Below are 115,343 nucleotides of genomic sequence, written 5' to 3'. Positions count from 1 at the left end.
CCGCCTGCGCTACTACTACGAAGACGTCGACCTGCTGGACGACTCCGAGATCATGACCGACCTGCGGGGCGTTAAGGGCGACGTGCAGCAGAAGAACCACACCGTCGACGGCCAGGTCAGCGCCTTCCTCGGCAACCACTTGCTCACCTTCGGCGGCGAGTTCCGCCGCATCGAACTGTCACACAACCAGAACCTGGGTTCGGATACCGAAGTCGACCAGAAGGCCATCTACCTGCAGGACGAATTCTCCATCGGCCGGCTCGACGTCACCCTGGGCGGTCGCTGGGACGATCACGACGGCTTCGGTGGCGAGTTCAGCCCGCGCGCCTACGGTGTCTACAACCTGACCGACAACTGGGTGATCAAGGGCGGCGCCGGCAAGTCCTTCAAGGCACCGAGCATCTATCAGTTCGACGAAACCTACGGCGTGCTGGCCTGCCGCGGCAGGTGCACCCTGGTCGGCAACCCCGACCTGAAACCGGAAACCGCCACCAGCTACGAGCTCGGCACGCTCTACCAAGACGAGCGCATGGAGGCCGGCATCATGTTCTTCGATAACGAGATCGAGGACATGATCTACACCGACAGCTGGCGTGCCGGTTACATGCCGAGCGAGATGACCTACACCAACGTCGACAAGGCGCGGGTCAGGGGCTACGAGCTGCAGGGCCGCTACGCCGTCAACGATGCCGTCGGCCTGCGCGCCAACTACACCTATGCGGACGCCGAGAACCGCGAAACCGACGAGCCCCTGCGCAACACGCCGCAGCACATGGCCAACATCGGCCTCGACTGGCAGGCCCTGGACAATCTCGCCCTGAACCTGGACTACCAGTACACCGGCAGCCAGTACGTCTACGTCTCGGCCGCCCAACCGGAAGTCGAGACCGGTGCCTTCCACACCGTCAGCCTCGGCGCCCGTTACAAGGCCACTCGGGAGCTGACGCTCAACGGCGGCCTCAACAACCTGACCAACGAAAAACGCGACGACGTCGCCCAGTCGATCGACAACATCCTCATGGGTCGCACGCTGTTCGTCGGCTTCAGCTACGACATCTGATCCGCCCATGCCCGGCGGCGCGAACCGCCGGGTGCAACCGGAGCGCTGCACATGAACCATGCCACGCACTGATCACGCCATGCCGGCCCAGCAGAAGGCCGTCCTCGCCGGCGCGGGCGGCCTGTTGCTGTTACTGCTGGCGCTATCGCTGGCCACCGGCGCCGGCGTGTATGGCGCCGACGCGGTATTCGGCTATCTGCTCGGGCAGCCGGAGCGCCTGGCCGACGACAAGCTCGCCATGGTCGTCGACACCCTGCGCCTGCCGCGCACCCTTGCGGCGCTGGTGGTCGGCGGCAGCCTGGCGATCGCCGCCTCGCTGCTGCAGAGCGCCACGCGCAATCCCCTGGCCGAGCCCGGCCTGCTCGGGGTGAACGCCGGCGCGGTGCTCGGACTGGTGATCGGCCTGATCCATTTCGGCGTCGAATCCACCCAGGGCTATCTGCTCTGGTCCGGCCTCGGCGCCCTGCTGGGCAACCTGATCGTACTGGGCGTCGGCCTGATGCTCGGCCAGGCCAGCCCGCTCAAGCTGATCCTCGCCGGCGTGGCGCTGGGTGCCATCTTCGGCGGGTTGGCCAACTTCATGCTGCTGTCCACCCGCGTGGCGCTGGAGCAGTTCCGTTTCTGGAACCTGGGCTCGCTGTCGGCCTCGCGCCTGGATGCCGTCGCCACGGTCAGCCCGCTCGCCGTGCTCGGCCTGCTGCTGGCGGCGTTCCTCTGCCGCCAGCTGACCCTGATGCAGATGGGCGACAGCCAGGCCCGTGCGCTGGGCATCCACACCACCTGGGTGCGCCTCGGCGTGCTGACGGCCTCGACCCTGCTGACCGCCTGCGCCATCTCCCTGGCCGGCCCGGTGGGCTTTCTCGGCTTTCTTGCGGCCTACTGCGCGCGGCTCGTCGAGCCGGTGGCGCTGCTGCGTCAGCTGTTGTTCTCGACACTGTTCGGCATGCTCTTCCTGCTCGCCGCCGATGTGCTCGCGCGCTGGCTGATCCAGCCCTTCGAATTGCCGGTCGGCACGCTGCTGGCGGCGCTCGGCGCGCCGGCGTTGATCGCCATCGTGTTGCGCGGCGGCTTCCGTGCCCTACTGACGGTGAGATAGCCCGATGACGACCCTACCCTCCCCCTCCGGCGTCTGGGCGCTGCGCATCGGCGCTCTGAGCCTGCTGCTGCATCGCCGCACCTGGCTGGTCTCGCTGACGCTGCTGGCATTGCTCGCCACCCTGACGGTGCTGGCCATCAGCCTCGGCAGCGGCAACCTTGGCCTGCGCGACGTGCTCACCACCCTGGCCGGCCATGGCAGCAAGCTGCAGGAGATCATGGTGTTCAAGATCCGCCTGCCGCGCGTCGCCGCCGCAATCGTCGCCGGGCTGGCGATGGGCATGGCCGGCTGCCTGATCCAGACCCTGGTGCGCAACCGCCTGGCCACGCCAGACATGATCGGCGTCAACGAGGGCGCCTCGCTGGCGGTGGTCGCCTTCGCCCTCTACCTCACCCTCGGCAACTGGCCCTGGTGGGCGTCGCCGCTCGGCGCCGTGCTGGCCGCCGCCGCGCTGTTCGTCCTGTGCCGGCGCCCCGGCGAGCAGGGCTACCTGTTCATCGTCATCGGTATCGCGCTGTCCGAACTACTCGGCGCCATCGGTGACTTCGCCATGTCGACCCAGCCTTTGGTGCACCTGGGCAGCATCTACCTGTGGACCATGGGCCACTTCGCCGGTGTCAGTTACCAGACGGTCAGCCCCATCGCGCTGCTGCTGGTGCTGCTCTGCCCGCTGATGGCGCTGCTCAACCGCCCGCTGGCGCTGCTGCGCTTCGGCGACGCCACCGCGCAGAACCTCGGCATCCGCGTAGCGGCGATCCAGCTCGGCGTGCTCGCGCTGGCGATCCTGGTGGCGGCGCTGGGCACGGCGATCGGCGGGCCGGTGGTGTTCATCGCCATGGCCGCACCGATCCTGGCGTCCTGGCTGGCCCGCGATAATCTCGCGCCGATCTGGCTGTCGGCCCTATGCGGCGCGGTGCTGCTGCTCGGTAGCGACACACTGGTGCGCGTGCTCGCCCAGCCCGAAGAAATCCCCACCGGAATCATGACGCGCCTGCTCGGCGGCATCCTGCTGCTCGGCCTCTTGATCAAGGACAGACGAGGAGCCGATTGATGACTGCCCTGCGTGCAGAAAACCTGCATTTCGCCTACCAGGACAAGGTGGTGCTCGACGACCTGTCCTTCAGCCTGCCCCGCGGCAAGCTGATCGGCATCGTCGGCCCCAACGGCAGCGGCAAGTCGACTCTGCTCAAACTGCTCGCCCGCCAGCTGCCGCTGCAGCGCGGCACGGTGGAGGTTCACGGCAAGCCGCTGGGCCACTATTCGCTCAAGGCGCTGGCGCGCGAGCTGGCCTTCCTGCCGCAGCGGCCGGTGCTGGCCGAGGGCATCCGCGTCGAACAACTGGTGCAGTACGGCCGCCATCCGCACCAGGGCTGGTTCAACCAGTGGAGCGCCGAAGACGCCCGCCAGGTGGCGCGCGCCCGCGAGGCGATGCAGCTCGATGCCATCTGGCAGCGCAACGCCGCCTCGCTCTCCGGAGGCCAGGCGCAGCGGGTCTGGCTGGGCATGATCCTGGCGCAGGACACCGACCTGATCCTGCTCGACGAACCCACCAGTGCGCTGGACATCGGCCATCAGGCCGAGGTGATGGAAGCCGTGCACAGCATCGCCGCCGCCGGGCGCACGGTGCTCATCGTGATTCACGACCTGGGCATCGCCGCGCGCTACTGCGACGAGCTGATCGCCCTGGCCGACGGCCGCATCCAGGCCATGGGCCCCGCCCGCGAGGTGATGACCAAGGCGCTGGTGGACCGCCTCTACGACACCGACGTCGACATCCTCCACGCCCCCGGCGATGGCGCCCCGGTCATCGTGCCGCGTCGCCGCCGGGCCCTGGCCGCGCATACCGAGGCACTGCTCGAACACACCGAAAAGGAAGCTACGCCATGATGCCCACGATTTCCCGGCGCCTCGCCGCCACCTTACTGGCCGGCCTGCTCGCCCTGCCCGCCATGGCCGAAACCCGCCAGGTCCAAGACGCCTTCGGCAATACGGTAAGCGTTCCCGCCGCACCCAAACGCGTCATCACCCTCAGCGAGATCGACCTGGACACCGCACTGGCGCTCGGCGTCACCCCGGTCGGCACCATCAATGGCCGTGGCCAGGCGGCACCGCCACGTTACCTGGACGGCAGGCTCCCGGCCGGGATCGAGGTGGTCGGCGACATCGACAATCCCAACCTGGAAACCCTGCTGGAACTGGAGCCCGACCTGATCCTCACCGGCCCGGTCAAGCCCGAGCAGCTGGCGATCCTCAACGAGATCGCGCCCACGGTGATCACCTTCAACTGGGCGCGGCCCTGGCAGGAAAGCATGCAGCGCACCGCCCAGGCACTGAACCGCAAGGCCGAGGCCAAGGCCGTGCTGGAGCGCTACTGGGCGCGTATCGAAGAGGCACGCAAGCGCCTCGCGGACCATCAGGGCGAGACGCTGAGCATCGTGCGCTGGAACCCCAAGGGCCCGTCGTACATGTTCCTCGACGCCTTCTCCAGCTCGGTGGTCGAGGACATCGGCCTGGTCCGTCCGCCGCATCAGCAGGACCCCGGGCATACCCACTCGATGGCCCTGAGCCTGGAGTCGCTGGAACTGCTCGATGCCGACTGGCTGGTGATCGGCACCCTGGCCACCAGCGGCGAGGCGGTCGAGGCCATGCAACAGGCCGAGCAGACCCCGGCGTTCCGCCAGCTGTCGGCGATCCGGGCCAAGCGTTTCGGCGCGGTGGACGGCTCGCTATGGACCTCGCTCGGCGGACCGCAGGCGGCGCTGCAGGTGATCGAGGATGTCGAAGAGCTGCTGGGCAAGGCGGGTGCCGAGCCGGTGGTCAGGGATTAGGATCTAGGCGAGGCCGGACGGCTGCCCGACCGGCCTTTTTTCAGATGCATCGCGCTTTCTCGGGGAAGCAAAGCTTGAGATCGGATTGGCAAGATTGGGGACGCTGCCATCTGGTTTGGGCTTGCACCTTAGTGATCAGGGCGCTTACCGAGTGTGCTGACACTTCTGGTTTCGGCCCCCCCGGCCGAGTCAAAGAAGAAGGGCTCCCGACATCCGGGTCTGTCTGCTACGCGGCCTGACTCCCTCGTTCCGGTGCCGCTCCGGGGGCCGTCACGATGGGACGTCCCTACCTCGGCGGCCCCGTCCTTCGTTCCTCGCTTGGCGTCCTGCCTCGCGTCCCCCTGCGCAACACCTCCACTCGGCCTCCTGACGGGGAATGGAGTCCGAGTCGCCTGGAAGATCGTTGATGTTTGCTTTGAGCTTTTTTTTGCACGAACCATCAGGCGACGCCCAACGCCCCTTCAGGAGGGTGAGCGGAATCGTTGCGCAGAGGGGCGAGCCGCAGGGACGCGGCGAGAGTCGTAAAGGGCCATGGATGGCCCTTGTACGACGACCCTCGGAGCGGCGATGGAGCGAACGAACCCCGGCGCAGCCGGGGCCGTATGCAGGGGCAAGCGTTTTTGCTTACTTTTTTCGCGACTGAAAAAAGTGAGTCGCCCAGCAGGGCGAAACCAAGCTTCCAAGCAACTCGCTAAACGCCTCATGAAAGCAAAACTTTCATTCAACACACACTAACTTGCCAATCCAGTATCAAGCCCCATGCCTCATCAAAGAAGATCCTTTGTTACACCGGCTCGGGTAGCCGCTTGCGGTCGATCTTGCCGCTGGCGGTCTTCGGCAGGCACTCCAGCAGCACGATGCGCCCCGGCACCATGTAGTGCGGCAGGCTGCGCTGCAGCGCGCGGCGGATCGCCACCCGGCTCAGCACGCCCGGCTCGCGCAACTCAACATAACCCACCAGGCAGGCCTCGTCGCCCTCGCCATGCAGGCGCACCGCGGCATCCTGCACGCCGGCCAGCCGGCGCAGGCTGGCCTCGATCTCGCCCAGCTCGATACGAAAGCCACGCAGCTTGATCTGGTCGTCGCGCCGCCCACGATACTGGTAGGCATCCTCGCCGACGCGGCGCACACGGTCGCCGGTGCGGTACAGACGCCGGCCCCGCCAGGCAATGAAGGCCTGCGCGCTGAGGTCGTCGCGCTGCCAGTAGCCGTCGGCCAGCGACGGCCCCTCGATGCACAGCTCGCCCTCGCCGCCCACCGCGACCGCCTCGCCGTGTTCGTCGAGCAGCCAGTGGCGATAGCCGTCGAGCGACTGGCGCAGCAGCACGCCGGCCTCGCCGAGCGGCAGTTCGACGCGCGCCATCAGCGACCACACCGTCGCCTCGGTCGGTCCATAGCAGTTCCACAACTCACCCACGCAGCCACCCAGACGGGTCGCCAGCGTGGCATCCAGCGCCTCGCCGCCGCACAGCGCCAAAAGTCCGGGCCGCCCTTGCCAGCCAGCCTTGAGCAGCATGCGCCAGAACGCCGGGGTGGCCTGCAGGGTGTTGAGATCGCTGCGCCGCTCGAGCAGTTGCAGCAGCTCAACCGGGTCCTTGTGGGTCGGCGCGCAGATCACCTCGACATAGCCGCCGCGCCAGAGCGGACCGAGCATCTCCAGCAGCGAGATATCGAAGGCCGGGGTGGTGGTGAACAGCCAGCGCGTCGCCGGGCCGATGTCCAGGCGTGCGGTCGCGGCGGCGAGGAAGTTGCCCAGCGCGACGCGGTTGATCACCACGCCCTTGGGCCTGCCGGTGGAGCCGGAGGTGAACATCATGTACGCCGGCAGGCGCTCGTCCTGCTCGGACCATTCCAGCTCGCCGGCGAGGCCCGGGCGCAGTTGCCAGGTCGGCTGCGAGAACGCTACCGGCTGGTCCTGCAGCACCAGGCTCAGCTGCGCATCGGCGGCGATGCCCTGCAGACGCTCGAGCGGAAACTCCGGCTCCAGCGGCACGAAGCACAGCCCTTCGCGCAGGCAGGCGAGCACGCTGGCGACCAGGTCCGGCGAGCGCTGCAGGTGGATGCCGACGCGCTCGCCGGCCCGCAGGCCGCACTGGCGCAGCTGCATGGCGATGGCCGCGACCCGCGCCTGCAGCTCCGCATAGCTGAAGCTGTCACCCAGGCAACCCAGCGCCGGGCGCGCGGCATGACGCTGGAACTGCTCGGTGAAATGCCGCTCAAGCGTGTTCATGGCTGACCTCCACGTGTTCGGCCAGCGCCAGCAGATTGGCCTGCAGCAGCGCCAGCAGTTGATCGTTCAGCTCGGCACGCAGGCGGCCGATCTGGCGCAGGGTCAGGCGGCCGTCGAATACGCCGCCGTGCAGGCTGATCAGCTCCGCCGAAGGGTTGTCCGCCGCGCTCGGCCGGCCGGGGGCGACCGGCAGCGCATGCCAAGCGTCCGTGCCGCTCTGGTAGACGCCGAGGTAGTTGAGCGCCACCGCCGGCAGCGGCAATTGCGACCGATGCGCGGGATTGGCGCGAAGCGGCAGGTAGCCGACGCCCTTGTCCGGCACCCGGCGCAACTGTTCGGCGGCGTGGCGCAGCAGCTGCAACCAGTCCGCCTGGTCGCACAGCGCCAGCGGGAACATGCTGGTGAACCAGCCGACCGTGCGGCTGGCGTCCAGCACCGGATCAATGACTTCGCGGCCGTGGCCTTCGAGCATGATCCACTGCCGCTCGCCGAGGCCCAGCTGGCGCAGCGAGCGGGTCAGCGCGGCGAGCAGCAATTCGCGCAGATCCACCGCGAAATGCCGGGTGGCCTGCTGCAACCGCCGCGTCAGCGCTTCGCTCAGCTCCAACTTCTGCTCGCGCGCTGCACCAGCACCGGCCCAGCTGGCGGGTAGCGTCTGCGGCATGCCGGCCAGCTCCGCCAGCCAGTACGGCAGCTGTGCCTCGGCACGCCGGGCATAGGCGGCCAGCCCCTCGCCCCACTGGCGATAGCTGCTGGTCTTGGCCGGCAGCGCCTCGCCGCGCGCCAGCCGGCGCAGGTCCTCGACCAGGATGCGCCAGGACACCGCGTCGATCGCCAGGTGATGCACGGCGATGAACAGTCCGCGCATGCCGCCGGCGAGGTTGTCGAGCAGCGCCCAGGCCAGGCTGCGTCCCTGCGCCGGCTGCATGTGTGCCTGCAGCTCGGTCAGCGCCTGCTGCAGGCCGTCCTCGCCGAGCGCCGCCGCATCCAGCTGCGCCGGTTCGCTCAGCGCCACATGCGCCAGGTAGCGCTGGCCGTCGGCAGTCACCGCCAGCCGCAGCGCGTCGTGGTGGCGCAGCAGTTGGCGCATGAAATCCATCAACTGCAGAGCATCGATGCCGGCCGGCAGGCGCAATACCACGCCCTGGTTCCAGTGTTGCGGGCTGGCGAACGGCTGTTCGAAGAACCAGCGCTGGATCGGTTGCAGGGCGAATGCCTCGCCCTCCAACACGCCCTGCTCGGCACGGATCGCCACGTTCTCACGCGGCTGACCGAGCACGCGGCACAGCCGGCGTACGGTGCGCGCCTCGAACACCTCCTTGACCGTGCAGGCATGGCCGGCATCGCGCAGGCGGGTAGTCAGCTGGATGCTCAGGATCGAATCGCCGCCGAGGGCGAAGAAGTCACTCTCGACCCCGAGCGGCCGCTCCAGCACGCCCTGCCAGATCGCCAGCACTTCGGCTTCCAGCGCATCGGCCGGTGCTGCCGGGGCAGCCTCCTCGGCCAGCTCCACCGGCGGCAGACGGCGCAGGTCGAGCTTGCCGTTGGCGGTCAGCGGCATACGTTCGAGCAGGATCAGCCGCACCGGCACCATGTATTCCGGCAGGCGCCGCGCCACGTCCTGGAGGATGGCGTCCGCCTCCGGCACAGCGGTGCCCGGCTTGACCGAGGCGTAGGCCACCAGGGCCTGGCGCCGGCCCTGGCGGGTGACGATGACCTTGATCTGCTGCAACGCCGGGCAGCCAATGCCCAGCTGCGCCTCGATCTCGCCGGGCTCGATGCGATAACCGCGCAGCTTGATCTGCTCGTCGATGCGACCGAGGTATTGGTACTCGCCGTTGCCCAGCAGGCGTGCGCGGTCTCCGGTGTGGTACAGGCGTACCCTGACCCCGGCGATCTCGTGCTCGCGGAACACCGCGGCGCTGCGCTGCGGCTGGTTCAGGTAGCCGCGCGCCAGGCCCAGCCCGGCCAGGCACAGCTCGCCCGGCACGCCGACCGGACAGAGCCGGCCGTGCGCATCGAGCACCAGCGCCTGCATGCCGTCGATCGGCCGGCCGATGCTCGGCGTCGCGCCGGGCTCGATGAGCTTGGTCAGCGCGGTGACGGTGGCCTCGGTCGGGCCGTACATGTCGATCAGGCGGAACTGCCGGCCCCAGCGCTCGGCCAGTGCCGGCGGGCAGGCCTCGCCGCCGAAGCCCACCGCCTTCATCGCCGGCAGCGGCCGCGCCGGCAGGGTCGCCAGCAGCGCGGTGGCGAAGATCATATGGCTGGTGCGCGTGCGCTCGATCTCGTCCAGCAGCCCCTCGCCGGGGTCGGCCCAGAGCAGGCAGGCGCCGTGGCTCAGCGGCAGCAGCGCGCACATGTTGCCGGCATCGAAGGACAGCGACATGCAGTCGAGCATGCGGTCGCCCGGGCCGATCTCGAGGCGACGGCCGTGGTCCAGCAGCAGGTTGGCCAGCGCGCCGTGCTCGACCATCACGCCCTTGGGCAAACCGGTGGAGCCGGAGGTATAGATCACCTGCGCCAGCTGCTGCGGTTCGTCACTGCGCGGCGGCGCGGGCGACTGCGCATCAAGTTGCGCGCACAGCGCGGCGGCGCTCAGGTCGACCCAACGCAGGCCATCCAGCGCGAACGGCGCGGCGCCGGCACCGAGCAGCAGGTCGAGCCCGGCGTCGGCGACGATGTGCGCGATGCGCTCGGCCGGGTAATCCGGGTCCAGCGGCACATAGGCGCAGCCGGCCTTCCACACCGCGAGCGCGGCGACGGCGAAGGCGTTCTCGCGCCGCGCCAGCACCCCGATCAGCGCCCCAGGCTGGCAGCCCTCGGCCTGCAGCCAGTGCGCCAGGCGGTTGGCTCGCGCATCGAGTTCGGCGTAGCCGATGCCGCCGTCACCTTCATGCAGCGCCACGGCCTGCGGTTGTCGACGTGCCCAACCCTCGAACAGCGACAGCGGCGTCAGCCCACGCGGATAGGCCTTCGGCAGCGCCGCCAGCCGCTCGCCGGTGGCACGCAGCAGTTCGTCGTCGAGCAGCGGCAATTGCCAGATGTCCTGCGCGGGGTCGGCGACCACCGCCTGCAGCAGCCGCAGCAAGCGGCTGGCATAGCCTTCGACGGTGCCGCGCTCGAACAGCGCGGTGGCGTACAACCAGTCGATGCGCACCGAGTCCATCAGCTCGGTGACCTTCACCGAGATATCGGTCTTGGCCGGCAGCGCCGGGGAGGTTTCCTCCACTGCATTGCAACCGGGGATCAGGTCGTTGAAATCCACCCGCGCCTGGTACACCAGCATGATCTGGAAGATCGGGTTGATCGCCGTGTGGCGGTCCATGCCCAGGGCCTCGCCGAGGGCCTCGAAGCGGTACAGCTGGTGGTCGAAGGCTTCCAGATCGTCCTGCCGGCACTGGCGCAGATAGTCGCTGAATGCCTGGCGCTCGGGCAGCTGCGTGCGCAGCACCAGGGTGTTGACGAAAAAGCCCACCAGCGCCTCGATATCCGGGCGCTCGCGGTAGGCCAGCGGCGTGCCGATCACGATGTCGCGCTCGCCGCTGTGGCGCGCCAGCAGCAGCGCGAACAATGCGTGCAGGCCGATGAACGGCGAGGCGCTGTGGCGCTGGCAGAGCTGCTTGAAGCGCGTCCACAGGTCGTTGTCGATGGTCGAGAACACCAGCGCGCCGCCGCTGGTCTGCTGCGCCGGGCGCGGCCGGTCCAGCGGCAGGCTGTGCACCTCGGGGATACCGGCCAGGCGCTCGACCCAGAACGGTTTGTATTCGGCGTGGTAATCGCGAAACAGCGGCGAGTTGAACCAGTGCGCGTAGTCGATGAAGGTCAGCGGCGGCTCGCCCCAGTCCAGCGGCTGGCGATTCTGGTAGGCGAGGAAGGCGGTCTTGAGGTCGGCGAACATGTTCTTCACCGACCAGCCATCGGAAATGATGTGGTGCTGGTTGATCAGCAGCACGTGCTCGCGCGCACCCAGGCGCAGCAGGTGCACGCGGGTCAGCTCGCCGCTGGCGAGGTCGAATGGCCGCTCGATTTCCTCGCGCACCCGTTCGGCCACCCGCGCCTCGCGGGCCGACGCCTCCAGCCCGGTGAAGTCTTCGTGGACCAGGGCGAAGCCGCGATGGGCGAAGATCTGCTGCTCGCCCTTGCCTTCGGCGTTGCGCAAAAAGCGCGTGCGCAGGCTGGCGTGGCGCCGCACCAGGGCATCGAAGGCGAACTCCAGCGCCGCCACGTCCAGCTCGCCGTCGAGGCGGAAGAACACCGGCATGTTGTACAGGTGCGAGTGCTCCTGGTATTGCTCGATGAACCACAGCCCGCTCTGCGACGAGGACAGCGGGCCGGCCTCGGCGTGACGCGGCTCGATGGGCGCCTCGAACGCCTGGCGCGCCCGCAGGCAGCGGACGATGGCGTCGCGGTGGTCGCGGATCAGCTGGCCCAGCTCGGGGGTCAGCGCCTCCTTGCTCGACTGCGAGACCAACTGGCCCTGGGCGTTGAGCGCCAGGTGTACGCCTTGCCCGGCGAGCTGCCGGAGCAGACCGATGATGTTGTCGTGCATCTGCTACCTCTCAGGCTGCCAGGGTGGCGCCGCCGTCGACGACGATGTCCTGCAGGGTGATGTGGCTGGCCAGGTCCGAGGCGAGGAACAGCACGGTGTTGGCCACCTCCTCGGGCGTGGCGATCTTCTGCAGCGGGATGCCGAGCTTGAACTGCTCGGGGAAGCCGGCGATGGTCCGCGTCCGGCCGCTGTCGTCGGCCCACATGCCGCGCTGCATGGCGGTATCGGTGGAACCCGGCGACACCAGGTTGCAGCGCACGCCGCAGGTCGCGAGTTCCAGCCCGGCGGTGCGAATCAAGCTGGTCAGCGCGGCCTTGGACGCCGCGTAGGCCGCCATCTGCATGCGCGGCACCCGGGTCGCATTGCTGCTCACCGCCACCACCGCACCGCGGCGCTGCGCCTTGAAACGCGGCAGCAGCTCGCGCAGCAGGTAGAACGGCCCGGACAGGTTGACCCGCAGCGAGTCGTCCCAGTCGGCCAAGCTCAGTTCCTCGATCGCGCCCAGACGCAGGATGCCGGCGACGCTGGCGAGCACGTCGATGCCCTGCCCCGGCGCCAGCAGTTCGGCGCAGGCCCGGTGCACGGCCGCGGCATCGCTGACGTCGAGCACATAGGTGCGGTAGCCGTAGTCACACTCCGGGAAGGCCTGGTCCAGCCCCACCACCTCGCCGCCGAGCCGGGCGAAACCCTCGGCCACCGCGCGGCCGATGCCCTGACCGGCGCCGGTGACCCAGATGTGCCGCCCGTGAAAATCCATCTGCTGTGTCATCCGCATCTCCTCACCAGACCGTTTCCACCTGCGCTTGCCCCTGCCGCAGGCGGCTATCGAGGAAGCGGCAGAAATCCGCCAGACAGGGGTTGTCGAACACGTCCGAGACCTTCACCGCGGTGCCGAACTCGGCGGCCAGGCGGTTGACGATCTGGATGGTCTGCAACGACTGGCCGCCGAGCTCGAAGAAGTTGTCCTGCGCCTGGATGCCGCCGACGCCGAGGATCTGCTGCCAGATGGCGCTGACCCGCTGCTGGGTGGCATCGTCCAGCGCCCGCGTGGTCGCACCCTGCAGGTACTCGGCCTGCAGGCGCTTGCGGTCGAGCTTGTTGCTGCCGGTACGCGGCAGGGCGCGGTAGTGGCGGTAGTCGGTCGGCACCATCGCCGCCGGTAGTACCTGGCCCAGCTCACGGCGAATAGCACGCAGGTCGTCGCAGGGGCCGGCGACGAAGGCCACCAGCCGGCGCAGGCCGCCACCCAGTTCCAGGCCGAGCACGCAGGCTTCGTCGACGCCGTCCAGCGCCAGCAGGCGCGCCTCGACCTCGCCGGGCTGGATGCGGTAGCCGCTGATCTTGAATTCGTTGTCCAGCCGGCCGAGGTAGACCAGTTGGCCATCGACGTGGCGCACGCGGTCGCCGGTGCGGTAGACCGTTTCTTCTTGCGCGCCGATGCGCAGGCGGGCGAAGGCCGCGGAGTCGCTGTTGAGATAACCGTTGGCCAATTGCGGACCGCAGAGCACCAGCTCGCCTTCGGCGGCCGGGCGGTCGCCGCGGTCGAGCACCAGCGTCTGTACCGTCGCCAGCGGCTGGCCGATGGGCAGGCAGGCGGCGCTGGCATCGACCTGCTGCAGGTCGCAGCTGCTGGCGACCACCGTGGCCTCGGTCGGCCCATAGGTGTTGATCAGCCGCAGTTGCGGCCCGGCCACGCGCTGCCAGGCGGCCAGCTGTTCGGGGAATACCGCCTCGCCGCCGATGATCACCGTCTTCAGCCCGGCCGGAATCCGTGCCTGGCCGCTGCGCAGCGCCACCACCCACTCATTCCAGAACGCCGTGGGCAGGTCGACGATGCCGATCGCCTGCTTCTGGAGCCCGTCGACGAAGGCATCGATCGACTGCAGCAGCGCATCGGTACGCAGCACCAGGGTGGCGCCGGCGCTCAGGCTGACGAAGACTTCCTCGATGCTGGCGTCGAAGTTGAACGGCGCGAACTGCAGCATGCGGTCGTCCGCCGTCACGCCGTAGCGCAGCCGCGCCGCCGCACTGAAGTGGTCCAGCGCGCGATGGCTGATCTCCACGCCCTTCGGCGCGCCGGTGGAGCCGGAAGTGAACATCAGGTAGGCCGCCGCCTCGCCGCTGCGCGGCGCATGCCGACGCGTGCTGCTGGCGAGCTGGCCGAGCAGCTGGATCGGTCCGGCGTAGCTGTCCGCCAGGCGATGGCGGTAGGCCGCCTCGGTGATCACCAGCGCCAGTTCTGCACTGGCGCAGATCAGTCGCTGCCGCTCGGCCGGCTGCTCGGCATCCAGTGGCACATAGACGGCGCCCGCCAGCAGCACACCGAGCTGGGCGACGATCGCCTCGGGCGAGCGCGCGAGCATCACCCCGACCCGCTCGCCGGGCCGCACACCCTGCTCCGCCAGCGCCGCGGCGATCTCCTCGGCACGCGCCAGCAGCGCGGCATAGTTCAGCCGGCGCTCGCCCTGGCACAGCGCGATGCGTTCCGGCTGGCGCGCAGCATGGTTGCGGATCGCCGCCAGCACGCTGGGCACCTCGCCCAGCTGCGCCTGTTCCGCGGCCGGCGCGTTCAGGCGCTGGCGAAATCGGTAGTCGGCCATCCAGGCCTCGAGCAGCCTGTCGCGCGGCGTCTCGGGTTTCGCCAGCCAGCGGCCGAGCAGCTCGAACAGTTCTTCCTGCAGCGCCTGCAGGTGCGCGGCGCTGTAGCAGGCCGGGTTGGCGTCGTAGTCCAGCTGCGGAATGCCGTCGGCGCCGACCTGCACCTCCAGGGTCAGGTCCTCCACCGGCCCGGCGCTGAGGTTCAGCGTGCGCGCCGGCAGCTCGCCGTAGGCCAGCGGGCGATCGAACGGCATGATGTTGACCAGCGGGCCGAACAGCCGCTGCTCGCCGCCGACGCGACCGAGGTCGCGGCGCAGCGCTTCGTAGCGGTAATGCTGGTGCTTGCGGCTGCCACGGCGCAGCTTGGCGATGCTCCGGGCGCTGGCGATCAGGTCGGCGCCAGCGTCCGTTTCCAGGCACAGCGGGGCGATGTTCATCTGCATGCAGGGCACGTTGAACGCGGCCGAACCGATGCGGTTCATCACCATCAGCCCGAATACCTGGGCATCGCTGCCGCTGACCTGGCGCAGCTGGGCACTGAGCCCGGCCAGCAGCAGATCGGCCCAGCCGACGCCATGGGCTTGGGCGGTGGTGTTCAGCGCCTGCCACAACGGTGCCGGAAAGCGCGCGCCGTGGCGCACGAAAGTCGCCGAGATCGGCGCGCTGCGCTCGCTGAAACTGACCGGCGCTGGCAGCCGCGAGTAGGTCTCCAGCCAGTAGCCGCGCGCGGCGGCAGTTCGCCCCTGGGCGTCGCGCGCGGCATCCTCGGCGAGCACCTCGGCGTAGCGGCCGAAGCCGCAGGCCGGCGCCGGCTCGCCGCGCACGGCGGCGCTGTAGAGTTCGGCGATGCGCTGGTAGAGCAGGTTGGTGCCGTAGCCGTCGAGGGCGATGTGGTGCACGCAGCTGTAGAGGAAATCCTGCCCGGCGGCCTGCAGCAGCACGAAGCGGCAGGCCAGCTCGCGCTCCAGGTCGAACGGCTGGCGGAGATCGGCCAGCGCCCAGTCGCGCACCCAGGCCTCGGCATCGGCGCACGCCGGTACGTCCAGCTGCGCCACGTCCAGCGGCAGTTCGCAGGGTTCGAAGAGCACCGCCTCGCCGTCGACGACATAGCGCCCGGCCAGCGCCTCGCATTCGCCCACCGCCTGTCGCACGGCGGCGATCAGCAGCGGCGCCTGCGCCTTGCCGGCAAAGGCGATGCATTCGGCGGTGTTGAACATGGCACGGTCTTCGTTGAGCAGGTAGCCGTACCAGAGGCCCTGCTGCGCATTGCCCAGCGGCCTCATGCGGCACCTCCGTGCTGCTGGATCTGCGCCCACCAGCCGTTGAGGGTCGGTGTCTTGGCCAGGTCGGTGAAGCTCAGCTCCAGCCCCTGCTCGCGCCATTCGCTGAGCAGCGCCATCACCTGGATCGAGTCCAGACCGTAGTCCAGCAGGTTCTCGTCGGGGTCGAACGGTTCGTCGATCTCGTCGAGCATGCCCAGCAGGCGTGTCTGCAGTACCTCGCGGGTCAGCGCCAGGCGCGACGGGCGACCCAGCTCGAGCACCTCGCGGCACTCGATCACCCGGCCGCAGCGGGTGGCCACGTAGTTCAGCGCCATCTGGTGGTCGGTCTGGCTGAAATCGGCGATGCCGTCGGCCAGCAGGAACGGCTGGATGTCGCGCATGAAGGCGTCGCAGGCGGTCATCAGGCAGCCGATGTGGCCGTAAATGCCGCCGATGATCAGTTGGTCGCGGCCCAGTTCGCGCAGCATGTGCTCCAGTGGCGAACGCTGGAAGGCGCTGTAGCGCCATTTGACCAGCACCGTGTCGTCCGCCGCCGGCGCGAGACCGGCGACGATGCCCTGACGCGCCGGGTGCAGGGTGATGCCGGGACCCCACATGTCGTTGAGCAGCGCTCGCTCGCCGGCGGCCTGCTGGCCGGGCTGGGCGGTGTAGACCAGCGGAATGCCCAGCGCCTTGCAGCGCTCGCGCACGGCGGCCAGGCGCTCGACCAGCGCGGTGACGAAGGGGCTGTCCGCGCCCCAGAAATCGCAGAAATAGTCCTGCATGTCGTGAATCAGCAGCACCGCGCGGCCGGGTTCGACCGGCCACTGGACTTTGTTCACCGCCCATTCGGTCGGCAGTGCGTAAGGCGTGAGAGAAGGAATAGCCATGATGCGAAGTCCTTATTCGGTAACGGTCAATCGTTCGGCGAGGTGGCGGCGCAGGCGGGTCTTGTCCACCTTGCCCACCGCCGTCATGGGCAGTGCGGCAACCCGCTCGATGCGGTCCGGCAGCTTGTAGTCGGCGAGCCCAAGGCCACGCAGGTATCTGCGCAGGGCGACACCCTTGAGCGCCGGGTCGGCGCTGACGACGAAGGCACAGCTCTTCTCGCCCATCGTCTCGTCAGGCATGGATACCAGCGCGGCATGGGTAACGGCCGGATGCGCCATGAGCAGGTTTTCCACCTCTTCGGCGGCGATCTTTTCGCCGCCGCGGTTGATCTGGTCCTTGATCCGCCCGACCACCACCAGGTAGCCGTCCGCGCGCAACTGCACCAGGTCGCCGGAGCGGTAGAAGCCCTCGGCATCGAAGGCCTGGGCGTTGTGTTCGGGGCTCTGGAAATAGCCGCGGATGGTGTAGGGGCCGCGGGTCAGCAGCGCGCCGGTCTGCCCCGGCGCCACCGGACGGCCGTCGCGGTCGACCACCCTGACTTCGTCGTCCGGGCTCATCGGCCGCCCCTGGGTCAGGTAGACGTGCGCGTCGTCATCGTCCAGGCGGGTGTAGTTGACCAACCCCTCGGCCATGCCGAACACCTGTTGCAGGCGACAACCGAGCACCTGCGGAATGCGTCGGGCCTGCGCGTCCGGCAACCGGGCGCCGCCGACCTGCAGCAGCCGCAGCGACGCCAGTTCGGTCTCGTGGCCGGGCGCCGCCTGCAGCCACAGCGACAGCGCCGGCGGTACCAGCGCGGCGACGTCGACCCGCTGCGCGGCGATCAGCGGGAAACAGCTGGCCGGCCCCGGATCCGCCGCCAGCACCACGCGCCCACCGGCGACGAACACGCCCAGCGCGCCCGGCGAGCTGAGCGGGAAGTTGTGCGCCGCCGGCAATGCGCAGAGGTAGCGGGTATCGCGGTCGAAGCCGCAAAGCTCCACGCTGCGGCGCACGCTGTAGTAGTAGTCGTCGTGGGTACGCGGGATCAGCTTCGGCGTGCCGGTGCTGCCGCCGGAGAGCTGGAAGAAGGCCACCTCGTCCGCCGGCGTCGGCGCGAAATCGCGCTCGGCCGCGACCGGCTGCAGCCAGGCCGCCAGGCTGCGCTGCGCCTGGCCATCGGCGTACAGCAACGGCGTGTCGAGCTCCGGTACCCGTTGCTGCAGCTCGGCGAGAAACAGGTCGTCGTTCTGGAACAGCGGGTGCAGGCGGCTGGCGATCAGCAGGCGCGGGCGGATCTGCTCGGCATAGGCATGCAACTCCAACCGGCTGTGGCTGAACAGCGCGTTGACCGGTGCGATCCCGGCCTTGAGCAGAGCGAAGAAGACGATGTACAGCTCGGCCTGGTTGCCCAGCTGCACCAGCGCCCGATCGCCCTGGCCGAGGCCGTGGTTGGCCAGGCGCTGCGCGAGGTTGCTGGACAGCGCATCCAGCTCGGCGTAGCTCAGCTGGCGCTCGCCACAGACCACGGCGACGGCGTCCGGCTGCGTTTCGACCTGAACCGCGAGCATGTGGCTGAGCGGCTCGCCGATCCAGTAGCCGGCCTGCCGATAACGCTCGGCGAACGCGGCGGGCCAGCGGGTGAAGGGAATCAGGCTCACACCGCCTCCTTGTCGAGGCCGAAGGCGGCGAGCATGGTGCCAAGCTTGGTGCCGGTCTCGCGCCACTCCGCTTCCGGGCAGGAGGCGCTGACCAGGCCGGCGCCGGCGAACAGACGCACGCGGGTCTGCTGGATGATGCCGCAGCGGATCACCACCGCCCACTCGCCGTTGCCGGCGGCATCGCACCAACCGACGATGCCGCCGAACACGCCCCGGTCGAACGGCTCCAGCTCGGTGATAACCTGCTTCGCCGCGGCGGTGGGAAAGCCGCACAGCGCCGGCGTCGGGTGCAGCCGACAGGCCAGGCGCAGCGCGGACAGATCGTCCTCCAGCTCACCTTCGATCTGGGTGGACAGATGCCAAAGCCTCGCGGTCTTGAGCAGCGTCGGTGCCAGCGGGATGCTCAGGCTGCGACACATCGGGCGCAGCTGGCCGGCCAGCTCCTCGATGACCAGGCGGTGCTCGTGCTGGTCCTTGGCCGAATCCAGCAGTCCTCGCGCCGCCCACTCGTCCACCAGCGGATCGTCGGAGCGCTTGGCCGAACCGGCCAGCGGGTTGCTGGCAAACGCCCGGCCGCGCTTGCGCAGTAGCAATTCGGGGCTGGCACCGATCAGCACGCCATCATCGGGCAGCTCGACGGCGAAGTGATAGGCCTCGGGATTCTGCTGACGCAGGCCCTGGAAGATCGTCTGCGCGCATGGTGGCTCGTCGAACTCCAGCTGCAACAGCCGCGACAGCACCGCCTTGTCGATACGGCCGGCGCGCAGCAGGTCCAGCGCCTGGTTGACTGCCTGGCGAAAACCATCGCGGCCCGGCTGTTCGACACAACTGCGTGCCGTGCCACAAGGCAGGCCGCAGATCGACGTCGGCGGCGACGCCGGCTGCAGGAAGGCCAGATGCCGCGGGATGAACAGCTGCGACGGCTGCCACTTGTCGAAGGGAATCACGCCGACCACGGCGGGATTGCTCAGCCCCGCCGCGCGCGCCTCGCCCAAGGCCCGCTGCACGCTACGTTCGAGCGCCTGGCCGTCCTCCTCGGCGGGCGTCGCCAGCGTGGCGAAACAGCCATTGGCCTCGACCCCGCCCGACGGCGAATAGAAACGGAAACTGGGAGCGAATATGCGGCTCCGATGGGAGCCAGAGGGTACAGCGTGAGCCCATGCGTTCACCGCGACCTCCTTTCAGTAAACTTAATCAGAATTATTATCATTTGCGATCGAGGCAGCGAATTTAGCCAGACGCAGTAGATGCGTCAAATTATTTCGAGACGTTTTGCGCAGCCGATTGAAGTGTCAAATAGCCATCAGTGAAGACCGCTAGGTACCGAACTTCTGCAGCCTGTCATCGTCGAAACGGCTTCCAGCAAGTGGCAAACGGAGCCGAAATGCGGTCGAAACGGGACGAGAAACCAATGGCGCCGAGCGCCCTGCCCCGAGCAGGAAAGCGCTCTGCGCGACGTGACGGATATCTGCGCACCGGAGTCGTCGCGCTGCTGGCGACGACCATTGCCCTGCCCGCCTTCGCAACGAACGGCTCACTCGCCGAGCGTGACGCGCAGAACAAGCGCCTGAGCGCACAGCTGATGGCGGAGACGAATCGGCTGTCGGCCGCGCCGACGGCGAAGTACAACCACATCATCACCTACGGCCAGTCGCTCGCCTCGGCAGCCGAAGGCTGGCCGGCGCTATCCAGCCAGCCGCGCTACGACAACCTCATGCTCGGCCAGGCGGTACGCTCGGCGACCTACAGCGGCGCCACGTTCAAGCCAGTCGGCGAGGCCGCCTTCACCCCTCTGCGGGCGGTGGTGCAGCAGAAGAGCAACGCGGCCGTCGTGCTCGATGCGGACAAGGTCGGCAAGCTGGCGCCGCAGGCGCAGGAAGAAGGCGAATCGGTGGAAGTCGGCGCGCTGAACATGGCACGCCGGCTCTATCTGCATCACCTCGGTCGCGACACCGACCCCGAACACCTGTTCGTCGCCAGCAATGCCTCGACTTCCGGCCGCTCGATCGCCCAGCTGTCGAAGAAAGGCGGCACCCACGAATACCGGCGGGTGGCGCAGGCCATGGACCAGGCCAAGGCCCTCGCCGATGCCGAGAACGCCAGCTACGCCGTCAGCGCCTTCTTCTGGTTGCAGGGCGAATTCGACTACTCGCACACCAATGGCGGCGTCAACGACAAGGCCCGCTACAAGCGGCTGTTGCGCCAGCTGCGCGACGACCTCTACGCGGACACCCAGGCCATCAGCGGACAGGAGCAGATGCCGGCCTTCTTCAGCTACCAGACCGACGCCAAATCCTCGGTGAAGGACGGCTCGCTCGCCATCGGCATGGCGCAATGGGAGCTGGCCCAGGAAGAACCCGGCTGGTACCTGGTCGGCCCGGTCTACCCCTACACCGACAAGGGCGTGCACCTGTCGGCGAACGGCTATCGCTGGTTCGGCCAGATGCTCGGCAAGGTCTACCATCGCGTCGTCATCGAGCGTAAGGGCTGGACCCCACTCGCACCGCGCCAGGCCACGGCGGACGGCCGCGACGTCTTGATCGACTACTACGTACCGCACCCGCCGCTAGAGTTCGACCAGCCGTACATCGGCCACCAGGCCCGCGACGTGGAGAACAAGGGTTTCGTGCTGCATGACGACCAGGGCGAAGTCCCCATCGAAGCCGTCGAAATCGCCGCCGATACCGTGGTGCGGCTGCGCGCCGGTCGCGAGCTCAGTGGCCAACCGCGCATCAGCTACGCCAGTCACCAGGTCGGCGGCGCCGGCCAGCTGCGCGACAGCGACCCGATGCACGCCGACGCCACCTACGAATACCTGCCCGACCTCATGCCTGCCGAAGCCAACATCAAGGCACTGGTGCACCAGCCCTACCCGCTGCACAACTGGAGCATCGCCTTCGATATCGAGGTGGATGCTGAGCGCTGAGGTCAGGACATCTTGGTGCCTGCGGACCGGCAACCTCCTCTCAGCCCAGCGCCTGACCAAGCTTGCGCTACGCCTGGCCGTGCCAAATCAGTTCTGCTGCCGCTCGTGAGTACGGGCGGCCGTACCCGATCGATGGTCTGAATCGATTCCCTTCTGCGCACTTGTTCCACTTGTTCTAACCGTGGCAGCGCCGGCTGCGCCGCGTTGGGACGGTGTGGCCCGGTGCGCACCATCGGCGGGCGCCATAGCGCTGGGCAGCCGCCTGATCGATTGGTCAGTCGCAGGCCGAAATCCATTCTCAAAACAGGAACATAGTCCCGATCCGCGGAGTTCTGGCACAGCCGGTGCACCTTCAAAAGCAGGCGTCATGCCCTGTTAGTACAAGTTGCTCAACCGCCAAGGTGAAGACAAATGGACAACCGGAATAGCCTGCTTGCGACCTCGTTACTCGGATCGGTATTGCTGTTCAGCGGCCCGCTGGCGGCGGAAACCATCCGCATCGGAATCGGCCATCAGAGCATGGTCACCAACACCGTCTCCGGCGGCATCGTGCTGGAGAAGCTCGACCTGTTGAACAAGCACCTGCCGCACACGGGCAAGTATGCGGACGCCGACTACCGGATCGAGTTTCGCGACTACGATTCCGGCCCGCCGATCACCAACCAGATGCTTGCCGGCAAGCTCGACTTCGGCGTCATGGGCGACTACCCGCTGATCGTCAATGGCGCCAAGTTCCAGGCCACCGGCAAGCAGCAGACGCGCTTCATCGCGGTGACCGGCTACAACCTCAAGGGCACCGGCAACGGCATCGTGGTGCCCAAGGACTCACCCGTGCAGTCGCTCGCCGACCTCGCCGGCAAGAGCCTTTCCACCCCGGTCGGCAGTGCGGCCTGGGGCATGACGCTGAAGGTGCTGCGCGACGCCGGACTGTCCGACAAGGTGACGTTGGTCAACCAGAGCCCACCGGTGGGCGCGGCGAACATTGCCGCCGGCAAGATCGACGCGCATGCCGACTTCTGCCCCTGGTCCGAGATCATGGAGTTCCGCGGCACCGCACGGAAGATCTACGACGGCAGCGAGGCCGGCATCCCCACCTTCCACGGCATCGTGGTGCGCGACGACTTCGCCCGGCAGTACCCCGAGGTGGTCGAGGGCGTGCTCAAGGCCACCCTGGCCGCGCAGCAATGGATCAGTGACGACCCGCGGCGCGCCGCGGAAAAGGTCGCCGAGTGGACCGGCGTGGAGAAGGAAGTGCTGTACCTGTATTTCAGCCAGGGCGGCATTTCGACCATGGAGGCGAGCATCAAGCCGCAGTGGGTCGAGGCGATGAAATACGACCACGCCCTGCTGCAGCAGGAAATGCAGATTCCCGATCTGGATTTCGCCGCCTGGATCGACGACCGCTACCTGAAGAAGGCCTACGCCGACCTGGGCCTGGACTACGCCGCGGCCGTCACCAGCGTGGTCAGCCCGACGCCACGCGCCGCCGGGCGCAAACCGGCGGAAATCTGGTTCGCCGAGCAGGGCATCGTCGCCTACGACAGCACCGCCGCCATGCTCGCCGCCGAAGCCGACGCCGAGGCATCGGGCAAAGCCATCAACGCCACCTACGTCTACGACAACCTCACGGGCCTGAAGCTGTTCGGCAAGACGGCCTACCTGGTCAAGGACGCCAGCGGCGAGGTGCTGGCCTTCATGAAGAAAAGCGACTCGGAGCAGCACATCGCCCAGCACGGCGGCAGCACCCTGCTGACCGGCGCCCCCGTGGCGATGCTGGACTGAGCCCCTGTGCGGCCCGTGCCACGGGCCGCGCCTCAAGCCGAGGAGTGACCGCATGAGCGTCAAACCGACCCCCCTGTTCGATAGCGAACCGGCAACGCCAGAAGCCGACCGGCCGCTGCTGACCGCTGCGCCGGCGCCCCAGCCAGCGCCGGTTGCCGCCACCTCCGCCCCGCGCCGCCTGCCGCCGATGGCCGGGCGTTACCTGGTGCGCGTGCTGGCGCTGCTGGGAGCCTTGCTGATCTGGCATCTGGCGACCGCCACGGGCTTCAACCTGTTCATCAATTTCGAGAACGTGCCGGCACCGCTGCTGGTGGGCCAGACGCTGATCCAGCAGCTGGGCAGCAGCGAGTTCTACCTGCACATCGTCCACAGCCTGGAACGCATCGCGCTGGCCTATGCCTACGCCGTAGTGCTCGGCGTCCTGTGCGGCGTGCTGATCGGCCGTTCGCGCTGGGCCGAAGACATCCTGCTGCCCTACATCGAGCTGTTCCGGCCGATTCCGGCGGTGGCCTGGATTCCGCTGGCGATCCTGATGCTACCGACCGAGCAGTCGAGCATCGTCTTCATCACCTTTCTCGGCGCCTTCTTCCCCATCGTGCTGAACACCGTGCACGGCGTGGAGCAGACGCCGGACGTCCTGGTGCGTGCCGCCCGCAGCCTGGGCGCCAGCAACCGGGCGATCCTCTGGCACGTGGTGATCCCCGGCGCGATGCCGAGCATCGTCGCAGGCCTGGCGATCGGCATGGGCGTAGCCTGGTTCTCGCTGCTGGCCGGAGAAATCATCAGCGGCCAATACGGCATCGGCTACTTCACCTGGACCAGCTACACCCTGGTCAAGTACCCGGAAATCATCATCGGCATGCTCACCATTGGCGGGCTCGGCACGCTCTGCACGCTGCTCGTGCGTAAGGCCTGCGTGCCGCTGCTGCGCTGGCAGCAGCAGGGGGGCCGGTCATGAATGCGATCGTCTCCGACAACCGCCTCGCCGTGCTCGACCACAGCCGGCTGCGCGCCAAGGCCGCGGCCAAGGGCGACGGGCGCGGCCATGTCAGCGTGCGTGCGCTGTCCATCGAATTCGACCACGCCGGCGGCAAGCGCGCCGCGGTGCAACAGGCCAGCCTGGAGATTCGCCCCGGCGAGTTCGTCTGCCTGCTCGGCCCCTCGGGCTGCGGCAAGTCGACCCTGATGAACGCCATCGCCGGCTTCGTCAAACCCACCCGCGGCGAGCTGACCGTCGACGGTCAGCCCATCGCCGGACCCGGCCCGGACCGCGGCATGGTGTTCCAGCAGCACTCGCTGTTCCCCTGGAAGACGGTGCGCGAGAACGTCGCCTTCGGCCCGCTGATGGCCGGCGCTTCACGTAACGAAGCCACCGGCGTGGCGCGCACCTTCCTTTCGCTGGTGGGGCTCGCCGCCTTCGAGGACGCCTATCCCGGCACGCTGTCCGGCGGCATGCAGCAGCGTGTCGGCATCGCCCGCGCGCTGGCCAATTATCCCAGCGTGCTGCTGATGGACGAGCCGTTCGGCGCACTGGACGCGCAGACCCGGATCATGATGCAGGAGAACCTGCTGGAGATCTGGCGCGAGTTCAAGAACACCGTGGTGTTCGTCACCCACGACATCGACGAGGCGGTGTTCCTCTCCGACCGCATCGTGGTGATGAGCGCCAGCCCCGGACGGATCATCGCCGACATCCGCGTCGAGCTGACGCGACCGCGCGAGCAGAGCCTGCTCACCGACCCTGCCTTCATCGACTACAAGCGCCAGTGCCTGGACCTGATCCGCCAGGAAACCCTGCGCGCCTTCCAACAGCAGAACGGAGGCTGAGCCATGCAGATTCGTCCCTTGCCTGCGCCCACGCTCGACATGACCTGTCATGACAGGCTGGAGCCACGCCCATGAGCCGCCTCGAACCGCTCGCCCCAGGTCAGTCGCCACTGCCGCTGTACGTGCAGATCCGCGACACCCTCAGACGCAAGATCCTCGAAGGCGACTATGCCGTGCATGAACGGCTGCCCTCGGAAAACGAGCTGATGACCGCCTTCGGCGTCAGCCGCATCACCATCCGCCAAGCGCTGCGCGACCTGCACAACGAGGGGTTGGTGTTCAGCGCCCAGGGCAAGGGCACCTACGTCAGCAAGCCCAAGGCAGTGCAGAACGTGCAGCGCCTGCAGGGCTTCGGCGAGGCCATGGCCGCCCAGGGCTACGAAGCGACCGCACGGCTGCTGTCGATTCAGGAGCGCAAGCCGCCCAAGCCGGCAGCCGCCGCGCTGAACCTCGCGCCCGGTGCGGACGTGGTCGAGGTCAAGCGCGTGCGCTTTCTCAACCGCGCCCCGGTATGCCTGGAGCACAGCTACTTCCCGCTGGACATCGGCCAGCGGCTGTTCGGCCTGGACCTGTCCGGCGACATCTTCCCGCTGCTGGAGAACCGCTTCGGCATCGGCCTCGGCCATGCCGCCATCGGCCTCGACGCCACCCTGGCCGACGACGAACACCAGCCCTACCTCGGCCTCAAGGCCGGTGAACCCATCCTGCGCGTCGAGCGGCTGACCCATGACCGCAGCGGTCGGCCGATCGATTTCGAATACCTGTGCTACCGCGGCGACGCCTTCAAGTACCAGTTCCGGGTCGACCGGAAATAGAGGAGACCACCATGACCACGATTCACGACATTCCCGTCATCGAAACCGACGTACTAGTGATCGGCGGTGGCACCGCCGGGCCGATGGCCGCCGTCACCGTCAAGGAGCAGGACCCGACGCTCAAGGTGCTGCTGCTGGAGAAGGCCAACGTCAAGCGCTCCGGGGCGATCTCCATGGGCATGGACGGCCTGAACAACGCGGTCGTGCCCGGCCACGCCACGCCCGAGCAGTACGTCAAGGAAATCACCATCGCCAACGACGGCATCGTTCACCAGCCGGCGCTGATGGCCTACGCCACGCGCTCGTTCTCGATGATCGAGCAGCTCGACGCCTGGGGCGTGCATTTCCAGAAGGACGAGACCGGCGACTACGACATGAAGAAGGTCCACCACCTCGGCACCTACGTGCTGCCGATGCCGGAGGGCCACAACGTCAAGAAGATCCTCTACCGCCGCCTGCGCCGGGTGCGCGTGGACATCGAGAACCGCTTCATCGCCACCCGCCTGCTGAAGGACTCGGACGGCAACATCGCCGGCATGATCGGGGTGAACACCCGCACCGCCGAGCCGATCATCATCCGCGCCAAGGCGGTGATCATGGCGACCGGTGCCGCCGGGCGCATCGGCCTGCCGAACTCGGGTTATCTGTTCGGCACCTACGAGAACCCGGCCAACTGTGGCGACGGCCACGCCATGGCCTACCACGCCGGTGCGGACCTGGCCAACCTCGAGTGCTTCCAGGTCAACCCGCTGCTCAAGGACTACAACGGCCCGGCCTGTGCCTATGTCACCGGCCCGCTCGGCGGCTTCACCGCCAACGCCTACGGCGAGCGCTTCATCGAGTGCGACTACTGGTCCGGGCAGATGATGCTGGAGTTCTTCAAGGAGCTCGAATCCGGCACCGGCCCGGTGTTCCTCAAGCTCGACCACCTGGCCGAGGAAACGATTCAAGAGATCGAGACCGTCCTGCACACCAACGAGCGGCCCTCGCGTGGGCGCTTTCACGAAGGCCGGCATATCGACTACCGCCAGCGCATGGTGGAAATGCACATCTCCGAGATCGGTTTCTGCTCGGGCCACTCGGCTTCGGGCGTGTGGACCGACGAGACCGGCGCGACCACCGTGCCCGGGCTGTTCTGCGCCGGCGACATGGCTTCGGTGCCGCACAACTACATGCTCGGCGCCTTCGTCTACGGGCAGATCTGCGGCGAGAGCGCAGCGGCCTTCGTCAAGGACCGCGCCGAACCCCAGCTGGACGAAGCCTTCATCGCTGCCGAACTCGCCCGCATCCAGGCACCGCTGAACGTCACCGACGGCATCCCGCCGGAACAGATGGAATACAAGGTCCGCCGCCTGGTGAACGACTACCTGCAGCCGCCGAAGGTGACCAAGAAGATGGAGATCGGCCTGGAACGCATCCTCGCCGTGCGCGAGGACGTCCCACGGCTGGCCGCCGCCGACCCGCACGAACTGCTCCGTGCGCTGGAAGTGCAGTCGATCATCGACTGTGCCGAGATGGCCGCCCGCGCCTCGCTGTACCGCACCGAGTCGCGCTGGGGGCTGTACCACTACCGCGTCGACCACCCCGAGCAGAACAGCGCCGAGTGGTTCTGCCACACCCGCCTGTTCAAGGACGCCAACGGCCAGATGGCCCACGGCAAGCGACCCATCGCCGACTACATCGTGCCGCTCGGCGAAGAGAAGGACGCCTACAACCGCCTGCGCGTGAAGAAGGCCGCCAATGCCTGACCGTGGGGGCGAACTCGTTCGCCCAACACCTGATGCCATGGGCGAATGAATTCGCCCCTACAGGCCGGCAGCGAGCCGACCGTACCGAGGAGATCAACCATGCCCGTCGCCACCCACCGTTCCGCCGTCCCGGTCATCGTGGACGAAGAAAAATGCATCGCCGAAAAGGGCTGCCGTGTCTGCATCGACGTCTGCCCGCTGGACGTCCTGTGGATCAACCCGGACACCGGCAAGGCGCACATGAAGTACGACGAATGCTGGTACTGCATGCCCTGCGAGGCGGACTGCCCGACCGATGCGGTGAAAGTTAACATTCCCTATCTGCTGCGCTGAGGGCCGACCGATGAAAACCTACGACGACCCACTGCTGCAGGACATCGCCACCAATCTGGCCTCGAGCGACCCCGGCATCCGCCGCGTGGCGGTGCTCGAGCTGGTCGACAGCGGCGAACCGGAAGCCGCCGAGCTGCTGATCCTGGCGCTGAACGACCCGGACCCGTCGGTGCGCCAGGAAGCAGCCAAGGTGGTCGACGAGTTCGACGCCGCCGACATCGCCGACGCCCTGATCGCCGCCCTGCAGGACAGCGACGAGGTGGTGCGCAACGCCGCCGCCCATGCGCTGGCGGACCTGAAGGACCCCGCCGCCGCGCTGCCGTTGCTCGAAGCCTTGGCCGGCAGCGACGATCCCTTCGTCGTCGCCGGCATCCTCCGGGCGCTCAAGCCGCTGCGCCATCCGCAGGCGCAGGTGCCGGCCCTGGCGCGGATGCAGCACGCCGACCCGGGCGTGCGCCGCGAAGCGGTGGCGGTGATCGGCTGGCTCAAGCAGCCAGCGAATCTGCCGGCGCTGATCGAGCGGGCGCAGCACGACGACGATGCCGACGTCCGCCGCGCCGCCACCGGCGCGCTGGTCTATGCCGCGCCCGAACAGGTCGGCCCGGCACTGATCGGCATCCTGCGCGACCCACACTGGCAGGTGCGCGTCGAAGCCGCGGTGAGCATCGGCAAGCTCGACTACCAGGCCGCGCTGCAGCCCCTGGTCGAGGCCACGCACGACGGTTTCTGGCAGGTCCGGGAAAAGGCCGTCGATGCGCTCGGCAAGCTCGGTGCGGTGGGTGCGATCCCTGCCCTCGGCGTCTGCGCCCGCGACCCGATGAGCAACCTGCGCAAGGCCGCCATCGGCGCGCTGGGCGCCATCGCACACAACGATGGCCGCCCCTTCGTCGAACTGGCCATGGACGACCCCGACCCGGACGTGCGCAAGCTGGCGCGCTGGGCCATGTCCAAGCTCGACGCCGCGGCCTGATGGACCCACGCCGCAACGCCGCAGCCCGGGCCGCACACCGACTGCCCCTCTCCCCGCCGCGGAGAGGGCTGGGGTGAGGGACCGAATATCCGCAGGGCGGGCTCAACCCGCCCCTACAACGCAGCACCGCAGCCGGGCCACGCACCGACTGCCCCCTCTCCCCGCCGCGGAGAGGGCTGGGGTGAGGGACCGAATATCCACAGGGCGGGCTCAACCCGCCCCTACAACGCAACGCCGCAGCCCGGGCCACGCACCGACTGCCCCTCTCCCCACCGGGGAGAGGGCTGGGGTGAGGGACCGAATATCCGCAGGGCGGGCTCAACCCGCCCCTACAACGCAACGCCGCAGCCGGGCCGCGCACCGACTGCCCCCTCTCCCCGCCGCGGAGAGGGCTGGGGTGAGGGACCGAATATCCGCAGGGCGGGCTCACCCGCCCCTACAACGCACCGCCGCAGCCCGGGCCGCGCACCGACTGCCCCCTCTCCCCGCCGGGGAGAGGGCTGGGGTGAGGGGCCGCTACCACAAGGAGCCAACGTCATGACCTACGTCGTTACCGAGAATTGCATCCGCTGCAAATACACCGACTGCGTCGAAGTCTGCCCGGCCGACTGTTTTCACGAAGGCCCCAACTTCCTCGTCATAAACCCCGAGACCTGCATCGACTGCAGCCTCTGCGCGCCGGAGTGCCCGGCCGATGCGATCTTCGCCGACAACACCTTGCCCGAAGGCCAACAGCACTTTCTCGAACTCAACGCCGAGCTGGCCGAAGTCTGGCCGGTGATCACCCAAAGCGCCTCGCCGCTGGCCGAGGCCGAAACCTGGGTCGACCAGGGCGGCAAGCTGGCGTTTCTGGAGCGCTGAAGCATGCCCCAACTTGTCATGACGAGTGGACTGCGCCACGCCGTGCTGGCGCTGGTCACGGTCAGTGCCGCCACGCTCGGCAGCGCCCGCCCGGTGGACACGCCGGAGCGCTTCGTGCGCAGCCCGGAAGCGCCGGCGCTGGTCGTCAGCGGCGGCCCGGCGCCGGTGCCGCCCGGCCTCGTCACGCTGTTGTTCCGCTAGAGGGCCGCCGGCCCGGAGGTTTACATGAACGCCTTTGCCGCAACCGACTCCGACGTTATCGCCCAGCACGCCACGCCCCAACGGCTGATCGACCCACCCCTCGAGATCCGCCTGCGCAAGGCGCAGCGCATGCTGGAACTGACCTGGCCGGATGGCGTACAGAGCCGCATCAGCTGCCTGACGCTGCGGCGGGCCTGCGCCTGCTCCAATTGCCAGCGCATCCAGCAGACCGGCGCACTGACGCTGATCGACGCCGAGGTCGGCGTGAACCGCCTGGAGCTGTCCGGCATCAGCGGTCTGCAGCTGTATTTCAGCGACGGTCATTTCCGCGGCCTGTACCCCTGGGCCTACCTGCGTGACCTCGGCGCCCTCAGCGCCCCCGGCGACTCGAGAGGCGATCCGGCATGAATGCCCGGCTTGAAGCGCTCGCCCCGCCCGTCGCGCTGTGCCGCAAGCACTACCCAGGCCTGGCCCTGTGTGCAGTGCTGGCACTGGCCGGCAGCTTTCTTGCCGATCACTACGGCGCGCCCGCGCTGCTGATGGTGTTGCTGCTCGGCCTGGGTTTCGCCAGCCAGGGCAGCGAGGCACGCATGCAACCGGGCGTGGCGTTGTGCAGCCGGCAACTGCTGCGCATCGGCGTGGCGCTGCTAGGCGCGCGCATCGGCGTCGCACAGCTGGAAGCGGTCGGTGCGCGACCTTTATTGCTGGTGCTCGTCACGGTGCCGCTGGTGCTCGGCCTGGCGCTTCTACTCGGCCGGCTGCTGCGGCTGCCGACCCTGCACAGCCTGGTGGCGGGCGCGGCGGTGGCGATCTGCGGCGTGTCGGCGGCGATTGCCGTGGCGGCGGTGATCCCGGCCGGGCGCCTGGAAGAGCGTCGGCTGCTCGCCGTGGTGGTCGGCGTGACGGCCCTCGGTACGCTGTCGATGCTGCTCTACCCGCCGCTGACCGGCCTGCTCGGGCTGGATGCGCTCGACAGCGGCCTGCTGCTCGGCGCCAGCATCCATGACGTCGCCCAGGCGGCCGGTGCCGGGTACCTCGTATCGGATACCGCCGGCGACGTCGCGACCCTGACCAAGCTGCTGCGCGTCGCCCTGCTCGCGCCGCTGGTGCTGGTGCTCAGCCTGCTGCTGCGTCGGCAGGAGCCGGGCAGCCCGGACTTTCCGCTGTTCCTGCTCGGCTTTCTCGGTCTGTTCACGCTGAACAGCCTCGGCTGGCTGCCGGCCGCGCTGCGCGAGGCGCTGGTCGCCGGCTCGCAGGCCTGCCTGCTGCTGACCATGGCCGCGCTCGGCATGCGCACCCGTGTCGGCGACCTGTTTGCCCAGGGCTGGCAGCCCTTCGCCCACCTGGCCCTGCTCAGCGCCGCGCTGCTGCTGACGACGAGCCTGCTGCTGACCCTGTTCTGATCGACTCAATCCACGAAAGAGGAAGGCCCCATGTCTGCACTCGGCACCGAAAGCGTTCTATCCGTGCATCACTGGAACGACACCCTGTTCAGCTTTCGCACCACCCGCGACCCGGCGTTGCGCTTCGAGAACGGCCACTTCGTGATGATCGGCCTGGAAGTCGACAGCAAACCACTGATGCGCGCCTACAGCATCGTCAGCGCCAACCACGACGAGCACCTGGAATTTCTCAGCATCAAGGTGCCAGACGGCCCGCTGACCTCGCGCCTGCAGCACCTGAAGATCGGCGACTCGCTCATCGTCAGCCGCAAGCCGGTCGGCACCCTGGTGATGCATGACCTCAGGCCCGGCAAGCACCTCTACCTGCTCGGCACCGGCACGGGGTTGGCGCCCTTCATGAGCATCGTTCGCGATCCGGAAGCCTACGAGCGTTTCGACAAGATCGTGCTGGTGCATGGGGTACGCGAGGTCAGCGAGCTGGCCTATCACGACTACCTCACCCAGGAACTGCCAGCGCACGAATTCCTTGGCGAAGCGGTGCGGGCCAAACTGCTCTATTACCCGACGGTGACCCGCGAGGCGTTCCGCCACACCGGCCGTATCAACACGCTGATCGAGACCGGCAAGCTGACCGACGATCTCGGCCTGCCGCGGCTGAACCCCGAGACCGACCGCGTGATGCTCTGTGGCAGCCCGGCGATGCTCGACACCCTCACCGGCCAACTCGACGCCCTCGGCTTTCAGGCCTCACCCAGCCAGGGCGTGCCGGGCGATTACGTCATAGAACGCGCTTTCGTTGAGAAGTAAGCGCATCTGGAAAAAGCGAGCCGGCTAGCGCCGCATCGACGTGCTCACTAGCCGGCTCGCCCTCTGGACATGACGCCAGCCCCTCGTTCGCAATGCGCTTTCGCACGCCGCTGTCTCAACAGGTGGCTTCCGCCACTCCAGTCACCTCCGTTCGCCTGTCCGCCTGCTTGCCGAGCTGCCAGCCGAGATAGCCCCAGAGCAGCGCGCAGATCGCGCCGGCCACGGCAACCAGGCCGGCGCCCTGCCCGAACATGTCCAGTGCCGTCTTCGCCCAGCCGCTGACGGCATCGCCGGCGCGATAGACGACCGTGTCGATGACATTCTTCGCCTTGTACTTGCTTTCCGCATCCAGCGGCGCGAAGAGCATTTCGCGGCCGGGTCGGACGAAGGCGTACTCGCCGATGCGGCGCACGATCATCAGCGCCGCGAGCACGGCGAAACTGGGCATCAGCGCGAGGCCGACAAAGCCGACGCAGACCAGCAACGGCACGATGGCCAGCAGTACACGCACACCCAGCCTTTGCGCCAGCCGTCCGGTGATGAACAGTTGTGACAGCAGCGCGCCGGCCTGGACGACCACGTCGATGGTGCCGAACACGCGAACCTGGACGGCTCGGTCGGGGAACAACTCGGCCACCAGGCGCGCCTGTTCGAAGTAGAGAAAGGTCGTCACGGTGGCCAGCAGCACCACGAAGCCGGCGATGCCGAGCAGATAAGGCGACTGCAGCACCCGCGTCATTCCGCTGAACGGGTTGCCCGGCACCGGCTTGCGCGTGCTCTCCGCCGGGACCGCGCCGGGGCGCCCCGCTCCGCCGATCTCGCGCCAGCGCATCAGCGAGAACTTGAGCGCCAGCGCCGCACCCAGCAACAAGGCGGCGAGCAGCATCAGACCCGACTCGCCCAGGCCGGCGATCAGCAACGCACTGAGCGCCGGCCCGACCAGCCCGCCAACGCTCGCCCCGGCGGCGATAAAGGCGAACAGCCGCTTGGCCTGAGCACTGTCGAACACGTCCGCCATCAGGCTCCAGGCGACGGACACGACGAACAGGTTGTAGACCGAAATCCACACGTAGAACACCCGCGCCAGCCAGGGGTTTTCGCCCTGCAGCAGAAACAGCGCGGAAAAGCCCAGCAGGTTCAGGCAGAAGAAGCCGTACACCCAGTCGACGAAATGCAGACGCGGTACACGGGAGCTGAGCCAGGCGAACAACGGCACGGCCGCCAGCATGACGAAGAAGGTCGCGGTGAACAGCCATTGCAGGTTTTCCACCCCCGCCGCGATGCCCATCGCCTCGCGGATCGGGCGCAGCATGAAATAGCCGGCGAACAGGCAGAAGAACAGCAGGAAGCCGCTCAGCGCCGGGCGCAGCTCGTGTTCCTCGGCATTGACGGTGGAGCTCAGGCGATGCACAACGGATGGCGTGCTCATGGGCGCGCTCCTGAAAAAGCAAGAGAGATAACGGGGCGCGAGCGCAAGGCGGCCCACGCCCGAGGGTTCAGGGGTAGCGCACGCCGGTCAAACGCTCCGACAGCTGCCACAGCTTCGCCGTATCCGCCTGGTTCGCGGCAGCGTCGGGAACCCTGGCAAAACCCAGCGGGCCACGTTTCTCCTCCTCGCCGGTCGGCCCGTAATAGGCGCCGCCGACCGCTTGCGGCGCAGTCGCGGCATACAGGGTCGGCAGTGCGCCCTGGGCGGCGGAGTGGTATTCGTCGCGGTCCTTGGCCCAGTTGGCGGCGAACTCGCTATTCAGCCCCGGCCCGCGCTCGACCAGTTCGGTGACCGCGACGCCGGGATGCGCGGCGATGCTGCGAATGCCCCAGCCGCCGGCATCGCTATGGCGCTGCAACTCCATCGCCCACATCAGCACCGCCAGCTTGGATTGCGCGTAGGTGGCGTAGGCGTTGTAGTCCTGCTCGGCCTGCAGGTCCGCGAAGTTCAGGCGACCTCGACCCGCCGCAATGCTGGACAGGCTGACCACCCGGGCATCGTCGCTTTCCAGCAGCAGCGGCATCAGCAACGCGGTCAGAGCGAACGGCCCGAGGTAGTTGGTCGCCAGCTGCAGCTCATGGCCGTCAGCGGAAGTGCCCCGCTCAGGAGGCGCCATGATTGCCGCGTTGTTGATCAGCACGTCCAGGCGCGGCAAGCGTTCCTGAAGGCGCTCAGCGAGGCCGCGCACCGAGGCCAGGTTGGCCAGATCCACTGCCTCGAACTGCACGCGGGCATCCGGCACCTGTTCGCGTATCCGCTCGATCGTCTCCTGCCCGCGCTCGGCATTGCGCGCAGCGATGATCACCTCCGCGCCAGCGCGCGACAGCGCAAGTGCATCCTCGTAACCCATACCGCTGGTGCCGCCGGTGACCAGCACGATGCGGCCGGTCTGAGCCGGCATGTCGGCCAGGCTCCAATCGGGTTTTGGCGATGGCCGGTTGGCGGCTTCGACGGCCAGTGACCCAGCCAGCACCACCCCGGCGATCAGCGTTCTGGCCAGCTTCATCAATGGCCGGGCATGGCCGCCCGGCTCGGTTGCGTTTCTCTGCGCCATGATCGTTTCCTCGTCGTCGTGAATGGCCTGCCTCAGGCGGAGGCGGCCGACGGACGAAGTATCAGCGTACGAGCACAGGCTGATAATCCAGGCAAACATGGACGGGCTGTTCGCCCAATCGTACAGTCGACGAATTCAAGGAGGCTCCATGCGTCAACCCAACCTGAGTGATGTCGCGCTGTTTGCCGCCGTGGTCGAAGCCGGAGGGTTTCGCGCCGCGGCTCAGAAACGCGGCATGTCGGCGTCTTCGCTGAGCGATTGCATACGCCGCCTGGAAAGCGATCTGGGCCTGCGCCTGCTCAACCGCACCACCCGCAGCATCACCCCGACCAGTGCAGGCGAACGCCTGCTGGAACGCCTGCGACCGGCGCTCGAAGAAATCAGCGCCGCGTTCAATGATCTGGACGATGACTCCCACAGGCCGGTCGGCACCCTCAAGCTCAACGTGCCGGTGCCGGTGGCTCGCTTCCTGTTGCCGGACCTGTTGAGCCGCTTCCTCAAGCTCTACCCGGCGGTGAACGTCGAAGTGGTGATGGAGAACACCTTCATCGATGTCATCGCGGCGGGCTACGACGCCGGGGTGCGCTACGAGGAAAGCCTCGCCAAGGACATGATCGCCATCCCCATCGGCCCGCGCCGGCAACGCTTCGTCGCCGCCGCCGCACCGGCCTACCTCGCCGCGCACGGCACGCCGCGGCACCCGTCCGAGCTGACCGAGCACCAGCTGCTCGGCCATCGTTTCGAGAGCGGCAAGGTGGGTGTTTTCGAGTTCGAGAAGGACGGCCGAACCCTGCGCATACCGCCACAAGGCCAGCTCGTCACCTCCTCCCATGACCTCAAGACCAGCGCGGCGATCAACGGCCTGGGCATCATCTACACCTTCGAGGACTTCATCCGCGAGCCGCTCGCCGACGGCCGCCTGACGCCCATCCTCGAAGACTGGTGGCAGTCATTCGACGGCCCCTATCTCTACTACCACGGCCGCCGCCACATGCCCTCGCCGCTCAGGGCTTTCGTCGATTTCCTCAAGGCCGAGGGGCAAGAGCGGGCCTGACTCAGCGCAGGTCAGGGCTTGGGCAGATAGCCCGGAAGCGCCTCCAGCCGCTTCATTCCAGCGCAGCTCTTTCATGAACGTGCAAAGGAATAATCTCATCGACACTTGCCACAGTTTTAATATCTGGAGCAGCTGCGCGCGTCGCTGCAGACGGGCTGACTAAATAACTTTTATTCGCCATTCGCAACATCGCGAGATCATTGAAGGCATCACCTACTGCCAACACATAACGCCCTTCAGAAAGCGCCTGGGCCACATGGTCTTCCTTACCGGCGCGCTTATAAAAACTGCAATCCGTCACAAAGCCAAAACGATCCACATTCAGGCGATGACACATAGCTGTCGGCCCGCCTAACAAGTCGAAGAGCGGATTTGCCAACTCGAGAAAGCAGTCAGAAATAATGTTTATCTCGTACTCATTAAAAGAAAGCTCATCAAGAAACTGTCTGGCGCCGGGAACAGGCTCAACATGGGATAGTATTCGGCTGACACAGCTGAGTCTTAAGCCGTTGTCACGCAGAAGCGCAATGCGATTTCGCATCAACAAATCGTAATCTGGCACCTCGCGCGTGGTCAGTGCCAGGGAATCGATGCCTGTACGCTCGGCAATGATTGGCCAAAGCTCCGGGACCAAAACACCCTCTAGATCTATGCAGGCCAGTTTCATAAGCCTCTCCTGAATCATCGCCCAACGCCAGGCAATACTAAGCTCGCGCCAAGACCAATCAGCGCGGTACCAATAACCCGGTCAACAATGTGCTGCTTTCTCAGTATGCGTCTACGCAGAGCCTCAGCGGAAAAGAATACCGCCACTAAGCTAAACCAAACCAAGTGAGACAACGACATAAATATACCGTAAGCAAAATTAACGTATAGAGAGCTATCGGCGCGCACTACCTGACTATAAGTTGCAACCACAAACAACATTGTTTTTGGATTGAGCGCATTAGTAAAAAAACCAGTCCGAAATGCTTTCCAAGCTGTAGACTCACGTCCGTCAGCCTCCCCTATCGTCAGGGCTCCAGCATTCATCAACGATTTAATTCCCAAGTAAATGAGATAGCCAGCGCCGAGCATCTTCATACTTATGAACAGTATGGGTGAGTGGGTAATTATTACAGCGATTCCGAAAACCGTGTAAAAAACATGGACCTGCACGCCACAAGCAATACCTAGCGCAGCCGTCAAACCATTCTTCCGCCCGAACGAGTAACTATTGCGGGTCACCATGGCAAAGTCGGGACCTGGACTGACAACAGCTAAGACAGTAATGGCGGCCACTGCAAACAATTCGTTCATCTACATTCTCCGAGGCGGTAAGACTAGCCTACCGCCAGGATCTATTAATCAGTCACTGTTGCAGCCAAAACTCAGAGCTTCGTCAAAGCAGCTGAGCAACTGCACGTAACTCACGGCGCCGTTAGTCGTCAGGTGCGGCTGCTGGAGGAAGCTATCGGGGTCGAGTTATTTGATCGGCGCAACAGGGCAATATTTCTCAACCAGGCAGGCCACCTCCTTCTTAACGTGACAGCGCCCCTGTTCGATCAGTTGGAAGATGCCGTTTATCGCTTACAGCGAGAGGGTCGAGAAGACGTCCTTGTGCTCTCCTGTGAGCCCACCATCGCCATGAAGTGGCTGATCCCTCGACTTCCTGCTTTTCATGAAGCGCATCCGAACTTGCAGATCCAATTATTGGCCGCCGGCGGGCCGATTGATTTCGCCCGCTCAGGGGCTGATCTCGCAATCCGCCGCGATGACTTTCATTGGGGCAGCTCTGTACACAGCGTGAAAATCTGCGAAGAGTGGATCGGGCCGGTTTGTACGCCGCCAAATACTCCCGACAAGAAACGGCTGGACAAATTAAGCCTGTTACACAGCAAGACTCGCCCGATGGCATGGGATAATTGGCTACGCCTTACGGGAGTGGATCTCTCTGGCTCTATAAAGGTCGACTATGAGCATTTCTACCTGTCCATTCAGGCGGCGACGTCAGGATTAGGAGTAGGAATGGCGTCCCTATTTATGGTTCAAGCCGAACTGGAGTCCGGCCAGCTAGTTGCGCCGTATGGCTTTATCCGAGACGGTTCAACATATTGCCTTTTATCACCCAAAGCTTTGGATGAAAGTTCCAAGTGCAATATATTCAAGAGCTGGATAACGGAACAACTTGATCACTACATTGAGCTTATGGGTGGTGAGCTGCCGCCAACAGCTAACTCGACGAGCAGCCCACATCCCGCGGTATCTTCTTAGCAGGTAGGCCGTAACTCGGAATGCTGGCCGACAGCGGTTTTGTCAGTAAACCTGCCTACCTGATCGACACTCAGGGCTTGGGCAGATAACCCGGCAACGCTTCCAGCCGCCCCATCCAGCGGGCGACATGGCTGTAAGGCGTCAGGTCCACATCCCCTTCCGGCGCCAGCACCACGTAGGGGTAAACCGCGCAATCGGCGATGGTCGGCCGGTCAACCGCCAGCCAGTCGTGGCGCTGCAGATGCTCGTCCAGCAGCTTGAGCACCGCCGGTGCCTTGGCCAGCGCCGCGGCCTTGTCCAGCGGGTAGCCGAACTTCTGCACCAGCCGAGCCGCATTCAGGCTCTGCTGGATCTCGTTGGCGGTGAAGGACAGCCACTGCACGATCTCCGCCTGCCCGCGCGGGTTGTCCGGCCACCACGCCAGGCCGCCGTACGCGCCGGCGAGGTAAACCAGAATGGCCTGCGAGTCGCGGACGATATGCCCGCCATCGTCCAGAATCGGCAACTGCCCCAGCGGGTTCAGCTCGGACAGCGGCGGCTTCTTGTGCGCGCCATTGGCGAAATCCACGGCTACCAGTTCAAGGTCGATATTTGCCAGCGCAGCGAACAGCCGCACCTTGTAGCAGTTGCCGGATGGTCCCAGGTCATACAGTTTCATTGCGCACCTCCTCTGATGAGCTGATTGAATTCGAGAACGTTGCCGTCCGGGTCGCGGATGAACAGCGCGATCCGCCGCGGGCCGATGGGATGCGGTCCCTCGGTGATGACGATGCCCTGCGCCTCGAGCCAATGTTGGAGCGCCGCCAGGTCATCGACGATAAAGGCTGGATGGGTCATGCCGGGCCGCTTGACCGGCGCATCCAGCAGCACGTTGTGCGCATCAGGCGCACGCGCACCGTTGAAGATCAGGTTGATGCGCACACCGTCCGGGCTGAGCATCTCGTTCGCTTCGAACAGCGGGAAGCTGGCGCTCTCGACGAAGCCCAGCGCCTGGTAGAAGGCCATCGCCCGCGGTCGGTCGCTGACACGAATACCGATGTGGTCGTAGGCGAGAATGCGGGCGGGACTGGCTGATTGATTCATGTGCGAAACTCCAGGAGACCTCAGTCCCTGAAGTGTCAGCCGCCCTGCGGGTTTCACCTATACCGCCGGCCTGACAACATCTATGCAGCAATCGCACAAATCCAGGGGTGGCAATGGACAAGCTCAAGGCAATGGCCAACTTCGTTCGCATCGTCGACAACGGCAGCCTGAGCTCGGCCGCCGATGCCACCGGACAGTCCGTGGCGTCGGTGGTGCGCTCACTGGCCGCGCTGGAACGCCACCTCGGCGTGCGCCTGCTGAACCGCAGCACCCGGCGCATGGCACTCACCGACGAGGGCGCTGAGTACTTGGCCTGGAGCCGGCGCATGCTGGCGGACTTCTCCGACATGGAGCAGCGCCTGGAGGCCAGCGACGGCGCCGTCCGCGGCCTACTGCGCATCACCGCACCAGTGGAGTTCGGCCAGCGTTACGTCGCGCCGCTAGTGAATGAATTTCTCAAGGAGCATGCAGAGATCCGGGTCGAGCTGAACCTGAGCGACCAGATCGTCCCGCTGCTCGACGAACGCCTCGACCTCGCCCTGCGCATCGGCCACCTGCCCGACTCAGCCATGGTCGCCCGGCAGATCGGCAGCACCCGGCTGGTCACCTGCGCCAGCCCGGACTACCTGAGCACCGCTCCCGCCATCGACACCCCGGCAGCACTGGAGGACCACGCCTGCATCCTCTTCGCCGCCCAGGGCCGCCACTGGTACTACCGCCACGGCGAAAAGGAACAGGCCGAAGAAATCACCCCACGCCTGACCTGCAACCAGATCCGCACCGCCAGCCTGGCTTGCGTGCAAGGCCTCGGCATCACGCGGCTGATGCACTATCAGGTCGCCGATGAACTGGCTGATGGTCGTCTGGTAAGGGTGCTCAGGGATTACGAACCGAAGGACCTACCGATCCAACTGGTCTACCCGCACGCCTTGCAGCTGTCGCCAAGGGTGCGGGCATTCGTGGAGTGGGCTTGTCCAAGGTTGGAAAAAGTTACGCCGGGACCGGATGACGGGTAGAGGCTGCTTTGAGGTCAGGAAGAGGTGGCGACCTCCGGCTTGCCGTTCAACCTGACCCAACATCGATCTGCGCCCTTTCTCGGGGGTGGCATATGCATGAGCGAAAAGCAGCCCGATATCCAGCCTCGACAATTCATTCCGCTTTTATTCCCGTCCAATCAAACAGCCTGCGGCATGCCATCAAGCAACTTGTCCAGGGTTATCGGGTAGTCCCTGACGCGTACACCGGTAGCGTTGTAGATGGCATTGGCCACGGCTGCTGACACACCGCAGATGCCCAGCTCACCCACACCCCGTGCCTTCATCGGCGATGACAGCGGGTCGACTTCCTCCAGGAAGATCACCTCCTGATGTGGGATGTCGGCGTGCACGGGCACTTCGTAGCCTGCAAGGTCGTGGTTGACGAAAAAGCCGTAGCGTTTGTCGACGGCCAGTTCTTCCATCAGCGCGGCACCGACGCCCATGGTCATGGCGCCGATGATCTGGCTGCGGGCTGTCTTGGGATTGAGGATGCGCCCGGCGGCGCAGACGGCGAGCATCCGCCGTATGCGCACTTCACCCGTATGGGCGTGCACGGCCACTTCGGCGAAGTGGGAACCGAAGCTGGTGAGCCGGTATCGCTCATCCAGCTCGCCGAACTCGATGACGTCTTCCTCTACCAGGTTGCCAGCGGTGGCGGCTTCGGCGAGCGGTACGCGGCGGTCACCCTGGCTGACCTCGCCATTTGCAAACACTGCCTGGTCGGCGTCGAAGCCCAGCTTTTGCGCCACGGCAGCGCGCAGCTTGACGCAGGCCGCATAGACACCGGAGGTGGAGCTGTTGGCGCCCCATTGGCCGCCCGAACCGGCCGATACCGGGAAGCTCGAATCGCCCAGTTTTACCACCACCCGCTCAAGGGGCACGCCCATCATTTCAGCGGCGGTCTGGCCAATGATGACGTAGCTGCCGGTGCCGATATCAGTCATGTCGGTCTCGACCGTTATGACGCCATTGCCGTCCAGGCGAACCCGCGCGGCGGACTTGGTGACCGGGCTGTCACGAAATGCGCCGGCCATGCCCATGCCGATCAACCAGGCGCCTTCGCGCCGGGAGCCCGGCTGCGCGACACGCTCGTGCCAGCCAAAGCGTTCAGCGCCCTCGCTCAGACATTCGATCAACTTGCGCTGCGAGAAGGAGCGCTCGGGTTGCTCCGGATCGATCTGGGTATCGTTCAGGATGCGGAATTGGACGGGGTCGAGGCCGAGTTTTTCAGCCATCTCGTCCATGGCCACCTCGACTGCCATCGATCCTGGTGCATCACTGGGAGCGCGCATCGCATTGGCTTCGGCCAGATCGAGCGCGGCCACGCGTGTCTGGGTCATGCGGTTGGCGCCGGCATACATCGGCCGGGAGTAGATCGCCCCGGATTCGGCACTGCTTGCGTTCAAGTCACCCGACCAGTTCTCGTGACCAATGGCGGTGATGCGCCCGTCTTCGGTCGCGCCAATGCGAATGCGCTGGATGGTGGCTGACCGATGGGTCGTGTTGTTGGCGATCAGCGGCCGGCTCAACGCAACCTTTACCGGCCGGCCAGCCTCGCGGGCACCCAGAGCCGCCAGCAGTGCGTCTGCGCGCAGGAAAAGCTTGCCGCCGAAGCCACCGCCGATATAGGGCGAGACGAGGCGAATGTGCTCAGCAGGCATCTTCAGTGTTTTCGCCAGATCCTGGACGCCCCAGTCGATCATTTGATTCGAGGTCCACAGCGTCAGCCGATCGCCATCCCAGGCGGCCATCGAAGCGTGGGGTTCCATCATGGCGTGGGACTGATCGGGCGTGGTGTAAGTCGCGTCGAGTTGTACCGGCGCAGCGGCAAACACGGCATCGAAATCGCCGACGGCGGTATCGGGCGGATTGCCGGAAATGTCTTCGGGTTTGACCGCCGAGCCCTTCGCAGTGTCGAGATCGAAGCTGCCGGAGGTGCGCTCATACTTGATCTGCACCAACTCTGCCGCGGCGCACGCCTGCTCGAAGGTTTCGGCCACGACAAGCGCCACGGCTTGATGATAGTGCTCGATCTCCGGCCCGCCGAGCAGCGTGGCATTGTTGCGCGGGCCCTTGTCGAGGGGGCCGGCATTGTCGGCCGTCACGATCGTGATGACTCCTGGAGCGCGGCGCGCATGGCTCAGGTCGAGACTGACGATGCGTCCTTTGGCGATTGCCGAAGCGACCACTTGGCCGTAGGCCATATTGCTGACCTGACCATGCCACTCGTAGGCGTAGGTGGCTGTTCCGGTAGTTTTCCGTGGCCCGTCGATACGGTCGACGGGTTTGCCGACGATCTTTTGCCGATCGATCGGGTTGGTGCCTGCGGCGGTTTCGAACTTCATCGCTTAGCCCCTCGCTTCTGCCAGCACGGCGCCGAGCGTGCGCTGGGCCAGTGTGAGCTTGAATTCGTTGTGATGCGTGGGTTTGGCGCCTGCCAGCAAGTGCTCGCTGACCGCGTTTGCACCATCGGCCATATGTGCCTCGGCCGCTTCCAGCCGCCACGGCTTGTGCGCGATGCCGCCAACCGCAACCCGACCGCTGCCGTCCGACTGCACCACCGCCGCGACGGACACCAATGCGAAGGCATACGAGGCCCGGTCACGGACCTTGTGGTAGAAGTGCGCGCCGCCAAGGGGCTTTGGCAACGTGACTGCCGTGATGAGCTCGCCCGTCACCAGGGCGTTTTCGATATGCGGGGTATCGCCTGGCAGGCGATAGAAATCGGCAAGGGGGATGCGCCGTGTGGCGCCATCGGGGCGAACCGTTTCCACCGTCGCATCGAGCACACGCATGGCGACGGCCATATCGCTCGGATGAGTGGCAATGCAGGCATCGCTGACACCAACGACCGCAAGCTGACGACTGTAGCCCTCCAGCGCGCCACAACCGCTGCCGGGCTGACGCTTGTTGCAGGGCTGGTTGGTGTCATAGAAGTAGGGGCAGCGAGTGCGCTGGAGCAGGTTGCCGGCGGTAGTCGCCTTGTTGCGCAACTGGCCGGAGGCACCGGCCAGCAAGGCACGGGACAACACGCCGTAGTCCTGCCTGATCCGGGGGTCAGCCGCCAGCGCGGTGTTGCTGACCAGCGCGCCAATGCGCAAGCCGCCTTCGCCGGTGGCCTCGATGGTGTCCAGCTTCAGGCCGTTGACATCGATCAGGTGCATCGGAGTTTCGATCTCGAGCTTCATGAGATCGAGCAGGTTGGTGCCGCCTGCAATGAACTTAGCGCCCGGCGTCCGGGCGGCGCTTGCAGCCGCTTCGGTCGGGGACCCGGCACGCTCGTAGGTGAAGGATTTCATACGCGTCCTCCGGCCACATCGCTCATGGCATCGATGATGTTGGAATAAGCGCCGCAGCGGCAGAGGTTGCCGCTCATGCGCTCACGCATCTCGTCGACGCTGAGCGTCGGTGCCGCCGTGATGTCGCCGCTGACGTGGCTGGGGATGCCTTGTTTGATTTCTTCGAGCACCGACACCGCCGAACAAATCTGCCCCGGCGTGCAATAGCCGCACTGATAGCCGTCGTGCTTGACGAAGGCCGCCTGCATGGGATGCAGCTTTTCTGGTGTGCCCAGGCCCTCGATGGTGGTGATCTCGGCACCCTGGTGCATGATCGCCAGGCTCAGACAACTGTTGATCCGCTGGCCGTCGACGATCATGGTGCAGGCGCCGCACTGTCCATGGTCGCAACCTTTCTTGCTGCCGGTGAGATGCAGGTGCTCGCGCATGGCATCGAGCAGGGTGGTGCGGTTGTCCACTTCAAGCTCGCGGTGCTGGCCATTGACCTTGAAGGAGACCTTCGAGGTGACCGTGTTGCGTACGGGCGATTGTTCCTCGGCGGTCGGGGCGGGTGCCGCCAATACGCTCATGGGCGCAGCGCCCAGCACCAGGAGCCCCTGGCTTAGCGCAAGGACCTCCCTGCGTGACAGGCCGTTGTCGTCTGTCGAGTCGCTCATGTTCATTTTCCTCATCGTCGGGTGCTGATCGAACGCGCGGCTCATGAGCCTGAGGCATTACGCCGCGCGCGCCTTGCAATCGAGCTGGTAAATGGCATGACAGGGTGGTCCCTGCTCTCATCGTGGTTGCTGTCGGGCATGACAAAGGCGTCATGGAATTACTAGGACCACCGGCAGGCGTGGATTACACACTGCAATCTGCAGACACTTGTGGTGCGGCGTCATGAATCGAAACCGCACGGCTGCAGCTTCGGTAGGCTTGCGGTCAGGCATAGAACCCTTTCTTTCCCTTTTCACCCTGGCCGCTCAGCCGCTTTGTGTCCTCATGTTGCGATGGGGCGCGCGGCAGGCCAGACGATCTCCAGCAGGTTCAGGAGCGGCAAACGCCGGCTTCGCTGCGCCAGCGTTCGGCGAGCAGAACGGCGATGGGCAGGCAAGCGCCGAGGCGGTAGTGCAAAAGGGGGCGGATTTCTTGCCACCGTTTACGACTGCGTGGCCTGACAGGGGCGACTGACGCATTCACCTTGGCCGCGACTGTGCAAAACCTGCGACGCATGGCCAAGCGTTTGCCTCAAGGGCCACCGCTCACGGGATAGGTGCACCTACGACGAGCAGAAACCCTCAATCCTGAGCGCGGACGCTCAGCAAAGCGCCAGAAGGCAACGTGAAGTGGTTTGCAGCCACTTCAACAGCAGGCACACCTGATGGGCTGGCTGCCGCAAATCGACTTTTCAACAGAATCGGCCAAGAGCGGCCGGTCGCCAGTGGTGGCTTGACCAACTTCTGGTGTGTAGCCGGCCACCACCCGTGCCTTGTTCTCCCCGTTTCGCGCTTCGATCGCCTCATGCAGCGCGTCATGCGTATCGAACACCCGAAAGTCATACTCGCTCGCGTCGAGCCGCTCGTTGGCCGTCGGCCTGATATCAAGGACATGATCGAGCCAGGCAACGTACTTCCGAAAGTCCTGCGAGAAGGACGGTTGGAGCAGACGTAACCATGCATCTGTGCGTGTTAGTGGTCGTGTCTCATGGCCGTTGCCTGGCGGACTTGACACGCGGTTATTTCGACCTTCACTGACTAGCAGTGCTTGCTGAGGAAGTGCGGTGTCCAGCTGGGTTCATGCAGACAGGGAGAGTGACATGGCGCTTCGATACCCGATTATCTACATCCGCGGTTACGCAATGACCACAGGCGAGCGCAACGAAACCGCCGCCGATCCGTTCTGTGGATTCAACGTTGGATCGACGGTGTACAGGGCCTTGGACCGCAAAGATAGACCGACTCAGAAGCTTGTATTCGAGTCACCAGTGGTTCGGTTGATGAGCGAGTTCCAGTATCAGCATGTGTACCAGGACGGTTACGACATCATGGACCCTTGCTGGGAGCCCGCGCGCGACGAAGAGGGCAAGCCCATCCCTGGTATAGCGCCCGCCTCGATTGTAATCCTGAGGTACTACGACGACGGATCTGACTTCTTCGGTGACGGTAAGGCGCGTCATATCACCGAGTACGCTCGCCGGCTCAACGAGTTGATCTTGAAGGTAAGGCAACGGGTAGCCGAGTACCAGGAAAAAGGCAAAGCGGTAATGCCAGAGGAGAACTTCCGTTGCTATCTGGTCGCCCACTCTATGGGAGGCCTGGTTGCACGAGCCTTTTTGCAAGGCGCTGGCGAATACAGCAATGCGCGTGCCACCGTGGACAAGCTATTTACTATTGCAACGCCACATAACGGCATAGATGTAGGGGGGAGGTTTAACGTCCCTAGCTGGCTGACCGCCGAGGAAGTTGACACATTCAATCGCAAGAAAATGGCGGAGTACCTGAATCTAACGAAAGTTACCGCTCAATTTGACAACCGTGTTGACCTGATCCCCCGTTCAGCCCTCCCACCGGAGCGCATCTTCTGCATGGTCGGTACAAACCGTGGTGATTATGAGCCTTTGCATGGTGCCGTTCGTGCATTCGTTGGCAATGGTAGCGACGGCCTTGTGCGCATTGATAATGCTTCGCTCTGGGGGATCAACACTGACGCCAGTGGCAACTTAATCGAGAACAGTCATCAGGAAGTAGCCACGGCGTATGCTTTTCGCTCCCATTCCGGTTACTACGGGATCGTAAACTCCGAGGAAAGCTATCAGAACCTGGTCCGATTTCTTTTTGGCGACGTGCGTGTTGATATCCACCTGGAAATTGAAAAGGTCTCGCTCCCGGTGGGGGTTGAGCAAGCGATAGTGAAAGGGGAGACACTTGAGGCTGGGTACCAGTTCGAGTTTCTCGCAACTCCGAAGGGTAAGCGCTGGTTTTTGACACGCAGGCAGTCCGTGGAGGATTCCCCGGCCTGCCGATCCCACCAAGAACTCACCAGTGACGGTTCGAGTCGAAAAAGCATTTATCTTTCCAGCGTGTTCCTATCGAAATGGGCAAAGGTTGATGAATCGCCGTGTCTCACTTACAAGATGAGTGTTGCGGCCAAGGTACCCGACTATGTAGTTGGTGGCCGTTTCTGGCGCAATGAACACTTCGAAGGCGCCGACCTGTTTCGTGATGAGGCGATCGTCCATCTAACCCCTCCTGAGCACGACGGTGGAGAGTGGCAAATTGATTTGGCTTGGGCAGTGCTGAAAGCCAAACGTATCAAGCAGAAGCTGTTGTTTGACAACGAGCACAGCTGTCGCGACATCCTGCTGCCGTTCAATCAAGATGGAAGACCAGGTATCAAGGGAAGCCTTCGACTGAGAGTTCAGCCGTGGAAGTGAGAGACTCGAATCGTCGACAGAGCGATTGTCTATTTTTCACTTCCTCTCTGTGGTTCGCACTAAGGTGCAATGGAGGCATGGTGCAGGTCGACGTCCGCTCGTCTCTTGCTGTGCCGGGGTCTCGCTGGCCCTAGATCGCCAGCGCACCTCCGCGAGCGCAACCCGTTACAGCTAGAACACCGTAGCAAGGCGAGCCATCGAGCGAGGCCGCACCGCTGCGACTCTCTGGTATGGACTAGCAAGCGGAGCGCGCGAGCAAGCCGTTAGCTGACCAGGTGTCTTTCAAAATCGATTTTGAGTGTGGGAGACCGGATCAAGCAAGACAGTGAGTACAAGCCGAAGAACATCATCGGCCCTCAGCTGACCGGCAATTTCGTACCTCTCGGCAAGATCAGGTGGAAAAAGGGCAAGACTGGGAAGCATTACCTCCCAAACAGAAGTTGGCCCTAATGGACTAATCTCTACTTCTAGCGAACGCTAAAAACGGGGACTGCCGGGTCAACTAGCGCAGGCCTATTAGATTAAATGTTATGCTTAAAACAGAGCGGATCACGCCATGAGTAGCTATGAAACTCTTGTGTCAAGATACAAAAAGAAGATTGAAAACAACAAGTTTTTCGCCATATTGGTCGCCATAACACTTGTGATTACGTCTATCACAGCGGCAATAGCTGGGGCCAAAGCTATATATGATTTGATTATACCGAGACCTCAGACGTTTCAAGAAAGCGTAGAAGCCCTTGCAAAAAAAGGGTGTATTTTATTCTTTCCCGATAGTTCAGCTCCAGTTTCAAAAGATTCATTCATTATTGACTCGTATAAACATTTCTGGAGAGAGTCCGATATTTTTTATGCGGACAGCATAGAGATTCAAGGTTTCACACATCAAAAAGGTGGAAATGCATACAATCAACGAATAGGCGAGCGAAAGGCAAGGGCAGCAAAAGACTTCATAATTGAGCACGCCTTGGTTCCTGAGCAAACAGACATAACAATAATTTCCTACGGTGAAAGCCGATCCTTAGAAAGAGCTGGCGAGTACGAGTGCGGAGCTCTGGTTAAGGTTTCCCATAAAGAAACATAAGTCAGCAATAAGCTATGAATCGGCCTAGATTTCGTAGACTCTGGATGGCCGCTTCTGGCCGACAGCTGCCCCCTAATCTTCGGTTTAGGGGCATCTGTGCCCGCCACTCTATCCACCGTATGACCGCCCTCGTCCATCCCGATGCTAGAGTGCTCGCTCGATACCCGCACAACTCCAACATCTAGCGAGGCCCCCATGCTCAACCATGTAATGGTCGGTTCGAACGATATTGAACGGTCGAAGCGGTTTTACGATGCCGTGCTCGGTGTACTCGGCGCAGGCGAGCCGTTGCGCAATGTGGCGCCGTCGGGGCACACGCGCCTGTTCTATCGCCATGACGGCAGCCTGTTCGCTGTTACCGAGCCCATCAACGGTGAGGAAGCGACCGTTGGCAACGGCGGCACGATTGGTTTCAAGTGCAGCTCGGCCGAGCAGGTCAAGGCGTTTCACGATGTAGGCGTCGCCCATGGCGGCAGCACTTGCGAGGAGCCGCCGGGACTGCGCGAAACCAGCCTCGGGGCGATGCACCTCAGCTATGTGCGCGACCCTGACGGCAACAAACTGTGCGCCATCTACCGCGCGCAGTAACCATCCCGCTTAACGTGGCACAACCCATGTGCGGCGTTGAACGTCGATGCGCTGCAGCCTGCTGCGGCGCATGACGGCCGCGATCCCCTCCGCGAGCCCTACCCCATCAAGGTTTAACGACCATCCCGACGCCACTACCACACGGGCCTGATCCGGTCTGCAAGAAGAGGCGTTAGCTCCGCTGCCCCTACGTCGAATTCACCGGTGGAGAGACCCGCTATACCAGCGGCACGGTGCACCAGTTGGACGCCGACACCCACCCGATCCAACGCGAGTTCTATGACTTCTATCGCACGCCACGCGGCGAGTTCACGCCGTCCAGCTCAACGTCCGAACTGACCACGCACCCGACGCTGACCAGCAACGTGAAGTTCATGAACTTCTATCCGTTCAATGACATCGAGACGATCTCGCCACGCCCGATGCTGTTCATCTCTGGTGACGAGGCGCACTCGAAAGAGTTCAGCGAAACGGCCTATCGCCTGGCGGGCGAGCTGGAGGAGCTGCTTTGGGTCGAGGGTGCCGGGCACGTCGATCTCTATGATCGCGTCGACCTGGTCCCCTTCGACAAGCTGACGTCCTTCAAGAACAGCCTGAGCGAGTGACCCGACAGGCCCGAGCCGACGTGGCTAGGCGTTGTTGATCAGGTGAAACGGCCCCTGCCCCGCCACGCTGGCTGCGGCCTGTGCAATGCGGGCGGGACTGGTCAGGTCGAGCGCCGGCACGAACGAACGACTCAGGGCGATGACCGAAGCGCAGCGCGGATCGCTGCGCGAGGCATCGACCAGTGTGGCGCCGACGCCGCCGGATACGCCGATGGCCAACCCGCGAAACCCTCGGGAAAGGATTCCAACGGCATGACGATCCCCAGGTTACGGTCGACGGACGTCGGCTTCGCTACGCCAGCGTTCGATATGTTCGGCGAGCAGGTCGGCGATGGGTAGGCAGGCGCCGAGCCGGTAGAGGTTCCAGTAGTGGCCTTCCAGGGTGCGATTGATCAGCAGCGTACCGGAGGCCGGTTGCAGGCTACCGAGGGCCGACATCAGCAAGGGGAAGAGTTCGGACAGCTGCTGGTGCAGCGCTGCTTCGCGGAAGTCCCACTGCGCGCCGGGTTGCAGCAGCGGATGCAGCATCAGGTGGATACGCCGGTACAGCCCATGCGGCGGCATGCTGCCAGGCTGACGCCCGCCAAGCATCTGGAAACCCGCCTCCAGCCCTTCACTGGAAGCGCCACGCAGCGCCTCGAAAATCTGCACGTAACCGGCCAGCAGGCGCGGTTCCAGGCGCAGCACGCTGCCGAAATCGTAGACCACCAGCTCGCCGGCTTCGGTCCAGGCGAGGTTGCCGGGATGCGGGTCGGTATGCAGCCGTTGCAGGCCGAACGCCTGCTCGGCCAACCATGCGCAGAGCGTTTCGGCCAGGCGCTGACGCACTTCCGGTGAAGCCTGTTCGACCTCGGCCATGGAGCGGCCCGGCAGGTCTTCCAGCACCAGCACGCCGGGCCGGCAGAGTTCGGCGGCGGCATAGGGAATGCGGACGCCCGGCCAGCGGCTGAAGTGCTCACGAAAGGCTTCCAGATTGACCCGCTCGGCGTCGTAATCGAGTTCCTCGGCGATGGCCCGTTGCAGCTCGATATACACCGCATCGAGACGCGCGGACGGCGTGCCGAACAAGCGGCCCAGCGGCATCAGGCGACGCAGCTGGCGCAGATCGGCATCGCAGATGGCGCGGATGCCGGGGTACTGGACCTTCATGATCAGCGCTCTGCCCTGCCGATCCCGGGCGCGATGGACCTGGCCCAGCGAGGCGGCGGCCGCGGGCTCCGGCTCGATGGCTTCGAACAGTTCGTACAGCCTGCCGTCGTAGACGCGCTGCAGGTTGGCTTGCAGCGCATCGAATGGCAGCGACGGCACCTGGTTCTGCAAGCGCGCCAGCGCGGCGCTGACCGGCTCGGGCAGCAGGTCCTGCCATTGCGAGGCCTGCTGACCGAGCTTCAGTACCGGGCCCTTCATCTGTCCAAGCACGTCGCCGAGCAGTTCGCCGACAGGCACCCAGTCGATACGCGCCTTGCCCGGCGTGATGCGCTGCACCAGCAGGTTGCCGGCGATCCGCGCACCGGTGCCACCCAGTTGCAGAAAGCGGCCCAGCGCCGAAGCCGAGGGACGAGAGAATCGAGACATGCAGGCGACCCGCGAAGGCAAAGGCCGATCATGGGCCAGCCCGGCGTGTGATCCAAGGCGCAATGGTTACAGTCTGCGTAGTGGAGGCGTTCAAAGCAGTCCGAGGACAACAAGCGAAGCGGCCGATGGAATGGCGTTGCAGTCGGCCTCGCCACCTGAAAACGGCGCCGGAGCCAAGGCAGGCAATTGGCAAAGCCTGATCAAGATGCGTGTCCGCCCCGGTCCTTTCTGTCGTCCCGGCTTCTGATGTTAGGCTGAGCTACTGCATCTACGGAAGGCTCCAGATGGACCGCACGTACACCACCTACTACCTGGAAATGATGTCCGCTACTGAACTCCGGCCAAAACCGTTGCCCGCCGAGCTTCAGATCATCGAGTGCGAAGTGCCTCAGCCGGAACTCAACCGTTTTCTGTACCAACTGGTGGGAAAGCAATGGGAATGGAGCGATCTGGATACATGGAGCATCGCGGACTGGCAGGCGTTAGTCGAACAACCCTGCCATCGAACGTGGGTCGCCTATTACAAAGGCGCCATCGCCGGCTATTACGAACTGCATCAGGCTGCCGACTTCAACGTTGAGATTCGCTACTTTGGCCTGGCACCGCAGTTTCTGAGCAGAGGCTTCGGTGGCCCCCTGTTGAGCCATGCAATCGAGAGCGCCTGGGCATGGCCTGAGACCCGGCGGGCCTGGGTACATACCTGCACCCTGGACCATCCTGCAGCACTTGCAAACTATCAGGCGCGAGGTTTCCGCATTTTCAGGCAAGAGACAGCGTTGCTTGACTGAGCCACGCTCGGCTGCTGACCGATATATGCGCAGACGCGATTGGAATGGCTGCCCAAATGCCCTACATCGAATTACCGCTTACCTTGAACGGAGCGCCACAACTTGACCGAAGCTTTCCAAGGCAGCTGCCTTTGCGGCACGGTGAGATACGAAACGCTCACCCCACCAAAAGCAGTAAGCCATTGCCATTGCAATCAGTGCCGGAAAAGTCATGGGGCCGCGTTCGCCAGTTACGGCAGTGTTTCGCGTAGCGACCTTCGCATCCTGACGGGTGCAGAGAGCATCACGTTCTTCACGTCATCCGCATCGGTAGTACGGCAATTCTGCACTCGCTGCGGTTCTTCGCTGTTCTGGTCGAAAGACCATGGCGAGTACTCCGACTGGATCTCGATCGCTTTGGGTACCCTGGACAGCGCCTTTACTTCAGCAAAGCGAAAGCACATTCACCTGGCGTCCAAAGCGCCGTGGCACGAGCCCCCTACGGACTGCTCGCGGCACACACAGCCTGATCAAACGCCTGGCGATATGCCCGAAGGAGCGCAACAGTGAAAAAATATCGATCATCGGTTCAGCCAGCGCGGGCAAATCGACCTAGGCCTGGCCATGCCTCTGTAATTTGCCGATGACGCTCGTTCTCCCACCCGCAGCACCCTCCGCGCTCCACCTAGGCCTAACCTCAAAACCGGTCGTTCCCAAGCTGGAGCGTGGACGCCCAAGCCGCGACACGCCGCACGGTGAAAAATATTTACGCCTGAAATGGATCGCCGAGCGCTCTGATACGGTGCGCTCGCCCGTCCTTTCAATAGCGTGCTGCCTCTCCAAGCCAGAAGCCTCGCCACCTCTCGAAACGCACCATTAACACGCAATCACCGCCTCGCAATGAGGCATTGACCGCTGCTGCCGAAACAGCATCGGCGTGCTCGATATTCTCTGCTTCTGCGTACAGCAAGACCCGCCAGATACTGCGCTCGCCGGCCGCCATTCCGCCGCCGGCAGAGCAGGACTGACATATGAACGACGCCCTTTGTGCCCGCCACCTCGAAGCCGCGGCGCTGCCGCTGATCGACATCGCCGGGCTGTTTTCTCCCGAGCTTGCCGAGCGCCGCACCGTGGCCGAACGCATCGGCGCGGCCTGTCGCGAGGTCGGCTTCTTCTGCATCGCCAACCATGGCGTCGACCCGGCGCTGCAGCAGGCGGTGTTCGAGCAGGCACAAGACTTCTTCGCCCAACCGGAGGCCAGCAAGCGTGCGCTGGACAAGGTGTTCTCGAAGGCCAATCGCGGCTATGAGCCGTTGCGCGGGCAGGTGCTGGAAGCCGGTGCGCCGGCCGATCTCAAGGAGGGCTTCTACATCGGCGAGGAGCTGGCCGAGGACGACCCGCGGGTATTGGCCGGGCGCTTCAACCACGGCGCCAACCAGTGGCCGAGCGAGCTTGCGAACTTTCGCCCGACCATGGAGCGCTATCGCGACGCGATGAATGCGCTGGCGGCACGGCTGATGGGCGCCATCGCGCTGTCGCTGCAACTGCCAGAGGAACATTTCGCCAGCTTCTGCCGCGACTCCATGAGCACCCTACGCCTGCTGCATTACCCGCCGCAGCCGGCCAACGCCGCGCCCGGCGAGAAGGGCTGCGGCGCGCATACCGATTTCGGCGGGCTGACGCTGCTTTTGCAGGACGACAACCCCGGCTTGCAGGTCTGGGATCGCCACAGCAAGAGCTGGATTCACGCGGCGCCCGTGCCCGGCACCTACGTGGTCAACCTCGGCGACATGATCGCCCGCTGGACCAACGATCAGTACCGCTCGACGTTGCACCGGGTGGTCAACATTTCCGGACGCGAGCGCTACAGCGTGCCGTTCTTCTTCAGCGGCAACCCGGACCATGTGGTCGAGTGTTTGCCGACCTGCCTCGCGCCCGGCGAGGCGCCGCGCTACCCCGCGGTCACGGTGGAAGAGCACCACCGCGAGATGTACCGGAGGACCTATGGCTGACATCGTCCTCATCCACGGGGCCTGGGCCGGTAGCTGGGTCTGGGACTCGCTGCAGGACGGCCTGCGCGGCGCCGGCCACAGGCCCCACGCGGTCGACCTGCCGGGCAATGGCAGCGACGCCACGCCGCTCGCCGAGGTCTCGCTGCAGCGCTACGTCGAACACATCGGCGCATTGATCGAGACGCTGCCCGGCCCGATCCAGCTGGTCGCGCATTCCGGCGGCGGCATCACCGCCACCGCCGTGGCCGAGCATTACGCCGAGCGCATTGCCGGGGTCACCTATGTCGCCGGGATGATGCTGCCCAGCGGCATGGGCTTCGCTGAACTCTGCGCCGAGCTCGCCAGCGACTTTCCTGAAGTCAGCGGCATCGGTCCCTATCTCGAAGCCGCCCCCGGTGGCAGCCGCGTACCCAGCGATGCTGCCTGCGCGGTGTTCTTTCACGATGCACCAGTGCAGGCCGCGATCACTGCCGCACGCCGCCTGACGGTGCAGCCCGACGGCGGCCGCGATATCGCCGCGCAGTGGACAGCCGCGCGTTTCGGCCGCCTGCCGCGGCTGTATATCGAAGCCACTCAGGACCGCTCCGTGCTGCCACGGGTGCAGCAGCGCATGCAACAGCTGGTGCCCGGCGCCGAGCAGGTACGGCTCGATTGCGGCCATGCGCCGCAACTGGCCATGCCCGACGCGCTGCTCGCCGCCCTGCTGGATTTCTTCACGCGCCATCCACATTCCGTGCACTGACCCGTTTATTGCATCGCGCTCATTACGCCGAACCTTCAAGGAGCTTCACCATGTTCAACAAAACCCTGCTCGCCAGCGCCCTGTTCGCGCTGTTCAGCCAATCCGCCCTGGCCGCCGACAAGGTGCGCTGGCTCAACGACTGGCTGCCGGCCGGCGACAAGGCAGCGATCTACCTCGGTGTCGAACAGGGCCTCTTCGCCGCAGAAGGCATCGAAGTGGAAATCGCCAGTGCCCGCGGTGGCAGCGACGTGGTGACCAAACTGGCCACCAACAGCGCCGACTTCGGCTCCGCCGGCCTGGCCTCGCTGTTGCAGGCCAAGGCCCAGGGCGAGGTGCCGGTGGTGGCGGTCGCGCCGATCTACAACAAGCAGCCGGATGCCCTGTTCACCACCGAGGGTTCGGGCATCGAGAGCTTCAAGGACATCGTCGGCAAGACCGTCGCCACGCCGACCTTCTCCGCCTCCAACGTGGTCTGGCCGCTGCTGCTCGAGCGCAACGGCATCGACCCGGCCAGCGTCAGGCTGCTCAAGCTCGACCCCGGCGCGCTGGCGCCGATGCTCGCCACCGGCAAGGTGGACGCCACCATCAACTGGCTGACCGTGGCGCCCGGCTTCGTCCGTGCCCTCGGCGAAGCGGACAAGACGCTGAAGACCATTCCCTGGTCGGAATACGGCTTCGAGGGCTACGGCCTGTCGCTGGTGGCGTCGCAGCGCTTCGTGCAGAGCAATCCCGAGGTCGCGAAGAAGTTCGTCAAGGCCTACCGGCAGGCGCAGAAGAATGCCATCGCCGACCCGGCTGCCGCAGCCGCCGCGTTGAAGAAAATGGTCGCCGAAGTCGACGAGCAGCAGGCCGAAGAGCAATTCGCTGCATCCGTGCCGCTGATGCAGAACGAGATCAGCGATGCCGAGGGCCCGGGCTTCGACGCCAAGCGTCTGGCCACCACCTGGGAATGGGTCGCCAAGGCGCAGGGCATGCAGATAGACGCCCTCGACCCGGCCAGCGCCATCGACGCCAGCCTGAGCGAGTGAAGCCATGAATGCCGCCGCCCTGCCCGCCACGCCGCGCCCGAACATCAGTTTCGACCGGGTCAGCCAGGTCTTCACCTCCTCCGACGGCAGCGAGGTGGTAGCGCTGGACAATGCCAGCTTCGATATCGGCCGCCACGAGTTCATCGCCGTGCTTGGCCCCTCGGGCTGCGGCAAGTCCACGCTGCTGCGCATCCTCGCCGGGCTGGTACGGCCGACCCACGGCCAGGTCAGCATCTACGGCAGCCCGGTGGACGGCCCGCGCGACGAGATCGGCATCGTCTTCCAGAAGCCGACGCTGCTGCCCTGGCTGAACATCCGCGACAACCTGACCTTTCCCATGCGCCACAAGTACGGTCGCGTCACCGCCCAGGAAATCACCCGCGGCGAGGAGCTGCTGGAACTGGTGGGGCTGAAGGAATTCGGCAACAAGCGCCCGGACGAACTCTCCGGCGGCATGCAGCAGCGCGCGGCGATCGCTCGCGCCCTGCTGCACGATCCGGAAATCCTGCTGATGGACGAGCCGTTCTCGGCGCTCGATGCGCTGACCCGCGACGAGCTGAGCCTGGAGCTGCTGAACATCTGGACCCAGCGGCCGAAGACGGTGCTGTTCATCACCCATTCGATTCCCGAAGCGCTGCTGCTGGCCGACCGCATCCTGGTGATGTCGGCGCGCCCCGGCCGCGTGCAGGAAATCATCGACGTCGACCTGCCGCGCCCGCGGTCCATGCAAACCCTCACGGAGCCCCGTTTCAATGAGCTCGCCAACCATATCCGCCGCCAGGTCTTCTCGCGCCATGCCGACCATTAAGCTGCGCGCCCAGGCCGACCGCCTGGCGCCCTGGCTCGCCCTGCTCGCCCTGCTGCTGGTCTGGGAAGCGGCCTGCCGCCTGCTCAAGCTGCCGAGTTTCGTGCTGCCCGCGCCCAGCGCCATTCTCGCGGCAACGCAGAAGGTCGGCCTCGCTGCCTGGGCCGAGCATATCTTCGCCACCCTGCGAGTGACGCTGATGGGCTACGGCCTGTCGATCCTGATCGGCATCCCGCTGGCCATCGCCCTGGCCTCTTCACGGGTGATGTCGCGCACGCTGTATCCGCTGCTGGTGATCGTGCAGTCCACGCCGATCGTCGCGGTCGCACCGATCATCGTGGTGGTGATGGGCGCCGGCGACCTGCCGCGGGTGTTCATCACCTTCCTCATCGCCTTCTTCCCCATTGTGGTGTCCTGCGTCACCGGCCTGCTGGCGACGCCGGAGGAACTGGTGGAACTGTCGCGCTCGCTGGGCGCCTCCAAGGCCCGCGAATACCGCAACATCCGCCTGCCCTACGCCATCCCGCATCTGTTCTCGGCGCTGCGCATCTCCATCACCCTGGCGGTGATCGGCGCGGTGGTGGCCGAGTTCGTCGCCGCGGAGAAGGGCCTGGGCTACTTCATCAACTTCTCCACCTCGATGTTCCAGGTGCCGCAGGCCTTCGCCGCGCTAATGATGCTGGTGGTGATCAGCCTGGTGCTGTTCCACCTGATCGGCTTGCTGCAGAAGGTTTTCTTTCCCTGGAGCCTGCCCAAGGGTGGGCATTGAGCCCACCCGCTCATTCATTTCAGTCTGGATAACACCATGCCTCTCGACGATATCGCCCTGTTGCGCAGAAGCTTCGACGTCGCCCGCCGCGCGCTGGAAAACGGCACCCATCCGTTCGGCGCCATCCTGGTCGGGCCGGACGGTGAGGTGCTGCTGGAACAGGGCAACGCCTACATGCCCGACCACGACATGACCGGCCATGCCGAGCGGGTGCTGATGACCCGCGCCTCAACCCGCTACACGCCGGAGTTCCTCTCGCGCTGCAGCATGTACACCTCCGCCGAGCCCTGCGCCATGTGCGCCGGCGCCGCCTACTGGGTCGGCTTGGGGCGCGTGGTCTACGGGCTCTCCGAGCGCAGCCTGAAGGACCTCACCGGCAACCATCCGGAAAACCCGACGCTGGACCTGCCGTGCCGCATCGTCTTCGAAGCCGGCCAGCGCAAGGTCGAGGTGGTCGGCCCGCTGCTGGAGGACGAGGCTGCCGCCCTGCACGAAGGCATCTGGTAGGCAGCGCCAGAATCAGGCAAGCGCCCGGCAGGATCGCCATAACCCCGGCACCGTTCTCCATCGCAGCATTCGAACCACGGCGTCACCGACGTCGCCCGAATCCTGCGGAGGACAACCCCATGTCGAACATCACCGGCAAAATCGTACTCATCACCGGCGCCAGCAGCGGCATCGGTGAAGCCACGGCCCGCCTGCTGGCGGCCCAGGGCGCAACTGTCGTGCTGGGCGCGCGGCGCCTGGAACGGCTGGAAAAGCTGGTCGCCGAGATCGGCGAAAGCGATGGCGTTGCCGCCTGTCGCGCGCTGGACGTCACCAGCCGCGAGGACACCCAGGCCTTCGTCGACTTCGCCGAACAGCGTTTCGGCCGCGTCGACGTGATCGTCAACAACGCCGGGGTGATGCCGCTTTCGCCGCTGGACGCGCTGAAGGTCGACGAGTGGAACCGCATGATCGACGTGAACATCCGTGGCGTGCTGCACGGCATCGCCGCCGGCCTGCCGCTGATGCAGCGCCAGCGCGCCGGCCAGTTCGTCAACATCGCCTCCATCGGTGCCTACGCGGTGAGCCCGACCGCAGCGGTGTACTGCGCCACCAAGTATGCGGTGCGCGCCATCTCCGAGGGCCTGCGTCATGAGGTCGGCGGCGATATTCGCGTCACCCTGATTTCGCCCGGCGTCACCGAATCGGAACTGGCCGACAGCATTTCCGATGACAGCGCCCGCTCGGCCATGGACGACTTCCGCCGCATCGCCATTCCGGCCGACGCCATCGCCCGCGCCATCGCCTATGCCATCGACCAGCCGGCAGAAGTCGACATCAGCGAACTGGTGGTGCGCCCCACCGCCAGCCCCTACTGAGGACGCCGCCATGAGCCTTCGTACCAGCAACACCCTGGCGGCAGTCTGCCTGGCCGTATTCGGCTCACTGACCTTCGCCTCGCTGGAAGCTGCCGGCAACGAGCGCCACGAACGTGGCGTCGAGGTGATGGATCACCTGTCCGGCGGCGCCGGGCAACCCGTGCTCGAAGCGCTGCGCGAGGACTATCCGTTTCTCGCCGAGGGCATCACCGAATACGCGCTGGGCGATGTCTGGGGGCGCAGCGAGCTGGATGACCGCACCCGCCAGCTGGCCGTGATCGCCGCCTTCGCCGCCCAGGGCAATCTTCAGTACATGAAGGTCCACGCCGGCTACGCGTTGCGTCTGGGTGTCACTCGCGAGGAGCTGAAGGAGGTGGTCTACCTGACCACCGTGACCGCCGGCTTTCCCCGCGCCATCGACGCCGCCCAGGCATTGCGCGAGGTGCCGGACTCCGTCGCACGCTGAGTTAAGCAGTGCTACGCAGTCGGGCCAAATCCTTCACCGGCGAGGCGCCGAACAGGCGGCTGTACTCGCGGCTGAACTGCGAGGGGCTTTCGTAGCCGACCCGGTAGCCGGCGCTGGAAACGTCGAGCCCCTCGGCGATCAGCAGCCGCCGTGCCTCCTGCAGGCGCAACTGCTTCTGGTATTGCAGCGGGCTCATCGCGGTGATCGCCTTGAAGCGGTGATGCAGCGTCGAGCTGCTGAGGTTGACCCGCTGCGCCAGCTCCTCGATACGCAGCGGCTCGACGTAATTGCGGTTAAGCCATTCGATGGCGCGGGTGACGCGATGCCCCTGACTGTCGCGCACCGCGATCTCGTGCAGGTGCCGCCCCTGCCGACCGCAGAGCAGGCGGTAGAAGATCTCGCGCATCGCCAGCGGCGCCAGCACCGGGATGTCCTGCGGGCTGGCCAAGAGCCGCACCAGGCGCAGCGTGGCATCCAGCAACGGCGCATCGATGCGATCCAGATATACCCCGCGCGCCGGTCCTTCCAGGGGCTGGCTCAACGGCGTGCTTTCGGCCACCAGGGTGGCGACCATCGCCGGGTCGATATCCAGGCGGATGCACAGGTACGGCTCGCCGGACGAGGCCTCCAGCACGCGGCCGGCCACCGGTACGGTGACCGATACCACCAGGTAATGCAGCGCATCGTAGGTGTACAGCTCATCGCCCAGCCGCACCTCCTTGCTGCCCTGCACGATGATGCACAGCGCCGGCTTGTGCAGCCCGTGCACCAGGTCGCTCGGTGCGCTGCAGCGGATCAGGAAGAGATCGTCGATGGCGGTGGGATGCATGCCGTCGTCGCGCATGAGGCCGTCGATCAATCGCGCCAGGGCGGCACGCTGGGCGATCGTTTCCTCAGTGGAATGCAGGTCCATCTGGTTCATTGCAGGCAAACCGGTGGGAGCGGAAAGGACGGTTAGCTTAGCAGCCCATCCGGCCCGCGGTCGTCCCGCCCCATTGCAGTGCATCCACATAACCGCGTTACCGAGTGAAGCACCAAAGCGATGCACCGGCTAACATCGTCGCATGGCCAACCGGTGGCGCAGCTCCACTGGCTACGTCACACCTCAATTCCTGACTGCCTGGCCAGCTTTTTGCTACACCCTGGTCATGAAAAACCCAGCGGATGCCTCCATGCCCGAATCCCAGACCGCGCGCCTCAAGCTCTGCGGCATCACCAAACAGTACCCAGGCTGCCTGGCCAACGACCGTATCGACCTGTCGATCCAGCCGGGCGAAATCCACGCCCTGCTCGGCGAGAACGGCGCCGGCAAGAGCACCCTGATGAAGATCATCTACGGCGTGACCCAGCCGGACGCCGGCGAAATCCACTGGCAGGGCGAACAGGTGACCATGCGCGACCCGGCCCAGGCCCGTGAACGCGGCATCGGCATGGTGTTCCAGCACTTCTCGCTGTTCGAGACGCTCTCGGTGGCGGAGAACATCGCCCTCGCCCTGGGAGCCAAGGCCGGTACGCCAAAGCAGCTGGAACCGAAGATCCGCGAGGTCTCGCTGCGCTACGGCATGCCGCTGGAGCCGCAACGGCTGGTGCACAGCCTGTCCATCGGCGAGCGCCAGCGGGTGGAGATCATCCGTTGCCTGATGCAGGACATCCGCCTGCTGATCCTCGACGAACCGACCTCGGTGCTCACCCCGCAGGAGGCCGACGAGCTGTTCGTCACCCTGCGCCGGCTGGCTGCCGAGGGCTGCAGCATCCTGTTCATCAGCCACAAGCTCAATGAAGTGCGCGCGCTGTGCCAGAGCGCCACGGTGCTGCGCGCCGGTCGCGTGTCCGGCGAGTGCGTGCCGGCCGAATGCTCGGACCTGGAACTGGCGCGGCTGATGGTCGGCGATGCCGAGGGGCTGGAAGCCGAATACCCGAAGAGCGAGGGCCGCGCGCCGTTCCTGCGGGTGGAGCGGTTGTCCTGGCACAACGCCGATCCGTTCGGCGTGTCGCTCGAAGAGGTGGATCTGGAGGTTCGCGCCGGCGAGATCGTCGGCATCGCCGGAGTCGCCGGCAACGGCCAGGATGAACTGCTCGCCCTGCTCAGTGGCGAACAGCGTCTGCCGGCCGCACAGGCGAGGCATATCCGCTTTCTCGGCGACGACGTCGCCCACCTGCGCCCCGACGCCCGCCGTCGCCACGGCATGGCTTTCGTGCCGGCCGAGCGCCTCGGCCACGGCGCGGTGCCGAGCATGAGCCTGGCCGACAACGGCCTGCTCACCGCCTTCCAGCAGACCGGTATGGTCGAGCAGGGCATGATCCGCCGCGGCAAGGTGCGCGCCTTCGCCGAACAAGTCATCCAGCGTTTTGCGGTGAAGACACCGGACGCACAGACCCCGGCGGCGAGCCTGTCCGGTGGCAACCTGCAGAAATTCATCCTCGGGCGCGAGATCCTGCAGCAGCCGAAGCTGCTGATCGCCGCACACCCGACCTGGGGCGTGGATGTCGGCGCGGCGGCGGCGATCCACCGCGCGCTGATCGAACTGCGCGATGCCGGCGCGGCGATCCTGGTGATCTCCGAGGACCTCGAGGAGCTGTTCCAGATCAGCGACCGCATCGCCGCCCTGAGCGACGGCCGGCTGTCGCCACAGCGCGCCACCGCCAGCACCTGCCCGGTCGAAGTCGGCCGCTGGATGGCCGGCCAGTTCGACACCAGCGACACCCCCGTTTCCACCTCTGCCGCCTGACGAGAATCCATCATGCTGTTATCCCTGCAACCCCGCGGCGAGGCCTCACGGGCCATGCTCTGGTTCTCGCCATTGCTGGCCGCGCTGCTGACACTGCTGAGCGGCGCGCTGCTGTTCGCCCTGCTCGGCCATCCGCCGTTGGAAACCCTCAAGGTGCTGCTGATCGACCCGCTCGGCGATCTCTACGGCGTCTCCGAACTGATGGTCAAGGCGCTGCCGATCCTGCTCTGCGCGCTGGGTCTGGCGGTGGTCTACAACGCGCGCATCTGGAACATCGGCGCCGAAGGCCAGTTGCTCATCGGTGCCCTGGCCGGCAGCGCGCTGGCGGTCAACATCATCGACTGGGATTCGCGCTGGGCGCTGGTACTGACGCTGCTGCTCGGCACGCTGGGCGGCGCCGCCTGGGCCGGGCTCTGCGCCTGGTTGAAGACGGCGTTCAACGCCAACGAAATCCTCACCAGCATCATGCTCAACTACATCGCGCTGAACCTGCTGCTGTTCGCCGTGCACGGCCCGCTGAAGGACCCGGAAGGCTTCAACTTCCCGGAGTCGGCGATGTTCGGCGACGCCACGCGGCTGCCCGAGCTGATCGAAGGCCTGCGCGTGCATGCCGGTTTCTACTTCGCCCTGCTGGCGCTGGTGGTGGTCTGGGTACTGCTGCAGAAGAGCTTTCTCGGCTTCCAGATCAAGGTGCTGGGCCTGGACAAGCGCGCCGCCGGCTTCGTCGGTTTCCGCGACAAGAAGCTGGTGTGGATCGCCCTGCTGATCAGCGGCGGCCTGGCCGGACTGGCCGGTGTCGCCGAAGTCACCGGGCCGATCGGCCAGCTGGTGCCACAGGTGTCGCCGGGCTACGGCTACGCAGCGATCACCGTGGCCTTCCTCGGCCGCCTCAACCCCATCGGCATCCTCTTCGCCAGCCTGCTGATGGCGTTGCTCTACCTCGGCGGCGAGAACGCGCAGATGGCGGCCAACCTGCCGCAATCCATCACCCAGCTGTTCCAGGGCATGGTGCTGTTCTTCCTGCTCGCCTGCGACGTGCTGATCCTCTATCGGCCGCGCTTCGCGCGGAGCTGGAAGCGGAAAGCTGGAAGCTTGAAGCCCTCCATCCAATCCTGACTCTGCACTTTTACTTCCAGCTTCGAGCTTCTGGCTTCCGGCTGTTCTCTACGAGGTGAATACCCCGATGGACATGGACTTACTGACCAATATCTTCTACGCCATGATCCGCACCGGTACGCCGCTGCTGCTGGTCGCCCTCGGCGAGCTGGTGTGCGAGAAGACCGGCGTACTCAACCTCGGCCAGGAGGGCATGATGCTGTTCGGCGCGGTGATCGGCTTCATCGTCGCCTTCGCCAGCGGCAGTCTCTGGCTCGGCGTGCTGTTCGCCTGCCTGGCCGGCGTGCTGCTGTCGCTGCTGTTCGCCATGGTGGCGCTGGGCTTCAACGCCAATCAGGTGGCCACCGGCCTGGCGCTGACCATCTTCGGCGTCGGCCTGTCGTCCTTCGTCGGTGCCAGCTGGGTCGGCAAGCCGCTGGCCGGCTTCGAGCCGATCGCCATTCCGCTGCTCAGCGAGATCCCCGTGATCGGCCGCATGCTGTTCGCCCAGGATCTGCTGGTGTACCTGTCCTTCGCACTGTTCGCGCTGGTGGCCTGGGTGCTGCTGAAAAGCCGCATCGGCCTGATCATCCAGGCGGTCGGCGAAAACCCCAACGCCGCCAGCGCCATGGGCCTGCCGGTGCTGCGCGTGCGCACCCTGGCGGTGATGTTCGGCGGCGCTATGGCCGGGCTTGCCGGCGGCTACATGTCGCTGGCGTACACGCCGATGTGGGCGGAGAACATGACCGCCGGCCGCGGCTGGATCGCCCTGGCCCTGGTGGTGTTCGCCAGCTGGCGTGTGAGCCGCGTACTGCTCGGCGCCTACCTGTTCGGCCTGGCCAGCATCCTCCATCTGGTGGCCCAGGGCCTGGGCCTGGCGATCCCCGGCAACCTGCTGGCGATGCTGCCGTATGTGGCGACCATTCTGGTGCTGGTGCTGCTCTCGCGGGATGCGATCCGTACGCGGTTGTACGCGCCGGTGTCGCTGGGGCAGCCCTGGCAGCCGGGGCATTGAGGCTTTCGGACCGGTCGGCTACGCGGAACCAGGGCTATTCAAGGAGTTGATGAAAGCCTGGTTTCGCCCTGCTGGGCGACTCACTTTTTCAAGCGTACGCCGAGTGCTGTATCTGGTAGCGCGTGCTACGCCCGCCGCCGGGCAGCCGGGCAAGGCAACCCTTCTCGACGAGATCGCTCAGATGGCGCGTGGCAGTGGCTTTCGAGACCTTGGCCACAGCCTGGTATTGCGCAGCGCTGATGCCGTTCTCGAAACCTCTCTCGCCGCCATCGAGCAGACGGTTAAGCACTTTGATCTGCTCGGCAGACAGGGCTTGGCTGCGGTGAGCCTGCCAGAAGCGTGTCTTGACCAGCACGCGGTCGATACGAGCAAGGGCCTGTTCCAAGCTCTTGAGCAGCGTGGCTAGGAACCATTGCAACCAGGCGGTGATATCCAGCGTGCCTTTCTGGCTCGCTTCCAGGATGCGGTAATAGCCGGCGCGGTCATCGAGGATGCTCGCCGACATGGCGTAAAAGCGGATGGCCTGCTGTTCTCCCTGGGCCAGTGCCAGGTCGGTGATGGCGCGCGTAAGGCGGCCGTTGCCGTCATCGAAGGGGTGCAGGGTGACGAACCAGAAGTGCGCAATGCCGGCTCGTAGAAATGGGTCAAAGCCTGCATCGCTGCGGCTGCTCTCGAACCAGGCAAGGAAGTCGCCCAGTCGTTCTTCCAGCCCGGCGCGGGGTGGCGCTTCGAAATGCACGGTAGGGCGGTCGAGTCTCCCGGAAACCACCTGCATGGGCTCTTCGCCACGCAGCATACCGATGCGTAACGGGCGGGCCAGTAAGTGACCATCGCTGGGGAACAGCCAGCCATGCCAGGTGAACAGCCGCTGCGTATCGAGCGGCTGCTGATACGCGCGGGTGGCATCAAGCAGCAGTTCCGCCAGACCTTCGGAACGCAAGGTGATGCGGCCTTCTTCGTTCAGCCCCAGACGCCGCGCCAGTGACGAGCGCACGGAGCCGACATCCAGCTGCTCACCCTCGATGGCTGATGAGGTGACGATGTTCTGCAGCATGGCATCCAGACTGCTCTGCACCTCTGTGTCATTGCCCACGGCACCGAGCATCCCGAGCAAGCGGCCCTGAGCCTGGCTGCAGGTACGCAGCAGCGGAGCAAGTGCGTCGGCTTGCCAGCTGAAGTGCGGCCAATCGGGCTGCTGCCAGATCCAGAAGGGGGTATTCATAAGGACTGCTCGTCTGTGAGCCAGATAGGTGAGCTATTCGGCTCATATGGTGAGCCGATAATGCCGGCTATTCGGCTCACTGTCAGCACACTCGGTAATCGTCCTGATTCGAACCGCCAAAACGCGCTCGCATCCGCTAAGAAACACAGACAGCCACGCTCGACATACCGGCACCGGCGCTCAACTCGCCTCTGTCAATCCAACGTGTATTCAAACGTACTCACCACCCGCAGCCGTTTCCCCACGGTCCGCCCACTGTCCATATCGCTGCCATCGTCATCGATCACCCGAATCACCCCCTGGTTGGCATTCTTCAAGCGCCCCAGCGTGGCACCAGCATCCTCGGCAAAACGCGTCGCCTGTTCACGGGCATTGCTGGTGGCCGCCTCCAGCAACTGCGGCTTCAGCTCGTTGAAGCCACGCAGCTGATAACGCGGCCCGGCGAAACCGTTCATCTCGGTATCCAGCTGAACGCCGGCCAAGATCAGCGGATCGATGGCATTGGCCGCCTTGCCCACCGCATCGACGCGCTCGGACTTGACCAGCACCTGACCCTGACCGTTGAAGCGCAGCGCCACATCACGCGAGGCCCATTCGCGGGCCAGCAGATCCTGGACCTGCAACGGCCGTACCTCGAGTTCCTCGTCGGTGAAGCCCTGCTCGCGGAGGAAGTCCAGCACCCGCTGGCGATCCTCGCTCAGCCCCTTCTGCACCTCGGCGAACTGATCGCCACCACGGCGAAAGCCCAGCGTCCACACCGCGAAGTCGCTCTTCACGTCCATCTCCGCCAGGCCCTTGACCGTCACCGTGCGGTCGGCCATGCGAAAACGCTCCACGCCCTGCCCCACCGACCAGCCGGCGAAGGCCACCGCCGCGGCGATCAACGCCGCCGGCAGAAATCCGATTCGTGCTGTAGCCACGTGCTTCTCCCTGTAGGAATTGACCGAATACGCATGCTACTCCAGCGCCGTGCGAACACCAGTTGCCAGCGTTCAACCGCGGCCCAGGCGCTGCAACGCCTCCAGCCGGAAGGCGATGTGCTGCTCCAGCTCGCTCAGCTCGCGCTCCAGCCGCGCACGTTGCTGCGCATCGCTGCAGACATCCAGCCGTTCGCGCAACGCGGCACGCTGCGCCAGCAACTCCACTTCCCGTGGCGGCACCCCGGCGCTTTTCAGCACCGAGAACGGCAAGCGCAGGCCCGGCGGCGTCTGCAGCCAGCCTTCGTCCACCACCAGCGGTTCGCCTTTTTCCTGCACGCCGCGCTGCCATCTGGCGATGTCGCGGGCGATGCGTTGTTCGATGTCCTGATCGCTCATGACTCGCGCCTCTTCTACCTGCCCCGTCATGAAAACCCAGCTGCGTGACTTTGTCAGCGGCCGGCCGACGCCAGGTCATTGGCACGTCGGTTGCGTCGCGTCTGTATGATTGCACCCAGCGCGATGCGAACTTTTGCCGCAGCGTTCATTCTCTTGCTCAGCGCCACCGCTACCGATTCGAGGAGCCACCCCTTTGCCCAGTCTCAACCTGCAGATTCTTATCGCGGCCTGCCTGGGTGTCGCCATCGGCTGGCTGACCGGCACGCTGCCAACCGACGCACCCGTGCGCGAGGGCGTGCTCTACGCCAGCACCCTGGCCGGGAGCATCTTCATCGGCCTGCTGAAGATGGTGCTGATCCCGCTGATCTTCACCTCCATCGTGGTCGGCGTGGCCAACCTGCAGGCACATCACCAGGTGCATCGGGTGTGGGGCGGCGCGCTGGTCTACTTCACCCTCACCACCAGTGCGGCGATGCTGGTGGCGCTGGTCGCGGCGAACCTCTTCAAGCCGGGTACGGGCCTGTCGCTGGACCTGTTCGCCGAGGCGATGAACGACTTCGAGGCGCGTCAGCTGACGCTGCCGGAGTTCTTCCTGCACTTCTTCGCCAACCTGTTCCAGAACCCCTTCGCCGCGCTGGCCAACGGCAGCATCCTGGCCGTCGTGGTGTTCGCCATGTTCATCGGCATCGCCCTGGTAGCCGGTGGCGACCGCTACCGCAATATCCTCGTGGTGCTGCAGGAATTTCTCGAGCTGATGATGCGCATCATCGGCTGGATCATGCGCCTGGCGCCGCTGGGCATCCTCGCCCTACTGATCAAACTGGTGGCCGAGCAGGATGTGGCGCTGCTCAGTGCCGTCGGCGGCTTCATCGCGCTGGTGTTCGCCACCACACTGTTTCACGGCATAGTGGTGTTGCCAGGCATCCTCTTCCTAACGACCGGCAAGTCGCCGCTGTGGTTTTTCCGCGGTACCCGCGAGGCGCTGATCACGGCGTTCGCCACCAGTTCCAGCGCGGCGACGCTGCCGATCTCGCTGCGTTGCGCCGAGGACAATCTCAAGGTGCGCCCGGGCATCGCCGGCTTCGTGCTGCCGCTGGGCGCGACCATGAACATGGACGGCACCGCGCTCTACGAAGCGGCGGCAGCGCTGTTCGTCGCCAATCTGATGGGTATCGAGCTGAGCCTGGCGCAGCAGGCGGTGGTGTTCTTCACCGCGATGATCGCCTCGACCGGCGCCCCGGGCATTCCCAGCGCCGGCATGGTGACCATGGTGATGGTATTGCAGGCGGTCGGCCTGCCGGCCGAAGCGGTGGCAATCCTGCTGCCGATCGACCGTTTGCTGGATACCGTGCGCACGGCGGTCAACGTCGAGGGCGACATCATTGGCAGTGTGGTGGTGCAGCGTTTCGCCGATCGCGACTAGCGCAGCATCAGGACGACGACTCCTTGCGGGTCTTGGCGATCAGCTCCGGGTCGATGCCCCAGCATTCGTCCAGGTACCAGTCCTCACCGAACATTTCCGCCGGATGCTGAGTGCGGCCCGCGCCGTTGCCACAGGCCATCGACGTGGCCGGGCAATAGCGGTCGCAGCCCCAGCACACACGTTCGGGGTGGGAAGGTTCGAGGGGGAATTTCTTGGCCATTGCGAGTGCCTTTCGGGCGTTGTTGCAGTAGCCACAGGCTAAACCTCCTCGCCGCCGCCAGACTTGATCATGCTCAAGAACGACGAGCATCGGCGCACAACAACTGTATGCACATACAGATAATGATTGCCTGAAGCGCCGTTTGTGCACATGCTTCGCGTCATCGACCGCTGCCGTCACAGCCTCCATGCAACTCTATCTCTGCGAAAAACCTTCCCAGGCCCGCGACATCGCCAAAGTGCTCGGCGCCAACCGGCGTGGCGACGGTTGCCTGCAGGGCGCCGGGGTGACGGTGACCTGGTGCATCGGCCACCTGCTGGAAACCGCCCCACCGGACGCCTATGACCCACGCTACAAGCGCTGGGTCCTGGCCGACCTGCCGATCGTGCCGGAGCGCTGGAAGATGCTGGTCAAGCCGAAGACCGCCAGCCAGTTCAAGGCGGTCAAGCGCCTGCTCGGCGAATGCAGCGAACTGGTGATCGCCACCGACGCCGACCGCGAAGGCGAGATGATCGCCCGCGAGCTGGTCGATCACTGCCGCTACCGCGGGCCGATCCGCCGCCTGTGGCTGTCGGCGCTGGACGATGCCTCGATCCGCAAGGCGCTGGCTGCGCTCAAGCCCGGCGCCGAGACTTTCAATCTCTACCATGCCGCCCTCGGCCGCTCGCGTGCCGACTGGCTGATCGGCATGAACATGAGCCGGCTGTTCACCCTGCTCGGCCGCCAGTCCGGCTACCAGGGCGTGCTGCCGGTGGGCCGCGTGCAGACGCCGACGCTGCGCCTGGTAGTCGACCGCGACCGCAGCATCGCAGACTTCATCCCGGTGCCGTTCTGGGCCATCGACGTGCAGTTGCTGGCTGATGGTGCCACGTTCACCGCGCAGTGGCAGGCGCCGGACGAGCATTGCGATGACCAGGGTCGCTGCCTCGATCAGGCCCGCGCGCAGCAGGCTGCGGACGCCATGCGCAACGCTGCCAGCGCTCGCCTGCTGAAGCTCAAGACCGAGCGTCAGCGCGAAGCGGCACCCTTGCCCTTCGATCTCGGCACGTTGCAGGAAGTCTGCTCGAAGAAGCTCGGCCTCGGCGCCCAGGAAACCCTGGATATCGCCCAGGCGCTGTACGAAACCCACAAGCTGATCACCTACCCGCGCAGCGACTGCGGCTACCTGCCACTGAGCCAGCACGGCGAGGCGCGGGCCATCGTCGCGGCGCTGACTCAAGCCGATCCGACGCTCGCCGCGCTTGAGCCGCATCTGGACCTGTCGCGCCGCTCGCGGGCCTGGAATGACGCCAAGGTCGGCGCCCACCACGGCATCATCCCCACCGTCGCGGCGCGTGGTCTGGAACGCCTGGCCGGGCGCCCGCGTGCGGTGTATGAGCTGATCCGCGCGCGCTACCTGGCGCAATTCCTGCCCAACCACGAGTACGACCGCACCCAGGCCGACTTCGACTGCGCCGGCCAGGCGCTGCGCGCGGTGGGCAAGCGGATCGCCGAGCCCGGCTGGAAACGCGCCATGCCCGAAGCGCTGGCGCCGGCACGGGGCAATCGTGAAGCAGCCGCGCCGCAGAGCCTGCCAGCCCTGCAACAGGGCCAGGATTACGCGGTGGGCGAGATCACGCTCAAGGACCAGCAGACCCAACCGCCCAAGCCCTTCACCGAAGGCGACCTGATCAAGGCGATGAAGAACGTCGCCAAGCTGGTGGACGACCCGCGGCTGAAACAGAAGCTCAAGGACACCACCGGCATCGGCACCGAGGCGACTCGCGCCGGGATCATCCAGGGCCTGCTCGACCGCGGCTATCTGGTTCGCCAGGGCAAGGCGCTGGCGGCAACGCCGGCGGCGTTCAGCCTGATCGACGCCGTGCCGCGGCCGATCGCCGACCCGGGCACCACGGCAATCTGGGAACAGGCGCTGGACATGGTGCAGAGCGGCGAGATGCCGCTGGAAGAATTCGTCACCAAGCAATCGGCTTGGATGAGCAAGCTGGTCGAGCGCTGCGCCGGGCTGCGCATGACCATCAGTGGCCCGCCGGTCGCGGCCAGACGCGGGGGAAAACCATGGAAGAAGAAACGCAGCGGCGCGCCACGCAAAACGGCTCGCCGACGCAAGCCGGCAACCGCAGACTGAGCCACAGCTAGCGGGTGGTTCGTTTCCAGACTCAGTAGGCGCAGCGTGGAATGGCGCCTACAGCAGACCAGCCCGCCACAAGCAGCCGCCCTAATGAATCTCCAGCACCTCGTAGCGCTGCGACTGGCCGTTCACCTTCAGTTCCACTTCGTCCCCCACCTCGCGCCCGAGCAGGCCCTGGCCCAACGGCGAACGCGGCGAGATGACCAGGACTTCCCGCCCTTCATGCCTCAGCTTCAGCCCCGCCGCATCCGGGCCGAGAAAGAACCAGCGTTCGACGCCATCATGCTCCAGGCAAAGCAGCGCACCGACCCGAACGCACTCGTCCGAACCGATGGTCGGCTGCAGGTTGCGATAGGCGGCAAGTGCCGTCTCGATCTCATGCAGGCGGCGGCGCTGGCCGTCGGCGAGGTAGGCGGCTTCCAGGCCACGGGTGTCGTACTTGTTCTCGGCCTTGCTCTCGGCATGGGTGGCGGCCTCGTGGGTCGCGGCCAGCACGGTCTTGGCGACTTCGCGGTCGGCTTCGAGGGTGGCGATGATCTGCTGCTGAAGGGCGCTCTTGTTCATGGGCCAGGCTTATAGCCCGACGGCGCGCCGAAGGGAATGGCGTCATCGCTGTCCGGTGCAGCGCCGGGCTCGATCACCGCATCGGCCAGCCAGGGATTACGGCCCTCGGCGATCCACTCCAGTGTCTCGCACCAGAAACCATTGCGGTGGCGGCCATGGAACAGGCCGAAATGGCCGATGCGCTCGAAGCCCATCGCGCGGGGATTGAGCTGCACCAGCTGGCGTGGGCTATTGCGAAAGTAGCCGAGCCCGCGGCGCATCGCAGCGGGCGTGGCGAACTCGTCGTCACTGGTGCTGACCGCCAGCATCGGCGCACGGATCGCGGCAAAACGGCTGAACAGCAGTTCGTGTTCGTCAGGCGGATAGCTGTCTTCCAGCCGCGCACCGCGCCGGGACCACTCCAGCGCGACACCCGCTGGCAGGTCTTCCAGCCAGCCAAGGCGGCGCCCGGGAAAATAACCGACCAGCCGGGTCACCGCAGGCATGAACAGGTGCCACTTGGCGTACATGCGCAGGCGCTGATCGGCGGCGTAGTCGCGCCAGTAGGCGTACTGCCCGGCCACGTTGAGGTAGCGGTCCACCTCGCCGGCCGCCTCGGCAAAACCCGGCATGAAGCCACCGGCGCTGTGCCCCACCGCGACCAGCAGCCCGTGCGGATCACGCTCACGCATATAGCGCACAGCGGCGTCGAAGTCGTACTCGCCCCAGTCGCGCCAGCGCATCTGCATGTCGCCCAGGCGCTGCGGTCGCGAGCCGCCGATGCCGCGAAAGTCGTAGGTCAGCGCGACGAAACCGTGCTCGGCGAGAAAGCTTGCGTAGCGTGCGTAATAGCGCGACAGCACACCGGTGGCGCAGCTGATGATCACCGCGCCGCGTTCGATACCCGGCGGCCGCCACAGCTGCGCGGCGAGGGTGAAACCATCTGTGCAGTGCAGGGCAACGGACTCGGGCATGGCAAGGACCTTTCGAATTGTTGTGCCGCCACCTTGCCCCGCAGCGCACATTTTTGCCATAACCTGCCGGCACCTTTGCGCAGCGGCCGCAGTCTGTTTCATGACAGCCGCATTACCCCTGCAGGCAGGTGGTCTGCAGCGCAACACCTCATCGTGGTTCCCACTGGCATTACCGCCCCGAACTACGGCGCCTACGCGCTGCGGGTTTTTGGCGGCTCGGAGAAAAGTACATGACCGGCGAACAGCTGATCGTCTTTGGCGTACTGGCGGCAACGCTGGTGCTGTTCGTCTGGAATCGCTGGCGCTACGACCTGGTCGCCCTCGGCGCGCTGCTCGCCTGCGCACTGACAGGTGTGGTGCCGGCTGACGAGGTGTTTTCCGGCATCGGCCATCCTGCCGTGATTTCTGTGGCTGCGGTGCTGGTCCTAAGCCGCGGGCTGCTCAATGCCGGCGTGGTGGATTCCGTGGCGCGGCGGCTGATGCAGGTCGGCGAGCGCCCGTGGGCACAGGTCGCCGCGCTGACCGGGATTGTCGCGCTCAGCTCGGGCTTCATGAACAACGTCGGCGCGCTGGCGCTGTTCATGCCGGTGGCGATCTGGATGTCGCGCCAGAGCGGGCGCTCACCGTCGTATCTGCTGATGCCACTGGCGTTCGGCTCGCTGCTCGGCGGCACCCTGACGCTGATCGGCACCCCACCGAACCTGATCATCGCCGGCTATCGCGCCGAGGCCGGCGAGGCACCGTTCGGCATGTTCGCCTTTCTCCCGGTGGGCGCCGCGGTGACGGTCGCCGGTGTGCTGTTCATCGCGCTGCTCGGTTGGCGGCTGGTGCCGCAGCGCCAGGAGCAAGAAGGCAACGGTGACCTGTTCGAGATCAGCGCCTACCTCACCGAAGTACGGGTACCGGAAAGCTGCAAGTACGCCGGGCGCACCCTGCACGCGCTGATCAATGAGGTGAAGGACGAGGCCGATGTACAGGTGATCGCCCTGGTGCGCGGCGACGAGCGCCAGCGCATGCCGTCGACCTACGAGGTACTGCGCGAGGGCGACATCCTGCTGGTGGAGGCGGATTCGGACAGCCTCAAGGCGCTGCTCGACGTCACCGGCGTCGAGCTGGCGGCCAATGTCGACGAGCAGGAGGAAAAAGCACAGAAAGCGCAGGAAGACACCGCGCAGGCGGTCGAAGACGAAAAGACCGAGAAGAATCACAAGAGCCGGCACGGCGAGCTGACCCTGGCCGAAGCCATCATCTCCCCCGGCTCGATACTGGTGGGCACGACCGCCAGTGGCCTCGACCTGCGCGAACGTCACGGCGTCAACGTGCTGGCCGTCGCCCGCCAGGGGCAGCGGCTGCGCCAGCGGCTCGGCAAGATCCGCTTCGCCACTGGCGACATCCTGCTGCTGCAGGCCCGCGAGAATGCCCTGCAGTCGAGTATGAACAGCCTGGGCTGCCTGCCGCTGGCGTCGCGCGGGCTGAGCATCACCACGCCACGCAACGTGCTGCTGGCCAGCGCCATCTTCGCCATCACCCTGGCGACCATCGCCTTCGGCCTAGTGCCGGCCGCCACCGCGCTGGTCAGCGGCGCGCTGGTGATGATTCTGGTCGGACTGGTTCCCGTGGGCCGCATCTACGACAGCATCGATATGTCGGTCATCGTGCTGGTGGCCGCGATGCTGCCGGTCGGCGAGGCGCTGGAAACCAGCGGGGGCTCGCAACTGATCGCCGAAGCGCTGCTGGAGTTGGGGCCGTCGTTGCCAGCGGCGGCGACGCTGGCGCTGCTGATGGTGGCGGTGATGCTGATCTCCAACGTAGTCAACAATGCCGCCGCCGCGGTCCTCGCCGCCCCGGTGGCGATCAGCCTGGCACGCGGCATGGATGTGTCGGTCGATCCGTTTCTGATGGCCGTGGCGATCGGTGCCTCCTGTGCCTTCCTCACACCCATCGGGCATCAGTCCAACACGCTGGTGATGGCGCCGGGCGGCTACCGCTTCGGTGACTACTGGCGGCTGGGCCTGCCGCTGTCGATTCTGGTGGTGCTCTGCAGCGTGCCGGCGATCCTCTGGATCTGGCCGCTATGAACAAACGCCTTTCCGTTCGGGACCGGCGAACTCCGACGCGCCGAAGCACTCCCAGACACCCAGTGCATCTCCTTCTTCGGCAGTAGGGCTTTACCTGCGCGCACCAGTGTGAATAATGCCGCCCCTTTTCCATGCGACGAGGTAACCATGACGGCGCCAGCCACCGCAGCGACTCCACCCCTTTCCGCCCGCGCCGTGCTGTTGCTCGAGCTGGCGCTGGCCATGGGCGGTTTCGCCATCGGCACCGGCGAGTTCGCCATCATGGGCTTGATGCCGAACGTGGCCGAAGGGCTGGGCATCAGCGAGCCCCAGGTCGGCAACGTGATCAGCACCTACGCGCTGGGCGTGGTGGTGGGCGCGCCACTGCTGGCGATCCTCGGCTCGCGGCTGTTCCGCCGGCACCTGCTGCTGTTGCTGATGGGTTTCTTCGCCCTCGGCAATTTCGCCAGCGCCCTGGCACCGGACTATTCGACGCTGATGATCTTCCGCTTCATCACCGGCCTGCCCCATGGGGCCTATTTCGGCGTGGCGATGCTGGTGGCGGCCTCCATGGTGCCGCCGGACAGGCGCGCCCAGGCCGTGGCCCGCGTGCTGATGGGCCTGACCGTGGCGATCCTGATCGGCAACCCGCTGGCCACCTGGCTCGGGCAATGGCTGAGCTGGCGCTATGCCTTTGCCCTGGTCGGCGCCATCGCCCTGCTGACGGTGCTGCTGGTGGCGCTGTTCCTGCCGCTCAACCGTGCCGAGCCGCGTAACAGCCCGCTGCATGAGATCCGCGCGTTCAACCGGCCGCAGGTCTGGTTGGCGCTGGCGATCAGCTCCATTGGTTTCGCCGGGATGTTCTGCGTGTTCAGCTACATGGCGCCGACGCTGCTGGATGTCACCGGCGTCGGCGCCGGCTGGATTCCCTTCGCGCTCGCCGCCTTCGGTCTTGGCGGCATCGTCGGCAATCTGGTCGGCGGCTGGCTGTTCGATCGGCTGCGCTTCAAGGCCGTCGCCTGGTTGCTGCTGTGGAGCGCACTGGTGCTGCTGGTGTTCCCGCTGGCCGCGCACTCGGTGTGGACGATCTTTCCGGCGGTGTTCGCGGTGGGCACCATGGTCTCGCTGTCGCCGGCGCTGCAGACCCATCTGATGGATGTCGCGGCGGATGCGCAGACCCTGGCCGCCGCCTCCAATCACGCCGCCTTCAACATCGCCAATGCCCTTGGCCCGTGGCTCGGCGGGCTGGCGATCACCGCCGGTTTCGGCTGGACTTCGACCGGCTATATCGGCGCCGCCACCGCCGTTGGTGGCCTGCTGGTGTTCGCCTGGGCCTGGAAGATCGAGCGCGCGGTGCAGGACGCCGACACCGGGCCGGCGACCTGCTGCTCCTGAGGCCGTAGCCGGCCGTCCGCTGGCGGCGACAGTGGCGCGCAACATGCAGTAATCAGTGAAGCGATGACCCGCCTTGCAGATCGTTCGGCAAGCGGGTCCTATCTACGATTGCTGATTTTTCGAGACCCTGACCTTGCAGCATTTCTACCTGTTGCGCAGCAGAGCCCGCCGGATCGGCCTGCTGCTGATGACCCTGTTCGCCGTTGGCCTGCCGGTCGGCTGCTCGGTACTCGAGCAGAAGGAGCGCGAGCTGGTGTTCCGTATCGAACCGGGCACCGCATCCTGGTTCAGCGGGCTGCCGCGTGGCGTCGAGGAGCTGCAGCTGACCGATTCGGCATTCGGCGACGAGCAGAATATCCATGCCTGGTGGTGGCCGGCGGCCGACGCCGACGCACCGGCGCTGCTCTACCTGCACGGCGTGCGCTGGAACCTCACCGGCCATCTGTTCCGCCTGGAGCAGCTGCGTGCGCTGGGCTTTTCGGTGCTGGCCATCGACTACCGCGGTTTCGGCCAGAGCCTCGGCGACCTGCCGTCGGAGCGCAGCGTCTATGCCGACGCGCGCATCGGCTGGGAGCGCCTGAAAACATTGCAGCCGGACGCCGGCAAACGCTTCATCTACGGGCATTCCCTCGGCGGCGCTGTGGCCGTCGACCTGGCCGCCGAACTCGGACAGCAGGCCGAGCGCGACAACGCACCGGCCGAAGCCCGCGCGCTGATCATCGAGTCGACCTTCACCTCACTGGCCGACGTGGCGACGGCCGTTTCCGACACCACGCTGCCGGTGCGCTGGCTGCTGTCGCAGAAGTTCGATTCGCTGGAGAAGATCGACCAGATCGGCATGCCGCTGCTGGTGGTGCACGGCACCGATGACCGCTATGTGCCGCCGCGCTTCAGCGAGCAGCTGTATGAAGCCGCGCGCCAGCCCAAGCAATTGCTGCTGGTCGAGGGCGCCACCCACAACAACAGCCTGCGCGTGGCGCTCGCTGCCTATGGCCGTGCCTTGCAGGCGCTGCTGGAGTCCGGCGAACAGCGCCTGGGTGCCGCGCAGCCGCCACAGGCAAAAGCCGCGGAGCGCGGCTGACCGACGTCAGCGCTTGGCCTCCAAGCCTTCGAGCAAGGCACGGTGAAACGCTTCCGGCGCCTCGACCTGGGGTGAATGCCCCAGATCGGGAAAGGCCACCAGCTTGGCATCGGGAATCATCGCGGCAGCCTGGCGGCCCAGCTCGGGGTAGTTGCCCAGGCGCTTGGCGACATCCTGCGGCGCTCGGTTGGCGCCCGGCGCGGTACGATCCAGCCCGCCGATCAGCAGCAAGGTCGGTGTCTTGATCCGCGAAAACTCATGGATCACCGGCTGGGTGAAGACCATCTCCGAGGTCTGTGCCTGATTCCAGGCGACCTGCTCCTTGCCATCTCCGGCGTACATCCCGGCAAGCATTTCCACCCAGCGGTCGTACTCCGGCTTCCAGTCGCCGTTGTAGTAGAACTTCTGCTGATAGGCCTTGATGCTGTCGAAATCGGTCTTGAGCTCCGACTGGTAGAGCTGATCGATGGAGGCATAGGGCACGCCCTCGGCCTGCCAGTCCTCCAGACCGATTGGGTTGACCAGCACCAGCCGCTCGACTCGCTGTGGGTAGTTCAGCGCCAGCCTAGCGGCCAGCATGCCGCCCATGGAATGGCCGATCACGGTGACCTGTTCGATGTTCTCCTGTTCCAGCAGCGCCTGGGTGTTGTGCGCCAGCTGGGCGAAGCTGAACTGGTAGCCCTCGGGCTTGCTGGAGCTGCAGAAACCGACCTGATCGGGTGCGATGACCCGGTAACCGGCCTTGCTGAGCACCTCGATGGTGCGCTCCCAGGTCGCCCCGCAGAAATTCTTGCCATGCAGCAATAGCGCCGTGCGGCCGTTCGCCTTGCCCTGCGGTTCGACATCCATGAAGGCCATTTCCAGCGCCTTGCCCTGGGATTCGAAACGGTAGTGCTTGAGCGGGTGCGGGTAGCTGAAGCCTTCCAGCTGCGGGCCGTAGGCGGTTCGGCTTTCGGCCAGCAGCGGCAGGCTCAGGGTTAGACCGGCGGCAAGCGCCAGGGCGGACACGGCTGTTTTCACGCGCGACTCCTGTTTCAGTACGGATCGGGAAACTCCGTACATAGGAATGCATTCGTGCAGCCAGGTTCGCGGTCGGATTGCGACAATGCATGTCCCGGCCGCGCCTACCCGTCTCTCTTCGCTTACAGGCGGAAGCGCCCGACCAGCTGATTGAGCTGTGTCGCCAAGCGCGCCAGCTCGTCGCTGGCCACCGAGGTCTGCTGCGCACCGGTGGCGCTCTGCTCGGAGATGTCGCGGATGGCCACCAGGTTGCGATCCACCTCCCGCGCGACCTGCGCCTGTTCCTCGGCAGCGCTGGCGATCACCAGGTTCATCTCGTTGATCTGCCCGACGCGCTCGGCGATCAGCCCCAGCGCCTGATCCGCTTCGCCGGCCATGCTCTGGCTGCGCGTAGCGAATTCACTGCTCTGCTGCATGTCGCGCACCGACTGCTCGGTAGCGCTCTGGATCGAGCCGATCATGCGCTCGATCTCCTGGGTCGAACTCTGCGTGCGCTGGGCGAGGTTGCGCACCTCGTCGGCGACCACCGCGAATCCGCGTCCGGCCTCACCGGCCCGCGCGGCTTCGATGGCGGCGTTGAGCGCGAGCAGATTGGTCTGATCGGCGATCGCGCGAATCACATCCACCACCTGCCCGATGCTCGCCGCCTCTTCGGCCAGATGGGTCACGGTGGCCGCGGTCTGCTGCAGCTTGTCGCTCAACTGGTCGATGGTCTGCCGCGTGGCGGTCACCTGGCGACGCCCGTCGTCGGCGACCGTCTCGGCATCGCGCGAAGCATCGGAGGTGCGATTGGCATTGCCGGCCACTTCGTCCACCGCAGCGGACATCTCGGTGACCGCCGTGGCGGCCATCTGCACTTCCTCGTTCTGCTGATGGATGCCCTGGGCGGTGTGCTGGGTGACCGCGTGCAATTCCTCGGCAGCCGACGCCAGCTGGGTCGCCGAGCCCTGAATGTCCTGCAAGGTATCGCGCAATGTCCGCTGCATCTGGCGGATCGACTGCTGCACCTCGGTGATCTCGTCCTTGCCGCGACACTCGATGCTGCGGCTCAGGTCACCCGCGGCCACCGATGCCGCGGCCTGCTTCAACTCCTCCAGCGGCCGGCTGATGCTGCGCAGCATCACCGTGGCGAACAGGCCGCCGCCCACCAGCAGCGCCAGCAACAGGCCGATGTTCAAAAGGCGGTTGCGCTGATAGAGCGCCTGCGCCTGTTCGTACTCGGCCTTGGCCTCGCCCAGTTGCAGCTCGATCAGTTGGGAGAAGCTTTCGGATATGGGGTCGACCAGCGGATACAGATCATTGATGACGAACGCCGCCAGACGTTTCTCGCTATGCCGGTCCAGCGTGCGCTCGAGGGCATCGAACGGCTCGTCGGCGGCCTTCATCAGGGTCTCGATGCGCGACGCGAGCTGCCGCTCGGCGTCGATCAAGCGGGTGTTCAGGTACGCGCTCCAGAGACGGCTGATCTCCGCGCGGGCGTTGCGCACATCGTCGCGCGCCTGGCCATAACTGAGCATGCCGCTGCGGGTCTTGTGGGTGGTATCGACGATCTTCACCGCGTACAGGTCGGCGATGAGCTTTAGGTCACGCAGCGGCACGACGCGATCCAGATACACGGTGTTGAGTCCGGCGACACTGCGCTGCTGGGCATTGAGCCCGGTCAGGCCGATCACCAGACAGGCCGCAAGCATGGCCCCGACCAGAATCAACAGGCGGGCACGGATTGTCAGTTGCTGCATCATTCGTTCTTTTCCATATGGCGTGCCGTTCGTGAAGAGCGGCAAATTGGCAAAAGTGAGGCATAACGGTCGAACCGGCGCGTCGGGCGAGGGACGTGCCGCGTGGTCCTGTTGCAGGACGTGCATCGCGGAAGAGGAAGCAGGCACGTGATCTTGTTGTTGCGTCTGTTGTTGCGCCTGCGAGGCCTGCCAGGCACAAAGCGGATTGCCAGCAAGCGAGACGCTATCGGCCGCGGATGTCGGCTCTTTAACGCAAAAATCTTCGCAAGGTGCATGCCAGAGCGGCCAAAAAGGCCATTACTGCAGCTGCGTCGGCCTTGCAGGCGACAGTAACGTCGCCCTGCAATTTCCCGAATCGGCCATGCCGCACGCCACCGCATGCGACTAATGGCGCAGTGCAGACTGTGCGCTGCTGCACAGCGTCAGTACCCGCAGGTGATACCTTCGCGCCCGACCAAATTCAGCAAGGGACCTGCCGTGAAAACGCTTATCCGCACCGCCGTTCTGGCGCTGACCGCCATCATCGCCAGCCATGCCTTCGCCGACGCACCGCCACCCCGCAACCTGGCCGAGGCGGTGAAGCAATTCTCCGAGTACAACGCCCGCCTCGATCAGGCCCTGGCGCAGGAGCAGACGCCCGAGAACATGGCGCAGATCCACGAACTGACCTACACGCTGAAAGCGGCGCTGGAGAAAATCGTCGAAGAAATGGACGGGCTGAACGACACCCTGGAGGAAATCCACATCGCCTCGGAAGCCGAGAGCGCCGAAGAAGTCAGCACTTACGGCGCGGACTATCTGAAGACCGCGCGGACAGTGATCAAGTAATCCGCCGCCTCAGGGCTCGACCGGCAGGATGTCGAAGCCGATGCGATTGTCGCTGATGACGCGATATTCCAGCGTCTGCCCCGCCTGCACCTGCGCCAGCTTCTCGCGGCGCAGGCTGAGCTTGCCGCACAGCGTGTCGTCCAGCGGATCGGTGCCGATGCTGACGATCCGCGCCCCGGCCGGCACCTGAAAACGCACCACCTCGCCGACATGGATACGCGCCGCCAGCTCACGATCGATCAGCACGGCGATGTAGCAGCCGCCGCCACGCAAGCCGAAATCCCGCGTCACCACCACCTCTCCGGCGTTCTCCAGGGGTTGCTGGTAGGCCAGCACCCGCTCGGCCGGCACCGGTTCGATGTCCTCGGCATCGGGCTGCCAGGACGAACAGCCAGCCAGCGACAGCAGTGCAGTGATAGCGAGGGGCAGGCGCATGGAAACTCCTTGGCTGAGGCTGAAATGGCGAACCTGGGCGTCGAGCATGCCAGAGCGCCGAATGATTGCTAGAGTCTGACCACAGTTTCGTATCGATGAGCGCAGTTAGTGGCTTGTTTGGTAGGTTCAGTTGGACAATTTCGGCGGCCATGGCCCCGCTACTGCGTTGCTGCTCCTCACCATGGCCCCGCTATGGCGCGTCGCAGCGCCTTGTCTCGAAGCCATGTTCATCCAAACTTGCCTCAACCCACTCACCGCACAGGCCACCGACCGTGAACGCCCCAGACGACAGCCAGCCACGCTTCTGGCGCGACGCCGCCCTGCCCTTCCTCGAGGCGCGGGCCGTCGCCGATGGACGCAAGGTCTGCTATGCACCGCACTGTCACGAGACCTTTTCCATCGGTGCGATCACCGCCGGCGCCAGCACCTATTTCAACGGCGCAGCACGCCAGCGGATCGCCCGCGGCGCGGTGGTGATCATCAATCCGCAAACGGTGCACGCCTGCAATCCCATCGACGGCCAGCCCTGGTCGTACCTGATGTTCTATGTCGACACCGGCTGGCTGGGCGCGCTGCAGCATGAACTGGGCGTCAGCGCCGACGGCCGCTTCATCCCCTACGCACCGATCCAGAGCCTCGACCCGGAATTGTTCGCCGGGCTGACCGGGCTGTACGCCACCCTGCTCGACCCGCAGGCGGACACGCTGCAGCGGCAGAGCGCGGCCGTCGAGTACTTCAGCCTGCTGCAGCAGACCCTCGCCCCGGCAGTCGCCCGCCCGGCCGCCGAGCCCGTCGAACAGCTGCGACGGGCGGCCGACTATATCGCCGAACATTGCACCGAGGCGCTGCGTCTGGAAGACATCTGTCAGGCTGCCGCGCTGTCGCCGTCCTATCTGATCCGCACCTTCAGGCAGCACTACGGCATGACCCCGCATGCCTATCTGCTCAACCGTCGCATCCAGCGCAGCCAGCATTGGCTGCGCCAGGGTCATGACCTCGCTGAAGTGGCACTGGCCGCGGGTTTTGCCGACCAGGCGCACTTCCAGCGTACCTTCAAGCGTCAGCTGGCGGCGACGCCCGGGCAATACCGGGCTCAGCCCGCCACTAGATAGAGCGCGCTGCCGGCCAGCAACAGCGCCATCGTTCGATTGAGCCAGCGCACCCGCCCCGGCTCCTGCAGATAGCGGCTGAGAAAAGCGCCAGCGCCGGCCCAGCAGGCAATCGAGCCATAACAGATGACGAAATACAGGCCGGCGAACAGCCAGACCCGCAGGACATCGCCGTTCGCCGCGAACAGCCCCATGCCCGCCACGGATGCCAGCCAGGCCTTCGGATTGAGCCATTGCATCAGCGCGCCGTTGAGCGCCGAGGGGCCGTTGCCGGCCGCCGCGGGTTCCAGCCGGCCGTCATCGGCTGCCAGCCGCCAGGCCATGTAGAGCAGGAAGGCCACCCCGCCCCACTGGATGCCACGCATCAGCATCGGCGCCCGCTCCAGCAGCTCGTAAAGCCCGAGACCGATCAGCAGCAGCAACAGGGTGAAACCAACCGTTGCGCCGGTGATGTGCCGAGCACTGGCGCGAAAGCCGAAACGCGCGCCACAGTTGAGCGCGACCAGGTTGACCGGGCCAGGGGTGATCGACGAAGCCAGGGCGAACGCGACCATCGAGAGGTAGAGGTCCATGAGTACTCTGCTTACCAGTGGAAGGAGTGAGCAGGCTATGGACGCATGAGGGGCATGGTATTGAAGGAAATTGCCCTGGTGGCCTGTGCGGTGAGTTGGTGGAGACCCGACTGAACTTACCAAACAGGCCACTATGCCTACAGGTGATGGCTGCCCGGATAGGGCCGCGCCTTTTCCAGTTCGCCGTCGCGACCGAACACTCGACCGACGCGGTGCGGCCATCCATGTAGGCATCCAGCGCGCTGTACATCTCGTCCTTGGTCAGGGTTCGCAATACGGTTTTCTGGGTCTGCTGGTCTTCCAATTCCCAGCCCATTTCGGTGGGTCTGACCTGATAAAGGTTCATGACGATTCCTCTAGGCAGCGATTGTCATGGGTGGGTGGGGCTCAGCTCGGCTCGTTGGAGCCGTCTTCTCCCTGGATGTCCGGATCGTCGGGCAGCGTTTCAGGCTCGTCAGGATCGTCCAGCGGCGAGGGCTGGTCGTCGTAATCCGGATCTTCGCCGGCGTTCTTTTCGCCGCCGTCGGTCATCGTCACATCAGGCTCATCGCCTGCCTGTTGGTCACTTGCTTTCATGGTCGCCTCGGCTTTCGCGGGTGAGTGACTGATACCGATTGGAGGCGACAAACCACGCGGCGTTCGAACCGCACGGCACCGGCGGTCCGAAGGTTGCGAACGGGCCATCCGGCGACGCTTCACGCAGGCGCTGGCCACTAAAGCTCCATGGCAGTTCGCCGATATCCCTAAATGTATCGAGCAGTGTCGTCCCGCCCTTATCCGCTCGGTCAGGAGATCATCGTGCAACAGCCCCGTGCTCGGATCGCCACGCAACTTGGCGTGGCACTTGCGCTCATCCTCGCCGTGGTCATCACCGGCAGTACGCTCTTCGCCCTTCGCTCGCTGAACGCTGCCAACCTCAATACCCGCGAACAACATCTCGCCAGCGAAGCACGGCTGCTTGCCGATCAGCTGGCCACCTTCCATGGCACGCTGCGCGAGAATACCCAGCGTCTCGCCGGTCTTTTCGAGAAGCGCTTTACCGATGGGTTGCAGCTCGACCCCGACCAGCGCATCGAGGTCGGCGGCGTCATGACACCAGCACTGATGCATGAGGGCGCGCCGCTGAACAATGATTTCAGCGTGGTCGACGATTTCCGCGAGATGACCGCCGGTGTCGCCACCGTCTTCGCCCGCGACAACGATGACTTCGTGCGGGTCAGCACCTCAGTCACCAAGCAGGACGGCAGCCGTGCCATCGGCACCCTGCTGGACCGCCAGCACCCGGCCTATCCGCTACTGCTGAGCGGCAAGCAATACATCGGCCGCGCGTTCCTGTTCGATCGCCATTACATGACCCAGTACACGCCGGTCAAAGATGCCAGCGGCCGGGTGACGGCGGTACTTTTCGTCGGTTTCGACTACACCGAGGCACAGCGCGTGCAGTTCGATGGCCTGACACGCTTTCGCATCGGCGAAAGCGGCTCGCTCGCCCTGCTCGACGAGAAAAAACAGTGGCTGGTGGCGCCGCCTGACCTGAGCCAGCCGGAGCAGGCGGCCGACCGGGTCGCCGAGCTGGGCGGTCAGAGCGGCAAGGGCGCTTACTGGACGGATGGCAGCTCCGATATCTACAGCGTCGCGACCTTGTTCGAGGGCGGCCCGTGGACGGTATTGGCGAGCATGCCGGCCGCGGAAATCCAGGACGTAACCTGGAGCATCGGGTTGCGCCTGGCCATCGGCAATCTGCTGGCGATGCTTCTTGCGGTCGCCGCCACCATCTGGCTGCTGCGCCATAAGCTCAAGCCTCTGGCGGCAGTAGTACAGCAGGCGCAGGCGCTCGGTGCCGGTGATCTCAGCGTGCGCTCGCAGGTACGCAGCAACGACGAGATCGGCCAGCTGGCGGACAGTTTCAACCGGATGGGTGAAGCGCTATCGGAGATGGTCGCGCGCATCCGCAATGCATCAGGCGAAGTCAGCCAACGTGCGCAACTGCTGGCCGGGCTATCCGGCGGTGCCAACGAAGGCATGGAGCAGCAGTCCGGTGAAATCACCAGCATGGCCGGTGCGGTCGAAGAGTTCAGTGCCACGTCACTGAACATCGCCGACAACATGCGCGACACCCAGCGCGTGGCCCGCGCCAATGCCGAGCAGACCAGCGTGGGCCGCGCCGCCATGGACGAGGCATCCGACGCACTGGCACAGATCGCCACGGCGCTGAGCGGCACGGCGCGCGTGGTAGAAAGCCTCGATCAGCGCTCGCAGGAAATCGGCAGCATCGTCGGCGTGATCACTGCCATTGCCGAGCAAACCAATCTGCTCGCACTCAATGCTGCGATCGAGGCGGCCCGCGCCGGTGAACAGGGACGTGGCTTTGCCGTGGTCGCCGACGAGGTTCGCAGCCTCGCTTCGCGCACTCGCGAAGCCACCGAGCGCATTACCGGCATGATCGGCCAGATCCAGACGCAAACCGGTAACGCCATGAGCACCATGGAGCTCGGCCAACGCCTGATGGATGACGGTCTCCAGCGCAATGCCAAGGTGGCCGCAGCCCTGACACTTATCGACGAACAGAGTCGCAGCGCCGACGAGCAATTCAGTGCCATCAGTACCGCTACTCAGGAGCAGAGCAGCACCGCGACCCTGCTGAGCAGCAACCTGCAGAGCATCGCGCTGGCGAATCAGGAACAGCGCGAAGTGGTCGCCAACCTGGCTGGAACCGCCAGCGAACTGGACAGGCTGGCAGCGGAACTGCGCACGCAGGTCGATCGCTTCCGCGCCTGACGTTGAACCGCGAGAACGCAGTCTGTGGCGCCAGCCCTGATCGGCGCCACAGCTCACGCTGAGCACCTGCGACTACGCTTGCGATTGCACTGCCCTGGCGGCTCCACCACACTGCCCACTCACACCCAACCGCAGTCGGAGATTCCATGCAGACACTCACCCCACAATCCCGCGCGGCCATTCTCGAAAACCCGGACGCCCTGGAATGCACCCTGTACCGCCCCGATGAGTACGACGAGGAGGCGGAAGAGCAGGACCTGGGAGACGCGCGCATCGTCATCAGCGGCCCCTTCGAAGCGCCAGCCGAGTGGGATGCCAAGGACCGTGACGACTACTTCGACGGCACCGCGCCGGAAGCCTTCGTCGTCGCCCGCATCGCCTGCCAGGCGGCGCCCGACTCCGGCGTCTACTTCACTGCCGTACCCGGCGACTATGCCGCCGTCACGGAAACCCCGGGCCGGATATCGATGTTCTACGTCTGGGACTGCCTGAACGATGCCGAAGGCCAGTACGTGCTGATCCGCGAGGAAGAAGACGAGGTCTGATCCAGCGCCGGCGATCACATTCACCCTGCGAACGTGCCGCGTTCGTAGGGTGGACAACCGCGCAGCCTTGCCCACACGCGTTGCAGCATCGGCCCGACCCGAAGCATTTCTGCAGTTGCTCCGCTGCGAACCCGAGCGCTGTTCGCCACCTCTTTGTTTGCGCTTTTGCTGCAAGCGCCGACCTCATCGCCCCGCTTTGCTGTCTACCGGCTGGAACCTCCATCCGCCCTACACGACGAGGACCTGCATGCGTTCCATGATCAGCGCCTGGCAGTCACCGGTTTCGCGCATGAAGCTGGTCGCCGGCCTTCTGTTGCTAATGGCCGCCCTGCTCTACATCGTCGCGACACGCTTCGAAGCCAGTCATCCGGCCTGGGGTTACGTCGCCTCGTTCGCCGAAGCCGCCATGATCGGCGCGATCGCCGACTGGTTCGCCGTCACCGCTCTGTTCCGCCACCCGCTGGGCCTGCCGATCCCGCATACGGCGATCATCCCGCGCAGCAAGGCGCGCATCGGGCAGAACCTGTCCAGCTTCATCACCACGCATTTCCTCGCCACGCCGCTGGTGCTGGCCAAGCTGCAGGAACTCGACATCGCCTCGCGCCTGGCCGATTGGCTGCGCCATCCGAGCAATGCCGAGGCGGTCGGCCGCCGACTCACCGGCGTTGCACATTTCGGTATCGCCGCGCTGCATGACGAGCGCGTGCGCGCCTTCGTCGAGGCCAAGGTGACCACGCGGCTGCGCAAGTTCGACCTCTCCGCCCCGCTGGCCCAGGCCTTGCGCGTGCTGACCAGCCAGGGCCGGCATCAGGCGATGCTCGACGAGCTGCTGATCCGCCTCGACTCGATCATGCAGGACGAGGAAACCCGCGCGCTGGTCGCCGACGCCATCAGCCGGGAAATCCGCACTCTGCGCTACCTCGGCCTGAGCCGGCCGGTGAGCGGCTGGTCGGCGAACAAGTTCGTCGACGGCCTGTCGGCGCTGATCGCCGAGATCGCCGCCGACCCCGAGCACCTGATCCGCCAGCGCTTCGACGAGCACGTCAGTGAATACATCGAGCGCCTGGAACAGGACCCACAATACGCCCTGGAGGTCGAGCGCATCCTCGCGCAGCTCTTGGAGCACCCGGCTACCAGCGCCTATTTCGGCAATCTCTGGCAGGAACTCACGGTCTGGCTGGAAAGCGACCTGGCCAGCGACGACTCACGCATCGGCCGACGCATCGTCAGCCTCTGCCGCGGCCTCGGTGACGGCCTGGCCGCTGACGACTCCATGCGCAACTGGATCAACGAGCAGTTGCTGGCCGCTGCGCCCGGCCTGTTGGAACGCTACCGCGGGCAGATCGGCGCCTATATCGCCCAGCGCGTGGAGAGCTGGGAGAGCCGCGAACTGGTCGAGCAGCTGGAACAGAGCGTCGGCAAGGACCTGCAGTACATCCGCATCAACGGCACCCTGGTCGGCGGGCTGGTCGGCCTGGCACTGCATGCGCTGACGCAGCTGGTGGCCGGCTGAATGCCGCTCAGGCGCGGCGCTGGCGCTCGCTCAGTTGGCTGAGGTTGACGGCGCTGCCGAGCGGCTCATCGCAGCGCAAGCTCGCCGGGGCGCCGCTCAGGTACCACAGGCGGTTGGCCAGGTCGTCGGCATCGCGCGGATCGTGGGTCACGCAGATCATCGCCATGGCCGGCTGCCGATCCAGCAGGCGGGCGATCAGCCCGCGCAGCTCGGCGGCGCGCTCGGCATCCAGCGAGGCGAAGGGTTCGTCGAGCAGCAACAGATCCGGCTTGATCGCCAGGCAGCGCGCCAGTGCCGCCCTGCGCGCCATGCCCAGCGAGAGCTGATCCGGCAGGCGGTCAGCCGCGCCACTCAGCCCGACCTCGGCCAGCAGCCGCTCGATATCCGCCGCGCCCGCGCCGACCAGCGCCAGGTTCTGCCGCACCGTGCGCCAGGGCAGCAGGCGATGTTCCTGAAACAGGTAGCCGACGCGCAAGCCGGCGCGCTGCTCGATCATCGGCCGCAGCTGCGGATCGAGCCCGGCGATGCCGTTGAGCAACGTGGTCTTGCCGACACCGGATGGCCCGAGCAGACAGATGCGATCGCCTTCGCGCACCTGCGCATCGATCGCGCCCAGCACGGCGTGACGGCCATCCAGGCGCAGCTCAAGCATGGCGCACACCCGCTTCTCGCCAGGACGATGCACGTCGCTCCAGCGGCTGCAACAGCGCCAGTTCGATCAACTGGACCACGGCGATGAAGGCCAGGCTGTAGGCGAGGATGCTCGCCACGTCGAACACCTGAAAGGCCATGTGCAGCTGAAAGCCGATGCCATCCGAACGCCCGAGCAGCTCGACCACCAGCACGATCTTCCAGATCAGCGCCAGCCCGCCGCGGGTCGCCGCCATCAGGTAGGGAAACAGCTGCGGCAGCCAGACATGCCTGATCCGCTGCCCGCGTGTGAAGCGGTAGACCAGGGCCATCTGTTCCAGCTTGGGATCGATACTGCGGGCGCCCTCGCGCACGGTGACGGCCACGTTCGGCACCTTGTTGATCACCACCGACAGCACCGCCGCGGCTTCCACCAGGCCGAACCAGACGTAGAGCAGGATGATGGTGACCAGCGCCGGCAGGTTGAGGAACAACACCAGCAGCGGATCGAGCACGGCATTGGCCAGCCGCGAGCGGCCCATCCACACGCCGAGCAACGTGCCCAGCACCATCGCCAGCACGAAGGCGAACAGCACGCGGCGCAGAGTTACCAGCAGGTGTTCTGGCAGCTCACCGCTCTGCGTGGCCTGCCAGAAAGTGTCGAAGACGGCGGCCGGAGTGGGCAGCAGCGGCGTCTGCACGACCAGCGCAAGCAGCGTCCAGAGTGCCACCGCGCATGGCAGGGCGATCCAGCAGGCCCAGCGCGAGCCGTTCATGGCGTGCTCTGGAACGACGCGGCCGGCATCAGTTTCGCCGGATCGGCACCGGTGAGGGTCAACAGTCGCTGCAGGTCGGCGATACGCCGCTCATCCAGCGGCTGCGGGATGCCGGCGAGGAAACTGTCGCGCAACGCGGCGAACACGCCATCCTCGTCGGCACGCATCAACGGCCGCAGCGCCTGCCAGTGCGCGGGCTCGCTGGCGAGTTCGTGCTTGGTCTGGCCCAGCGCCGTGGCGAAGCGCCGCAACAGCGCCTCATGCTCGACGGCCCAGGATTCGGGGAACAGATAGCCGAGCACCGGCAGGTCAGGGTCGAGCGCCAGCGCCTGCAACAGATCGGCCAGGCCGAACGCTACCTGCACACCACCCTCGCCACGCATACGCGCGGAGAAATGCCAGAAGGTCAGCAGCGCATCGACCTGACCGCGGCGCAGGGCCTGGCTGAGCAGAGGCGGTGCGGCGTACTGAACGGTCGCCTGTCTGGCCAGATCAATACCGTCCTGGGCCGCGGCATGCTGCAGCAACTGCCAGCCCAGCCCGTCCGGCCCGCCAGCGACGCCGATGCGCTTGCCGCGCAGGTCGGTCAGCGTGCGGATGGCGCTGCTTTCGGGCACCAGCACTTCGCCGATCTGCGAGGAAAAGGGTACGTAGCGATAGGCCGTGCCGGCCTGGTAACGCGCCTGCGCCCAGAGCAGGTCGCTCACCGCGCCGTCGACGCTGCCACTGGTCAATGCCAGGCGCGAAGCCGGCACATCGGCCACCAGCCGCACCTTCAGCTCGAAGCCGTTGGCACGGTCCAGTCCTCGACGCTTGAGGTGCTCGAGCTCCCAGTGTGGCGTGCCGAACTGCAGCACGCTGAGGGTCAGCACCGGCAGCTCCTGCGACTGCGCCCACAGGGGCAGCAGCACAAGCGCCAGCAGCGCACGGCGAGCGCGCAGAACGAACCGGGTGAGGAAGGGCAATGAAGACATCATGCCCGCAGGGTACGAAGCCCCCTGCCGGCCACGAATTGTACTTTGGTGCCTGTTGGTTGCTGCGATGGTCGCAGCGGGCTTGACCCCGCCACGACATCGCCGCCTGGCTCAGCCCTGCGCGGCGATACGCTGCAGCAAGCGCGCCTGGAGCTGTTCCAGATCGGCCGGATCGGCCTTGCCGGCGGCATGAATGCCAAGCCCCTCGCCCGAGTAGCGCGGCACGATATGCACGTGGATGTGGAACACCGTCTGCCCCGCCGGCGCGCCATTGAACTGCGCGACCTGCACGCCATCGGGCTGCAGTTCGTCGACGATCACGCGGGTGAGCTTCTGCACTACGCCCATGACCTTGGCCAGCGCTTCGCTATCCACATCGAGGATGTTGCAGGCCGCCGAGCGCTTGGGAATCACCAGCGTGTGGCCGAAGGACTGCGGGAACAGGTCGAGGAAGGCCAGGACGTCGTCGTCCTCGTAGAGTTTGTAGCAGGGCGCATCGCCACGAATGATCTGGGCGAAGATGTTCTGCGGGTCATAGGGCGTGGTCAGGGACACCTGGAGTTCTCCGGCAAGTGGAAAAGGCAGACATTAGCATTCTCCGCGCGGCTGCGACCTGTGCAGCGATGCTTCGGAACGTTGCGGGCTTGGCGGCGCTCTCAAGCTCATCACCCCGCGATCCGAGGTTATTCCGATGCACGTACGCGTTGTCGCCCCGATTGCCGCTGCAGTCGCGCTCTGCCTGTCTTCACTGTCTGTCATGGCCGCCGAGCTCAAGCCCGCCGAACTGCTCGAACAGGCCAGGGCCGAACAGAGCGCCTATCTCGAAACCGTGAAAAAGCTGGTGGCGGTGGACACTGGCACCGGCCAGGCGAAGGGTCTGGCCACGGTCAGCCAGATGCTGGTCGAACGCCTGCAGGCGCTGGGTGCCGAGGTCAGCACCAGCGCGGCGACGCCGTCGGCCGGCGACAACATCGTCGGCACCCTCAAGGGCACTGGCGGCAAGGACTTCCTGCTGATGGTGCATTACGACACGGTGTTCGCCGAAGGCACCGCCGCAGAACGCCCGTTCCGCATGGACGAGCGGCGCGCCTACGGCCCCGGCGTGGCCGATGCCAAGGGCGGCGTAGCGATGATTCTGCATGCACTGGAACTGCTCAAGGCGCAGCGGTTCGACGACTACGGCACCATTACCGTGCTGTTCAACCCGGATGAGGAAATGGGCTCGGCCGGCTCGAAGAAGATCATCGCCGAACTGGCCCGCAAGCATGACTACGTCTTCTCCTACGAGCCGCCGGATCGCGATGCGGTGACCACCGCCACCAATGGCATCAACGCGGTGATGCTGGAGGTGAAGGGCAAATCCTCCCACGCCGGCTCCGCCCCGGAGGACGGTCGTAACGCGGTGCTGGAACTGGCGCACCAGCTGGTGCAACTCAAGGACCTGGGCGATCCGGACAAGGGCACCACGGTGAACTGGACCATGATCGCCGGCGGCGAGAAGCGCAACATCATCCCGAACAAGGCCACCGCCGAAGCGGACATGCGCTACTCCGACATCAGCGAGACCGACCGCGTGCTCGCCGATGCGCAGAAGATCATCGAGAACAGGCTGATCGACGACACCCGCGTCGAGCTGCGCATCGACAAGGGTCGCCCACCGCTGGCGAAGAATCCGGCATCGGAGCGCCTGGTCGCGACGGCGCAGCGCCTGTATGGCGAAATCGACCAGCGTATCGAGCCGATCGCCATGCGTTTCGGCACCGACGCCGGCTACGCCTACGTGCCGGGCAGCGACAAGCCGGCCGTGCTGGAAACCATGGGCGTGGTCGGCGCCGGGCTGCACGCGGAAGACGAGTACATCGAGCTGTCGAGCATCGCGCCGCGGCTGTATCTCACCACGGCGATGATCCGTGCGTTGTCCACCGAGCCAGCGCCTGATTGATCGACGCGGAACGCACCGTCTTCCCTCCGATGCGGCACAATCGCGCCTTTGCGAGCCGTCATCCGGAGGGAAACATGCAGCTGGCCAGGATCGAACGACTGCTCATCGGCAAGGCCGTAGCCTTTACCCGCCCCGGCAGCCGCAGCGCCATCGCCAAACAGCCGGTTGAAGGCGCCGTGGCGGTCGGGGCCGAGGGGCTGGAGGGCGACGAACAGGGTGATCGCCGCGTTCACGGCGGTCCGTACAAGGCGGTCCACCATTACCCGTTCGAGCACTATCGCAACTGGCGCGAACAGCTCGGCGATTCGCCGCTGCTGCAGCAACCCGGCGCCTTCGGCGAAAACATCAGCACCCGTGGACTCGTCGAGGCCGATCTGTGCCTGGGTGATGTGCTGCGCTGTGGCGATGCGTTGCTGCAGGTCGCCCAGACCCGCCAGCCGTGCTGGAAGCTCAACGATCGGTTCGGCGTCGCGGACATGTCCTTGCGCGTGCAGCAGAGCGGCATGACCGGCTGGTACTACCAGGTGCTGGAGCCCGGCCAGTTGCAGGTCGGACAGGCGCTCGTGCTGGAGCAGCGGCCGTTCCCGCGCTGGTCGCTGACGCGGGTAATGGATGTGCTTTACCGGCGCACGCTCGAACGGGACGCGCTGGTGGAACTGGCCGAACTGCCGCTGGTGCCGAACTGGCGCACCCTGGTCGAGCGACGGCTGCAAGCGAATGCCGTCGAAGACTGGAACAAGCGCCTCTACGGGGCCAGCGACGCCTGAGCCGCAACGCCGTCGTCAGCGCTTCCCGGATGGCCGACCGCCCAGCTGCAAGGCAGTAGGCGAAATGCCACGCTGCGGGTATCTTCGCCACCTCCCATTTCAGGACTGCCCGCTCGATGCTTCGCTTCGTCACCCTCTGCGCACTGGCGCTGTTCGCCTGCTCTGCTCACGCCAAGGTCGAGGTGCTGCCGCTGGAGCATGAAGATCAGGGCCTGGTGCTGGTCGCACGGGTCACCGAACAGATCGCGCCGGGCGACTACGAGGCGCTGCTCAAGGGCATCATGGCCCACCCGGGCAAACACGCGCGCCGGCTGCTGATCCTCGACAACATCGGCGGCAGCGCAGCGGAAGCCATGCGCATGGGCTATCTGCTGCGCGAGACGGGTTTCGACGCCCTGGTACCGGCCACCGCGGTCTGCCAGGGCAGCTGCATCTATCTGCTGGCGGCGGGACGGCAGCGCACCGTGCGCGGCCATGTCGGCCTGCATCGGCCCTACGTCGCCAATGGCGAGTCGGCGCTGTCCATCAGCCAGCGACCACACCGCGCACCACGCATCTATTTCCGGGACATGGGCGTCAATACACGGCTGGTGGACGACATGCAGCTGATCGAACCGTGGCGCATGCGCGTGCTCACGCCAAAGGAGCTCGCGCGTTATCGGCTGCAATAGTGTGATTCGCCGGCTGCGCTACTGCATGCCGGTCGTCGCGCTATCACTCGGCCTGATCCTCGGCATGCTCGAGCCGATCGGCGCGCTGGCTGTGCTGCTATTCGCTGGCTGGCTTGTCGCCCAGCCGCGTATCCCCAACCCGCTGTGGCTGCTCGGCACGCTGCTTGGCGCGCTGTTGCTCGCCGCGCATCTGCTACCCGGCTTCAGCTCGCTGCCGCTCGGCGCGCCGCAGGATCTGGGCGGTGCCTCGCCCTGGCAATTGCGCATCAGCCCGGACAAGGCGATGGTCGCGGCACTGCTGCTGGCCTGGTGGCTGGGCCAGCCACGAACCGATTGGCGCTCGATCAGGCTCACCCTGCTTGCGTCGGCCGCCTGCCTGATTCTCGTCCCGCTGCTGGCGCTGGCCTCTGGCGTGCTGGGCTGGCAACCGAAATGGCCGGCGCTGTTCCTGCCCTGGCTGCTGATCAACCTGGGCATCACCTGCCTGGCCGAAGAGCTGATCTTTCGCGGCCTGCTGCAGCGTGCATTGGTCGGCCGCTTCGGTGCGGTCGTCGGCATCGGTCTGGCGAGCGCCCTGTTCGGCGCCGCGCACCTGCCGGCCGGCTTCGGTTTCGCCGGGCTCGCCACGCTGGCCGGTCTGGGCTACGGCCTGGCCTTCCATTACTCCGCTGGCCGCCTGTGGGTCGCGGTACTGCTGCACGGTGCGGTCAACAGCCTGCATCTGCTTCTGCTGACCTATCCGCTGCCCTGAGCAAAGAAGTTCTCAAAGACCTGTCGATTCCTACCGCGCCCGTTCGACCAATGATCGGAGTCGGCGGAAATTGCCGTATGCCCGTCTAGGCTCTTTCCATTCCACTGAAGGAGTCCACCGATGCGTTTCATGGTGATGATCAAGGCCACCCCACAAACCGAAGCCGGCGAGATGCCCAGCGAGGACGTTCTCACGGCGATGGGCCGCTACAACGAAGACCTGGCCAATGCCGGCGTGCTGCTCGGCGGCGAAGGCCTGCAGCCCAGTCGCAAGGGCGCGCGGGTCCGTTTCAACGGCGGCCAGTGCAGCGTCACCGATGGCCCGTTCGCCGAAACCCACGAGCTGATCGCCGGCTACTGGCTGTTCCAGACCGCCTCGTTGCAGGAGGCCGTCGACTGGGTCAAGCGTTGCCCGCAGTCGGCCATCGGCGCTACGGAAATCGAGATTCGCCAGATATTCGAAGCGAAAGACTTCGGCGCCGAGTTCACCCCCGAACTGCGCGAGCAGGAAGACCGCCTGCGCGCGCAACTCAATCAATGACCGCAAGGAGCAAGCAATGAAGATCACCACCTACCTCACTCTCGACGGCACCACCCGCGAAGCGTTCACCTTCTACAAGGATGTGCTGGGCGGCACGCTGGACATGATGACCTTTGCCCAGGCGCCGGATGCCGAGCAGTTTCCCGCCGAGTACCGCGAGCGGATCATGCACGCCTGCCTGAACCTCGGCGATGGTGTGCTGATGGCCTCCGACTCCTTGCCCAACACCTGTGGCGGTGGGCCGTACGAAGGCATCAAGGGTTGCTCGGTTTCCCTGCATCCGACCAGCGTGGACGAAAGCGAAAAGCTGTTCGCCGCACTGGCCGAGGGCGGCACGGTGATCATGCCGCTGGAGAAAACCTTCTGGGCCGAGCGTTTCGGCATGCTCACCGACCGCTTCGGCGTGTCGTGGATGGTTAACTGCGAGCAGGGCTGAAGCATTCAGCCCTTTTACGCCAGGGACTATCGTGGTTGATTCGCATCTGGGGAGGCAGCGACTTTTGTTATAACGTATCGCACCTTTCGGCGGGCGCAACGAGTCTGCGCCTGCATTGCGATCATCCTGCTGTGAGCCGCTCATGCCCTCCCCCGATTTCACTCCGCCAGCCGCGGCGCGTCTGCAATCCATCGACGCGCTGCGCGGCCTGGTGATCCTGTTCATGCTGCTCGACCATGTCCGTGAAACCTTTCTGCTGCATATGCAGGTGCCCGACCCGATGGACGTGGCGGTCACCGAGCCGGCGTTGTTCTTCAGCCGCACCCTGGCACATCTCTGCGCGCCGGTATTCATCTTCCTGACCGGCCTGTCAGCCTTCCTTTATGGCGAAAAGCACCAGGACCGCCGTGCAGTGTCGAGCTTTCTGCTCAAACGCGGGCTGTTCCTGGTGGCGCTCGAATTCACCCTGGTCAACTTCGCCTGGACGTTCCAGTTCCCGCCGCAGGTGATCTATCTGCAAGTGATCTGGGCGATCGGCCTGAGCATGCTGGCGCTCTCGGCGCTGCTTTGGCTTCCGCGCCCTGCGCTGATCGTGCTGGGACTGGTGATCATTGGCGGCCACAACCTGCTCGATCCGCTGCAGTTCTCCGCAGTCTCAGCGTTGCACGTCCCCTGGGCCATCCTGCACGACCGCGGCTGGATCGAGGTTTCGGAAAACCTGCGGCTGCGCACTTCCTATCCGCTGCTGCCGTGGATCGGCGTGATCGCCCTTGGCTACGCTGTCGGGCCCTGGTTCGCCAGGGACGCCGATCCAGAACGACGCCAGAGCTACCTGGGCGGTTGGGCTCAAGGCGCCTTGCTCACCTTCGTTCTGCTGCGGCTGATCAACAGCTACGGCGAGCAGCCCTGGGTCGTCGGCGAGGACGGCCTGCGTACGCTGATGAGCCTGCTCAACGTCACCAAGTACCCGCCGTCGCTACTGTTCCTGTGCCTGACGCTGGGTGGCGGGCTGCTTCTGCTGCGTCACTTCGAACGCCAGCAGGGCCGTGCCTGGCTGCGAACGCTCAGCGTGTTCGGTGCGGCACCGATGTTCTTCTACCTGCTGCACCTGTACGTGCTGAAGCTGCTCTACCTCGCCGCCGTCGCGATCTGGGGGCTGAATCGCGGTACTCATTTCGGCTTCGACGCCGTGTGGCCGCTGTGGCTGTGCACCCTGGTGTTGGCAGTGGTGCTGTTCCCGGCGGTGCGCTGGTTCGCCGATCTCAAGGCACGCCGTCGGGACATCGCCTGGCTCAAGTATCTGTAAACAATGGCCGCTCAGCCCGCGCCTGTTGCCAGCACGGTTGCCGGCTCGGCGCTTTCGAATGATCGTTTTCAAAAGCGCCGAGCCTGCCACGGTCATGCAGGTTTCAGAACAGACCGAGCGCCCAGGCAACGAAGAACAACACCAGGGAAAAGCCCCACATCCACCACAGCGAGTAGCGGATGTGCCGGCCCAGGTCGAGACCGGCCAGCCCGAGAGCAAGCCAGAGCGCTGGCGAGAAGGGGCTGATGAAGGTGCCGATGATGTTGCCAATGGTCATGGCATAAACAACGCTCGCCGGCTCGACACCATGGTTCGCCACCACTTCCAGCGTTACCGGCAGCAGGCCGAAGTAATAGGCATCGGTGCTCAACATCAGCTCCATCGGCAGACCGAACACGCCGAGGATGATGTGCAGATTGGGCACCATCGAGGCTGGCAACACCTGAACCAGATCCTGCGCAATGGACGTCAGCATGCCCGTACCGGTGAAAATACCCAGCATCGAGCCGGCCGCCAGAATGATCATGCCCATACTCAGCGCAGCCGGTGCATGGGCGGCGATGCGTTGCATCTGGGCCTTGCCGCCGGGGTAGTTGACCAGCAACACCAACGACAGCCCGATCATGAAGATGTAGCCGGCCGGCAGCACACCGGCGAACAGCGAGATCAGCACCAGCAGGAACAGACCACCATTGACCCAGAGCCGGCCTGGGCGCTCCAGCGCACGTTCTTCTTCGGTGGGCTCGTGGAGATTGTGGTGGCTTTCGACCAGTACATCGACATCGGCACCACCGACGCCCGATGCGATGCGCCGCTGCTCACGCCAGCCCAGCAACGCCGCCAGCGCCACCAACAGCGCCACGCCGACGCCCTGAATGGCGATCAACGGACGCCACAGCTCGGTGACTTCGATACCCGTGACCGCCGCCGCACGGCCGAGCGGCCCTGCCCAGGGCACCATGTTGAAGATGCCGGCACCGAGGGCCAGCAACAGCAACATCAGGTAAGGGCTCATGCGCAGCTGTCGATAAAGCGGCAGCAAGGCGGGAATCGTCAGCAGAAAGGTAGTCGCACCGGCGCCATCGAGGTGCGCCAACATACCGATCACGGCGGTGGCCACCGTAACAGCGATGACATTGCCGCGAGTCAGCTTCACCATTGTCCCGATAATGGGGCGGAACAACCCGGTATCCTGCAGAACACCAAAGAAAGTGATGGCGAAGACGAACATGGTGGCGATGGAGATCACCTTGCCCAGGCCATCGGCGAAGAACCCGGTAATGGCCTCCAGCCCGAAACCTGCGAGCAAGGCGCCTGCCAGGGGCACCAGGATCAGCGGCAGAATGGGCGCCATGCGCCCGACGAGCAACAACACAACCAGGCTGCAAATGGTCAACAGACCAATCAAGGTCAACACAGCTTATCTCCTCATTATTTTTATCCAGCTGAAACAGCTAAACCCGGAGACTACGAAGCCAAGCTTTCAGCAACCTTTACCCGGCCCCATGAAAACAGGCACAACTGTGAGGGGATATGTCGGGAGAAACGCAACGGCGACCGCGCCGGCAACACTCGACCAATCGTGATCACCTGACTGCAGAAGGAACAGTGGCGTGGATCTGTTATTTCTCGGCACCTCATCCGGCACCCCCACCCGCGCCCGCAACGTGTCCGCCCTCGCCTTGCTGGAGGACACCGGCAAGAGTTGGTACCTGATCGACTGTGGCGAAGGCACCCAGCACCGGCTGCTGCGCACACCACTGTCGCTGCACGACCTGCGTGCCATCTGCATCACCCATGTGCACGGCGACCACTGCTACGGTCTGCCCGGCCTGCTCGCCAGCGCCGGGATGATGGGGCGCAAGGCCGCGCTGACGATCATCGCCCCGCACGGCATCGAAACCTGGGTGCGCGCGACGCTGGAGATGAGCCAGAGCTGGCTGGGCTACGACCTCGAATTCCATGCAGTCGAATCGCTGGGCGAATGGCGCAGCCCGAACATGCGCATCGAGGCCACCGCCCTGTCCCACCGCGTGCCCTGCTACGGCTACAGCTTCACCGAGGCCCGGCCCGATCCGCGCCTGGACATCGACCGCCTCGAACGCGACGGCGTACCCCGCGGGCCACTCTGGGGCCAACTGGCGCGCGGCTTCGATGTCGAGCACGAAGGCCGGATACTGCGCAGCGACGACTACCTGAGCTTCAGCCGTGCGCCGCAACGCATCGTCATCGGCGGTGACAACGATCGGCCCGAACTGCTTGCCGACGCCTGTCGCGGCGCCCAGTTGCTGGTGCACGAGGCGACCTACACCGAAGCGGTGGCCAACGACGCACGCAACGGTTTCGGCCACAGCACTGCGGCATCGGTAGCGCGCTTTGCGCAAACGGTCGGACTGCAGAACCTGGTGCTGACCCACTTCAGCGCGCGCTATCAGAAGAACGCCGGACGTGGTCACTCGATCGACGACCTGCGCGCCGAAGCCAGCGCGCTCTACGCCGGCCAGCTGCTGCTCGCCGAAGACTTCATGCGCCTGCACCTGGGCAAGGACGGCCAACTGACGCCCATCGAGGCAGCTCGCCCGCGCTGAACGCCGTAAAGATCGTCTGCAAACGCGGCATCTCCTGCCCGGCTGACTACACTGGCTGCTGCACCCGCTGTCAGCGCAAACACCCAGCATCGCTTTCGATACTCGACGGAGCCGCCGATGGAACGTCTTACCGCGAAAGACTTCGCCCCCGAACTGCTCGAGCTCTACGACTTCTACGTCCACGGCAAGCTCAGCCGGCGGGAATTCCTCGACCGCGCCGCGGCTTTCACCCTGTGCAGCACGACCGCCGTGGCGGTGCTCGATGCGCTCACGCCCAACTATGCGTTGGCCCAGCAGGTCGCCTTCACCGATCCGGACATCGTCGCCGAATACGTCAACTACCCATCACCCAGCGGCCACGGTGAGGTGCGCGCCTATCTGGTCCGTCCGACCAAGGCCGAGGGCAAGGTGCCAGGCATCGTTGTCGTCCACGAAAATCGCGGCCTCAACCCCTACATCGAAGACGTCGCCCGGCGCGTGGCCAAGGCCGGTTTCATCGCCCTGGCGCCGGACGGGCTGAGTTCGGTCGGTGGCTATCCCGGCAACGACGACAAGGGCCGTGAACTGCAGGCCGCGGTCGACCCGCAAAAGCTGATGAACGACTTCTTCGCCGCCATCGAATGGCTGATGGCCCATGAGGCGACTACCGGGAAGGTCGGCATTACCGGCTTCTGCTATGGCGGTGGCGTGGCCAATGCCGCCGCAGTCGCATACCCGGAACTGGCGGCAGCGGTGCCGTTCTATGGGCGCCAGGCCGATCCGGCGGATGTCGAGAAGATCCAGGCACCGTTGCTGTTCCAGTTCGCCGAACACGACGAGCGCATCAATGAAACCTGGCCCGCCTATGAGGCCGCGCTCAAGGCGGCCGGCAAGCACTACGAGGCCTACATCTACCCCGGCACCCAGCACGGCTTTCACAACGACAGCACCCCGCGCTACGACGAGCAGGCGGCGGAGCTGGCCTGGCAACGCACCATCGCCTGGTTCCAACGTTATCTGAGCTGAGGTGCCCCCTGTGGCGGGCGTGATCGCCATGAATCCAACTGAGCCGACCCAGTCGCCAGACGCTGTGTAGCGCAGCGCGGGTTGCAACTGCCCGCCTCTCCCAATCGCAGCAACCGATAACGGATACATCCATCACCGCATGTTGACGTTTACGTAAAAGACCAGTACTGCTATGCGGTCCGCACCGCTCAGGAACGCCTCCATGACCACTAGCGCAACGCTCGGCAGCGCCCCGACCGATCTCTGGGTACAGAGCACGTTTGGGCAGATGTTCGTCCGCAGCTGGTTCCCCGACGCTGGCACCCTGCGCCCGAACCGAGCACCGATCCTGCTGCTGCACGAGTCGCTCGGCTGCATCGAACAATGGAAGGATTTTCCCGCCGCGCTCGCCAATGCCACCGGCCGCACGGTGGTCGCCTATGATCGGCTGGGCTTCGGTCGCTCCGACCGACTGAATGCCCCGCCCGCGCCGACCTTCGTCGAGGATGAAGCCGCGCATGGCTTCGCCCATGTACTGGAACATCTGGGTATCGAGCGTTTCGTGGTGGTCGGCCACAGCGTCGGCGGCAGCATGGCGGTGCACTGCGCCGCGCAATATCCCGAAGCCTGCCAGGCGATGATCACCATGTCGGCGGTCACCTTCGTCGAAGCACGCACGCTGGAAGGCATCCGCCAAGCCAGAAGCTGGTTCGCCAACCCCGCACAGCGCGAACGCCTGCGCCGCTACCACGACGAGCGTAGCGACTGGGTGCTCAGCGCCTGGATCGACACCTGGCTCGCCCCCGACTTCGCCTCCTGGACCCTCGCCCACACCCTGCCTCAAGTACGCTGCCCGGCACTGGCCATCCATGGCGACAACGACGAATTCGGCTCGGAACGCCACCTGCAACTGATCGCTACACACGCCAGCGGCCATGTCGAACAGGCGCTGCTGCCAGGCGTAGGCCATGTACCGCATCGCGAGCAACCGGATGTGGTACTGGAGCGGATTGGGCGATTTCTGCAGGCGATGGCGTAAGGCGTTGCCTTTCACAGTCCTGGACGAAAAAGAGTATTGGAGGATTGGGGAGGATTGCTTGGATGGTCAGTCCGTTACATGGCTGTGTTGCGGGATGAAGGAGAGTATTGGGGTATCGGCCAGAAGCGGACTAGCTAGTGTGGACCCACTGGGTACACTTCCCGTCCGCTGAGTTCAGTCCATGTCCACCCTTCCCACGAAACAGGTACCATCATGTGGAGTGTTTGTTCTAGCGGCGAAATGCTTGCATAGGGAAACAGCTGGATACCCTACACGCGCTTGACCTGCAGTCGAGCAGCCTACAATCCTCCAGCTAGTTTTTTATTGGACGGGCTCGCCGATAGCGTTGCCGCGGCACGTACCGAAACTAACTTCAGAGGGCTCAGCTTGGCCAACGGCTGACCTTAAGCGCCAGGGAGGCTCAGATGAGCGATGATGTAGTTGAAAGCGGAAGCAACGACCTGCACAGCCATGAGGTAGCTGCCCCAACCTCCGAGTCCTTGACTGTCGAAGACACGTCGCCAATTGAGCCAATCGAGCCCCCGTCAGTCAAAACGGTGAAGATCCAAACCACCATCGTCGCCAAGCTCAACCTCGCCGACTATCAGAATGCTGTTCCGCTTATCCGTGAACTACGCGTCATCAACGAGACCACAACGAAGTACGGCGATCTAGAACTTACGCTGTCCTCCGACCCAACAGTTTTCAAGCCGAAAACCTGGCATATCTCTGAGCTCGGGGCGCAGGTTTTTCGGCAAATTCCAGGGCTCGACCTGGCCGTCGATGGAGGCATGCTTGCCAAACTGACCGAGGCCGAGCACTCGACACTCAACTTCGTCCTGACCTGCAGAGCTGACTCTCCGGAAGAACCCCGCGCAGTCATTGCTCAGACTGAACTCCCGCTGGAAGTATTGCCACGGAATCAGTGGGGAGGCCTGGCCCACCTTCCGGAATTAACGGCCGCGTTCGTGCAGCCCAACGACCTGGCCGTGGAGGCCCTGCTTAAGAAGGCGGCCGAACTGCTGCGCAAGAACGGCAAGAGCGCCGCTCTCGATGGTTATACGAGCGGCTCAGAGCATGCCTGGGAAATCGTTTCCGCAGTCTGGAGTACGGTGGTGTCCATGGGGCTGGACTATGCGCTACCGCCGGCCAGTTTCGAGAGAGACGGGCAGAAAGTGCGAAGCCCCAGCCACTTGGCTGAGCACGGTCTTGCGACCTGCTTCGACACCACCATGCTGTTTTGTGCCCTACTTGAGCAAGCAGGCCTTAATCCTCTGATCATCTTCACGCATGGCCACGCTTTTGCCGGCGTATGGCTGAAGAACGAAGAGTTCACGACAACTGTCGTCGACGATATCGCCGCTCTGCGCAAGCGCATGAAGCTCAACGAACTTGTGCTGTTCGAAACCACTCTCGTAACCCAGCGCCCGTCGGTGGGGTTGCGTTACGCCATCGAGCGTGGGGCGGATCACCTTGCCGAAGGTAAAGAGACTTCGTTCGAAATGGCGTTGGACATTCGTCGAGCACGCTTGCAGCGAATCAAGCCAATGGCCAGCGGCGACGCGCAAGTTCATGGTAGTGGTGCCGCTCAAGAAGAAACCACTCCAGTGTTTACCCCCGAAATCGAAGCGCCCATGGCCTTACCGAGCGATGTCGCGGATACCATGGATATCGCCGGCCTCGACCCTCGGGATCGTCTCGGTCGCTGGCAGCGCAAGCTGCTCGACCTGTCTCTACGAAACAACCTGCTCAACTTCAAAGCCGGAAAAAAAGCGCTCAAGCTGGAGGCACCTAACCCAGGCGCGCTCGAAGATTTGTTAGCCACCGGCAAGCAAATCAAACTGATGACACGACCGGATCTGATGGATGGTGCAGATCCGCGCGACAAGGAGCTTTACGAAGCCCGTGAGCATGAAAACGTTCGGAGGCAACACGCACTGGATGCACTTAAGCGTAATGAGGTATTCATCGCCTTGTCGCAAGCAGAACTCGACAGCCGCTTGATCGAGCTGTACCGGGGAGCCAGGACCAACCTTCAGGAAGGGGGCGCCAACACCCTGTTCCTCGCTCTTGGATTCCTTTCATGGACACGGGAGGATCGGGACAACCAACGCTATCGTGCACCGCTGATCCTGATTCCGGTGACGCTGGAGCGGAAAAGTGCGCGCTCGGGCTTTACGATCATCCTGCATGACGACGAACCACGCTTTAACCCGACCCTGATCGAAATGCTGCGCCAGGACTACGATCTGAACCTTGGCGTTGCCGAGGGTGAGTTGCCGCGAGACGAATCGGGCCTGGACATCGATGCGATCTGGCGCAACGTCGCGCATGCAGTCAAGGACATCAAAGGCTGGGAAGTGAGTGAGGACGTTGTTCTCTCAATGTTTTCCTTCGCCAAATATCTGATGTGGAAGGATCTCACCGAGCGCACCGATGCTCTGCGGGACAACCCAGTGGTACGTCATCTGCTGGATACGCCCCGCGACGCGTATGCCTCAGCCACTAATACCCCCTTCCCTGCCAGCAACAGGCTCGACGCCGAGTACAGTCCGAAGCAGGTTTTCTGCCCCCTACCCTATGACTCGTCACAGCTGTCGGCGGTGCTGGCTGCGTCACAGCAGAAGGACTTCGTCCTGATCGGGCCGCCGGGAACCGGCAAAAGCCAAACCATCGTGAACATGATCGCCCAGTTCATCGCCGAAGATAAACGCGTGCTTTTCGTCTCGGAGAAGATCGCGGCGCTCAATGTGGTGTACCGCCGCCTACGCGAAGTGGGGCTGGGCGAGTTCTGCCTGGAGGTTCACTCCAATAAGGCGAGCAAGACGGATGTGCTGTCGCAACTCAATGCCGCTTGGCAGGCTCGCGGCAACGCGGACGCTGAGACCTGGAAAGTCGAGGCCGAACGCCTTGAGTCGCTGCGCACGGGCCTCAACATCTACGTCGATCGATTGCACCATCGTTACCCAAATGGGCTGAGTATCTACGACGCAATCGGCGCCACCATCGCCGGCCAAGACCTGCCCGTTGTTTCGCTGTCATGGCCCACACCGCTGATGCATGACCGAGAGGCGTTGCATCGCCTGCTGGAAATCACTGATCGCCTGGAAGTGAATGCGCAATCGATTGGGTACCACAAGCTGACCGAACACCCCCTTGGCGCTATTAGCCAGCATGATTGGTCACCAACCTGGCAGCAGCAGGTAATCCTAGCCGCGCGCGAGGTTATCCCAGCAATCAATTCGGTTGCGATGGACGCAGCAAACTTCATTGGGGCGGCTAACCTTCCCAACGCAGAGCTCACTCTTACCGTGCGCGACGGCCTCTCCGCTCTCGCCACCACCCTGCCCCAGGCAGCCGGACAGGATTGGCGATTCGCCCTTAGGCCAGATGCCCGCCTCATTGCACAGCGCTTACAACAAGGTTGTGAGCTGGTTAACTTGCATCGCGAGATCAACGGCAAGCTTCCAGCGCCCTGGTCGCAAACCACGATTACTGCATGCCAGGATGGCTTAGAGCTTCTTGAACAGCACACCCGGCTGACGCAGTCGTTGCCGGAGCCACTCTCCGTTCCGACCATGGTCGTGCTGTCACAGGCACTCAAGCTGTTTGACGAAATCGCAGCACTGCATCAGTGCCTATCGGTTACCTACGGCCCCGGCATTGAAGATCTGGATGTCGCCGCGTTACTTGACGAATGGAACCAGGCCGACCAATCGTTCTGGCCTAAGTCCTGGCTGAGTAAGCGGCGGATCAAGCAGCAACTAAGTCAGGTCATCGACGGAAACTCCGAAGCCAACATCCCCGTCGACCTCCAGAACTTGGCCTCAATCCGAACTGTGCGTCAGCAGATAGAAGGCTTGCGGCTCGATTCCGAAACCGCCGAGTTCTGGCGGGGAGCGAGCTCAGATCCGGCTGTAATCCACCAAGTGAAAACGCTTCAAGTCGCCATTCAAGCAGCCAAGGAGAACCGTGGCTGGGAAGATGTAGGCTTTGAACTGATCAGTCAGGGTGTGGCCGGCCCTGCGCTGAAGGGCACACTTGACGCGATGCGTGAACAACGCGCGCTTGAGCGGAGAATTACGGCCCACGGCGAGTCTCTGAAGTTAGCCGACGCAGGCCTATGGCGGGGTCTCAACACCAGTAAAACCAATCTCGCTGCCGCGATTGCATTTCAGAAAGAACGTCGTGCGATAGCCGAGGAAGGGTGCTTGGAACAGGACCATGACCTGATCGCCAGCGGCAAGTGTGGGCCGGCACTGCAGGCAGAGCACAACTTGCTCGAACATCGGGCAAACAGCGAACGGGGCCTTAAGGAATACGCAGAGCTGCGTGACCTCGCTGCCGGCATCTGGACCGGTTTACACACCAAGACAGACATGGCTTTGGCCGCAGTGAATTTCCAAGGGCACATCGCAACCGCCGTTTCCCAATTAGCACGTACCTCCGACGAAATCACCGCCCTGAAGTCGGCGTTGACGCAGCTACTGGGTGATGGCAACGCCCTCCTCGAACCGCAAGGGCTGGTTAACCAATATGGTCGGCAGTATCTGGATTCCTCGGCAAAGCTCAATAGCAGCTTGGAGCGACTGGCCTCGGCTGGGAAATTCAGTATCGAAGGCGCAGAACGTATTGGCAGCCTTTCCCTAGACGCGCTACGTCAGCAGTGTGAAGGTATCATCCAGGCCGAGCACAGCCTGCATGCTTGGAGCGCATGGTGCAAAGTCCGCGACGAAGCATCCGTGCTGGGGCTCCGACCGCTCATACAAGCCCTTGAAGATGGTCTCCTTGCTCAAGGCACGATCAAGAAAGTGTTCCAAGCGAACTATGCTCGCTGGTGGTTGAATGCGACGGTCGACCAAGAGCCGACTATTCGCAACTTCGTCAGCGTTGAGCATGAACAACGCATCCGAGATTTCCGCGCGCTCGACGAGCAACTTACCGTCCTCACCCGAGATTTGCTGCGAGCTCGTCTGTGTGCAGGACTGCCGACTCCCGACAGCGTCACTCAAGCCTCGGAATGGGGCGTACTGCGCCACGAGATTTCGAAGAAAACTCGGCACAAGCCACTTCGTGAACTGATGTCGACGATTCCATCAGCCCTGGCAAAACTCACGCCATGCATGCTGATGAGCCCACTATCCATTGCACAATACCTTTCGACGACATCGACTGTGTTCGACGTGGTCATTTTCGACGAATCCTCACAAATTCCGGTGTGGGATGCCATCGGCGCCATCGCACGGGGACGCCAAGTGATCATGGTTGGGGACCCGAAGCAGATGCCACCAACCTCCTTCTTCGATCGCGCTGAAACGACGAATGAAGACGATGATATCGAACCGGATCTGGAGAGCATCCTGGACGAGTGCCTGAGTGCAAACCTGCCAACGCTCGATCTAAATTGGCACTACCGCAGCCGGCACGAAAGCCTGATCACTTTCTCCAACCATCGGTACTACAAAGGCAACCTGGTCACCTTCCCGGCACCGGTCACATCAGATCGAGCGGTAAGCCTGAACATCGTTCAAGGCGTCTATGACAGGGGCGGCTCACGCACCAACCTGGGCGAAGCAAAAGCCCTAGTGGCACATCTCGTGGCACGCCTGCGCACCCGCGAGGCGAAGGAGAACAAACTGACCTTCGGCGTCGTTACCTTCAATGGCGAGCAGCAGCGCCTCATTGAAGACCTGCTTGATGCCGAGCGACGCAAGGACCCCTCACTCGAGAGCCACTTCGCCGATACGCAGTTGGAACCGGTCTTCGTTAAGAACCTGGAGAGCGTGCAGGGCGACGAGCGGGACATCATCTACTTCTCCATCACCTATGGCCGGGATGCCGCAGGCCATATGACGATGAGTTTCGGGCCAATGAACCGTCCAGGCGGTGAACGCCGCTTGAACGTTGCGGTTACCCGCGCTCGCCATGAGCTACTCGTGTTCTCCACCATGAGCCCGGACCTCATCGATCTGGCCCGCACCCAGTCCATCGGCGTACGAGACATGAAGCACTTCCTCGAATTCGCCGAGCGCGGTCCGCGGGCAATCATCGAGGCGACTGCAGACAGCCTGGGGAGCTTCGACAGCCCATTCGAGGAACAGGTAGCCAAGGCGTTGGGCCGCAAGGGCTGGCATGTTGCGACGCAGATTGGCGTCTCTGCGTTCCGGATTGACCTCGCCGTGGTTCACCCGGACGCTCCGGGCCGCTACCTCGCGGGCGTTGAATGTGACGGTGCCACCTATCATCGCAGCGCCACGGCCCGGGACCGCGACAAGCTCCGCGAGCAGGTGCTACGTGGCCTCGGCTGGGAGATATTGCGTGTCTGGTCGACCGACTGGTGGATCAACCCCATCGGAACCGCCGAAAAACTCCATGAACGCCTGGAAGCTCTGCTGACTGAAAGCCGTGCCCGCCACGCCAGTGCGCAAGCCGATTTGGCACACCACGCTGAGGTGATAGAAGAGGAAGTCGAGGTCACCAGCGAAGACGCACCACCGATAGAGGAGATCGCCCTACCTGCTGACAGCGTGGCCGACGCCCCTCCGGTCAGCAACCAATATGCGAGGGCATCTACCCCCACTTCTGGTGCAATACGTGAACAGCAGTCGGCGGTGTACCGTAAGGTCGATCCGCTTGCCGCCGTTACGTCCGTCGACCCGGTGGCATTCTTCGAGGAGCATTACAACGACGTCCTGGCCGCCATGATCGCTCACGTCGTGGTCCATGAGGGCCCAGTACTTGACGTTATCCTGGCTCAGCGGATTGCACGGGCACATGGCTGGGTACGCACCGGCAATCGCATTCGGGAACGCGTCAGCCGGCTAGCGGAGAAGTCGCACCGCAAAACGATAGAAGATGTCGGCGACTTCTATTGGCCATCCCATCTCGAAGATGACAGCGCAGTATCGTTCCGAAAGGCTGTCGATAGTGACAGCCTACGCGCCGTGGACGAGATCAGTCAGAAGGAGCTTGAGGCTCTGGCGCGAGAAGCCCTGGCGCGCGGGGAACTGGTCGATAACCTGCTCTATGCCATGGCACGTGCTATAGGGCTGCAGAAAGTCTCTGCACAGAGCAAGCAGCGACTTGAACAGGCCATTGCGAACGTGAACCAGACTGCCACTCTGTAGGGATAGAGACGGCGGAGGTCACTCCGCCGTCTCACTTGCTGGTTGGTGTCCCGGATCTCTGATCTCTTGGACTACGAGGGCCACAGCTCAGTGGGTAGCTCCATGGTCATCAGGCACAACGAGGAGAAGCCAGCGATGCTCAGGTCAATTAAAGCGTCGCTGAGAGGAAATCCTTCGCCAACAGAGCCTTAATCGGCGCGAATCCCGCTGCCTTCTTGAACGACATGTTGTGAGCGAAATTCCTCACGAGTCCGACGGGCCAATCGCATCGAGATTGGCCGGCGCCATACTCATCAGCAAGCGCCACCAGCCGTGGGCGCCAGCGATGCAGCCCCCGCCGTAGGCTTCGCGCTCAAGGATGACCGTGCTGGCGTTATTGAACAGCGCCTCCGGCACACCGCCGAAATAGCCAAAGGCATCCCGCAATCCGCTCAGCCAAGCTGTGAGTAGACCACTTTCCTAGAGCACTTTTAGCCTCACAGCTGGCGTGCCTACTGCCTCTGACCGATTTCTACCGCTAGCAGCGACTCGTAAGGAATTGAAAAAACTAGATCATGAGAAGGGATTAGCGAGCGCGCCCAAGTCCTTGCAGACGGAGCATCGCTAGAATCTGAAATGTACCGGCTGGCCTTCGGGCCAGCCTTTCTGCCACACCGAATCACTAACCCTTGAAGCCCTTGGCCACCAGATAGACCTCACGCGAACGCGGGCGCGATGCTTCCGGTTTGCGGATCGACACTTTCTCGAACGAGCTGCGCACGTCCTTGAGGAAGTCGTCCGAGCCTTCGCCCTGGAAGACCTTGACCACGTAGTTGCCACCGGGCTTGAGCACCTGGCGGACCATGTCGAGGGTCAGTTCGACCAGATACATCGAGGCGGCCTGGTCGGCGGCTGCGACGCCACTGATGTTCGGCGCGATGTCGGAGACGATCAGATCGGGCTGCCGGCCATCGAGCATGTCGAGGATCTGCTGGAACACGGCATCCTCGGTGAAATCGCCCTGTACGAAATCGACGTTGTCCAGACCGCCCATCGGCAGGATGTCGGTGGCCAGTACCCTGCCCTTCTCGCCGACGATGCCGCCGGCCACCTGTGACCAGCCACCAGGCGCGGAGCCGAGGTCCATGACCAGCATGCCGGGGCGTATCAGTTTGTCCTTCTCGTTCAGCTCGATCAGCTTGTAGCTGGAGCGCGAGCGCAAGCCGTCCTTCTGGGCGCGTTTGACGAAGGGATCGTTGACGTGTTCATCCAGCCAACGACGGCTGCTTTTGGATCGTTTCATGATAGAGCCAACCACGGAGAATCAAGGTGAGGCGCGGACCAACAGGCGGAGCAAGGCGCAACCGCTGGACGCAAAGTGGCGGCGATTATAAGCCGATAATGCCGATCCGCGGGCGCCGGTCGCGGCACACAGGCCCTGGAAGTCCTCAGCGCAGCCTGACAGGGGCGCGTGGCGACGGGTACAATCCGCGCCCTACCCCCGCCCCTTCTTCCTCTGCCGGAGTCACCGGCCAGGATTACCGCCATGATTCGCATCAACGAACTGTCCCTGCCCCTCGATCACTCCGCCGATGAGTTGCGCCAGGCCATCGTCAAACGCCTGAACATCAGCGACGCCGACCTGCTGAACTTCACCGTGTTCAAGCGCAGCTACGATGCGCGCAAGAAGAACAGCGTCATTCTGTTCATCTACATCATCGATCTGGAGGCCCGCGACGAGGCGGCGATCCTGGCGCGCTTCGCCAACGACAACCACGTGCGCCCGGCGCCGGATACCCGCTACTACCCGGTCGGCCAGGCGCCAGCCAAGCTGAACGAGCGGCCGCTGGTGGTGGGCTTCGGCCCCTGCGGACTGTTCGCCGCGCTGCTGCTGGCACAGATGGGCTTCAAGCCCATCGTGCTGGAGCGCGGCAAGGATGTGCGCAGCCGTACCAAGGACACCTGGGCACTGTGGCGCAAGAAGACCCTGACGCCGGAATCCAACGTGCAGTTCGGCGAGGGTGGCGCCGGGCTGTTCTCCGACGGCAAGCTCTATAGCCAGATCAAGGACCCGAAGTTCTACGCGCGCAAGGTGATGCACGAGTTCGTCCGCGCCGGCGCGCCGGAAGAGATCATGTACGTCAGCAAGCCGCATATCGGCACCTTCCGCCTCACCGGCGTGGTTGCGGCGATGCGCGAGGAAATCATCGCCCTCGGCGGTGAAGTGCGCTTCGAGAGCAAGGTGACCGATCTCGTGATCGACGATGGCCAGCTCGAAGGTGTGGTGCTGGCCAATGGCGAGACGCTGCGCAGCCGCCACGTAGTGCTGGCGCTGGGCCACAGCTCGCGCGATACCTTCCGCATGCTGCATCGCCAGGGTGTATACATCGAAGCCAAGCCGTTTGCCGTGGGTTTCCGCATCGAACACCCGCAAGGGATGATCGACCAGGCCCGCCTGGGCAAGTACGCCGGCCACCCGGAGCTGGGTGCGGCGGACTACAAGCTGGTGTATCACGCCAAGAACGGCCGCGCCGTCTACAGCTTCTGCATGTGCCCGGGCGGCACCGTGGTGGCCGCCACCTCCGAGCCGGGGCGCGTGGTGACCAACGGCATGAGCCAGTATTCGCGCAACGAGCGCAACGCCAATGCCGGCATCGTCGTCGGCATCAACCCCGAGCAGGATTTCCCCGGCGATGCGCTGGCCGGCGTGGAGCTGCAGGAACGACTGGAGTCGCGTGCCTACGAACTGGGTGGCAGCGATTACTGCGCCCCCGCGCAGTTGGTCGGCGACTTCATTCGCGGCGTGCCCTCGACCGAGTTCGGCGAGGTCGAACCCTCCTACAAACCGGGCGTGCGCCTGGGCGATCTGGCGCCGTCGCTGCCCGAGTATGCGATCGAGGCGATCCGCGAAGCACTACCGGCATTCGGCAAGCAGATCCGCGGATTCGATCGAGCTGACGCGGTGCTCACCGGCATCGAAACCCGAACCTCGTCGCCGGTGCGCATCACCCGCGACAACGAGACATTGCAGAGCCTCAACCTGCGCGGCCTGTACCCGGCCGGTGAAGGCGCCGGTTACGCCGGCGGCATCCTCTCGGCGGGCGTGGACGGCATCAAGGTCGCCGAGGCCCTGGCCAAGTCGATGCTGGCTGACCTGGGCCAGCCCGAAGTGCAGAGCAACTGAGCACCGCCCTGATGAAACTCGACGACATCAAGAAGCTGCACCAGAAGAAATACCGGGCCGAGTTCGGGCATTTTCTGGTGGAGGGTGAGCATCTGGCGCTGGAGCTGCAGAAGGCGGCTCTGCGCAACCCGCAGCTGGAGCGCAGCGAGCTGTATGTGACCAGTGCCTACGAGCACTGGCAAAGCCCGTTCAGGACCCACCTGATCAGCGACCGCCAGATGGCGCAGATCGCCGATACCAAGACCCCGCAAGGCATCGTTGCACTGGTGCCGATGCCGGCGACAGGCGCGTCGATTGCCGCACCCGTCGCGGGCGAACGCGCCATCTACCTGCATGAAATCCAGGACCCGGGCAACCTCGGCACCATCCTGCGCACCCTGGCCTGGTTCGGCAATTTTCGCTGCCTGCTGAGCCCCGGCAGCGTCGACCCGTACAACCCCAAGGCCGTGCGTTCGAGCATGGGCGCCATCTTCCATGCGCCGATGGAACTGGATGTGGCGCTGGATTCGTTGCACAGCCGCTTCGAGCGCATCGCCTGCCTGGATATGAATGGCGAGCCGGTGCAGTCGGCGCGTTTCCGAACCTTCGATTGCTACCTGTTCGGCAACGAGGCCCGCGGAGTGCCCCGCGAGCAACTGAGCGTCCTGAAGGCCGAGCCCTTCACGATTCCCGGCTGCGGCGCCATCGAATCGCTGAACCTGGCGGCGACGGTCAACATGTGTACGTACGAGCTCAGCAGATAGAGCACCGAAGCATCAGCCCTCTTTGAATGGTGGCCTTCCGAAGCGGCCTCGAACCTCCATGAATGGAGTACGCGCAGAGTAAAAATTCTGCGCCTTTGCACGAGTTAACAGTTTTGCGCTTGCTCCAGCGCCAATCGATGACAGTCGCACATGCCCCACGCATCATGCTCGCTCGACGTCGTGCCGCAGGGCCCTCGCATGCAACCTACCCTTTCCGATTCATGGCTGGACCACGCCGGGCAAAGCTCGCCCGGGCGCAGGCGCAGCCATAATGAAGATGCACTGCTTTGCGCGCCGGAACTGGGGCTCTGGGCCATCGCCGACGGCATGGGTGGGCATCAGTGCGGGGAGGTCGCGAGCAGCCTGGCGCTGTCGGCGTTGCAGCAGGCGATCGCAGATGGCGAGCCGCTGCAGGCGGCGGTCCAGCAGGCCAACCAGGCGGTACTGGGCGCCGCCGTGGACGACGGCATGGGCACCACCCTGGTCGCCGCACATTTCAAGGGCGCCGACTTCGAACTCACCTGGGTCGGCGACAGCCGCGCCTATCTGGTCACCGCCAACGGGATCGAGCAGCTGACGCGGGACCATAGCTGGGTGCAGATGATGATCGATGCCGGCGAGCTGAAGCCGGCCGAGGCTCAAGGCCACACCTGGCGCAACATCATCCTGCGCTGCCTGGGGCGCGAGGCGCCGCTGGAGGTTGGTGCCCACAACGGCACCCTCAAGCCCGGCGAGCTGCTGCTGCTGTGCAGTGACGGCCTGACCAACGAACTGACCGACGCCCAGATCCATGCCAGCTGCACCTTCGCCGACACCCTGGAAAACCTGGTGGAACAGTTGATCGACCAGGCCAACACACATGGCGGTCGCGACAACATCTCCTGCATCGTCATCGGCCGCACCGCTCCACCCCCTGCGGTCGAGTCCCGCGGGCGGCGCTTCATCAACATGCTGTTAAAACCCCTCAAGTCGTAAGCAAGCACGAGTTTTCACAATGCATCGGATGCTGGAAATACCGGGCTATCGCCTGCACAAGCGGCTCGGAAAAGGCGGAATGGCCGAGGTCTACCTGGCCACCCAGCTCTCGCTGGATCGCGAGGTAGCCGTCAAGGTGCTGTTGCGTACGGAGGATGCGGCGTTCACCGAGCGCTTCATTCAGGAAGGCCATATCGTCGCCTCGCTGCGCCACCCGGCCATCATCACCATCCACGACATCGGCCAGATCGCCGACGGCCGGCACTACCTGGCCATGGAATACATCGGCGGTGGCGACCTGGCGCAGCATCGCGGCATCGTCTTCTCGCCGTCCCGCGCACTGGACATCATTCGCCAGCTGGCCGGCGGCCTGGCGGTGGTGCACGACGGCGGGCTGGTTCACCGCGACGTGAAGCCGGCCAATATTCTTTTCCGTGACGACGGCAGCGTGGTACTCACCGACTTCGGTGTAGCCAAGGCCGTGGAACTGGATAACGAACTCACCCACTTCGGCATCGCCGTCGGCAGCCCCGCCTACAGCAGCCCGGAACAGGCCCAGTGCCAGCCACTCGACGCCCGCAGCGACATCTACAGCCTCGGCGTGATCCTCGCCGAGATGCTCACCGGGACCAATCCCTACCGCGCCAGCAGCTATCCGCAAACCGTGCTCAATCACCTGCAGATGCCCTTGCCGCAACTGCCGCCAGCGCTCGCGCCCTACCAGCCACTGCTCGACCGCATGCTGGCCAAGCAGCCGGACGAGCGCTTCGGCAATTGCCGCGAGCTGCTGGCGGCCATCGACACGCTCACCGAACCGGACATGGACCAGACCCGCATCGCCCCGGCAGCATTCATCGAGGCGCCGACCAGACGCCGCCGGCGACGTCGTGGCGTCGGCCGCTGGGCAGCGATCGGTGCAGCGCTGCTCGTGACAGTGGCCGCACTGGCTGCCGGCGGCTACCAGTGGCTGCAGTACAGCCGCATCAACGACTACCTGACTCGCGCCGAAACGCGCCTGGGTGAGGGGCAACTGACTGCACCGGCGTTCGACAATGCCGACTACTACTATCGCCAGGCCCTGCGCCTGGATTCCGACAATGCCCAAGCCCTCGACGGCATACGCCGCGTGCTCGATGCACGTATCGCCCAGGCACTGGAACTGGCGGCGCAACGGCTGGCAGACGATCAATTGCTGCAACCGGCCGAAGACAGCGCGGTGCACTACTACCAGCAGGTGCTCGGCTGGCTGCCGGAAAACGAGGCAGCCCGCAACGGGCTGGTGCAGGTCAGCGAGCGGTATGTCGAACTGGCCGAAGCGGCCTACGGGCGCCGCGAGTTCGCCCTGGCGCTGGAATACATCCAGCAGGGCCTGGAAGCCACTCCGGAATATGCGCCCCTGCTCGCGCTGCACGATGCGCATGCTCAGCGGGTTGCCAAAGCCCGGGCGCCGCGCCCGGTGAAACGCACAACGGCCAGCACCTCACGCGCCGCGCCAACCAACACGCAGACCTCGCAAGCGCCGCCCAACCCGGTCAAGCGCCTGTGGAACCGGATATTCAACCAATAATTCGCGAGCGCCGTTCGGCCCAGGCCGTCGCCCGCTCCGCTAGAAGGTACCGCGCCATGCTCAGGATCCACTTCGCTGACAATCGCCAGAGTCCGGTCTGGCTTGCCGATGAACGCTTCACCCTCGGTTCGGACCGCAGCAACAAGCTGGTGGCCAACGACGCCGGAATCGCGCCATTTCACGCCGAACTGCTGCTGGAGAACCGCTTCTATTACCTCACCGACCTCGGCACGCCTGGCGGCACCTACGTCAATGACGAGAAGATCGGCGAGCGTTACCAGATCCGTTCCGGCGACCGCCTGCGCCTGGGCGCGCTGGAACTGCAGATCGTCGATCCGGCCAAGGCCGGCGCCAAGGTCACGAGCGCTCCACGCTGGCTGTTGCAGGTAGTCAAGGGCGAGAACCAGGGCCACAAGTACCACATCACCGGCTCGATGACCTTCGGCCGCTCGGTCAAGTGCGAACTGTGCTTCAGCGATGCCGAGCTGTCGCGCCGCCATGCCGAGTTCTACCTCAAGGGCGATGTGCTGGAAGTCAAGGACCTGGCCTCGGCCAACGGCCTGCTGGTGAACCGCGAAAAGGTCACGACCGCCGTCCTGCAGCCGGGCGACCAGATCCAGCTGGGCAATACCACGCTGCTGGTGATCGGTCCCAAGGTCAGCGCCCCGGAAGTCGTCGATGAAGACGCCACCGTCTTCGTCCGCGCCGCCGACCTTCCCGCCGCGGTCGCTGCCCAGCCTAAACCTGCGCGGCCCCGGCCTGCCACACCGAACCCGCTGCACCTCGCCACGCCCCCCACGACCGCTGCGGCCGCCACCGAAAGTCCACGAAAGGCCTGGCGCCTCGCCGCGCTGCTCGGCGCGCTGGCCCTGGCGATCGTCGCAGGCCTCCTCGGGCAGCGGATAATCTAGCAACTAGCGGGCTGCAACGGCGGCATAAGTAGTGCGGCTTCGCGCTCTACCTGCTGGCGTAGCTGCCCGACGAATCCTCGGCGCCTGATCAAGCACCACCGAACGCTACCCTAGCCCCCGACGCAGCACCCGCAATCCTTCGAAGACCAACGCAGCGATCGCCGCCCAGATCGCCCCGTAGGTCAGCCACTGGTCCGGGGCGATGCTCTCGCCGAGTAACAGCGCCACGACCACCAACAGTACCGGCTCGACATAGCTGAGCAGGCCGAACAGGGTCAGGCTGAGGTACTTGCTGGCGTTGATCATCAGCCCCAGGGCCAGCGCGCTGAGCGCGCCCAGGCCAGCGATCAGCAGGGGCAGGCGGGAATTGCCGACAAGCAGGTCCAACGTGTCACCGCTGCCGAAGGCGAACAGTGCGGCGACCGGCAGACTGATAACCAAATCGAGCCACAGACCACCCAGGTTGGCGGTGCCGATCCAACGGCGCAGGGCGAAGTAGCCGGGGTAGCCAAGCGCGACGGCCAGCACCGGCCAGGACAGCGACGAGGCCAGCAGCAGCTGATTGCCCACGCCAACCGCCGCCAGCAGACAGGCCAGGCGTTGCAGGCGGCTGATCGCCTCACCGAAGACCAGGCGCCCGGTAAGCACCAGCGTCAGCGGCAGCAGAAAATAGCCAAGCGAGACGTCCAGCCCGTGGCCGTTGATCGGCGCCCACATGAACAGCCAAAGCTGCAAGCCGACCAGCGCCGAGGACAGCGGTAGCGCGAGCCACAGCCGCGATTCGGCTGGCAGGCGCGCCAGGATCTCGCGGACCTCGCCCCAGCGACCGATGGCGAGCAGCAGCAATGCCAGGCAGGGCGCGGTGAGCAGAATGCGCCAGCCGTAGATCTGCTGACCGCTCAGCGGCTCGAGCAGCGTGGTGTAGTAGTACAGCGTGGCGAAGAGCGTCGAGGCTCCCAGCGAGCCCGCCACGCCCGCCAGCCTGTTCCGAGTTTCCATGGGCTTCCTGCGATTGACGATGCGTACCGGCCCCGGCCTCAGGGCTCGACCTGGCTCCACTGCTTGTTCAGACGCTTGTCCGATACCGCCATCCTGGTGCCGAGCTGCTGCGCCCAGAGCGAGACGCGATATTCCTCGAGCATCCAGCGATACAGCGCCAGCTCGGCATCGCGCTTGCCTTCCTGCAGGTGCTTCTTCAGGCGTGCCTGGTACTGCTCCCAGTAGCCGGTGAGCTCACCGGACCAGACCCGGTCACGCTGCAGCTGCGCACCGATCTTCTCGAAGCGCTGCTCGACGGCCTTGAGGTAGCGCGGGTACTCCTTCAGCCACTCGGCAGGCGTTTCGCGGACAAAGCCCGGATAGACCAGGTTGCCCAGCTGCGCCTTGATGTCGTTGAG

The 115,343-nt window shown here is 65.0% G+C and carries 100 protein-coding genes and 4 pseudogenes (2 of these 104 running past the window's edge); 64 read left to right on the top strand and 40 right to left on the bottom strand.

Annotated elements, in window-relative coordinates:
- The 5 genes in view from P5704_021045 to P5704_021025 are tightly spaced (at most 58 nt apart) and all read left to right on the top strand, a layout consistent with a single transcriptional unit that may run on beyond the window.
- A protein-coding gene (locus tag P5704_021045) for a TonB-dependent receptor (GenBank protein ID WOF78466.1) crosses the window boundary here: on the top strand, window positions 1-1,060 show its 3' portion. Its footprint begins 908 nt before the window's first position; only the last 1,060 of its 1,968 coding nucleotides appear in the window; its start codon lies off the left edge, out of view; its stop codon occupies window positions 1,058-1,060.
- 58 nt (window positions 1,061-1,118) lie between these two features.
- On the top strand, window positions 1,119-2,156 hold the full coding sequence (locus tag P5704_021040; protein ID WOF78465.1) for an iron ABC transporter permease: 1,038 nt from the start codon (window positions 1,119-1,121) through the stop codon (window positions 2,154-2,156).
- Window positions 2,157-2,160: 4 nt separating this feature from the next.
- Complete coding sequence (locus P5704_021035) at window positions 2,161-3,207, top strand: iron ABC transporter permease (GenBank protein ID WOF78464.1); 1,047 nt, start codon at window positions 2,161-2,163, stop codon at window positions 3,205-3,207.
- Window positions 3,207-4,043 (top strand): ABC transporter ATP-binding protein, encoded by an 837-nt coding sequence (locus tag P5704_021030; protein ID WOF78463.1) that lies wholly within the window; start codon window positions 3,207-3,209, stop codon window positions 4,041-4,043. Before P5704_021035 ends, P5704_021030 begins: the two co-directional genes overlap by 1 nt.
- Window positions 4,040-4,984: an iron-siderophore ABC transporter substrate-binding protein gene (locus P5704_021025; GenBank protein ID WOF78462.1), complete on the top strand. Its 945-nt coding sequence runs from the start codon at window positions 4,040-4,042 to the stop codon at window positions 4,982-4,984. Before P5704_021030 ends, P5704_021025 begins: the two co-directional genes overlap by 4 nt.
- 784 nt (window positions 4,985-5,768) lie before the next feature.
- Here the strand turns inward: P5704_021025 and P5704_021020 are convergent.
- From P5704_021020 to P5704_020990, 7 genes are read right to left on the bottom strand one after another with little or no spacing between them, the layout of a single operon-like run.
- Window positions 5,769-7,214, bottom strand: a complete 1,446-nt coding sequence (locus tag P5704_021020; GenBank protein ID WOF78461.1) for an amino acid adenylation domain-containing protein — start codon at window positions 7,212-7,214, stop codon at window positions 5,769-5,771.
- Window positions 7,201-11,766: a non-ribosomal peptide synthetase gene (locus P5704_021015; protein WOF78460.1), complete on the bottom strand. Its 4,566-nt coding sequence runs from the start codon at window positions 11,764-11,766 to the stop codon at window positions 7,201-7,203. Before P5704_021015 ends, P5704_021020 begins: the two co-directional genes overlap by 14 nt.
- Before the next feature lie 10 nt (window positions 11,767-11,776).
- On the bottom strand, window positions 11,777-12,523 hold the full coding sequence (gene dhbA / locus P5704_021010) for a 2,3-dihydro-2,3-dihydroxybenzoate dehydrogenase (GenBank protein WOF81295.1): 747 nt from the start codon (window positions 12,521-12,523) through the stop codon (window positions 11,777-11,779).
- Between the two features lie 22 nt (window positions 12,524-12,545).
- Window positions 12,546-15,647, bottom strand: coding sequence for a non-ribosomal peptide synthetase (locus P5704_021005; protein WOF78459.1), 3,102 nt, complete (start codon window positions 15,645-15,647; stop codon window positions 12,546-12,548).
- Window positions 15,644-16,516: an isochorismatase family protein gene (locus P5704_021000; protein WOF78458.1), complete on the bottom strand. Its 873-nt coding sequence runs from the start codon at window positions 16,514-16,516 to the stop codon at window positions 15,644-15,646. The genes P5704_021005 and P5704_021000 overlap by 4 nt, the downstream gene beginning before the upstream one ends.
- A gap of 12 nt (window positions 16,517-16,528) precedes the next feature.
- On the bottom strand, window positions 16,529-18,157 hold the full coding sequence (locus P5704_020995) for a (2,3-dihydroxybenzoyl)adenylate synthase (GenBank protein WOF78457.1): 1,629 nt from the start codon (window positions 18,155-18,157) through the stop codon (window positions 16,529-16,531).
- Window positions 18,154-19,326, bottom strand: a complete 1,173-nt coding sequence (locus P5704_020990) for an isochorismate synthase (GenBank protein ID WOF78456.1) — start codon at window positions 19,324-19,326, stop codon at window positions 18,154-18,156. The genes P5704_020995 and P5704_020990 overlap by 4 nt, the downstream gene beginning before the upstream one ends.
- A gap of 242 nt (window positions 19,327-19,568) precedes the next feature.
- Here P5704_020990 and P5704_020985 point away from each other — a divergent pair, with 242 nt between their 5' ends.
- From P5704_020985 to P5704_020925, 13 genes are all read left to right on the top strand, one after another.
- A complete protein-coding gene (locus P5704_020985) occupies window positions 19,569-21,083 on the top strand; it encodes a phosphate ABC transporter substrate-binding protein (protein ID WOF81294.1) in 1,515 nt (504 codons plus the stop codon).
- 411 nt (window positions 21,084-21,494) lie between these two features.
- Window positions 21,495-22,865 carry an ABC transporter substrate-binding protein gene (locus tag P5704_020980; protein ID WOF78455.1) on the top strand — a complete coding sequence of 457 codons (1,371 nt, stop codon included), beginning with the start codon at window positions 21,495-21,497 and terminating at the stop codon, window positions 22,863-22,865.
- Window positions 22,866-22,917: 52 nt separating this feature from the next.
- Window positions 22,918-23,823, top strand: a complete 906-nt coding sequence (locus tag P5704_020975) for an ABC transporter permease (protein ID WOF78454.1) — start codon at window positions 22,918-22,920, stop codon at window positions 23,821-23,823.
- Entirely contained in the window at window positions 23,820-24,692 is an 873-nt protein-coding gene (locus P5704_020970) for an ABC transporter ATP-binding protein (protein WOF78453.1), read from the top strand. The genes P5704_020975 and P5704_020970 overlap by 4 nt, the downstream gene beginning before the upstream one ends.
- A 71-nt stretch (window positions 24,693-24,763) precedes the next feature.
- Complete coding sequence (locus P5704_020965) at window positions 24,764-25,507, top strand: GntR family transcriptional regulator (protein ID WOF78452.1); 744 nt, start codon at window positions 24,764-24,766, stop codon at window positions 25,505-25,507.
- An 11-nt stretch (window positions 25,508-25,518) separates the two neighbouring features.
- Window positions 25,519-27,255 carry a fumarate reductase/succinate dehydrogenase flavoprotein subunit gene (locus P5704_020960; GenBank protein WOF78451.1) on the top strand — a complete coding sequence of 579 codons (1,737 nt, stop codon included), beginning with the start codon at window positions 25,519-25,521 and terminating at the stop codon, window positions 27,253-27,255.
- A 99-nt stretch (window positions 27,256-27,354) separates the two neighbouring features.
- Window positions 27,355-27,588, top strand: a complete 234-nt coding sequence (locus P5704_020955) for a ferredoxin family protein (GenBank protein WOF78450.1) — start codon at window positions 27,355-27,357, stop codon at window positions 27,586-27,588.
- A 10-nt stretch (window positions 27,589-27,598) separates the two neighbouring features.
- Window positions 27,599-28,558: a HEAT repeat domain-containing protein gene (locus tag P5704_020950; GenBank protein WOF78449.1), complete on the top strand. Its 960-nt coding sequence runs from the start codon at window positions 27,599-27,601 to the stop codon at window positions 28,556-28,558.
- A 537-nt stretch (window positions 28,559-29,095) separates the two neighbouring features.
- On the top strand, window positions 29,096-29,419 hold the full coding sequence (locus P5704_020945; GenBank protein ID WOF78448.1) for a ferredoxin family protein: 324 nt from the start codon (window positions 29,096-29,098) through the stop codon (window positions 29,417-29,419).
- Between the two features lie 3 nt (window positions 29,420-29,422).
- The gene (locus P5704_020940) at window positions 29,423-29,620 is read left to right on the top strand and encodes a hypothetical protein (GenBank protein ID WOF78447.1); all 198 of its coding nucleotides are present in this window, start codon (window positions 29,423-29,425) and stop codon (window positions 29,618-29,620) included.
- A 24-nt stretch (window positions 29,621-29,644) separates the two neighbouring features.
- Entirely contained in the window at window positions 29,645-30,028 is a 384-nt protein-coding gene (locus tag P5704_020935; GenBank protein WOF78446.1) for a DUF971 domain-containing protein, read from the top strand.
- Window positions 30,025-31,023: a putative sulfate exporter family transporter gene (locus tag P5704_020930; protein ID WOF78445.1), complete on the top strand. Its 999-nt coding sequence runs from the start codon at window positions 30,025-30,027 to the stop codon at window positions 31,021-31,023. The genes P5704_020935 and P5704_020930 overlap by 4 nt, the downstream gene beginning before the upstream one ends.
- 30 nt (window positions 31,024-31,053) lie before the next feature.
- Entirely contained in the window at window positions 31,054-31,830 is a 777-nt protein-coding gene (locus tag P5704_020925; protein WOF78444.1) for a ferredoxin--NADP reductase, read from the top strand.
- Between the two features lie 115 nt (window positions 31,831-31,945).
- On the opposite strand, the gene P5704_020920 is transcribed toward P5704_020925, so the two are convergent.
- Both P5704_020920 and P5704_020915 read right to left on the bottom strand, forming a co-directional pair.
- Window positions 31,946-33,259: an MFS transporter gene (locus P5704_020920; GenBank protein ID WOF78443.1), complete on the bottom strand. Its 1,314-nt coding sequence runs from the start codon at window positions 33,257-33,259 to the stop codon at window positions 31,946-31,948.
- Between the two features lie 67 nt (window positions 33,260-33,326).
- Window positions 33,327-34,373: an SDR family oxidoreductase gene (locus tag P5704_020915; GenBank protein WOF78442.1), complete on the bottom strand. Its 1,047-nt coding sequence runs from the start codon at window positions 34,371-34,373 to the stop codon at window positions 33,327-33,329.
- A gap of 148 nt (window positions 34,374-34,521) precedes the next feature.
- Between P5704_020915 and P5704_020910 the strand changes: the two genes are divergently transcribed.
- Window positions 34,522-35,427 carry a LysR family transcriptional regulator gene (locus P5704_020910; GenBank protein WOF78441.1) on the top strand — a complete coding sequence of 302 codons (906 nt, stop codon included), beginning with the start codon at window positions 34,522-34,524 and terminating at the stop codon, window positions 35,425-35,427.
- A 52-nt stretch (window positions 35,428-35,479) separates the two neighbouring features.
- Here the strand turns inward: P5704_020910 and thrH are convergent, their stop codons facing one another.
- The gene (gene thrH, locus P5704_020905; GenBank protein WOF78440.1) at window positions 35,480-36,094 is read right to left on the bottom strand and encodes a bifunctional phosphoserine phosphatase/homoserine phosphotransferase ThrH; all 615 of its coding nucleotides are present in this window, start codon (window positions 36,092-36,094) and stop codon (window positions 35,480-35,482) included.
- A 14-nt stretch (window positions 36,095-36,108) separates the two neighbouring features.
- Window positions 36,109-36,726 carry a LysE family translocator gene (locus P5704_020900; protein WOF78439.1) on the bottom strand — a complete coding sequence of 206 codons (618 nt, stop codon included), beginning with the start codon at window positions 36,724-36,726 and terminating at the stop codon, window positions 36,109-36,111.
- A 57-nt stretch (window positions 36,727-36,783) separates the two neighbouring features.
- On the opposite strand from P5704_020900, the pseudogene P5704_020895 reads away from it, so the two are divergent.
- Window positions 36,784-37,680: pseudogene (locus P5704_020895) on the top strand (LysR substrate-binding domain-containing protein).
- 70 nt (window positions 37,681-37,750) lie between these two features.
- Here P5704_020895 and P5704_020890 read toward each other — a convergent pair.
- Together P5704_020890 and P5704_020885 are read right to left on the bottom strand one after the other, a co-directional pair.
- The gene (locus P5704_020890) at window positions 37,751-38,338 is read right to left on the bottom strand and encodes a glutathione S-transferase (protein WOF78438.1); all 588 of its coding nucleotides are present in this window, start codon (window positions 38,336-38,338) and stop codon (window positions 37,751-37,753) included.
- The gene (locus P5704_020885; GenBank protein WOF78437.1) at window positions 38,335-38,763 is read right to left on the bottom strand and encodes a VOC family protein; all 429 of its coding nucleotides are present in this window, start codon (window positions 38,761-38,763) and stop codon (window positions 38,335-38,337) included. Before P5704_020885 ends, P5704_020890 begins: the two co-directional genes overlap by 4 nt.
- Before the next feature lie 113 nt (window positions 38,764-38,876).
- Here P5704_020885 and P5704_020880 point away from each other — a divergent pair, with 113 nt between their 5' ends.
- Entirely contained in the window at window positions 38,877-39,779 is a 903-nt protein-coding gene (locus P5704_020880; GenBank protein WOF78436.1) for a LysR family transcriptional regulator, read from the top strand.
- A 158-nt stretch (window positions 39,780-39,937) separates the two neighbouring features.
- Here the strand turns inward: P5704_020880 and paoC are convergent, their stop codons facing one another.
- The 4 genes and pseudogenes from paoC to P5704_020860 form a co-directional block, all read right to left on the bottom strand.
- Window positions 39,938-42,145 carry an aldehyde oxidoreductase molybdenum-binding subunit PaoC gene (gene paoC / locus P5704_020875; GenBank protein WOF78435.1) on the bottom strand — a complete coding sequence of 736 codons (2,208 nt, stop codon included), beginning with the start codon at window positions 42,143-42,145 and terminating at the stop codon, window positions 39,938-39,940.
- Window positions 42,146-42,148: 3 nt separating this feature from the next.
- Window positions 42,149-43,099: a xanthine dehydrogenase family protein subunit M gene (locus P5704_020870; GenBank protein WOF78434.1), complete on the bottom strand. Its 951-nt coding sequence runs from the start codon at window positions 43,097-43,099 to the stop codon at window positions 42,149-42,151.
- The gene (gene paoA / locus P5704_020865) at window positions 43,096-43,761 is read right to left on the bottom strand and encodes an aldehyde dehydrogenase iron-sulfur subunit PaoA (protein ID WOF78433.1); all 666 of its coding nucleotides are present in this window, start codon (window positions 43,759-43,761) and stop codon (window positions 43,096-43,098) included. Before paoA ends, P5704_020870 begins: the two co-directional genes overlap by 4 nt.
- Before the next feature lie 784 nt (window positions 43,762-44,545).
- Window positions 44,546-44,707, bottom strand: a pseudogene (locus P5704_020860) (DNA/RNA helicase domain-containing protein).
- Between the two features lie 187 nt (window positions 44,708-44,894).
- On the opposite strand from P5704_020860, the gene P5704_020855 reads away from it, so the two are divergent.
- From P5704_020855 to P5704_020840, 4 genes and pseudogenes are all read left to right on the top strand, one after another.
- Window positions 44,895-46,511, top strand: coding sequence for a hypothetical protein (locus tag P5704_020855; GenBank protein ID WOF78432.1), 1,617 nt, complete (start codon window positions 44,895-44,897; stop codon window positions 46,509-46,511).
- A gap of 556 nt (window positions 46,512-47,067) precedes the next feature.
- Window positions 47,068-47,595, top strand: coding sequence for an OmpA family protein (locus P5704_020850; protein WOF78431.1), 528 nt, complete (start codon window positions 47,068-47,070; stop codon window positions 47,593-47,595).
- Between the two features lie 195 nt (window positions 47,596-47,790).
- The gene (locus P5704_020845; protein WOF78430.1) at window positions 47,791-48,183 is read left to right on the top strand and encodes a VOC family protein; all 393 of its coding nucleotides are present in this window, start codon (window positions 47,791-47,793) and stop codon (window positions 48,181-48,183) included.
- A gap of 188 nt (window positions 48,184-48,371) precedes the next feature.
- Window positions 48,372-48,788 (top strand): annotated as a pseudogene (locus P5704_020840) (alpha/beta hydrolase).
- A 24-nt stretch (window positions 48,789-48,812) separates the two neighbouring features.
- Here P5704_020840 and P5704_020835 read toward each other — a convergent pair.
- Both P5704_020835 and P5704_020830 read right to left on the bottom strand, forming a co-directional pair.
- Window positions 48,813-49,007 (bottom strand): hypothetical protein, encoded by a 195-nt coding sequence (locus P5704_020835; GenBank protein ID WOF78429.1) that lies wholly within the window; start codon window positions 49,005-49,007, stop codon window positions 48,813-48,815.
- A gap of 48 nt (window positions 49,008-49,055) precedes the next feature.
- A complete protein-coding gene (locus P5704_020830; GenBank protein ID WOF78428.1) occupies window positions 49,056-50,363 on the bottom strand; it encodes an AarF/ABC1/UbiB kinase family protein in 1,308 nt (435 codons plus the stop codon).
- Between the two features lie 284 nt (window positions 50,364-50,647).
- Between P5704_020830 and P5704_020825 the strand changes: the two genes are divergently transcribed.
- From P5704_020825 to P5704_020780, 10 genes are all read left to right on the top strand, one after another.
- On the top strand, window positions 50,648-51,151 hold the full coding sequence (locus tag P5704_020825) for a GNAT family N-acetyltransferase (GenBank protein WOF78427.1): 504 nt from the start codon (window positions 50,648-50,650) through the stop codon (window positions 51,149-51,151).
- Between the two features lie 102 nt (window positions 51,152-51,253).
- Complete coding sequence (locus P5704_020820) at window positions 51,254-51,700, top strand: GFA family protein (GenBank protein ID WOF78426.1); 447 nt, start codon at window positions 51,254-51,256, stop codon at window positions 51,698-51,700.
- Between the two features lie 461 nt (window positions 51,701-52,161).
- On the top strand, window positions 52,162-53,142 hold the full coding sequence (locus tag P5704_020815) for a 2-oxoglutarate and iron-dependent oxygenase domain-containing protein (GenBank protein WOF78425.1): 981 nt from the start codon (window positions 52,162-52,164) through the stop codon (window positions 53,140-53,142).
- Entirely contained in the window at window positions 53,135-53,884 is a 750-nt protein-coding gene (locus tag P5704_020810; GenBank protein ID WOF78424.1) for an alpha/beta fold hydrolase, read from the top strand. Before P5704_020815 ends, P5704_020810 begins: the two co-directional genes overlap by 8 nt.
- Before the next feature lie 50 nt (window positions 53,885-53,934).
- Window positions 53,935-54,912: an ABC transporter substrate-binding protein gene (locus tag P5704_020805; GenBank protein ID WOF78423.1), complete on the top strand. Its 978-nt coding sequence runs from the start codon at window positions 53,935-53,937 to the stop codon at window positions 54,910-54,912.
- Between the two features lie 4 nt (window positions 54,913-54,916).
- On the top strand, window positions 54,917-55,720 hold the full coding sequence (locus tag P5704_020800) for an ABC transporter ATP-binding protein (GenBank protein WOF78422.1): 804 nt from the start codon (window positions 54,917-54,919) through the stop codon (window positions 55,718-55,720).
- Window positions 55,707-56,486 (top strand): ABC transporter permease, encoded by a 780-nt coding sequence (locus P5704_020795; protein ID WOF78421.1) that lies wholly within the window; start codon window positions 55,707-55,709, stop codon window positions 56,484-56,486. The genes P5704_020800 and P5704_020795 overlap by 14 nt, the downstream gene beginning before the upstream one ends.
- Before the next feature lie 36 nt (window positions 56,487-56,522).
- Entirely contained in the window at window positions 56,523-56,993 is a 471-nt protein-coding gene (locus P5704_020790; GenBank protein ID WOF78420.1) for a nucleoside deaminase, read from the top strand.
- Between the two features lie 119 nt (window positions 56,994-57,112).
- Window positions 57,113-57,850: an SDR family oxidoreductase gene (locus tag P5704_020785; GenBank protein ID WOF78419.1), complete on the top strand. Its 738-nt coding sequence runs from the start codon at window positions 57,113-57,115 to the stop codon at window positions 57,848-57,850.
- 10 nt (window positions 57,851-57,860) lie between these two features.
- On the top strand, window positions 57,861-58,316 hold the full coding sequence (locus P5704_020780) for a carboxymuconolactone decarboxylase family protein (GenBank protein WOF78418.1): 456 nt from the start codon (window positions 57,861-57,863) through the stop codon (window positions 58,314-58,316).
- A gap of 1 nt (window position 58,317) precedes the next feature.
- Here the strand turns inward: P5704_020780 and P5704_020775 are convergent, their stop codons facing one another.
- The gene (locus tag P5704_020775) at window positions 58,318-59,238 is read right to left on the bottom strand and encodes an AraC family transcriptional regulator (protein WOF78417.1); all 921 of its coding nucleotides are present in this window, start codon (window positions 59,236-59,238) and stop codon (window positions 58,318-58,320) included.
- A gap of 250 nt (window positions 59,239-59,488) precedes the next feature.
- On the opposite strand from P5704_020775, the gene P5704_020770 reads away from it, so the two are divergent.
- From P5704_020770 to P5704_020760, 3 genes are all read left to right on the top strand, one after another.
- Window positions 59,489-61,045: an ABC transporter ATP-binding protein gene (locus tag P5704_020770; protein ID WOF78416.1), complete on the top strand. Its 1,557-nt coding sequence runs from the start codon at window positions 59,489-59,491 to the stop codon at window positions 61,043-61,045.
- 12 nt (window positions 61,046-61,057) lie between these two features.
- Window positions 61,058-62,161, top strand: a complete 1,104-nt coding sequence (locus P5704_020765) for an ABC transporter permease (protein WOF78415.1) — start codon at window positions 61,058-61,060, stop codon at window positions 62,159-62,161.
- A 67-nt stretch (window positions 62,162-62,228) separates the two neighbouring features.
- Window positions 62,229-63,155 carry an ABC transporter permease gene (locus P5704_020760; GenBank protein WOF78414.1) on the top strand — a complete coding sequence of 309 codons (927 nt, stop codon included), beginning with the start codon at window positions 62,229-62,231 and terminating at the stop codon, window positions 63,153-63,155.
- A gap of 88 nt (window positions 63,156-63,243) precedes the next feature.
- Here P5704_020760 and P5704_020755 read toward each other — a convergent pair whose 3' ends face one another.
- The 3 genes from P5704_020755 to P5704_020745 all read right to left on the bottom strand — a co-directional run bounded on the left by P5704_020755 (window position 63,244) and on the right by P5704_020745 (window position 65,693).
- Window positions 63,244-64,377, bottom strand: a complete 1,134-nt coding sequence (locus tag P5704_020755; protein ID WOF78413.1) for a Fic family protein — start codon at window positions 64,375-64,377, stop codon at window positions 63,244-63,246.
- 194 nt (window positions 64,378-64,571) lie between these two features.
- Window positions 64,572-65,297, bottom strand: coding sequence for an SIMPL domain-containing protein (locus P5704_020750; GenBank protein WOF78412.1), 726 nt, complete (start codon window positions 65,295-65,297; stop codon window positions 64,572-64,574).
- A gap of 72 nt (window positions 65,298-65,369) precedes the next feature.
- Window positions 65,370-65,693, bottom strand: coding sequence for a hypothetical protein (locus P5704_020745; GenBank protein ID WOF78411.1), 324 nt, complete (start codon window positions 65,691-65,693; stop codon window positions 65,370-65,372).
- A 193-nt stretch (window positions 65,694-65,886) separates the two neighbouring features.
- On the opposite strand from P5704_020745, the gene P5704_020740 reads away from it, so the two are divergent.
- A complete protein-coding gene (locus P5704_020740; protein WOF78410.1) occupies window positions 65,887-67,116 on the top strand; it encodes a dicarboxylate/amino acid:cation symporter in 1,230 nt (409 codons plus the stop codon).
- A gap of 7 nt (window positions 67,117-67,123) precedes the next feature.
- On the opposite strand, the gene P5704_020735 is transcribed toward P5704_020740, so the two are convergent.
- Window positions 67,124-67,336, bottom strand: a complete 213-nt coding sequence (locus P5704_020735) for a DUF3079 domain-containing protein (protein ID WOF78409.1) — start codon at window positions 67,334-67,336, stop codon at window positions 67,124-67,126.
- A 187-nt stretch (window positions 67,337-67,523) separates the two neighbouring features.
- On the opposite strand from P5704_020735, the gene P5704_020730 reads away from it, so the two are divergent.
- Complete coding sequence (locus P5704_020730; protein ID WOF78408.1) at window positions 67,524-69,464, top strand: DNA topoisomerase III; 1,941 nt, start codon at window positions 67,524-67,526, stop codon at window positions 69,462-69,464.
- Window positions 69,465-69,554: 90 nt separating this feature from the next.
- On the opposite strand, the gene P5704_020725 is transcribed toward P5704_020730, so the two are convergent.
- Window positions 69,555-70,031 (bottom strand): GreA/GreB family elongation factor, encoded by a 477-nt coding sequence (locus P5704_020725; GenBank protein ID WOF78407.1) that lies wholly within the window; start codon window positions 70,029-70,031, stop codon window positions 69,555-69,557.
- On the bottom strand, window positions 70,028-70,984 hold the full coding sequence (locus P5704_020720) for an alpha/beta hydrolase (GenBank protein WOF78406.1): 957 nt from the start codon (window positions 70,982-70,984) through the stop codon (window positions 70,028-70,030). Before P5704_020720 ends, P5704_020725 begins: the two co-directional genes overlap by 4 nt.
- Window positions 70,985-71,214: 230 nt before the next feature.
- On the opposite strand from P5704_020720, the gene P5704_020715 reads away from it, so the two are divergent.
- The 3 genes from P5704_020715 to P5704_020705 all read left to right on the top strand — a co-directional run bounded on the left by P5704_020715 (window position 71,215) and on the right by P5704_020705 (window position 75,517).
- Entirely contained in the window at window positions 71,215-73,062 is a 1,848-nt protein-coding gene (locus tag P5704_020715; GenBank protein ID WOF78405.1) for an SLC13 family permease, read from the top strand.
- Window positions 73,063-73,209: 147 nt separating this feature from the next.
- Window positions 73,210-74,436: an MFS transporter gene (locus tag P5704_020710; GenBank protein WOF78404.1), complete on the top strand. Its 1,227-nt coding sequence runs from the start codon at window positions 73,210-73,212 to the stop codon at window positions 74,434-74,436.
- A 133-nt stretch (window positions 74,437-74,569) separates the two neighbouring features.
- Window positions 74,570-75,517: an alpha/beta fold hydrolase gene (locus P5704_020705; protein ID WOF78403.1), complete on the top strand. Its 948-nt coding sequence runs from the start codon at window positions 74,570-74,572 to the stop codon at window positions 75,515-75,517.
- Window positions 75,518-75,523: 6 nt separating this feature from the next.
- Here the strand turns inward: P5704_020705 and P5704_020700 are convergent, their stop codons facing one another.
- Window positions 75,524-76,537 carry an alpha/beta hydrolase gene (locus P5704_020700; GenBank protein WOF78402.1) on the bottom strand — a complete coding sequence of 338 codons (1,014 nt, stop codon included), beginning with the start codon at window positions 76,535-76,537 and terminating at the stop codon, window positions 75,524-75,526.
- A 122-nt stretch (window positions 76,538-76,659) separates the two neighbouring features.
- A complete protein-coding gene (locus tag P5704_020695) occupies window positions 76,660-78,279 on the bottom strand; it encodes a methyl-accepting chemotaxis protein (protein WOF78401.1) in 1,620 nt (539 codons plus the stop codon).
- A gap of 474 nt (window positions 78,280-78,753) precedes the next feature.
- Between P5704_020695 and P5704_020690 the strand changes: the two genes are divergently transcribed.
- Window positions 78,754-79,104, top strand: a complete 351-nt coding sequence (locus tag P5704_020690) for a DUF6746 family protein (protein WOF78400.1) — start codon at window positions 78,754-78,756, stop codon at window positions 79,102-79,104.
- Between the two features lie 9 nt (window positions 79,105-79,113).
- Here the strand turns inward: P5704_020690 and P5704_020685 are convergent, their stop codons facing one another.
- On the bottom strand, window positions 79,114-79,539 hold the full coding sequence (locus P5704_020685; protein ID WOF78399.1) for a 3-isopropylmalate dehydratase: 426 nt from the start codon (window positions 79,537-79,539) through the stop codon (window positions 79,114-79,116).
- 272 nt (window positions 79,540-79,811) lie between these two features.
- Between P5704_020685 and P5704_020680 the strand changes: the two genes are divergently transcribed.
- Complete coding sequence (locus P5704_020680; protein WOF78398.1) at window positions 79,812-80,651, top strand: AraC family transcriptional regulator; 840 nt, start codon at window positions 79,812-79,814, stop codon at window positions 80,649-80,651.
- Here the strand turns inward: P5704_020680 and P5704_020675 are convergent.
- Complete coding sequence (locus tag P5704_020675; GenBank protein WOF78397.1) at window positions 80,633-81,220, bottom strand: LysE family translocator; 588 nt, start codon at window positions 81,218-81,220, stop codon at window positions 80,633-80,635. The genes P5704_020680 and P5704_020675 overlap by 19 nt on opposite strands.
- A 387-nt stretch (window positions 81,221-81,607) precedes the next feature.
- The gene (locus P5704_020670; protein ID WOF78396.1) at window positions 81,608-81,796 is read right to left on the bottom strand and encodes a hypothetical protein; all 189 of its coding nucleotides are present in this window, start codon (window positions 81,794-81,796) and stop codon (window positions 81,608-81,610) included.
- Between the two features lie 222 nt (window positions 81,797-82,018).
- On the opposite strand from P5704_020670, the gene P5704_020665 reads away from it, so the two are divergent.
- The 3 genes from P5704_020665 (at window position 82,019) to P5704_020655 (ending at window position 86,056) form a co-directional block, all read left to right on the top strand.
- The gene (locus P5704_020665; GenBank protein WOF78395.1) at window positions 82,019-83,998 is read left to right on the top strand and encodes a methyl-accepting chemotaxis protein; all 1,980 of its coding nucleotides are present in this window, start codon (window positions 82,019-82,021) and stop codon (window positions 83,996-83,998) included.
- A gap of 146 nt (window positions 83,999-84,144) precedes the next feature.
- On the top strand, window positions 84,145-84,543 hold the full coding sequence (locus P5704_020660) for a hypothetical protein (protein WOF78394.1): 399 nt from the start codon (window positions 84,145-84,147) through the stop codon (window positions 84,541-84,543).
- A gap of 247 nt (window positions 84,544-84,790) precedes the next feature.
- Complete coding sequence (locus tag P5704_020655) at window positions 84,791-86,056, top strand: DUF445 domain-containing protein (GenBank protein WOF78393.1); 1,266 nt, start codon at window positions 84,791-84,793, stop codon at window positions 86,054-86,056.
- Window positions 86,057-86,063: 7 nt separating this feature from the next.
- Here the strand turns inward: P5704_020655 and P5704_020650 are convergent, their stop codons facing one another.
- The 4 genes from P5704_020650 to P5704_020635 form a co-directional block, all read right to left on the bottom strand.
- Complete coding sequence (locus P5704_020650) at window positions 86,064-86,708, bottom strand: ATP-binding cassette domain-containing protein (protein WOF78392.1); 645 nt, start codon at window positions 86,706-86,708, stop codon at window positions 86,064-86,066.
- Window positions 86,701-87,462 carry an ABC transporter permease gene (locus tag P5704_020645; protein WOF78391.1) on the bottom strand — a complete coding sequence of 254 codons (762 nt, stop codon included), beginning with the start codon at window positions 87,460-87,462 and terminating at the stop codon, window positions 86,701-86,703. Before P5704_020645 ends, P5704_020650 begins: the two co-directional genes overlap by 8 nt.
- Complete coding sequence (locus P5704_020640; GenBank protein ID WOF78390.1) at window positions 87,459-88,436, bottom strand: ABC transporter substrate-binding protein; 978 nt, start codon at window positions 88,434-88,436, stop codon at window positions 87,459-87,461. Before P5704_020640 ends, P5704_020645 begins: the two co-directional genes overlap by 4 nt.
- A gap of 111 nt (window positions 88,437-88,547) precedes the next feature.
- Window positions 88,548-88,991, bottom strand: coding sequence for an HIT family protein (locus P5704_020635; GenBank protein WOF78389.1), 444 nt, complete (start codon window positions 88,989-88,991; stop codon window positions 88,548-88,550).
- A gap of 136 nt (window positions 88,992-89,127) precedes the next feature.
- Here P5704_020635 and P5704_020630 point away from each other — a divergent pair, with 136 nt between their 5' ends.
- From P5704_020630 to P5704_020600, 7 genes are all read left to right on the top strand, one after another.
- Entirely contained in the window at window positions 89,128-90,378 is a 1,251-nt protein-coding gene (locus P5704_020630; GenBank protein WOF78388.1) for a M20/M25/M40 family metallo-hydrolase, read from the top strand.
- Between the two features lie 74 nt (window positions 90,379-90,452).
- On the top strand, window positions 90,453-91,145 hold the full coding sequence (locus P5704_020625; protein ID WOF78387.1) for an MOSC domain-containing protein: 693 nt from the start codon (window positions 90,453-90,455) through the stop codon (window positions 91,143-91,145).
- Between the two features lie 116 nt (window positions 91,146-91,261).
- Window positions 91,262-91,816, top strand: coding sequence for a hypothetical protein (locus P5704_020620; GenBank protein ID WOF78386.1), 555 nt, complete (start codon window positions 91,262-91,264; stop codon window positions 91,814-91,816).
- 25 nt (window positions 91,817-91,841) lie between these two features.
- Window positions 91,842-92,567 (top strand): CPBP family intramembrane glutamic endopeptidase, encoded by a 726-nt coding sequence (locus P5704_020615; protein WOF81293.1) that lies wholly within the window; start codon window positions 91,842-91,844, stop codon window positions 92,565-92,567.
- Between the two features lie 120 nt (window positions 92,568-92,687).
- On the top strand, window positions 92,688-93,107 hold the full coding sequence (locus P5704_020610) for a YciI family protein (GenBank protein WOF78385.1): 420 nt from the start codon (window positions 92,688-92,690) through the stop codon (window positions 93,105-93,107).
- Between the two features lie 16 nt (window positions 93,108-93,123).
- Window positions 93,124-93,543 carry a VOC family protein gene (locus tag P5704_020605; GenBank protein WOF78384.1) on the top strand — a complete coding sequence of 140 codons (420 nt, stop codon included), beginning with the start codon at window positions 93,124-93,126 and terminating at the stop codon, window positions 93,541-93,543.
- A gap of 142 nt (window positions 93,544-93,685) precedes the next feature.
- Complete coding sequence (locus P5704_020600; protein ID WOF78383.1) at window positions 93,686-94,849, top strand: heparan-alpha-glucosaminide N-acetyltransferase domain-containing protein; 1,164 nt, start codon at window positions 93,686-93,688, stop codon at window positions 94,847-94,849.
- A gap of 103 nt (window positions 94,850-94,952) precedes the next feature.
- On the opposite strand, the gene P5704_020595 is transcribed toward P5704_020600, so the two are convergent.
- Entirely contained in the window at window positions 94,953-96,266 is a 1,314-nt protein-coding gene (locus tag P5704_020595) for a citrate:proton symporter (GenBank protein WOF78382.1), read from the bottom strand.
- 196 nt (window positions 96,267-96,462) lie between these two features.
- Between P5704_020595 and P5704_020590 the strand changes: the two genes are divergently transcribed.
- From P5704_020590 to P5704_020575, 4 genes are all read left to right on the top strand, one after another.
- On the top strand, window positions 96,463-97,437 hold the full coding sequence (locus tag P5704_020590) for a ribonuclease Z (protein ID WOF78381.1): 975 nt from the start codon (window positions 96,463-96,465) through the stop codon (window positions 97,435-97,437).
- Between the two features lie 117 nt (window positions 97,438-97,554).
- Window positions 97,555-98,442, top strand: a complete 888-nt coding sequence (yghX, locus tag P5704_020585; protein WOF78380.1) for a YghX family hydrolase — start codon at window positions 97,555-97,557, stop codon at window positions 98,440-98,442.
- Window positions 98,443-98,644: 202 nt separating this feature from the next.
- Window positions 98,645-99,460, top strand: coding sequence for an alpha/beta hydrolase (locus tag P5704_020580; GenBank protein WOF78379.1), 816 nt, complete (start codon window positions 98,645-98,647; stop codon window positions 99,458-99,460).
- A 425-nt stretch (window positions 99,461-99,885) separates the two neighbouring features.
- On the top strand, window positions 99,886-106,587 hold the full coding sequence (locus tag P5704_020575) for a DUF3320 domain-containing protein (GenBank protein ID WOF78378.1): 6,702 nt from the start codon (window positions 99,886-99,888) through the stop codon (window positions 106,585-106,587).
- Window positions 106,588-106,870: 283 nt separating this feature from the next.
- Here P5704_020575 and P5704_020570 read toward each other — a convergent pair.
- Window positions 106,871-107,028, bottom strand: a pseudogene (locus P5704_020570) (IS21 family transposase).
- Window positions 107,029-107,248: 220 nt separating this feature from the next.
- The gene (gene rlmE, locus P5704_020565; protein WOF78377.1) at window positions 107,249-107,869 is read right to left on the bottom strand and encodes a 23S rRNA (uridine(2552)-2'-O)-methyltransferase RlmE; all 621 of its coding nucleotides are present in this window, start codon (window positions 107,867-107,869) and stop codon (window positions 107,249-107,251) included.
- A gap of 243 nt (window positions 107,870-108,112) precedes the next feature.
- Between rlmE and P5704_020560 the strand changes: the two genes are divergently transcribed.
- The 5 genes from P5704_020560 to P5704_020540 all read left to right on the top strand — a co-directional run bounded on the left by P5704_020560 (window position 108,113) and on the right by P5704_020540 (window position 113,946).
- On the top strand, window positions 108,113-109,750 hold the full coding sequence (locus P5704_020560) for an NAD(P)/FAD-dependent oxidoreductase (protein ID WOF78376.1): 1,638 nt from the start codon (window positions 108,113-108,115) through the stop codon (window positions 109,748-109,750).
- 11 nt (window positions 109,751-109,761) lie between these two features.
- The gene (locus P5704_020555; protein ID WOF78375.1) at window positions 109,762-110,493 is read left to right on the top strand and encodes an RNA methyltransferase; all 732 of its coding nucleotides are present in this window, start codon (window positions 109,762-109,764) and stop codon (window positions 110,491-110,493) included.
- Between the two features lie 198 nt (window positions 110,494-110,691).
- Window positions 110,692-111,468 carry a protein phosphatase 2C domain-containing protein gene (locus P5704_020550; protein ID WOF78374.1) on the top strand — a complete coding sequence of 259 codons (777 nt, stop codon included), beginning with the start codon at window positions 110,692-110,694 and terminating at the stop codon, window positions 111,466-111,468.
- A 19-nt stretch (window positions 111,469-111,487) separates the two neighbouring features.
- On the top strand, window positions 111,488-113,035 hold the full coding sequence (locus P5704_020545) for a protein kinase (GenBank protein WOF78373.1): 1,548 nt from the start codon (window positions 111,488-111,490) through the stop codon (window positions 113,033-113,035).
- A 56-nt stretch (window positions 113,036-113,091) separates the two neighbouring features.
- Entirely contained in the window at window positions 113,092-113,946 is an 855-nt protein-coding gene (locus P5704_020540; protein WOF78372.1) for an FHA domain-containing protein, read from the top strand.
- 105 nt (window positions 113,947-114,051) lie between these two features.
- Here P5704_020540 and rarD read toward each other — a convergent pair whose 3' ends face one another.
- The gene (rarD, locus tag P5704_020535; protein WOF78371.1) at window positions 114,052-114,945 is read right to left on the bottom strand and encodes an EamA family transporter RarD; all 894 of its coding nucleotides are present in this window, start codon (window positions 114,943-114,945) and stop codon (window positions 114,052-114,054) included.
- A gap of 38 nt (window positions 114,946-114,983) precedes the next feature.
- Window positions 114,984-115,343: the 3' end of an ATP-dependent RNA helicase HrpA gene (gene hrpA, locus P5704_020530; GenBank protein WOF78370.1), read on the bottom strand. It continues 3,723 nt past the right edge of the window; the window shows 360 of its 4,083 coding nt (coding positions 3,724-4,083); the start codon falls outside the window, past its right edge; it ends in the stop codon at window positions 114,984-114,986.

Origin of the sequence: Pseudomonas sp. FeN3W (assembly GCA_030263805.2) — a bacterium.
GTDB lineage: Bacteria > Pseudomonadota > Gammaproteobacteria > Pseudomonadales > Pseudomonadaceae > Stutzerimonas > Stutzerimonas stutzeri_G.
This window is presented reverse-complemented; position numbering and strand designations above follow the sequence as displayed.

What these genes read in the sequence shown, in the direction of transcription:
- P5704_020580 (WOF78379.1), top strand. Translation starts at nt 98,645, where the DNA reads ATGACCACTAGCGCAACGCTCGGCAGCGCCCCGACCGATCTCTGGGTA.
- P5704_020810 (WOF78424.1), top strand. Translation starts at nt 53,135, where the DNA reads ATGGCTGACATCGTCCTCATCCACGGGGCCTGGGCCGGTAGCTGGGTC.
- P5704_020765 (WOF78415.1), top strand. Translation starts at nt 61,058, where the DNA reads ATGCTGTTATCCCTGCAACCCCGCGGCGAGGCCTCACGGGCCATGCTC.
- P5704_020675 (WOF78397.1), bottom strand. Translation starts at nt 81,220, where the DNA reads ATGGACCTCTACCTCTCGATGGTCGCGTTCGCCCTGGCTTCGTCGATC.
- P5704_020950 (WOF78449.1), top strand. Translation starts at nt 27,599, where the DNA reads ATGAAAACCTACGACGACCCACTGCTGCAGGACATCGCCACCAATCTG.
- P5704_021005 (WOF78459.1), bottom strand. Translation starts at nt 15,647, where the DNA reads ATGAGGCCGCTGGGCAATGCGCAGCAGGGCCTCTGGTACGGCTACCTG.
- P5704_021000 (WOF78458.1), bottom strand. Translation starts at nt 16,516, where the DNA reads ATGGCTATTCCTTCTCTCACGCCTTACGCACTGCCGACCGAATGGGCG.
- P5704_020940 (WOF78447.1), top strand. Translation starts at nt 29,423, where the DNA reads ATGCCCCAACTTGTCATGACGAGTGGACTGCGCCACGCCGTGCTGGCG.
- P5704_020600 (WOF78383.1), top strand. Translation starts at nt 93,686, where the DNA reads ATGCCCTCCCCCGATTTCACTCCGCCAGCCGCGGCGCGTCTGCAATCC.
- P5704_020560 (WOF78376.1), top strand. Translation starts at nt 108,113, where the DNA reads ATGATTCGCATCAACGAACTGTCCCTGCCCCTCGATCACTCCGCCGAT.
- P5704_020730 (WOF78408.1), top strand. Translation starts at nt 67,524, where the DNA reads ATGCAACTCTATCTCTGCGAAAAACCTTCCCAGGCCCGCGACATCGCC.
- P5704_020550 (WOF78374.1), top strand. Translation starts at nt 110,692, where the DNA reads ATGCAACCTACCCTTTCCGATTCATGGCTGGACCACGCCGGGCAAAGC.
- P5704_020555 (WOF78375.1), top strand. Translation starts at nt 109,762, where the DNA reads ATGAAACTCGACGACATCAAGAAGCTGCACCAGAAGAAATACCGGGCC.
- P5704_020760 (WOF78414.1), top strand. Translation starts at nt 62,229, where the DNA reads ATGGACATGGACTTACTGACCAATATCTTCTACGCCATGATCCGCACC.
- P5704_020545 (WOF78373.1), top strand. Translation starts at nt 111,488, where the DNA reads ATGCATCGGATGCTGGAAATACCGGGCTATCGCCTGCACAAGCGGCTC.
- P5704_020715 (WOF78405.1), top strand. Translation starts at nt 71,215, where the DNA reads ATGACCGGCGAACAGCTGATCGTCTTTGGCGTACTGGCGGCAACGCTG.
- P5704_020855 (WOF78432.1), top strand. Translation starts at nt 44,895, where the DNA reads ATGGCGCTTCGATACCCGATTATCTACATCCGCGGTTACGCAATGACC.
- P5704_020775 (WOF78417.1), bottom strand. Translation starts at nt 59,238, where the DNA reads ATGAACCAGATGGACCTGCATTCCACTGAGGAAACGATCGCCCAGCGT.
- P5704_021020 (WOF78461.1), bottom strand. Translation starts at nt 7,214, where the DNA reads ATGAACACGCTTGAGCGGCATTTCACCGAGCAGTTCCAGCGTCATGCC.
- P5704_020785 (WOF78419.1), top strand. Translation starts at nt 57,113, where the DNA reads ATGTCGAACATCACCGGCAAAATCGTACTCATCACCGGCGCCAGCAGC.
- P5704_020815 (WOF78425.1), top strand. Translation starts at nt 52,162, where the DNA reads ATGAACGACGCCCTTTGTGCCCGCCACCTCGAAGCCGCGGCGCTGCCG.
- P5704_020780 (WOF78418.1), top strand. Translation starts at nt 57,861, where the DNA reads ATGAGCCTTCGTACCAGCAACACCCTGGCGGCAGTCTGCCTGGCCGTA.
- P5704_020770 (WOF78416.1), top strand. Translation starts at nt 59,489, where the DNA reads ATGCCCGAATCCCAGACCGCGCGCCTCAAGCTCTGCGGCATCACCAAA.
- P5704_020605 (WOF78384.1), top strand. Translation starts at nt 93,124, where the DNA reads ATGAAGATCACCACCTACCTCACTCTCGACGGCACCACCCGCGAAGCG.
- P5704_020790 (WOF78420.1), top strand. Translation starts at nt 56,523, where the DNA reads ATGCCTCTCGACGATATCGCCCTGTTGCGCAGAAGCTTCGACGTCGCC.
- P5704_020745 (WOF78411.1), bottom strand. Translation starts at nt 65,693, where the DNA reads ATGAGCGATCAGGACATCGAACAACGCATCGCCCGCGACATCGCCAGA.
- P5704_020695 (WOF78401.1), bottom strand. Translation starts at nt 78,279, where the DNA reads ATGATGCAGCAACTGACAATCCGTGCCCGCCTGTTGATTCTGGTCGGG.
- P5704_020755 (WOF78413.1), bottom strand. Translation starts at nt 64,377, where the DNA reads ATGAATACCCCCTTCTGGATCTGGCAGCAGCCCGATTGGCCGCACTTC.
- P5704_021025 (WOF78462.1), top strand. Translation starts at nt 4,040, where the DNA reads ATGATGCCCACGATTTCCCGGCGCCTCGCCGCCACCTTACTGGCCGGC.
- P5704_020910 (WOF78441.1), top strand. Translation starts at nt 34,522, where the DNA reads ATGCGTCAACCCAACCTGAGTGATGTCGCGCTGTTTGCCGCCGTGGTC.
- P5704_020890 (WOF78438.1), bottom strand. Translation starts at nt 38,338, where the DNA reads ATGAAACTGTATGACCTGGGACCATCCGGCAACTGCTACAAGGTGCGG.
- P5704_020710 (WOF78404.1), top strand. Translation starts at nt 73,210, where the DNA reads ATGACGGCGCCAGCCACCGCAGCGACTCCACCCCTTTCCGCCCGCGCC.
- P5704_020930 (WOF78445.1), top strand. Translation starts at nt 30,025, where the DNA reads ATGAATGCCCGGCTTGAAGCGCTCGCCCCGCCCGTCGCGCTGTGCCGC.
- P5704_020870 (WOF78434.1), bottom strand. Translation starts at nt 43,099, where the DNA reads ATGAAATCCTTCACCTACGAGCGTGCCGGGTCCCCGACCGAAGCGGCT.
- P5704_020735 (WOF78409.1), bottom strand. Translation starts at nt 67,336, where the DNA reads ATGGCCAAGAAATTCCCCCTCGAACCTTCCCACCCCGAACGTGTGTGC.
- P5704_020945 (WOF78448.1), top strand. Translation starts at nt 29,096, where the DNA reads ATGACCTACGTCGTTACCGAGAATTGCATCCGCTGCAAATACACCGAC.
- P5704_020720 (WOF78406.1), bottom strand. Translation starts at nt 70,984, where the DNA reads ATGCCCGAGTCCGTTGCCCTGCACTGCACAGATGGTTTCACCCTCGCC.
- P5704_021035 (WOF78464.1), top strand. Translation starts at nt 2,161, where the DNA reads ATGACGACCCTACCCTCCCCCTCCGGCGTCTGGGCGCTGCGCATCGGC.
- P5704_021015 (WOF78460.1), bottom strand. Translation starts at nt 11,766, where the DNA reads ATGCACGACAACATCATCGGTCTGCTCCGGCAGCTCGCCGGGCAAGGC.
- rarD (WOF78371.1), bottom strand. Translation starts at nt 114,945, where the DNA reads ATGGAAACTCGGAACAGGCTGGCGGGCGTGGCGGGCTCGCTGGGAGCC.
- P5704_020845 (WOF78430.1), top strand. Translation starts at nt 47,791, where the DNA reads ATGCTCAACCATGTAATGGTCGGTTCGAACGATATTGAACGGTCGAAG.
- P5704_020610 (WOF78385.1), top strand. Translation starts at nt 92,688, where the DNA reads ATGCGTTTCATGGTGATGATCAAGGCCACCCCACAAACCGAAGCCGGC.
- P5704_020885 (WOF78437.1), bottom strand. Translation starts at nt 38,763, where the DNA reads ATGAATCAATCAGCCAGTCCCGCCCGCATTCTCGCCTACGACCACATC.
- P5704_020575 (WOF78378.1), top strand. Translation starts at nt 99,886, where the DNA reads ATGAGCGATGATGTAGTTGAAAGCGGAAGCAACGACCTGCACAGCCAT.
- P5704_020620 (WOF78386.1), top strand. Translation starts at nt 91,262, where the DNA reads ATGCTTCGCTTCGTCACCCTCTGCGCACTGGCGCTGTTCGCCTGCTCT.
- P5704_020805 (WOF78423.1), top strand. Translation starts at nt 53,935, where the DNA reads ATGTTCAACAAAACCCTGCTCGCCAGCGCCCTGTTCGCGCTGTTCAGC.
- P5704_020880 (WOF78436.1), top strand. Translation starts at nt 38,877, where the DNA reads ATGGACAAGCTCAAGGCAATGGCCAACTTCGTTCGCATCGTCGACAAC.
- P5704_020795 (WOF78421.1), top strand. Translation starts at nt 55,707, where the DNA reads ATGCCGACCATTAAGCTGCGCGCCCAGGCCGACCGCCTGGCGCCCTGG.
- P5704_020650 (WOF78392.1), bottom strand. Translation starts at nt 86,708, where the DNA reads ATGCTTGAGCTGCGCCTGGATGGCCGTCACGCCGTGCTGGGCGCGATC.
- paoA (WOF78433.1), bottom strand. Translation starts at nt 43,761, where the DNA reads ATGAACATGAGCGACTCGACAGACGACAACGGCCTGTCACGCAGGGAG.
- dhbA (WOF81295.1), bottom strand. Translation starts at nt 12,523, where the DNA reads ATGGATTTTCACGGGCGGCACATCTGGGTCACCGGCGCCGGTCAGGGC.
- P5704_020630 (WOF78388.1), top strand. Translation starts at nt 89,128, where the DNA reads ATGCACGTACGCGTTGTCGCCCCGATTGCCGCTGCAGTCGCGCTCTGC.
- P5704_020850 (WOF78431.1), top strand. Translation starts at nt 47,068, where the DNA reads ATGAGTAGCTATGAAACTCTTGTGTCAAGATACAAAAAGAAGATTGAA.
- P5704_020660 (WOF78394.1), top strand. Translation starts at nt 84,145, where the DNA reads ATGCAGACACTCACCCCACAATCCCGCGCGGCCATTCTCGAAAACCCG.
- P5704_020615 (WOF81293.1), top strand. Translation starts at nt 91,842, where the DNA reads ATGCCGGTCGTCGCGCTATCACTCGGCCTGATCCTCGGCATGCTCGAG.
- P5704_020985 (WOF81294.1), top strand. Translation starts at nt 19,569, where the DNA reads ATGGCGCCGAGCGCCCTGCCCCGAGCAGGAAAGCGCTCTGCGCGACGT.
- P5704_020935 (WOF78446.1), top strand. Translation starts at nt 29,645, where the DNA reads ATGAACGCCTTTGCCGCAACCGACTCCGACGTTATCGCCCAGCACGCC.
- P5704_020980 (WOF78455.1), top strand. Translation starts at nt 21,495, where the DNA reads ATGGACAACCGGAATAGCCTGCTTGCGACCTCGTTACTCGGATCGGTA.
- P5704_020955 (WOF78450.1), top strand. Translation starts at nt 27,355, where the DNA reads ATGCCCGTCGCCACCCACCGTTCCGCCGTCCCGGTCATCGTGGACGAA.
- rlmE (WOF78377.1), bottom strand. Translation starts at nt 107,869, where the DNA reads ATGAAACGATCCAAAAGCAGCCGTCGTTGGCTGGATGAACACGTCAAC.
- P5704_020825 (WOF78427.1), top strand. Translation starts at nt 50,648, where the DNA reads ATGGACCGCACGTACACCACCTACTACCTGGAAATGATGTCCGCTACT.
- P5704_020900 (WOF78439.1), bottom strand. Translation starts at nt 36,726, where the DNA reads ATGAACGAATTGTTTGCAGTGGCCGCCATTACTGTCTTAGCTGTTGTC.
- P5704_020725 (WOF78407.1), bottom strand. Translation starts at nt 70,031, where the DNA reads ATGAACAAGAGCGCCCTTCAGCAGCAGATCATCGCCACCCTCGAAGCC.
- thrH (WOF78440.1), bottom strand. Translation starts at nt 36,094, where the DNA reads ATGAAACTGGCCTGCATAGATCTAGAGGGTGTTTTGGTCCCGGAGCTT.
- P5704_020800 (WOF78422.1), top strand. Translation starts at nt 54,917, where the DNA reads ATGAATGCCGCCGCCCTGCCCGCCACGCCGCGCCCGAACATCAGTTTC.
- P5704_021040 (WOF78465.1), top strand. Translation starts at nt 1,119, where the DNA reads ATGCCACGCACTGATCACGCCATGCCGGCCCAGCAGAAGGCCGTCCTC.
- P5704_020915 (WOF78442.1), bottom strand. Translation starts at nt 34,373, where the DNA reads ATGGCGCAGAGAAACGCAACCGAGCCGGGCGGCCATGCCCGGCCATTG.
- P5704_020960 (WOF78451.1), top strand. Translation starts at nt 25,519, where the DNA reads ATGACCACGATTCACGACATTCCCGTCATCGAAACCGACGTACTAGTG.
- P5704_020970 (WOF78453.1), top strand. Translation starts at nt 23,820, where the DNA reads ATGAATGCGATCGTCTCCGACAACCGCCTCGCCGTGCTCGACCACAGC.
- P5704_020670 (WOF78396.1), bottom strand. Translation starts at nt 81,796, where the DNA reads ATGAAAGCAAGTGACCAACAGGCAGGCGATGAGCCTGATGTGACGATG.
- yghX (WOF78380.1), top strand. Translation starts at nt 97,555, where the DNA reads ATGGAACGTCTTACCGCGAAAGACTTCGCCCCCGAACTGCTCGAGCTC.
- P5704_020830 (WOF78428.1), bottom strand. Translation starts at nt 50,363, where the DNA reads ATGTCTCGATTCTCTCGTCCCTCGGCTTCGGCGCTGGGCCGCTTTCTG.
- P5704_020920 (WOF78443.1), bottom strand. Translation starts at nt 33,259, where the DNA reads ATGAGCACGCCATCCGTTGTGCATCGCCTGAGCTCCACCGTCAATGCC.
- P5704_020540 (WOF78372.1), top strand. Translation starts at nt 113,092, where the DNA reads ATGCTCAGGATCCACTTCGCTGACAATCGCCAGAGTCCGGTCTGGCTT.
- P5704_020925 (WOF78444.1), top strand. Translation starts at nt 31,054, where the DNA reads ATGTCTGCACTCGGCACCGAAAGCGTTCTATCCGTGCATCACTGGAAC.
- P5704_020975 (WOF78454.1), top strand. Translation starts at nt 22,918, where the DNA reads ATGAGCGTCAAACCGACCCCCCTGTTCGATAGCGAACCGGCAACGCCA.
- paoC (WOF78435.1), bottom strand. Translation starts at nt 42,145, where the DNA reads ATGAAGTTCGAAACCGCCGCAGGCACCAACCCGATCGATCGGCAAAAG.
- P5704_020965 (WOF78452.1), top strand. Translation starts at nt 24,764, where the DNA reads ATGAGCCGCCTCGAACCGCTCGCCCCAGGTCAGTCGCCACTGCCGCTG.
- P5704_021030 (WOF78463.1), top strand. Translation starts at nt 3,207, where the DNA reads ATGACTGCCCTGCGTGCAGAAAACCTGCATTTCGCCTACCAGGACAAG.
- P5704_020640 (WOF78390.1), bottom strand. Translation starts at nt 88,436, where the DNA reads ATGTCTTCATTGCCCTTCCTCACCCGGTTCGTTCTGCGCGCTCGCCGT.
- P5704_020625 (WOF78387.1), top strand. Translation starts at nt 90,453, where the DNA reads ATGCAGCTGGCCAGGATCGAACGACTGCTCATCGGCAAGGCCGTAGCC.
- P5704_020645 (WOF78391.1), bottom strand. Translation starts at nt 87,462, where the DNA reads ATGAACGGCTCGCGCTGGGCCTGCTGGATCGCCCTGCCATGCGCGGTG.
- P5704_020655 (WOF78393.1), top strand. Translation starts at nt 84,791, where the DNA reads ATGCGTTCCATGATCAGCGCCTGGCAGTCACCGGTTTCGCGCATGAAG.
- P5704_020685 (WOF78399.1), bottom strand. Translation starts at nt 79,539, where the DNA reads ATGCGCCTGCCCCTCGCTATCACTGCACTGCTGTCGCTGGCTGGCTGT.